Annotated in this window: 105 protein-coding genes and 1 other RNA gene (2 of these 106 running past the window's edge); 31 read left to right on the top strand and 75 right to left on the bottom strand. The window is 63.8% G+C overall.

Going from position 1 to position 113109, the window contains the following annotated elements; all coding sequences use genetic code 11:
- Positions 1-936 carry the 5' portion of a DUF1338 domain-containing protein gene (locus QU481_RS00810; RefSeq protein WP_289827961.1) on the bottom strand. It extends 111 nt beyond the left edge of the window, so 936 of the gene's 1047 nt are visible here — the first part of the coding sequence; its start codon is at positions 934-936; its stop codon lies off the left edge, out of view.
- Between the two features lie 149 nt (positions 937-1085).
- Here QU481_RS00810 and gcvA point away from each other — a divergent pair, with 149 nt between their 5' ends.
- The gene (gene gcvA, locus QU481_RS00805; protein WP_289827960.1) at positions 1086-2015 is read left to right on the top strand and encodes a transcriptional regulator GcvA; all 930 of its coding nucleotides are present in this window, start codon (positions 1086-1088) and stop codon (positions 2013-2015) included.
- On the opposite strand, the gene QU481_RS00800 is transcribed toward gcvA, so the two are convergent.
- The 10 genes from QU481_RS00800 to QU481_RS00755 all read right to left on the bottom strand — a co-directional run bounded on the left by QU481_RS00800 (position 1994) and on the right by QU481_RS00755 (position 11959).
- Complete coding sequence (locus QU481_RS00800) at positions 1994-2335, bottom strand: hypothetical protein (RefSeq protein WP_289827959.1); 342 nt, start codon at positions 2333-2335, stop codon at positions 1994-1996. The two genes, gcvA and QU481_RS00800, sit on opposite strands and share 22 nt — an antisense overlap.
- Before the next feature lie 256 nt (positions 2336-2591).
- Positions 2592-4055, bottom strand: coding sequence for a succinylglutamate-semialdehyde dehydrogenase (astD, locus tag QU481_RS00795; RefSeq protein ID WP_289827958.1), 1464 nt, complete (start codon positions 4053-4055; stop codon positions 2592-2594).
- Positions 4056-4059: 4 nt separating this feature from the next.
- Positions 4060-5097, bottom strand: a complete 1038-nt coding sequence (gene astA, locus QU481_RS00790; protein WP_289827957.1) for an arginine N-succinyltransferase — start codon at positions 5095-5097, stop codon at positions 4060-4062.
- Positions 5094-6140: an arginine N-succinyltransferase gene (locus QU481_RS00785; protein ID WP_289827956.1), complete on the bottom strand. Its 1047-nt coding sequence runs from the start codon at positions 6138-6140 to the stop codon at positions 5094-5096. Before QU481_RS00785 ends, astA begins: the two co-directional genes overlap by 4 nt.
- A 193-nt stretch (positions 6141-6333) precedes the next feature.
- Positions 6334-7563: an aspartate aminotransferase family protein gene (locus QU481_RS00780; RefSeq protein ID WP_289827955.1), complete on the bottom strand. Its 1230-nt coding sequence runs from the start codon at positions 7561-7563 to the stop codon at positions 6334-6336.
- A 210-nt stretch (positions 7564-7773) separates the two neighbouring features.
- Complete coding sequence (locus tag QU481_RS00775) at positions 7774-8763, bottom strand: GlxA family transcriptional regulator (RefSeq protein WP_289827954.1); 990 nt, start codon at positions 8761-8763, stop codon at positions 7774-7776.
- Between the two features lie 30 nt (positions 8764-8793).
- Positions 8794-9561, bottom strand: a complete 768-nt coding sequence (locus QU481_RS00770; RefSeq protein WP_289827953.1) for an ABC transporter ATP-binding protein — start codon at positions 9559-9561, stop codon at positions 8794-8796.
- Between the two features lie 36 nt (positions 9562-9597).
- Positions 9598-10311: an ABC transporter permease gene (locus QU481_RS00765; RefSeq protein WP_289827952.1), complete on the bottom strand. Its 714-nt coding sequence runs from the start codon at positions 10309-10311 to the stop codon at positions 9598-9600.
- Complete coding sequence (locus tag QU481_RS00760; RefSeq protein ID WP_289827951.1) at positions 10308-10997, bottom strand: ABC transporter permease; 690 nt, start codon at positions 10995-10997, stop codon at positions 10308-10310. Before QU481_RS00760 ends, QU481_RS00765 begins: the two co-directional genes overlap by 4 nt.
- Positions 10998-11188: 191 nt before the next feature.
- Complete coding sequence (locus QU481_RS00755) at positions 11189-11959, bottom strand: ABC transporter substrate-binding protein (protein WP_289827950.1); 771 nt, start codon at positions 11957-11959, stop codon at positions 11189-11191.
- A 516-nt stretch (positions 11960-12475) separates the two neighbouring features.
- On the opposite strand from QU481_RS00755, the gene QU481_RS00750 reads away from it, so the two are divergent.
- The 3 genes from QU481_RS00750 to QU481_RS00740 all read left to right on the top strand — a co-directional run bounded on the left by QU481_RS00750 (position 12476) and on the right by QU481_RS00740 (position 15001).
- Positions 12476-12673 carry a hypothetical protein gene (locus QU481_RS00750; protein ID WP_289827949.1) on the top strand — a complete coding sequence of 66 codons (198 nt, stop codon included), beginning with the start codon at positions 12476-12478 and terminating at the stop codon, positions 12671-12673.
- A 259-nt stretch (positions 12674-12932) separates the two neighbouring features.
- Positions 12933-13433: a putative pterin-binding protein gene (locus tag QU481_RS00745; protein ID WP_289827948.1), complete on the top strand. Its 501-nt coding sequence runs from the start codon at positions 12933-12935 to the stop codon at positions 13431-13433.
- Entirely contained in the window at positions 13430-15001 is a 1572-nt protein-coding gene (locus QU481_RS00740) for a sensor domain-containing diguanylate cyclase (protein ID WP_289827947.1), read from the top strand. Before QU481_RS00745 ends, QU481_RS00740 begins: the two co-directional genes overlap by 4 nt.
- A gap of 19 nt (positions 15002-15020) precedes the next feature.
- Here QU481_RS00740 and QU481_RS00735 read toward each other — a convergent pair whose 3' ends face one another.
- Together QU481_RS00735 and QU481_RS00730 are read right to left on the bottom strand one after the other, a co-directional pair.
- Entirely contained in the window at positions 15021-15581 is a 561-nt protein-coding gene (locus tag QU481_RS00735; RefSeq protein ID WP_289827946.1) for a putative antibiotic biosynthesis monooxygenase, read from the bottom strand.
- A gap of 326 nt (positions 15582-15907) precedes the next feature.
- Entirely contained in the window at positions 15908-17248 is a 1341-nt protein-coding gene (locus QU481_RS00730; RefSeq protein WP_289827945.1) for a nucleobase:cation symporter-2 family protein, read from the bottom strand.
- Between the two features lie 534 nt (positions 17249-17782).
- Here QU481_RS00730 and QU481_RS00725 point away from each other — a divergent pair.
- On the top strand, positions 17783-19108 hold the full coding sequence (locus QU481_RS00725; protein WP_289827944.1) for a methyl-accepting chemotaxis protein: 1326 nt from the start codon (positions 17783-17785) through the stop codon (positions 19106-19108).
- A gap of 237 nt (positions 19109-19345) precedes the next feature.
- Positions 19346-19681 (top strand): hypothetical protein, encoded by a 336-nt coding sequence (locus QU481_RS00720; protein WP_289827943.1) that lies wholly within the window; start codon positions 19346-19348, stop codon positions 19679-19681.
- A 161-nt stretch (positions 19682-19842) separates the two neighbouring features.
- On the opposite strand, the gene QU481_RS00715 is transcribed toward QU481_RS00720, so the two are convergent.
- The 4 genes from QU481_RS00715 to QU481_RS00700 all read right to left on the bottom strand — a co-directional run bounded on the left by QU481_RS00715 (position 19843) and on the right by QU481_RS00700 (position 22866).
- Positions 19843-20325 (bottom strand): isochorismatase family protein, encoded by a 483-nt coding sequence (locus QU481_RS00715; RefSeq protein WP_289827942.1) that lies wholly within the window; start codon positions 20323-20325, stop codon positions 19843-19845.
- 105 nt (positions 20326-20430) lie between these two features.
- The gene (locus tag QU481_RS00710) at positions 20431-21027 is read right to left on the bottom strand and encodes a DUF3501 family protein (protein WP_289827941.1); all 597 of its coding nucleotides are present in this window, start codon (positions 21025-21027) and stop codon (positions 20431-20433) included.
- A gap of 20 nt (positions 21028-21047) precedes the next feature.
- Positions 21048-22382 (bottom strand): heterodisulfide reductase-related iron-sulfur binding cluster, encoded by a 1335-nt coding sequence (locus QU481_RS00705; RefSeq protein ID WP_289827940.1) that lies wholly within the window; start codon positions 22380-22382, stop codon positions 21048-21050.
- 61 nt (positions 22383-22443) lie between these two features.
- Positions 22444-22866 (bottom strand): rubrerythrin family protein, encoded by a 423-nt coding sequence (locus QU481_RS00700; RefSeq protein ID WP_289827939.1) that lies wholly within the window; start codon positions 22864-22866, stop codon positions 22444-22446.
- A 365-nt stretch (positions 22867-23231) separates the two neighbouring features.
- Between QU481_RS00700 and QU481_RS00695 the strand changes: the two genes are divergently transcribed.
- A complete protein-coding gene (locus QU481_RS00695) occupies positions 23232-24839 on the top strand; it encodes a methyl-accepting chemotaxis protein (RefSeq protein ID WP_289827938.1) in 1608 nt (535 codons plus the stop codon).
- Between the two features lie 95 nt (positions 24840-24934).
- On the opposite strand, the gene ybaL is transcribed toward QU481_RS00695, so the two are convergent.
- The 3 genes from ybaL to QU481_RS00680 form a co-directional block, all read right to left on the bottom strand.
- On the bottom strand, positions 24935-26602 hold the full coding sequence (ybaL, locus tag QU481_RS00690; protein ID WP_289827937.1) for a YbaL family putative K(+) efflux transporter: 1668 nt from the start codon (positions 26600-26602) through the stop codon (positions 24935-24937).
- Positions 26603-26956: 354 nt separating this feature from the next.
- Positions 26957-27295, bottom strand: coding sequence for a GlpM family protein (locus QU481_RS00685; RefSeq protein WP_289827936.1), 339 nt, complete (start codon positions 27293-27295; stop codon positions 26957-26959).
- Between the two features lie 70 nt (positions 27296-27365).
- Positions 27366-28472 (bottom strand): patatin-like phospholipase family protein, encoded by a 1107-nt coding sequence (locus QU481_RS00680; protein WP_289827935.1) that lies wholly within the window; start codon positions 28470-28472, stop codon positions 27366-27368.
- Between the two features lie 156 nt (positions 28473-28628).
- Here QU481_RS00680 and QU481_RS00675 point away from each other — a divergent pair, with 156 nt between their 5' ends.
- Positions 28629-29993: an MFS transporter gene (locus QU481_RS00675; RefSeq protein WP_289827934.1), complete on the top strand. Its 1365-nt coding sequence runs from the start codon at positions 28629-28631 to the stop codon at positions 29991-29993.
- A gap of 130 nt (positions 29994-30123) precedes the next feature.
- On the opposite strand, the gene rplI is transcribed toward QU481_RS00675, so the two are convergent.
- The 9 genes from rplI to QU481_RS00630 all read right to left on the bottom strand — a co-directional run bounded on the left by rplI (position 30124) and on the right by QU481_RS00630 (position 38093).
- Positions 30124-30573 carry a 50S ribosomal protein L9 gene (gene rplI, locus QU481_RS00670; protein WP_289827933.1) on the bottom strand — a complete coding sequence of 150 codons (450 nt, stop codon included), beginning with the start codon at positions 30571-30573 and terminating at the stop codon, positions 30124-30126.
- Between the two features lie 18 nt (positions 30574-30591).
- Positions 30592-30819 carry a 30S ribosomal protein S18 gene (gene rpsR, locus QU481_RS00665; RefSeq protein ID WP_289827931.1) on the bottom strand — a complete coding sequence of 76 codons (228 nt, stop codon included), beginning with the start codon at positions 30817-30819 and terminating at the stop codon, positions 30592-30594.
- Positions 30820-30826: 7 nt separating this feature from the next.
- The gene (priB, locus tag QU481_RS00660) at positions 30827-31126 is read right to left on the bottom strand and encodes a primosomal replication protein N (protein ID WP_289827930.1); all 300 of its coding nucleotides are present in this window, start codon (positions 31124-31126) and stop codon (positions 30827-30829) included.
- A 9-nt stretch (positions 31127-31135) separates the two neighbouring features.
- On the bottom strand, positions 31136-31513 hold the full coding sequence (gene rpsF, locus QU481_RS00655; protein WP_289827929.1) for a 30S ribosomal protein S6: 378 nt from the start codon (positions 31511-31513) through the stop codon (positions 31136-31138).
- 132 nt (positions 31514-31645) lie between these two features.
- Positions 31646-31849 (bottom strand): heavy-metal-associated domain-containing protein, encoded by a 204-nt coding sequence (locus tag QU481_RS00650; RefSeq protein WP_289827928.1) that lies wholly within the window; start codon positions 31847-31849, stop codon positions 31646-31648.
- An 81-nt stretch (positions 31850-31930) separates the two neighbouring features.
- Complete coding sequence (locus QU481_RS00645) at positions 31931-32230, bottom strand: metal-sensitive transcriptional regulator (protein ID WP_289827927.1); 300 nt, start codon at positions 32228-32230, stop codon at positions 31931-31933.
- Between the two features lie 56 nt (positions 32231-32286).
- Positions 32287-33795 carry a multicopper oxidase family protein gene (locus tag QU481_RS00640; protein WP_289827926.1) on the bottom strand — a complete coding sequence of 503 codons (1509 nt, stop codon included), beginning with the start codon at positions 33793-33795 and terminating at the stop codon, positions 32287-32289.
- Positions 33796-33961: 166 nt separating this feature from the next.
- Positions 33962-34717 (bottom strand): 23S rRNA (guanosine(2251)-2'-O)-methyltransferase RlmB, encoded by a 756-nt coding sequence (rlmB, locus tag QU481_RS00635; protein WP_289827925.1) that lies wholly within the window; start codon positions 34715-34717, stop codon positions 33962-33964.
- A 112-nt stretch (positions 34718-34829) separates the two neighbouring features.
- Positions 34830-38093 carry a sensor domain-containing protein gene (locus QU481_RS00630; RefSeq protein WP_289827924.1) on the bottom strand — a complete coding sequence of 1088 codons (3264 nt, stop codon included), beginning with the start codon at positions 38091-38093 and terminating at the stop codon, positions 34830-34832.
- A gap of 252 nt (positions 38094-38345) precedes the next feature.
- Here QU481_RS00630 and mfd point away from each other — a divergent pair, with 252 nt between their 5' ends.
- Complete coding sequence (mfd, locus tag QU481_RS00625; protein ID WP_289827923.1) at positions 38346-41738, top strand: transcription-repair coupling factor; 3393 nt, start codon at positions 38346-38348, stop codon at positions 41736-41738.
- A 124-nt stretch (positions 41739-41862) separates the two neighbouring features.
- Here the strand turns inward: mfd and QU481_RS00620 are convergent, their stop codons facing one another.
- Together QU481_RS00620 and QU481_RS00615 are read right to left on the bottom strand one after the other, a co-directional pair.
- A complete protein-coding gene (locus QU481_RS00620; protein ID WP_289827922.1) occupies positions 41863-42480 on the bottom strand; it encodes a short chain dehydrogenase in 618 nt (205 codons plus the stop codon).
- Between the two features lie 26 nt (positions 42481-42506).
- Positions 42507-42707, bottom strand: a complete 201-nt coding sequence (locus tag QU481_RS00615; RefSeq protein ID WP_289827921.1) for a hypothetical protein — start codon at positions 42705-42707, stop codon at positions 42507-42509.
- A gap of 94 nt (positions 42708-42801) precedes the next feature.
- On the opposite strand from QU481_RS00615, the gene QU481_RS00610 reads away from it, so the two are divergent.
- A complete protein-coding gene (locus tag QU481_RS00610) occupies positions 42802-43773 on the top strand; it encodes a LysR family transcriptional regulator (RefSeq protein ID WP_289827920.1) in 972 nt (323 codons plus the stop codon).
- 73 nt (positions 43774-43846) lie between these two features.
- Here QU481_RS00610 and QU481_RS00605 read toward each other — a convergent pair whose 3' ends face one another.
- Together QU481_RS00605 and QU481_RS23960 are read right to left on the bottom strand one after the other, a co-directional pair.
- A complete protein-coding gene (locus QU481_RS00605; protein ID WP_289827919.1) occupies positions 43847-44053 on the bottom strand; it encodes a DUF1328 domain-containing protein in 207 nt (68 codons plus the stop codon).
- Between the two features lie 32 nt (positions 44054-44085).
- Positions 44086-44670, bottom strand: a complete 585-nt coding sequence (locus QU481_RS23960) for a BON domain-containing protein (protein WP_289827918.1) — start codon at positions 44668-44670, stop codon at positions 44086-44088.
- A 507-nt stretch (positions 44671-45177) separates the two neighbouring features.
- Between QU481_RS23960 and QU481_RS00595 the strand changes: the two genes are divergently transcribed.
- Complete coding sequence (locus QU481_RS00595; protein ID WP_289827917.1) at positions 45178-45945, top strand: M48 family metalloprotease; 768 nt, start codon at positions 45178-45180, stop codon at positions 45943-45945.
- 76 nt (positions 45946-46021) lie between these two features.
- Here the strand turns inward: QU481_RS00595 and ppsA are convergent, their stop codons facing one another.
- Positions 46022-48409 carry a phosphoenolpyruvate synthase gene (gene ppsA / locus QU481_RS00590; protein ID WP_289827916.1) on the bottom strand — a complete coding sequence of 796 codons (2388 nt, stop codon included), beginning with the start codon at positions 48407-48409 and terminating at the stop codon, positions 46022-46024.
- A 275-nt stretch (positions 48410-48684) separates the two neighbouring features.
- Here ppsA and ppsR point away from each other — a divergent pair, with 275 nt between their 5' ends.
- Both ppsR and trpS read left to right on the top strand, forming a co-directional pair.
- On the top strand, positions 48685-49506 hold the full coding sequence (ppsR, locus tag QU481_RS00585; protein WP_289827915.1) for a posphoenolpyruvate synthetase regulatory kinase/phosphorylase PpsR: 822 nt from the start codon (positions 48685-48687) through the stop codon (positions 49504-49506).
- 393 nt (positions 49507-49899) lie between these two features.
- Positions 49900-50922 (top strand): tryptophan--tRNA ligase, encoded by a 1023-nt coding sequence (gene trpS / locus QU481_RS00580; RefSeq protein ID WP_289827914.1) that lies wholly within the window; start codon positions 49900-49902, stop codon positions 50920-50922.
- Between the two features lie 51 nt (positions 50923-50973).
- Here the strand turns inward: trpS and QU481_RS00575 are convergent, their stop codons facing one another.
- The 9 genes from QU481_RS00575 to QU481_RS00535 all read right to left on the bottom strand — a co-directional run bounded on the left by QU481_RS00575 (position 50974) and on the right by QU481_RS00535 (position 60350).
- Complete coding sequence (locus tag QU481_RS00575; protein ID WP_289827913.1) at positions 50974-51738, bottom strand: potassium channel family protein; 765 nt, start codon at positions 51736-51738, stop codon at positions 50974-50976.
- Positions 51739-51776: 38 nt separating this feature from the next.
- On the bottom strand, positions 51777-52559 hold the full coding sequence (locus QU481_RS00570; protein ID WP_289827912.1) for an MBL fold metallo-hydrolase: 783 nt from the start codon (positions 52557-52559) through the stop codon (positions 51777-51779).
- A gap of 11 nt (positions 52560-52570) precedes the next feature.
- Positions 52571-53350 (bottom strand): TatD family hydrolase, encoded by a 780-nt coding sequence (locus tag QU481_RS00565; RefSeq protein ID WP_289827911.1) that lies wholly within the window; start codon positions 53348-53350, stop codon positions 52571-52573.
- A gap of 243 nt (positions 53351-53593) precedes the next feature.
- The gene (gene holB / locus QU481_RS00560) at positions 53594-54592 is read right to left on the bottom strand and encodes a DNA polymerase III subunit delta' (protein ID WP_289827910.1); all 999 of its coding nucleotides are present in this window, start codon (positions 54590-54592) and stop codon (positions 53594-53596) included.
- Positions 54589-55215 carry a dTMP kinase gene (gene tmk / locus QU481_RS00555; protein ID WP_289827909.1) on the bottom strand — a complete coding sequence of 209 codons (627 nt, stop codon included), beginning with the start codon at positions 55213-55215 and terminating at the stop codon, positions 54589-54591. The genes holB and tmk overlap by 4 nt, the downstream gene beginning before the upstream one ends.
- Before the next feature lies 1 nt (position 55216).
- Positions 55217-56209, bottom strand: coding sequence for an endolytic transglycosylase MltG (gene mltG, locus QU481_RS00550; protein WP_289827908.1), 993 nt, complete (start codon positions 56207-56209; stop codon positions 55217-55219).
- Positions 56210-56305: 96 nt separating this feature from the next.
- On the bottom strand, positions 56306-56899 hold the full coding sequence (locus QU481_RS00545) for a DUF2946 family protein (protein WP_289827907.1): 594 nt from the start codon (positions 56897-56899) through the stop codon (positions 56306-56308).
- Positions 56900-57168: 269 nt separating this feature from the next.
- On the bottom strand, positions 57169-59658 hold the full coding sequence (locus QU481_RS00540) for an ABC transporter permease (protein WP_289827906.1): 2490 nt from the start codon (positions 59656-59658) through the stop codon (positions 57169-57171).
- Positions 59655-60350: an ABC transporter ATP-binding protein gene (locus QU481_RS00535; protein WP_289827905.1), complete on the bottom strand. Its 696-nt coding sequence runs from the start codon at positions 60348-60350 to the stop codon at positions 59655-59657. Before QU481_RS00535 ends, QU481_RS00540 begins: the two co-directional genes overlap by 4 nt.
- Here QU481_RS00535 and QU481_RS00530 point away from each other — a divergent pair.
- Both QU481_RS00530 and QU481_RS00525 read left to right on the top strand, forming a co-directional pair.
- A complete protein-coding gene (locus QU481_RS00530; protein WP_289827904.1) occupies positions 60349-60945 on the top strand; it encodes an arylesterase in 597 nt (198 codons plus the stop codon). The two genes, QU481_RS00535 and QU481_RS00530, sit on opposite strands and share 2 nt — an antisense overlap.
- A gap of 181 nt (positions 60946-61126) precedes the next feature.
- Positions 61127-61555, top strand: coding sequence for a TOBE domain-containing protein (locus tag QU481_RS00525; RefSeq protein WP_289827903.1), 429 nt, complete (start codon positions 61127-61129; stop codon positions 61553-61555).
- Positions 61556-61660: 105 nt separating this feature from the next.
- Here the strand turns inward: QU481_RS00525 and QU481_RS00520 are convergent, their stop codons facing one another.
- The 4 genes from QU481_RS00520 to QU481_RS00505 form a co-directional block, all read right to left on the bottom strand.
- Positions 61661-62275 (bottom strand): peroxiredoxin, encoded by a 615-nt coding sequence (locus tag QU481_RS00520; protein WP_289827902.1) that lies wholly within the window; start codon positions 62273-62275, stop codon positions 61661-61663.
- A 273-nt stretch (positions 62276-62548) separates the two neighbouring features.
- The gene (gene aspS, locus QU481_RS00515; protein ID WP_289827901.1) at positions 62549-64351 is read right to left on the bottom strand and encodes an aspartate--tRNA ligase; all 1803 of its coding nucleotides are present in this window, start codon (positions 64349-64351) and stop codon (positions 62549-62551) included.
- Between the two features lie 53 nt (positions 64352-64404).
- Positions 64405-65025 (bottom strand): DUF502 domain-containing protein, encoded by a 621-nt coding sequence (locus tag QU481_RS00510; RefSeq protein ID WP_289827900.1) that lies wholly within the window; start codon positions 65023-65025, stop codon positions 64405-64407.
- 1 nt (position 65026) lies between these two features.
- Positions 65027-65260 carry an FmdB family zinc ribbon protein gene (locus QU481_RS00505; RefSeq protein WP_289827899.1) on the bottom strand — a complete coding sequence of 78 codons (234 nt, stop codon included), beginning with the start codon at positions 65258-65260 and terminating at the stop codon, positions 65027-65029.
- Between the two features lie 240 nt (positions 65261-65500).
- Here QU481_RS00505 and fabI point away from each other — a divergent pair, with 240 nt between their 5' ends.
- The 3 genes from fabI (at position 65501) to QU481_RS00490 (ending at position 68495) form a co-directional block, all read left to right on the top strand.
- A complete protein-coding gene (gene fabI / locus QU481_RS00500) occupies positions 65501-66274 on the top strand; it encodes an enoyl-ACP reductase FabI (protein ID WP_289827898.1) in 774 nt (257 codons plus the stop codon).
- A 119-nt stretch (positions 66275-66393) separates the two neighbouring features.
- The gene (locus tag QU481_RS00495; RefSeq protein WP_289827897.1) at positions 66394-67329 is read left to right on the top strand and encodes a phosphate acetyltransferase; all 936 of its coding nucleotides are present in this window, start codon (positions 66394-66396) and stop codon (positions 67327-67329) included.
- Positions 67326-68495 carry an acetate/propionate family kinase gene (locus QU481_RS00490; protein WP_289827896.1) on the top strand — a complete coding sequence of 390 codons (1170 nt, stop codon included), beginning with the start codon at positions 67326-67328 and terminating at the stop codon, positions 68493-68495. Before QU481_RS00495 ends, QU481_RS00490 begins: the two co-directional genes overlap by 4 nt.
- Before the next feature lie 92 nt (positions 68496-68587).
- On the opposite strand, the gene ispH is transcribed toward QU481_RS00490, so the two are convergent.
- The 8 genes from ispH to QU481_RS00450 form a co-directional block, all read right to left on the bottom strand.
- Positions 68588-69526, bottom strand: a complete 939-nt coding sequence (ispH, locus tag QU481_RS00485) for a 4-hydroxy-3-methylbut-2-enyl diphosphate reductase (protein WP_289827895.1) — start codon at positions 69524-69526, stop codon at positions 68588-68590.
- Between the two features lie 55 nt (positions 69527-69581).
- The gene (gene lspA, locus QU481_RS00480; RefSeq protein WP_289827894.1) at positions 69582-70094 is read right to left on the bottom strand and encodes a signal peptidase II; all 513 of its coding nucleotides are present in this window, start codon (positions 70092-70094) and stop codon (positions 69582-69584) included.
- Positions 70087-72870, bottom strand: coding sequence for an isoleucine--tRNA ligase (gene ileS / locus QU481_RS00475; RefSeq protein ID WP_289827893.1), 2784 nt, complete (start codon positions 72868-72870; stop codon positions 70087-70089). The genes lspA and ileS overlap by 8 nt, the downstream gene beginning before the upstream one ends.
- Complete coding sequence (locus QU481_RS00470) at positions 72867-73805, bottom strand: bifunctional riboflavin kinase/FAD synthetase (RefSeq protein ID WP_289827892.1); 939 nt, start codon at positions 73803-73805, stop codon at positions 72867-72869. The genes ileS and QU481_RS00470 overlap by 4 nt, the downstream gene beginning before the upstream one ends.
- Positions 73806-73956: 151 nt before the next feature.
- Entirely contained in the window at positions 73957-74607 is a 651-nt protein-coding gene (locus QU481_RS00465; protein WP_435382147.1) for an OmpA family protein, read from the bottom strand.
- 236 nt (positions 74608-74843) lie between these two features.
- Positions 74844-75356, bottom strand: a complete 513-nt coding sequence (locus tag QU481_RS00460) for a DUF934 domain-containing protein (RefSeq protein WP_289827891.1) — start codon at positions 75354-75356, stop codon at positions 74844-74846.
- The gene (locus QU481_RS00455) at positions 75340-76998 is read right to left on the bottom strand and encodes a nitrite/sulfite reductase (protein WP_289827890.1); all 1659 of its coding nucleotides are present in this window, start codon (positions 76996-76998) and stop codon (positions 75340-75342) included. Before QU481_RS00455 ends, QU481_RS00460 begins: the two co-directional genes overlap by 17 nt.
- Before the next feature lie 47 nt (positions 76999-77045).
- A complete protein-coding gene (locus QU481_RS00450; protein ID WP_289827889.1) occupies positions 77046-77750 on the bottom strand; it encodes a phosphoadenylyl-sulfate reductase in 705 nt (234 codons plus the stop codon).
- Between the two features lie 129 nt (positions 77751-77879).
- Between QU481_RS00450 and cysB the strand changes: the two genes are divergently transcribed.
- On the top strand, positions 77880-78824 hold the full coding sequence (cysB, locus tag QU481_RS00445) for an HTH-type transcriptional regulator CysB (protein WP_289827888.1): 945 nt from the start codon (positions 77880-77882) through the stop codon (positions 78822-78824).
- Between the two features lie 82 nt (positions 78825-78906).
- Here the strand turns inward: cysB and fabG are convergent, their stop codons facing one another.
- The gene (gene fabG / locus QU481_RS00440; RefSeq protein WP_289827887.1) at positions 78907-79647 is read right to left on the bottom strand and encodes a 3-oxoacyl-ACP reductase FabG; all 741 of its coding nucleotides are present in this window, start codon (positions 79645-79647) and stop codon (positions 78907-78909) included.
- 301 nt (positions 79648-79948) lie between these two features.
- On the bottom strand, positions 79949-81577 hold the full coding sequence (locus tag QU481_RS00435) for an ABC-F family ATPase (RefSeq protein WP_289827886.1): 1629 nt from the start codon (positions 81575-81577) through the stop codon (positions 79949-79951).
- Between the two features lie 302 nt (positions 81578-81879).
- Here QU481_RS00435 and dapA point away from each other — a divergent pair, with 302 nt between their 5' ends.
- Together dapA and bamC are read left to right on the top strand one after the other, a co-directional pair.
- Positions 81880-82755, top strand: a complete 876-nt coding sequence (dapA, locus tag QU481_RS00430; protein WP_289827885.1) for a 4-hydroxy-tetrahydrodipicolinate synthase — start codon at positions 81880-81882, stop codon at positions 82753-82755.
- Between the two features lie 25 nt (positions 82756-82780).
- Positions 82781-83941, top strand: a complete 1161-nt coding sequence (gene bamC, locus QU481_RS00425) for an NlpB/DapX family lipoprotein (protein ID WP_289827884.1) — start codon at positions 82781-82783, stop codon at positions 83939-83941.
- 621 nt (positions 83942-84562) lie between these two features.
- On the opposite strand, the gene QU481_RS00420 is transcribed toward bamC, so the two are convergent.
- Entirely contained in the window at positions 84563-85702 is a 1140-nt protein-coding gene (locus QU481_RS00420) for a ribosomal protein uL16 3-hydroxylase (RefSeq protein ID WP_289827883.1), read from the bottom strand.
- 335 nt (positions 85703-86037) lie between these two features.
- Here QU481_RS00420 and QU481_RS00415 point away from each other — a divergent pair, with 335 nt between their 5' ends.
- A complete protein-coding gene (locus QU481_RS00415; RefSeq protein WP_289827882.1) occupies positions 86038-86517 on the top strand; it encodes an FKBP-type peptidyl-prolyl cis-trans isomerase in 480 nt (159 codons plus the stop codon).
- A gap of 82 nt (positions 86518-86599) precedes the next feature.
- Here QU481_RS00415 and QU481_RS00410 read toward each other — a convergent pair whose 3' ends face one another.
- The 6 genes from QU481_RS00410 to QU481_RS00385 all read right to left on the bottom strand — a co-directional run bounded on the left by QU481_RS00410 (position 86600) and on the right by QU481_RS00385 (position 92193).
- Positions 86600-87361: a phosphatase PAP2 family protein gene (locus tag QU481_RS00410; protein WP_289827881.1), complete on the bottom strand. Its 762-nt coding sequence runs from the start codon at positions 87359-87361 to the stop codon at positions 86600-86602.
- A 51-nt stretch (positions 87362-87412) separates the two neighbouring features.
- Entirely contained in the window at positions 87413-88234 is an 822-nt protein-coding gene (gene prmC, locus QU481_RS00405; RefSeq protein WP_289827880.1) for a peptide chain release factor N(5)-glutamine methyltransferase, read from the bottom strand.
- Positions 88235-88247: 13 nt separating this feature from the next.
- A complete protein-coding gene (gene mgtE, locus QU481_RS00400) occupies positions 88248-89750 on the bottom strand; it encodes a magnesium transporter (RefSeq protein WP_435382716.1) in 1503 nt (500 codons plus the stop codon).
- A 232-nt stretch (positions 89751-89982) separates the two neighbouring features.
- Positions 89983-90666 (bottom strand): monofunctional biosynthetic peptidoglycan transglycosylase, encoded by a 684-nt coding sequence (gene mtgA, locus QU481_RS00395; RefSeq protein WP_289827878.1) that lies wholly within the window; start codon positions 90664-90666, stop codon positions 89983-89985.
- A 3-nt stretch (positions 90667-90669) separates the two neighbouring features.
- Positions 90670-91491, bottom strand: a complete 822-nt coding sequence (gene aroE, locus QU481_RS00390) for a shikimate dehydrogenase (RefSeq protein ID WP_289827877.1) — start codon at positions 91489-91491, stop codon at positions 90670-90672.
- A 249-nt stretch (positions 91492-91740) separates the two neighbouring features.
- A complete protein-coding gene (locus QU481_RS00385; RefSeq protein ID WP_289827876.1) occupies positions 91741-92193 on the bottom strand; it encodes a rhodanese-like domain-containing protein in 453 nt (150 codons plus the stop codon).
- 348 nt (positions 92194-92541) lie between these two features.
- On the opposite strand from QU481_RS00385, the gene glnA reads away from it, so the two are divergent.
- Positions 92542-93960 (top strand): glutamate--ammonia ligase, encoded by a 1419-nt coding sequence (gene glnA / locus QU481_RS00380; RefSeq protein WP_289827875.1) that lies wholly within the window; start codon positions 92542-92544, stop codon positions 93958-93960.
- Positions 93961-94074: 114 nt separating this feature from the next.
- On the opposite strand, the gene QU481_RS00375 is transcribed toward glnA, so the two are convergent.
- Positions 94075-95301 carry a winged helix-turn-helix domain-containing protein gene (locus tag QU481_RS00375; protein WP_289827874.1) on the bottom strand — a complete coding sequence of 409 codons (1227 nt, stop codon included), beginning with the start codon at positions 95299-95301 and terminating at the stop codon, positions 94075-94077.
- Positions 95302-95678: 377 nt separating this feature from the next.
- On the opposite strand from QU481_RS00375, the gene QU481_RS00370 reads away from it, so the two are divergent.
- From QU481_RS00370 to ntrC, 3 genes are all read left to right on the top strand, one after another.
- Entirely contained in the window at positions 95679-96137 is a 459-nt protein-coding gene (locus QU481_RS00370) for a DUF4124 domain-containing protein (protein WP_289827873.1), read from the top strand.
- A 284-nt stretch (positions 96138-96421) separates the two neighbouring features.
- Entirely contained in the window at positions 96422-97489 is a 1068-nt protein-coding gene (gene glnL, locus QU481_RS00365) for a nitrogen regulation protein NR(II) (protein ID WP_289827872.1), read from the top strand.
- The gene (gene ntrC / locus QU481_RS00360) at positions 97486-98901 is read left to right on the top strand and encodes a nitrogen regulation protein NR(I) (protein ID WP_289827871.1); all 1416 of its coding nucleotides are present in this window, start codon (positions 97486-97488) and stop codon (positions 98899-98901) included. The genes glnL and ntrC overlap by 4 nt, the downstream gene beginning before the upstream one ends.
- 56 nt (positions 98902-98957) lie before the next feature.
- Here the strand turns inward: ntrC and QU481_RS00355 are convergent, their stop codons facing one another.
- Entirely contained in the window at positions 98958-99893 is a 936-nt protein-coding gene (locus QU481_RS00355) for a LysR family transcriptional regulator (RefSeq protein WP_289827870.1), read from the bottom strand.
- Between the two features lie 100 nt (positions 99894-99993).
- Between QU481_RS00355 and metE the strand changes: the two genes are divergently transcribed.
- On the top strand, positions 99994-102294 hold the full coding sequence (gene metE / locus QU481_RS00350) for a 5-methyltetrahydropteroyltriglutamate--homocysteine S-methyltransferase (RefSeq protein WP_289827869.1): 2301 nt from the start codon (positions 99994-99996) through the stop codon (positions 102292-102294).
- A gap of 158 nt (positions 102295-102452) precedes the next feature.
- Here the strand turns inward: metE and QU481_RS00345 are convergent, their stop codons facing one another.
- From QU481_RS00345 to QU481_RS00335, 3 genes are all read right to left on the bottom strand, one after another.
- Positions 102453-102911, bottom strand: a complete 459-nt coding sequence (locus tag QU481_RS00345; RefSeq protein ID WP_289827868.1) for a SixA phosphatase family protein — start codon at positions 102909-102911, stop codon at positions 102453-102455.
- A 120-nt stretch (positions 102912-103031) separates the two neighbouring features.
- Positions 103032-103733, bottom strand: coding sequence for an LrgB family protein (locus QU481_RS00340; RefSeq protein WP_289827867.1), 702 nt, complete (start codon positions 103731-103733; stop codon positions 103032-103034).
- Positions 103730-104086 (bottom strand): CidA/LrgA family protein, encoded by a 357-nt coding sequence (locus QU481_RS00335; protein WP_289827866.1) that lies wholly within the window; start codon positions 104084-104086, stop codon positions 103730-103732. Before QU481_RS00335 ends, QU481_RS00340 begins: the two co-directional genes overlap by 4 nt.
- A gap of 88 nt (positions 104087-104174) precedes the next feature.
- On the opposite strand from QU481_RS00335, the gene QU481_RS00330 reads away from it, so the two are divergent.
- The 4 genes from QU481_RS00330 (at position 104175) to QU481_RS00315 (ending at position 109107) form a co-directional block, all read left to right on the top strand.
- On the top strand, positions 104175-104726 hold the full coding sequence (locus QU481_RS00330; RefSeq protein ID WP_289827865.1) for a chorismate--pyruvate lyase family protein: 552 nt from the start codon (positions 104175-104177) through the stop codon (positions 104724-104726).
- Positions 104723-105601, top strand: coding sequence for a 4-hydroxybenzoate octaprenyltransferase (gene ubiA, locus QU481_RS00325; RefSeq protein WP_289827864.1), 879 nt, complete (start codon positions 104723-104725; stop codon positions 105599-105601). Before QU481_RS00330 ends, ubiA begins: the two co-directional genes overlap by 4 nt.
- 915 nt (positions 105602-106516) lie before the next feature.
- Positions 106517-107350 (top strand): polyphosphate kinase 2, encoded by an 834-nt coding sequence (ppk2, locus tag QU481_RS00320; RefSeq protein WP_289827863.1) that lies wholly within the window; start codon positions 106517-106519, stop codon positions 107348-107350.
- A gap of 56 nt (positions 107351-107406) precedes the next feature.
- Positions 107407-109107: a SulP family inorganic anion transporter gene (locus QU481_RS00315; RefSeq protein ID WP_289827862.1), complete on the top strand. Its 1701-nt coding sequence runs from the start codon at positions 107407-107409 to the stop codon at positions 109105-109107.
- Between the two features lie 238 nt (positions 109108-109345).
- On the opposite strand, the gene QU481_RS00310 is transcribed toward QU481_RS00315, so the two are convergent.
- From QU481_RS00310 to hda, 6 genes are all read right to left on the bottom strand, one after another.
- Positions 109346-109795, bottom strand: a complete 450-nt coding sequence (locus tag QU481_RS00310; RefSeq protein ID WP_289827861.1) for a hypothetical protein — start codon at positions 109793-109795, stop codon at positions 109346-109348.
- A complete protein-coding gene (locus QU481_RS00305) occupies positions 109786-110718 on the bottom strand; it encodes a Nudix family hydrolase (RefSeq protein WP_289827860.1) in 933 nt (310 codons plus the stop codon). Before QU481_RS00305 ends, QU481_RS00310 begins: the two co-directional genes overlap by 10 nt.
- A 109-nt stretch (positions 110719-110827) precedes the next feature.
- Positions 110828-110902: non-coding RNA, sX9 sRNA (locus QU481_RS00300), on the bottom strand.
- Positions 110903-111023: 121 nt separating this feature from the next.
- Complete coding sequence (locus tag QU481_RS00295) at positions 111024-111896, bottom strand: ATP-binding protein (protein ID WP_289827859.1); 873 nt, start codon at positions 111894-111896, stop codon at positions 111024-111026.
- Positions 111897-112022: 126 nt separating this feature from the next.
- A complete protein-coding gene (locus QU481_RS00290) occupies positions 112023-112697 on the bottom strand; it encodes a histidinol-phosphatase (RefSeq protein ID WP_289827858.1) in 675 nt (224 codons plus the stop codon).
- Positions 112694-113109: the 3' portion of a DnaA regulatory inactivator Hda gene (gene hda, locus QU481_RS00285; RefSeq protein ID WP_289827857.1), read on the bottom strand. The gene runs 259 nt beyond the window's last position; only the last 416 of its 675 coding nucleotides appear in the window; the start codon falls outside the window, past its right edge — the gene reads right to left on this strand; it ends in the stop codon at positions 112694-112696. Before hda ends, QU481_RS00290 begins: the two co-directional genes overlap by 4 nt.

The raw sequence follows: 113109 nt of genomic DNA, 5'->3' as shown, positions 1-113109 counted from the left end.
GAACTCGTAGAACGAGCCCGGCACGGTACGGGTCACCAGTGAGCCGTCGGCGGCCTTGAACTGGCGCTCGACCTGAGTCGCCTTGAACGCGGTCTGGCGCACCGAGCCGTTGGCCGACACCTCGACCTTGTCCTTGATTGGCATGCCCTGGGCGCGCAGCGCGTCGGCCACCGCGAACACGTCGTCGACATGGTCGGTGGCGTGGTTGAAGCAGTTGCCCTCGGTGGAGATCCAGGCCATTTCGGCCGACTCGGCCAGCAGAGCCTCATAGTCGGCGAGCGCCGGCGTGTCGTGTTGAACGGCGAAACAGCCGACCAGTTGGGGCAACAGTTCCACCGCCTCGGCGAACGGCAGCGCACGCGCATCGGCCAGCTTCACCAGCAGCGCCTTGGCGCGGTCGTTCAACGGATCGCGCGAGCTCTTCACCACATTGTCCACCGCCTGCTGGAAGGCCGGGGAGAACTGGTCGACGTGCAGCTCGGACACGAAGAACTGCGCCACCAATTCCGGGGCATCCTGGTGGCAGTAGGCGCGACCGGTCATCTTCAGGCGCGCCAACGGGTACACGTCGGCAACGGTGAAGCCGAGCGGCTCGAGGAAGCGCTTGAATGCCAGCTCGCCGGTCGGCAGCGCGCCGGTGTTGGCGGCGGCGACAGTGCGCAGCGCACCATGGTCGAACACCACTTGGCCGCCGACAGCCAGCTTCTCGGTCACGTAGACCTTGCCCTCCGGCACCGCGTCCAGGTTTTTCGCGAACAGCAGCATGTTCATCGCCTGCGCCAGGACCACCCGCGGCACGGTCTCGCCCGCGTCGGTCAACAGCGGTGCGTCGACGGCGATCATCGCAAACAGCTCCGCGGTGCGCTCGCGACCGGCGGTCGCCTCCAGAAGACGCCACAATTGACTGTGTTCGATCTGTACCTGAGTGTGTGCCATTTCGGAATATCTTTCGTTCGGGGTACGACTGTTCGGGAGTCAGGCCAGCCAGCTAGCCGGCCCTGCAATGACTCAGAGTCTCGGCCGATTCCCGGCGGCGCTCAAGCGATGTATTCTGCTGGCTTCATTCCGAAAACTCATCAACTACGATGCGTCGCACCCTCCCCTCGCTGATGGCCCTACAGTGTTTCGAGGCCGCAGTCCGCCACCTCAGCTTCACCCGCGCTGCCGAGGAGCTGAACCTGACCCAGAGCGCGGTCAGCCGGCAGATCCGAGCGCTGGAAGACTTTCTCGGCCGGGCGCTGTTCGAGCGGGTGAAACAGCGGCTGGTGCTGACCACCGCCGGCGAGGCGTACGCGGTGGCGATCCAGGACGTGCTCGACCGCGCCGAGGCGGCCACGCTGCAACTGATGGCGTACAGCGGCGAGGGAGGCGTGCTGACGGTGGCAATGCTGCCAACCTTCGGTTCGCGCTGGCTGGTGCCGCGTCTGGGCGACTTCGCCGCGCGCTATCCCGACATCCAGCTCAATCTGGTGACGCAGGTGCGACCGTTCGACTTCGACAAGGTCGACGCCGACGTGGCGATCCACTTCGGCCCGGCGCTGTGGCCCGGCGCGATCTGCCACCGGCTGATGGGCGAGGAGATCGTGCCGGTGTGTGCGCCCGGCCTGCTCAAGGGCAAGGCGATGCTCGACGACCCGCACGAGCTACTCGACTACACGCTGTTGCAGCACACCACCCGGCCTCAGGCGTGGAACGACTGGCTGCACGCGGTCGGTGTCGCCGAGGTGGAGGGTGGCCTGCGCGGCCCGCGCTTCGAGCATTTCTTCATGGTGATCCAGGCGGCGATCGCCGGCCTCGGCATCGCGGTGCTGCCGCAGTTTCTGGTGCAGGACGAGCTCGACAAGGGTCTGCTCGTCAAGGCAATCGACAAGCCGGTGCCGAGCCTGCACGCCTACTACCTGGTGCATCCGGCCACCAAGGCAGACCTCTACAAGGTGAGAGCGTTCCGCGACTGGGTACTCGCGCAGGTGGCGCAGAGCGTCGCCGAGACGACTCAGTCGACGAAGGTCAGATAACCCCAGATCGCGGCGATATTGGCCATCAGCGCGGCACCGATCGCGAAGCTGATGCCGGCGAACATCTCGACCGCCCACAGCACGCTGGGATAGCCGGCCCCCAGCGCGTGCACGGACTGATAGCTGGTCAGCAACAGCGCGCACAGCACTGTCCACTTGAGCAGGTAGCCGGGCAGGTATTTACGCTGTTCGCGGTTGTAGCGGTAGTTCTGCTCGCGCAACAGGAAATCGCCGCGCGAGGCGTCGCGGAACAGCCAGAACGGGATCAGGTAGAGGTACAAGAGGTACAGCAGCCCACGGTCGTCGTTGTTCGTCTCCATGGTAGCGTCTCCATTGTTCTTGCGCGGACGGCGCTCCCCGCCCGATCGCAGCGGCGCTCGCGCTCCGACGAGCGTCACTGTTTGAACTATAGGCGGTGGGAACGAAGGATCGAGTACGTTGCCTGACCACTCCTCGGAAACCGGACTTGCCTTTCGGATCGTAGGTATGGAAACGGCCACTTGCTTCGACTCACCAATAAAAAAGGCAGCCCGGCCACGCCGGACTGCCAAACACCAACAACAGTGACAGGAAACTTTAGAACTGCATGCCCGGCGACAGCTGGGCCGGCAGGCTCAATCCGGCCGCCTCAACCGATGCCATCGGATACGCGCAGTAGTCGGCCGCGTAGTAGGCACCCGGACGGTGGTTGCCCGAGTAGCCGACACCACCGAACGGCGCGGCCGACGAGGCGCCGTTGGTCGGCTTGTTCCAGTTCACCACGCCGGCGCGGATCTCCTGGTTGAAGCGGTCCCACAGCGCGGCATCGTCGGCCAGCAGCGCCGCCGACAGGCCGTACTCGGTGTCGTTGGCGATAGCCAATGCCTCGTCGAACTCGCGGTAACGGATCACCTGCACCAGCGGGCCGAAGTATTCCTCGTCCGGCAGCTGCTCGATCGCGGTCACGTCGAGGATGCCCGGGGTCAGGAACGCCAGCTCCGCGTCAGGCTGGGTCATGGTCAGCACCGGTTTGGCGCCGAGCTCAATCAACTTTTGCTGCGCAGCCAGCATGCCCTGCGCGGCCTTCAGCGAGATCAGCGCGCCCATGAACGGCTGCGGCTCGGCGTCGTACTTGCCGACGGTGAGCTTGGCAGCCACTTCGGCGAAGCGGGCGAGGAAGCGGTCGCCGAACTCACCTTCCGGCACCAGCAGGCGGCGCGAGCAGGTGCAGCGCTGGCCGGCGGACAGGAAGGCCGACTGCAGCGCGTGGTGCACGGCGGCGTCGACGTCGGCGAGCGGTGCGACCACCAGCGGGTTGTTGCCGCCCATTTCCAGCGCCAGCATGAAGCCCGGACGGCCGGCGAACTGGCGATGCAGCGCGGTGCCGGTCGGCGAGCTGCCGGTGAAGAACAGGCCATCGAGACCCGGCTGCTGCGCCAGCGCGATACCGGTGTCGCGCTCGCCCTGCAGCAGGCTCAGCACGCCAGCCGGCAGGCCGGCCTCGTGCCACAGCTTGACGGTGTGCTCGGCGGTCAGCGGGGTCAGCTCGGACGGCTTGAACAGCACGGTGTTGCCGGCGATCAGCGCCGGCACGATGTGGCCGTTCGGCAGGTGGCCGGGGAAGTTGTACGGGCCGTACACCGCCACCACGCCGTGCGGACGGTGGCGCAGCACGGCGGTGTCGCCGGCCAGGTCCGAGCGATGCTCGCCGGTGCGCTCGCCAAAGGCGCGGATCGAGATCTCGATCTTGTTGATCATCGCGCCGACTTCCTGGCGCGCTTCCCACAGCGGCTTGCCGGTTTCGAGGCCGATGGTGCGGGCCAGCGCTTCCTTATGCGCACCGAGCACCTCGGCGAAGCGGCGCACGATGGCGAGGCGCTCTTCCAAGCGAGTACGACGCCAGGCTGGGAAAGCGGCGCGTGCGGCGCTCATCGCGGCGGCGATGTCGTCGGCGTTGGCCGAATGGCCACTCCAGACGGTCTCGTTGGTCGCCGGGTTCAGCGAGGAGAACACTGCGCCGCGGCCGGTCTGCCAGGCGCCATTGATGTAGAGCTGGGACATGGAATTACCTCGGAATGGGGTTGAGCGTCATCGCGCGAACGTTGTCGCCACTGGCGACGCAAAGCGCCTCGGCCTGTTCTGGGCTGAGCGACAGGGTGTTGTTGTGCGGCTCGGCGGTGAAGAGCGCACAGCGGAAATCGGCGAGCTTGTCGTTGGCGACCAGAAGGCGCGGCGCGCCCTCGCGCGGCACCGGCACGCCCGGCATCACCTCGACGGTGTAGACGCGGCTCTCGCGCATCACGCGCAGGTCGGCGACGCGCGCCTCCAGCACCGGGCCGCCCTCGAAGATATCGATGTGCTGCTCGAGACGCAGGCCCTCGGTTTCGAGCAGGCGGCGCGCCGGCTCGGTGTCGACGTGGGTCTTGCCGATGCAGTCGCGTGCGTCCTGCGGCAGGAAGTCGACGTACACCGGGTAGCGCGGCATCAGTTCGGCGAGGAAGGACTTCTTGCCGAGCGCGACCAGCTGGTCGGCCTCGTGGAAGTCGATGCCATAGAAGTGCGCACCGAGCGCACGCCAGAACGGCGAATCGCCGTTCTCGTCGAAGTGGCCGCGCATCTCGGCGCACAGCCGCTCGGCGAAGCGGTCGGCAAACTGGGCGATGAACATGAAGCGCGACTTGGACAGCAGCGAGCCGTTGCCGTTGACGCGGAAGACCGGGTCGAGGAACAGCGTGCACAGCTCCGAATAGCCGGTCAGGCCATGCGACATGTGCAGCTTGTCCATGCGCGTCCACAGGCCCATCTCACGGCTGGCGTGCACGAAGGTGTCCATGCGGTAGGTGTAGAACGGCTGTTCCAGACCGACCGCCACCTCGATACCGCACACGCCGGCGATCTGGCCGGTGGCGGTGTCTTCCATCACGAACAGGTAGCCCTGGTCGGCCAGCGGCGCCTTGCCCTCGACGGTGCGCTGCACCCGCTCCAGGCGGGCCGACTGCACCGCGCGGTCGGGCTTCAGCGTGGTCATGCCAGGGCCGGCCTTGTGCGCCAGTTCCAGCAGCGCGTCGATGTCGTCGGGACGGCAGAGTCGCATCACGATCATGCGGTGGCTCCTTCGGGTTGCAGCGGTGCGCAGCGCACCTCGTCGCCGTCGGCGATTTCGAGCACGTCGGCGGCGGCCTGCGGCAGCGTCAGTTGCGCCGGCAGCACGGCCGACAGGGTGACCAGCACGGCGCGGAACGCGTCGGCGGCCTGGGTATTGCTGACGAGATAGGGCACGCCGTCGGCACAGGCCTCGCCACGCACGGCGGGGCGGCGGCGGCTGAAGCGCACCGAGTTGCACATGTCGAGCGCAGAGGTCAGCACCGGGCCGGCATCGAAGATGTCGACGAAGTGATCCGGCTCCAGCCCCTCGGCGATGTGGCACTGGTAGTTCAGGCGCGCGCCGATGTGCGGCTCGCCCATCACCCGCTGCGCCTCCTCGTCCAACAGCGGCACGTAGAGCGGATCGACCGGCATCATCTCGGCAATGAAGGTGCGGCTGCGACCACCCGACTCCAGCTCCATCTCACGGAAGTCGCGCTTGAAGAACTTGTAGCCGACGCCCTCCCAGAACGGCGAGCGCCCGGCCTCGTCGGCCACGCCCGGCAGCACCGAGAAGATGTCGTGAGCGAAGCGCTCGCGATGCTGGGCGGCGAACAGCATGCGCGCCCGCGACAGCAGGTGGGCCGGCTGCACGCCGTGCTGCAGCGCCGCGGCGTCGACGTGGAAGCCGGTCAACCGGGTGCGGCCGGTCATCTCGTGCGACAGCGCCAGCGCATGGACGCGGTGGTTTACCTGCAGCTCGCGCGAGGCATGCACCACCACTTCGTTTCGGAATACGTAGAACGGCTCGGAGAAACCCGCCATGGCGAGCAGGCCGGCGGTACCGTACAGCTTGCCGGTGTCGGAATCCTCCAGCACGAACAGGTAGCTTTCCTCGCCGGGGAACTCGACGTCCTCGGCGAGCGAATTAATCGATTGGGTCACCAGCTGCTGCAGCCGCGCCCGGTCGGGCGGCAGCGAGTGCAGGATGGGACCGGTAGAGCGCGCCATGCGCTCGATCTGGTCCAGATCGGACAGCTTGCTCGGTCGAACAAAGAGCATGACGCCCTCTTCTTTCGGTGTGGTGGGTGGAGAGGTTGGCCGAATAACAGCCCGTTCGGCCAACCTTAGAACCGAGAGTCGCTAACAAAGTCCAGCGTAGCGGTCCCGGCTAGGCGCGCTGCCGCTGACAGTACGTGTAGTACGGTAAGGCAGCGCCACAACGCCGGGAGGCGTTTGTTAGCGACTCGGACGATCAAGCCGGCTGCGCCGCTTTCTCGACCAGCTCGGCGGTCACCGCCTCGAAGCGCTTCAGGCCTTCGGCGAGATCGGCTTCTGGGATGATCAGCGACGGCGCGAAGCGCACCACGTCGGTGCCGGCCACCAGCACCACCAGGCCGTGACGGGCGGCGGCGTTGACGAAGTCCTTGGCCTTGCCCTTCAGGGACGGCGCGAGTTGTGCGCCGAGCAGCAGGCCCTGACCGCGCACTTCGGTGAACGCGTGGTACTTGTCGTTGATGCGCTTCAGGCCCTCCACCAGCAGCTGGTGACGCGCCTTCACGCCTTCGAGCAGTTCCGGCTGGCTGATCAGTTCGATCACCTTGTCGGCCACCGCGCAGGCCAGCGGGTTACCGCCGTAGGTGGAACCGTGGGTGCCCACCACAAACGAGGCGGCGACCTTCTTGGTGGTCAGCATCGCGCCGATCGGCATGCCGTTGCCGAGCGCCTTGGCGCTGGTCAGGATGTCCGGGGTCACGCCGTAGCCCTGGTAGGAGAACAGCTGGCCCGAGCGGCCCACGCCGATCTGCACTTCGTCGAAAATCAGCAGGGCGTTGTGCTGGTCGCACAGCGCACGCAGTTTCTCGAGATAAGCCTGGGTGGCCGGGGTCACGCCACCCTCACCCTGCACCGGCTCGACGATCACCGCGCAGGTGTTGTCGTCGATCGCCAGCTCGGCTTCGGTCAGGTTGTTGAATTCGATATGGGTCAAGTCGCCCGGCAGCGGAGCGAAGCCTTCGGTGTACTTCGGCTGACCGCCCACCGACACGGTGAACAGGGTGCGGCCGTGGAAGGCCTGCTTGCACGACACGATCTTGGTCTTGTCGCCGCCGAAGTGGTCATGGGCGTAACGACGCGCCAGCTTCAGCGCGGCCTCGTTGGCCTCGGCGCCGGAGTTGCTGAAGAACACTCGCTCGGCGAAGGTGGTCTCGGTCAGGCGGCGCGCCAGGCGCAGTGCCGGCTCGTTGGTGAAGGTGTTGGAGAGGTGCCAGAGGCGGTCGACCTGCTCGTGCAGCACGGCGGTCAGTTCCGGGTGCAGGTGGCCCAGGCTGGTCACCGCGATGCCGCAGGCGAAGTCGATGTATTCCTTGCCGCTCTGGTCCCACAGGCGGGAACCTTTGCCGGATACCGGAATGAAGGCGGCGGGAGCGTAGTTGGGCACCATCACTTCATCAAAGGTCTGGCGGCTGACAGGGGCGGTCGACATGCGGTTCTCCGTAAACAGGCGTTGAGGAAAGCCCATTCTAGGAGCGCCGCGCAGAATAACCTTCCAGAAAAACGACAAACTGCTTTCTGTTTGAGGCATGCACCGGGCGGGACAATTGTCGACAAGTCGAGCAACCACCGGCTGTGGCAGATGAGCCAAGCCGGGCTGGCTCAACCAACCCTCTTGGCTTGAAACGAAACAGGGGAAAAGCTACTGGGTCGAAGGAGCGACCGGCATGTCGACGCCACGCGTCTCGTTCGAGAAGCGCTCCTCGCGCGGCGCAATGCCGAAGTGGGCGCGGTAGACCGTGGAGAAGTGCGGGCCGGACGAGAAACCACAGGACAGGCCGATCTGCACCACCGACTTGCCGGTAGTACGCAACAGCTGGCGCGCTCTCTCCAAGCGCAGTTGCAGATAGTAGCGGGTCGGCGCCATATCGAGATGCTGCTTGAACAGCCGCTCGAGCTGGCGGCGCGACTGGCCGGTGAGACGGGCCAGCTCGTCGGTGGTGAGCGGCTCCTCGAGATTCGCCTCCATCAGCATCACCGCCTCGGTGACCTTGGGCTGCTTCTCTCCAAGGCGCGCCATCAGCGGCACGCGCTGGCGTTCCTCGGCCCCGCGCAGTCGCTCGAGGCACAGGTGACTGGCGATCTCCTCCACCAGCGGCGCACCGTGCTGACGGCCGATCAGCGCCAACAGGCCATCGAACAGCGCCAGGCCCCCGCCGCAGCTGAAACGGTCGCGGTCGAGCTCGAACACATGCTGGCTGACGATCGCCTGCCGGAAGCGCTCGCCGAACGCCACCGCCTCCTGCCAATGGATCGTCGCGCGATAGCCGTCGAGCAGGCCTGCACTAGCGAGCCACCACGAGCCGGCACCCAAGCCACCGAGCAGCGACAGCCGCGGTGCCTGGCGTGCCAGCTCGCCGGTGAAGATGCCGGCGTCGGCGAAACGCTGCACGCCTTCGCTCAGCACGAACAACCAGTCGCCCGGCGTCACGTCGCGCAGGGCGCCGCGCACCGGAAAGGCCAGCCCGTTCTGCAGCGTCACAGGCTGGCCGTCGCGGCTGTAGAACGACAATTCGTAGAGGCGCTGACCGGCCAGCCGGTTGGCCGCCTCGAATACTTCCACCACCGCGCCGACGCAAAGCATCGTGCAAGGCGGCACCAGCACCACGGCGACCCGTTCGCAGAAACTCATCGAACCACCTATGCGACGGACCGCCAGGGCTTACTTCAGCCGGCCGGACAGGAACTGCGCCAACCGCTCGCTCTTCGGGTTCACCAGCACCTCGTGCGGGTGGCCCTCCTCTTCGACGCGCCCTTGGTGCAGGAACATCACATGGTTGGACACGTTGCGGGCAAAGCCCATCTCGTGCGTCACCACCACCATGGTGCGGCCTTCCTCGGCCAACGACTGCATCACCTTCAGCACTTCGCCGACCAGCTCCGGGTCGAGCGCCGAGGTCGGCTCGTCGAACAGCATCACCTCCGGCTCCATCGCCAGCGCCCGGGCAATCGCCACGCGCTGTTGCTGGCCACCGGACATATGTGATGGATACTTGTCCTCGACGCTCTGCGGCAGACCGACCTTGGCCAGATACTTGCGCGCCCGCGCCACCGCCTCATCACGGCTGATACCCAGCACGTGCATCGGCGATTCGATGATGTTCTCCAGCACCGTCATGTGCGCCCACAGGTTAAAGTGCTGGAACACCATCGACAGCTTGGTGCGCATGCTCTGCAGTTGCTTCTGGTCGGCGACGCGCAAGGCGCCCGTCTTGTCCTTGGCGGTGCGGATTTCCTCGGCGTTCACCGTGATCCGGCCGGAACACGGCTGCTCCAGGAAGTTGATGCAGCGCAGGAAGGTGCTCTTGCCCGAGCCGGACGAGCCGATGATGCTGATCACATCGCCGGCCTTGGCCTTCAGCGACACGCCCTTGAGCACCTCGTGATTGCCGTATTTCTTGTGCAGATCGTCTACAGCAAGCTTGTACATGGTCTTGACTCTCTCGTATTAACGAACGGCACGCACTCAGGCGCTCTGGGGTTTCAGGAAGGCCAGCCAGCGGGCTTCGCCCTTGCGGAACAGCCACACCAGCGTCAGCGCGATCACGGCATATAGCACCGCAGCGATACCGAAGGCTTCGAACGAGGCGTAGGTCGCCGAGTTCACGTCGCGGGCGATCTTGAGGATGTCCGGCACCGTGGCGGTGAACGCCACCGTGGTCGCGTGCAGCATCAGGATCACCTCGTTGCTGTAGAACGGCAGCGCGCGGCGCAGCGCCGAGGGCAGGATGATGCGGCGGTACAGCGTAAACTTCGACATGCCGTAGGCGCGCGCCGCCTCAACCTCACCGTACGGCACCGACTTGATCGCGCCGGCGAAGATCTCGGTGGTGTAAGCGCAGGTGTTCAGCGCGAATGCCAGGATCGTGCAGTTGAAGCCCTCGCGGAAGAACATGTCGAGGAACTCGTGCTCGCGCACTGCGCTCAGGCTATAGATGCCGGTGTAGAACAGCAGGAGCTGGATATACAGTGGCGTACCGCGGAACACATAGGTGAAGAACCACACCGGGCCGCGCAGGATCGGGTTGCTCGACACGCGCGCCACCGACAGCGGAATCGACAGGCAGAAGCCGATCGCGATCGACAGCACCAACAGCCACATCGTCATCGCCAAGCCGGTGATGTGCAGACCGTCGGTCCACAGATAGGCTTTCCAGTAATCGTGGATGATCTCGTTCATAGCTCGGCCTTTCTGACGCCAGCGGAATAGCGTTGCTCCAGCCAGATCAGCACGCCGTTAGACAGGGTGGTGATCACCAGATAGATCAGCGCGCCGACCAGGGTGAAATAGAACAGCTGCATCGAGCTCTTGCCGGCGTCCTGGGTCGCTTTCACGATGTCGGACAGACCAATGATGGACACCAGCGCGGTCGCCTTGACCAGCACCTGCCAGTTGTTGCCGATGCCCGGCAGCGCGAAACGCATCATCTGCGGGAACAGAATGCGGTGGAACACCTTCCACGGCGCCATGCCGTACGACACGGCGGCCTCGATCTGGCCACGCGGCACCGACTGGAACGCTCCGCGGAAGGTTTCGGTGAAGTAGGCGCCGTAGATGAACGCCAGCGTCACCACCCCCGCGATGAACGGGTCGATGTCGATCTGATCCCAGTGCAACCAGTCGGTTACCTGGTTGAGCAACAGCTGCAGGCTGTAAAACAGCAAGAGCATGATCACCAGGTCGGGGACGCTGCGGATCAGCGTGGTGTAGCCGGTTGCGATGCCACGCAACAGGCGGTTATTCGACAGTTTGGAGCTGGCACCGATCAGGCCGATCAGCACCGAGGCCAACACCGAGAGCACGGCCAGCTTGATCGTCGCCCAGGTACCGGTGAGGATCAGCGGCCCGTAGCCTTCCAAAAACATGATTCACTCCTTCCGAACGCCCCACAGCGTGCAGGGACTTGCATGTGGGCGCACTTCGACGGGCGGGGGCAGATGCCCCAGCCGCCACGACACAGGGATAACACCCGGCTACCGCGCCCAGGCCGGGCGCGGCATGCCGGGATCCCCTTCAAACGGCCCCGATTATACGAGGGCCGCCTGCAGTCGACCGATCAGTTGTAGATGTCGAAGGAGAAGTACTTCTTGGACAGACGCTGATAGGTGCCGTCTTTGTGGATTGCGGCGAGTGCCTTGTTGATCTGCTGGCGCAGATCGGTGTCTTCCTTGCGAAGGCCGATGGCGGTGCCGGTACCCAGGGTCTTCGGATCCTTCACTTCCGGTCCGGCAAAGGCAAATCCCTGGCCACGCGGGCTCTTCAGGAAGCCGTAGTCGGCCTGCACTTCATCCTGCAACGAAGCGTCTAGACGGCCAGAGGCCAGGTCAGCCAGCACCAGATCCTGGTTCTGGTACGGCACCACGCTCACGCCCTTCGGTTCCCAGTAGGTCTTGGCGTAGGTTTCCTGGATGGTGCCCTGCTCCACGCCCACGCGCTTACCCTTCAGCGACTCGGCGGTCGGCAGCAGGGTGGAGCCCTTCTTGGCCACCATGCGCACCGGCGCATTGAACAGCTTGTCGGAGAAGGCGATCTGTTCGGCGCGCTTCTCAGTCACCGACAGCGAGGACAGGATGCCATCAAACTTCTTCGCCTTCAGCGCCGGGATCATGCCGTCGAAGTCGTTTTCAACCCAGACGCACTTGGCCTTCATCTTGGCACAGATGGCGTTGCCCAGGTCGATGTCAAAGCCAACCAGCTTGCCATCCGGAGCTTTCGATTCAAACGGGGCATAGCTGGCATCGACACCGAAACGAACGGTGGTCCAGTCTTTAGCGAAAGCGCCGGCGGACGCCAGGCCGAGTACAACCGCGATGGTGAGCTTCTTCATACTTTCTACTTTCTCCGTGACATGCTTAAAGCAGCCATCTGTCCCGAGGCAGGCAGGACGCCGCCCCCAGTGGCCAATTCTTATGGGGCTGTTAAGTGCATCAGACCGGCAGCTCTTGGGGGCGCCGTAGAAAGCCCTGAGACACTGAGCGCCGATAGTTTCAGTTATTGCCCGGTCAGACAATTGCCAGTAACGAGGGAGCACTCGCCATGGCGCACCGCAACAATCAACCACCAACAACAAAAAATCTGTTTTTTATCATCATGTTAAATTGAAGGCGCAGCCAGTTTTCTCTGCAAACATTCCCAGCCGGATCGCTGCCTTTATATACGTGGCTGTCGCTTTTGCGCAATGCAAGGCGGGTGCTTTTGTAGCGTTGTTACCGCGTCCGCGACACTGCCACGATGGCCCACGCAACCAGACCCGCCGGACAGCTATGCCATGTACAAAAAATCTAACTTGATGTTTCCCAAACTGAATCCAGAATAACATCTCCACCAAACATCGGAGGTCACCATGTCGCACTACCGCGTCGAACGGGTACTCGATCCGAATGGCGGGTTTGTGGGCTGGGCCGTGGTCGAAGCGGCTCAGGGAAAACGTAAAGCAGGGCCTTATCCATTCCACACGATGGCAGAAGACGAAGCCTACCGCCTGTCCCTTCGAGACGAAGTATCGAAGCGTCAACCTACATCATGCGAAATAGATGAATAAATCGATAGGGCCGGCAAAACCGGCCCAATTCGTTTTTGGTGCTTCGTTTCCGATTTAGTTGGTCATTATCAGCCAACTTTCAATTGATTTAACATCAAAACACAGCATTTCGCAAAAGCGTCAAATACTTAACAACAAATTTCATAAATAGCATAACGTATTGATTCCTTTGTCATAAAGTCGACTCCAAAGCCGTCATCAGGTAAAACGTCGGATTGATAGACAGTTTTCGCTTTGACCGCAGCACAGGAGCCCCACAATGACGCCTTTTTCTTTCTCACCATTGTCGGCTCCCGTCCTTCTTGCCCTCTTCAGCACCGGCTGCGCTTATGCTGCCGACCTGAATGTGGACCTCAATAAACCGGCGCTCGTCATATCAGCGAAGGCCACCAAGCCGATGACCTTCTCGCTACAGCAGCTCTCCACCCTGCCGATACGCCGGATCACCACGTCCACCCAGTGGCACCATGCACCGCAACAGTGGGAAGGCGTCTCGATCAAGGCACTGCTCGGCAAGCTCGGTGCCACCGGCACCAGCGTGTATGTAGCGGCGCTGAACGATTACGCGATCGACATTGCCGTTGCCGACATCATCAAATACGACCCAATACTGGCTTACAAGGTGGATGGACATTACATGCCGGTTCGCGACAAAGGACCGCTGGTCGTCATCTATCCTTACGATGAATACCCAGCGCTGAACATACAATTCTATTACAACCAGGCTGTCTGGCAGGTCAACCACATCACCGTCCGATGAGCGCTCTTTCCATCCCCTGCTGGCGCAACCGCTCGCTCTGCTTTTCCGGCTTGCTATGTGCCCTCGCCCTGGCGATGGCAAGCCTGACCTTCTCGGCGTTGCAGATCGCCGAAAACCAGGTGAGCCGCCTGGCGCGACCAACGCTGAAAAACAACCTCTGGGTCACGACCCAGCTGCAGCTCGAAGCCCTCCGTTTTCATCAGTCTATGGATGGCTACCTGCTCGGCCGCGACCCCGTCGATACGGTACGCCTGCGTCTTGACTTGCTGGCCAGCCGCTTCCAGATACTCAAGGAATACGGCACCGACCAGCACATGTCCGCCACGACCTGGCAGCAGATGATCGCAATGCAAAGGCGATTGGACGGCTGGAGCCGACAGCTGGCCGCACTGCCGAAAGATCCGGAGCTGGCACGTCATCAGGTGCGGAAGATCGAAACCGAGCTTGAGAGTCATCTGGAGGCGATCCACCAGATGACGCTCGAGGTGCATCTGGACATGACCGAGGTGGTGGATAACGACCGGATCGGCACCAAGGCCAACTTCGCCACCCTGGCCAGGGCGCTTGCCGGGCTTGGCATCAGCGTGCTAGCGATGTTGGCGTTTCTTGCCATACTGCTGTTTCGCACCCGGAGGCTATCGCGCCACCTGGCCGGCCTCAACAGCACGCTGGAGCAGCAAGTGGAGCAGCGTACGCGGGCTCTGCACGACAGCGAGGAACGCCTGCGCCTGATCCTGACGACAAGTCCGATCGGTGTTGGCCTCATCCGCGATAGCGACGGCTGTCCGCTGTTCATCAACCGGCCGTTAGCCGAACGGCTGGGACTGACCGACTATCCTGACCGCATCGTCTTGCCGACCCTGCTGGATTGCCCGACACGCTATTACGAACTCTACCGACGCTACCGCCGCGAACGGGAGCTGCGCGACTGCGAAGCGGTGTTGCGCGGCATCGACGGCCCCTTCCCCAGTCTGCTCACCGTGCTGCCGCTGGCCATCAACGGCGAGGCAGCCAGCCTGATCTGGGTCTACGATAATTCGAACCGCCAGCAGCTCGAGGACGAACTGCGCCACCTCGCCACCACCGACTCGCTGACCGAACTGCACAACCGGCGCGCCTTCTTCGCCGAGGCCGAACCGCTGATCCAGAAAGCCCTGCAACAGGGCATCCCCTACTCGCTGATCGTGCTCGACATCGACCATTTCAAGCACATCAACGACAGCTTCGGCCATCCTGCCGGCGACCAGGCGCTACGCCACCTCGCAGACATGCTGCGCGATCTGCTGCGTGAATCCGACATCTGCAGCCGGCTCGGCGGCGAAGAATTTGCCGTGCTGCTGCCAAACACGACGCAGTCCTCTGCCGTGCGGATCGCCGAACGACTGCGCCGGCATGCCGAAGCCCTCGATGTCGCGCTGCCCACAGGCCAAGTGATGATGACGATCAGCCTCGGCGTGGCCGAGCTCAGACCGGGCGACCGGGACCTCGCAGGCCTGTTCGCCCGCGCCGATCGGGCCCTCTACGACGCCAAGCACCAGGGCCGCAACCGCACCAGCTGCCTGCAGTAGACTCGCGCCGTCCTGCGGCTCAGCCGCCGTGCGCGCGCTCCAGCGGCAGGGAGGGCGGCGGCTGCAGCCAACGATGCAGCAAACGGCTGCTCAACGGGATAAACACGAACACCATCGCCGGCGTCAGGGCCAGCGTACTCAACAGCACCCGCCAGAACACCGGCAGGCTGCCCAGCATCTCGCCCAGCAGCAGGTTGAAACCCAGAGACACCGGGAAGAACACCAGCCAGATCATCACTGCCTGCTTCCAGCGCGGCGGCGTCGCGCCGAACCAGTGATCGAGACCGCGCGCGCAGTGCGCCTGGCTTTGCTGCACCAGGGCGGTGCCTTCGGCCAACCAAGCGCGCCGTTGCGGGGAATCGACCCAACGCGCGAGACAGACCTCGTCGACGAAACGGAACAGAATCTGATAGGTATCACTGCCCGGTGGCGGTGCAAACACCCCGGCGCCGAGATAGCCGGCAAACGTGCCGGCGAGGCGCTCTCCTCGCTCGGTCCAGGCGACAAAATCGGCGTAGCGCGTCGCATCGATCCGGCGGGTAATCAGCAGAGTAACAGGCAAGAGAGGAATAGCATCCATGTCGGGGGTCTCCGGGATGGGTCAACCGGCAAGCCCGTGATGGGGCCCGCCCAACACGCCGGTCCCCGATCGGGACGCGGCGTCCAGACCAAGACAAGCAAGCGGCATACCCGCCATTCGACCCACCTTGCGGCCTGCACTCGACACGACTCCCACCGCTTCATGCTGCCAGGCCATGCAAAACGCCCACCAGTCAGGTGGGCGTTGGATTAAAGCAGCCAACACAACAAAGTGCCCGCGAAGCCTTCCGGCGTTGTGGCACGGCCTTGCCGAGTAGCCCTTGAGCAGAGCGCCTGGCCGGGAGCACCACACTGACCGTCGGCGGGTCAGGCCACTTCGCGGGCGATCTCGATGGCTCCCCCTTCTTCCTCCTCGGCGAAATCGACTGGACGACCCGGCAGCAGCAGGTTGAGCGATACCGCCACCAGCGCGCCTACGGTGATACCCGAACCGAACACCTCCTTCACGAAGGTCGGCAGCTTGGAGAGCAGCTCAGGACGAACGGTCACCGCCAGGCCGCAACCGATGGACACGGCGATGATCAGGCCGTTGCGCTTGGTGTGCTCGACCTTGCCGAGCATCTGGATACCGGCCGACACGATCATCGCGAACATCATCAGGCCCGCGCCACCAAGCACCGGCTGGGGAATCGTCACCACCAGCGCCCCCAGCACCGGGAACAGCCCGGCCAAGAGCAGCATCACGCCAGTCAGCGCCACCACATGGCGGCTGGCCACGCCGGTCAGCGACACCACGCCGACATTCTGCGCAAAGGTCGATACTGGTGGGCTGGACATCAGCGCAGCGAACGCCGAGCCCACACCATCGCACAGAATGCCGCGCGCCAGCTTCTTGCCCGGCATCGCGGTTTGCGTCGCAGCACCCAGCGCCATGAAGGTGCCGGTGGTCTCGACAATGGTCACCAGGAAGGCGATCGACATCGCAACAATCCCAGAGATCGGGAAGCTCAACCCGAAGTGCATCGGCTGCGGTACCGCAAAGACCGGGGCATGATGAACCTGGGTGAAGTCGATCTTGCCCAGCGCCAGGCAGACCAGATAGCCGACGGCGATGCCGATCACCACCGCCGACGCGGAAATGATGCCCTTGCCCCACTGAACCAGCGCGATGACCAGCAGCAACACGAAACCCGCAATCGCCAGATTGCCCGGCTCGCCGTAATGGCTGCTGCCGAAGCCGCCCGCCGCCCAATCGATCGCCACAGGCGTCAACGACAGGCCGATCATGGTCACCACAACGCCGGTCACGGCGTGCGGAAACAGCTTGCGTATCGTCGGCATGAAGTAGCTGCCGATGATCATCACCAGCGAACCCACCAGCGACGAGCCCAGAATCCCCGGTACGCCATGCTCAAGGCCGACGCTGATCCCCGCGCCAACGAAGGCGAAGCTGGTTCCCATCACGCAGGGCAGACGGATGCCGATCGGCCCTACCCCCTTGCACTGGATGATCGTGACGATACCCGAGCCCAGCAGCGCAGCGTTAACGAGTGCCACCACCTGGTCCGCCGGAAGCTTTAACGCCCCCCCGACCACCAGGGGCACCGCGATGATGCCACCCAATGCCGCCAGCAAGTGCTGCATCGCGAGCAGAACACTCGTCAGTGCCGGAGGACGATCCTCCACCTTGAAAAGCAACTGTTCCATCTAATTTTCTCCTTTGGTGGCCATGCCCGGTGTATCCGGTTCTTTAGGAATTTGCTCCAGCCAAAGACATCTTGGACATTCCACATTACGGATGTCAATTCCATTTTAAGAATTTTCATATCGCATCAAGATGCTTCTTGCGTAAATATGCTTGCACTCATGGAGAGCTGGAAGAACTGGCTGACAAAACCCTTGCAAAATGCGGCCAAGAGAAAACGGAACCCGGTTCCGACACAGGAAAAAGAAGAGTGCGGCAATGGCGCAACAACGCCGCGCCGGGCCGAACAAAGGCGGAAGAAGGCGGCAGGGTTCGACGCCTTGCTCGGTTTGCCCCGGGAGCCACCCCCATTTGGATGGTGACAAACAGCCAGGAATTGGCGACGAGTGGAAGTCTTATGACAGGCCACCACCCCCCGGTCCGAATTCACAGCCCGCAAATAAAAATTCATACGTCATTAGCAGAGTAATTTGCTATGTTGTCCTGAATAAAATCCTCCCTCAGCACCGTGCCGAATTCTGCAAAAGGAATCTCCCATGGCCTGGCTCGTCCGCAGCTCTTTCCTAGAAGCTCTTTCCAATGCCATTTCGAACGGCTCGGCCGATGCGATGCCGCTTTGGCCGACGCCCCGTAACGGCCGCGAATCCGCCCTGCTGCAGGCACAGCGCCACCATAGGGACACCTTGGCCGCCGCCCTCTTGGCAGCCCGCGAGCAGACCGAGACGCTGAGCAGCCGCGAAGTGCAGGCGCAGGAGCAACTGGCCGCACAGCGGCAGACCACCGCCGAGCTGCAGCTGCGTTTCGACCTGGTCAACGCCGCGTCCAGCGAAGGGCTATGGGACATGACGGTAGTGGCCGGCGACCCAGTCAATGCCGCCAACGCCTTCTGGTGGTCGCCGCAGTTCCGGCAGATGCTGGGCTTTCAAGACGAGCGCGACTTCCCGAACGTGCTGGGCAGCTGGGCTAACCGGCTGCACCACGAAGACCGCGAACGCACTCTCGACGCATTCGCCGCTCACCTCAACGACCGCAGCGGTCGTACTCCGTACGACGTGACCTACCGCCTGCAGCTGAAAAGCGGTGAATACCGCTGGTTTCGCGCGCGCGGCGCCACCCGGCGTGACGCAGCCGGTGTGCCGCTGCGCGTGGCAGGTTCGCTCGCTGACATCACCGACGAGCGCGCACGCGAGGCCGAACTCGACAAGACGCTGACCCGCTTCGAACTGGCGCGCGAGCTGCTGGTAGAGGGGCTGTGGGACATGGAAGTGGTGGCCGGCGACCCGATCAATCCGAAGAATGCGTTCTGGTGGTCGCGCCAGTTCCGCCAGTTGCTCGGCTTCGCGAACCAGGCCGACTTTCCCGACGTGCTCGATAGCTGGGCATCGCGCCTGCACCCGGACGACAAGGACTCCACGCTCAAGGCTTTCGAAGCACACCTGACCGACCGTAGCGGCAAGACCCCTTACGATGTCGAATACCGGCTCAAATGCAAGGACGAGCAATACCGCTGGTTCCGCGCCGTCGGCCAGACCCGTCGCCGCGATGACGGCACCCCGCTACGCGTTGTCGGCGCACTGATCGACATCCATGTCGAGAAGGTCGCCGCCGAGAATGACCAGGTCAAACACCAGCACTTGCAACTGGAAAAGAGCCTGAGCGAAATCGCCAGCATCGTCGGAACGATTCAGCAGATTGCCAACCAGACCAACCTGTTGGCGCTGAACGCTGCGATCGAGGCGGCGCGCGCCGGCGAGGCTGGCCGCGGTTTCGCGGTGGTCGCCGACGAGGTGAGGAAGCTCGCCGAACGCACCCGCGAAGCGACGCTGATCGTGGAGCGGCTGGTGAACCAGGAGAGCCGCTGAGAACCTGTTCACGATCTCGCGAACGAAGGGTCAATGACGTGAAAAAGCGGAATGTACTTATCGAGTAGATAAGCATGTTGATCGTCACTCCAACGCAGGATCACTCAAGTGCAGCAGATCGTTAACAGGCTCTGAGACAGGTGGACGACATCACGCCGCCCCACGGCTGCGGCTGCGGCGGCGAGGACAGACCTGGCTGGGAAAGACCGTCACACGCGACACCGGCAGGAGCCCCGTATGCCGAAGCCCGCGCTGAAGTACTCGGAAGCGGCCATCAGCGGCCTGTGCACCGCCTCGTCCACTATCCTGTCGCTCAACGTCGCCTTTCTCGGCCTGTGGGCGTTCGCCGACAAGCAGGCCAACACCCACTGGAGCCGGCTCGATTATCTGATCCTGGCCATCGCCTTTCTCGGCTTCTGCTGTCTGGCCGCCACGCCCTGGTGCGCCCCCTCCCCGCACGAAAGCGCCCCAACCGCGCTCGGCGCCCGCCGGGCTCGGGCCTGCTTCTGTGCCGGTGTCAGCCTGACACTGTTGTGGATCGGCCTGGCGATTCTGGAGAGTGTGTTCGACTGAACACCTAGGCGTGCATCCGTACCTCGCAGGCGGGAATCACGCTGATGCGTGGCCCGAAGCTGCTCATGCAACGAAGAATGGTGTTGTGGTGGTCAATAATCTGTGCGGCGGTCAGTGTTCCGTTGTCCACGGTGGAATGCGCATCGGACGCCAGGGTCACGTCATAGCCAAGCGCCAGCCGAGTCCACGCAGAAATCACTCTGCAGGCCACAGATGACAAGATGGTTGGCTCCCCACTGCTGCAACAGGCTATGCAACTCGGTCTGGTGAAACGAATCCGGCGTTGTCTTGCCCACACGAAAGTCTTCCGGTTGTGCGGTCAATCTTTCGTCAAGTTGCCAGCCATTGCTGCCGAACTGAAGGAGCCCTGCGTCTTCCTCATGCTGGACGAGGATCACCGGCACCAAATCCGCCCTTGCTTTTGCGCCCAGTGCATTGATGCTTGCGATGACCCTATCGCTATCAAACGCGGCTTCCTCCCCCGAGCACAGGGCCTGCTGGACATCGATGATGAGAAGAGCGGTCGTCATGGGCATGGGTACCTGAAGTTGAATCAACGGATAGCTATTAACTAACAAGCCCGGCAGCAGCCACTCTGAAGCCCGGAATACAGTACACCATGACAAAATAAATGCATTTTGCATTTCAATGCGCTCGGCACTGCATGGTGGACCGAAGTCGCCTGGAGATAAAGAAAGGGCCGGCCCCCACGAGGAAGTCGGCCCCTAGGCCTGACCGACCGGTCGGGGTCAGGTCTCGGACAAATCGGCCACCAGAGAGCCACGCACCGGCTCCGGCAGCGGGTTGCATTCTGCCTTGTATTGCGGATGGTCCACGCCAGCGGCGAGCGGTGCACCGGCCTTCGCCGCCGCGGCCATCTGCGGGGTCAGCTCGAAGCGCAGGAAATGCACCGCAGCGGTCTTGTCCGGCGTTTCACGCTCCAGGTCCTCGTTGGCGATCGGCGTGACCCGCTCGAAACCGGCCACCTGCAACCAGACCCGGCGCTCGATGCCGATCAGCCTAGCCAGCGCGGCGCGGCGCTCTTCGACATTGTCGTACTCGATCATCAGCGTCGCCTTCCAGTTGTGCCCGTCCGGGATCAGCGGGTTGTAGACGTCGAGTTCGTCCTGGATCAGCTCCGCTTCGTAGATGCGCTCGAGCCGCAGCATTTCCTGCACCTGGTACTGCATTGTCAGTGCGTCCTCGAAGCACAGCGTGACGTGATCGCCGAGCGACAGGCGGCGTATGTCTTTGTGCGCCATCACCCTCGCACGAAAGCTCGGTCGGATACGGGCGTACTCTTCCAGGCCGTACAGGTCGTGGTGGGTCAATGCAGTCATCTTCATCCCCCCTCTTCAGTCGGTCGTCACAACCCGTAGGCACGGCGCAGCAACGTGATCGGATGTTCGGCCTCGCGGCCGTCGGCGACCGCGTGTTCGATATGGTGGCCAGCCATCACGCAGTCGCTGCCGTAGTGGTCGGACTCGGCGCGTTTCACCCGCTCGGCCACCGGCTTGACGAGCTTCATCGCGTTCGGAAACGTCTCCGTCTTCACCGCGTAGGTCCCGTCGTGGCCGGAACAGCGCTCGATCAGTTCGACCGTGGTGCCCGGCACCAGCGACAAGAGGTCGAAGGTCTTGTGGCCGATGTTCTGCACCCGCTGGTGGCAGGCGGCATGGTAGGCGACCTTGCCGAGCGGCGCCTTGAAGTCGGTGTGCAACAGCCCCGCCTTGTGACGCAGCATCAGGTATTCGAACGGGTCGTAGAACGCGGCGGCGACCTTCTTCACCAGTTCGTCGTCCGGGAAGATCAGCGGCAGCTCGTTCTTGAACATCAGCACGCACGACGGGATCAGCGCGGTCAGGTCCCAGCCCTGGTCGACCAGTTCGGACAGCATCGGCACGTTGTGGTCGCGGGCCTTTCGGATCGAGTCAAGGTCGCCGAGCTCTAGCCGCGGCATGCCGCAGCAGCGCTCCTGGCCCGCCAGCACCACCGGGATGCCGTTGTGCTCGAATACCGCAAAAAAGTCCTCGCCTGGCCCCGGTTCGTTGCGGTTCATGTAACAGGTGGCGAACAATGCGATGCGCCCGCGCGTCCCTCCTGCCGGCTTCGCCGAATCGATGGTCACATGCCCCCGCATCCGCTTCTGCAGCGTGCGGCTGTGATAACGGGGCAGTTGGGCGTCGGCATGCACACCCAATACCTGCTGCAAAGCCTGGCGCGCCGGTCGGTAGCGGTTGGCGGCGTTGACGAGGCCCGCCACCACCGGTATCCCGGCCAGGTTACCGACCGTGTCGGTACTGGTCAGGATGCGGTCGCGCAGCCGCACCTTTCCCTGTTTGTAGCGTACCGCCTTGGCACGCAGCATCAGGTGCGGGAAGTCAACGTTCCACGGGTGCGGTGGCACGTACGGACACTTGGTCATGTAGCACAGGTCGCACAGGTAGCAGTGGTCGACCACCTTCGCAAAATCGGCCTTGGCTACGCCATCGACCTCCATCGTGGCCGATTCATCGACCAGATCGAACAGGGTCGGGAATGCATGGCACAGGCTGACGCAGCGGCGACAGCCGTGGCAGATGTTGAACACCCGCTCCATCTCGGCGAGCAGCGCGTTCTCGTCGTAGAACGCCGGGTCGTCCTGACCGAGCGGATGGCGCGTCGGCGCGTCGAGGTTGCCTTCGCGTTTGTCTGTGGCCATGGTTCCCCTCCTGCGGAGGTCGGAGTGGGAAAACGCCCGGCCGAAACCGGGCGGTGGTCGCTCACAGGGCTTGCAGCTCGTTCAGCGCCTTGGTGTAGCGGTTGGCGTGCGAGCGCTCGGCCTTGGCGAGGGTCTCGAACCAGTCGGCGACTTCGTCGAAGCCTTCCTCGCGGGCCACCTTGGCCATGCCGGGATACATATCGGTGTACTCGTGGGTTTCACCGGCAATGGCGCTCTTCAGATTGTCTTCGGTGCGGCCGAACGGCAAGCCGGTCGCCGGGTCGCTGCATTGTTCCAAGTATTCCAGGTGACCGTGCGCGTGGCCGGTTTCGCCTTCGGCGGTGGAGCGGAACAGTGCCGAGACGTCATTGTAGCCTTCCACGTCGGCCTTGGCCGCGAAGTAAAGATAGCGCCGGTTCGCCTGCGACTCGCCGGAAAATGCATCTTTCAGGTTCTGCTCGGTTTTGCTGCCTTTCAGACTCATGGCTGTCACCTCGCTGGGCAGTTTGGACACGGGGCGTCGTCGAACACCCGAAATCGCCGGCAGCAAGCCCCGCCGGCAACTCTTCTCCTAGACTAGACGGCCAGCCCAGTTAAAGGCAGTTGATTTTATTAAAGAAACGGATAGCCGAAGGCGATCGGGCGGCGAACGGATCTCCCGCCTTTTCCACCGGCCCGACCTTGCTACATCGGCCGATGACGGCCCGTCTGGATTAGGGAAAACGCGCACTGTCGGCATCCGGGCCCGACTATAGAATCGCAACACAATCAGACTATGCTGCGCCCGCGCCGTACCTCGCCAACGATAAGGCCCGGATGGCGCGGCGTTCTATTTTCAGGGGAACCAAGATGACACTTCGCACCAGAGTCTGGCTATTGATAGGGACGGCCCTGCTCGGGCTGATCGTGATCGCATCGCTGGCGCTGCACACGCTGCGCAACAGCATGATGGCAGAGCGGCGTTCGCAGATCGAAACCATGCTGACGATGGCCGAAGGCGTGGCCAAGCACTATGCCGATCTGGAGGCCGCCGGCAAGCTGAGCCGCGACGAGGCACAGCGCCAGGCCAAGGAGGCGCTCGGCAGCCTCCGCGCTGGAGACAACTACCTGTTCGTGCGCTCGCACGACAACCGCCTGCTGGTGCACCCCAAGCCGGAACGGATCGGCAAGGAAGACAAGGGCACCAAGCTACCGGACGGCCGCTATACCTCGGAGGCGTACACCGATGCGCTCGCCCATGCCCACCTGGGCTTCGTCGACATCCTCACCACCCGCCCGGGCGGCAACGAGCAGCTGCCCAAGCTCAACGGCGTGCTCAACTTCGAGCCTTGGCAGTGGATGATCGGCGTGGGCTTCTTCACCGACGATATCGACGCACAGTTCTGGGCTTATGCCGGCACCTTTCTCGCGGTGGGCGCGCTGCTGATCGCGCTGGTGGCGGCGGTGGCGCTGCAGATGTCGCGGCGTATCCAGCAGCAGTTGGGCGGAGACCCGGCCTACGCTGCCGAGATCGCCAGTGCGATCGCCGAGGGAGATTTGAGCCGTCAGATCGACAGCGCTCCGGCCGACAGCCTGATCGGCGCGATGCAGCGCATGCAGGCCGAGCTGCGCGGCATGGTCGGGCAGTTCAACCAGGCCGCCGCCCAGCTGGCTCAATCGGCCGGCGCGCTGACCGAAGAGATGGGCCAGATCAGCAATGGCGCGCGCCTCTCCTCCGAATCGACCGCCGCCACCGCTGCGGCGATCGAGCAGATGGCGGTCAGCGTCGACCATGTGTCGAGCAGCGCCCTCGATACCGAACAGAACTCGCAACAGGCAGTCACACTGGCGGCCGACGGAGAACGGCTCGCCACCGACGCGGCCGGCGAGATCGAACGGGTGTCGCAGCATATCGGCGATGCCACCGAGCTGGTCGGCGGCCTCGTCTCCCGCTCGCGCGAGATCGGCGGCGTTGCCGCGGTGATCCGCGACATCGCCGACCAGACCAATCTGTTGGCGCTGAACGCAGCGATCGAGGCAGCGCGAGCCGGCGAACAGGGCCGCGGCTTCGCGGTGGTGGCCGACGAGGTGAGGAAGCTCGCCGAACGCACTGCCAGCGCCACCCAGGACATCAGCCGCACCATCGAGACGGTACAGCAGGACACCGACCGCGTGGTCGCACGGATGAACCTGGTGCGCGAACAGGTCGGCAGCGGCGTGACGCTGGCCGGCCAAGCCGCTAGCGCACTGCGCCAGCTCAGCGGCAGCGCCGATCAGACGCTCAGCAAGATTCGCGAGGTGGCGATGGCGACCAAGGAGCAGAGCGAGGCCGGCAACAACATTGCCGGCAATATCGAGCGGATCGCCCAGATGATGGAAGAGTCGGACGCGGCGCTGTACCAGGCCCGCGAACAGGTCGGCCGCATCGATGCGCTGGCCAAGGAACTGCACCGCTCGGCGGCGCGCTTCAGGCTCTGAAGTGATTGACCCGCCCACGCAAAAGCCCGGCTCATGCCGGGCTTTCCTATTGCCTAATCGAGTCACTCCAGGGCCTCTGGCAGGCCCTGCCTCCCTCAGTGTGCCGGCATCAGCACCAGCGTGCTGATGCCGCGAGCCAGCTCCTGCTCGCCGACCACGGCATGAGCGGCACCGAGCCCGGTCAGGTGGGCTGCCTCGGCATCGGAATGGGCACACGCCACCACCTGTAGCGCCGGGTTGAGGTCGCGCGCCTGCGCAATGATCTGCCCGGCCTCGAAGGCATTCGAAATCGCCACCACCAGCCAGCTGGCTCGGTCGATGCCGGCAACGACAAGCAAGTCGTCCGCCAGCGCGTTGCCGACCAATACCGGCACACCGTGGCATTCGGCCAGTTGGTGGCAGTCGGCCCTAGCCTCGATCACCACAAACGGCCGGCCGGCAGTCGCGAGCTCGGCCCCGACCAGGCTGCCGACCCGGCCGTAACCAACCAGCACCGTATGGCCGGACAGCGTCGCCGCCGTCAACCAGGCCTCGTCGCCCGACTCCAGCTCGTCCGGCAGCGGACCCGCCTCGGCAAGACGGCTGGCATAGCGATCGAGCAGCGAGAACAGCAGCGGGTTGAGCAGAATGGACAGGATCGCACCGGCCAGGATCAGGTCCTTGCCGGTGGCCGGCAACAGATGCATCGCCACGCCGAGCGAAGCGAGGATGAATGAGAATTCGCCGATCTGAGCGAGGCTCGCCGCGATCGTCAACGCGGTGTCGCGCGGATGGCCGAACGCCCGCACGATCAGGAAGGCCGCCACCGATTTGCCGATCACGATGATCAGCACGGTGACGAGCAAGGCCAGCGGCTCGCGCAGCAGGATGGACGGATCGAACAGCATGCCGACCGAGACGAAGAACAGCACCGCGAACGCCTCGCGCAGCGGCAGCGACTCTTCGGCGGCACGATGCGCCAGCTCGGACTCGCTGAGGATCATCCCGGCGAAGAACGCCCCGAGCGCGAACGACACGCCGAACACTACCGTCGAGCCGAAAGCCACGCCCAGCCCGATCGCCAGCACCGCGAGGCGGAACAGCTCGTGCGAACCGGTGTCGGCAATGCGCGCCAAGAGCCACGGGATGAAGCGCTTGCCGACCACCAGCATGAACACCACGAAGGCAACGACCTTGCCGATGGTCACCGCCAGCGTCATCAGCACATTGCCATCGCCGGCCCCGCTCCCCTTGGCACCGAGCAAGCCATCGAGCGCCGGGATCAACACCAGCGCGAGCACCATTGCCAGGTCCTCGACGATCAGCCAGCCGATGGCGATCTTGCCGCGCCCGGTTTCGAGCAGACGGCGCTCCTGCAGCGCGGTCAGCAGCACCACCGTGCTCGCCACCGACAGGGCAAGCCCGAAGATCAGCCCGCCGCCCATCGGCCAGCCCATCGCCCAAGCGAGCCCCATCCCCATCAGCGCCGCTACCGCGATCTGCACCACCGCACCGGGGATGGCGATCACCTTCACCGACAGCAGGTCTTTCAGCGAGAAGTGCAGGCCGACGCCGAACATCAGCAGGATGACACCGATCTCGGCCAGCTCAGGCGCCAGGCTCTGATCGGCGACGAAGCCGGGAGTGAACGGCCCGGCGCAGATGCCGGCGACCAAGTAGCCGATCAGGGGCGGCAACCGCAGGCGGTGGGCGATGGCACCGAAGATGAACGCCAGCACGAGGCCACCGACGATTGTGGCGATCAGCGGGGTGTGATGGGGCATAGGCATGGATTCCGGTAGCAAAGTTAGCGAAAACACGCCGAGCGGAACGCAATGCCTTATGCATCAACCATCCGACGACACGGGCTAAGAAATCGATATAAATAAAAAGACCGGCGCAACCATTCCAAGTTCCGTATGGCAGAAAAATAGCCCAATTTGACGGGAGTTATCAGCAATTGCAAATAGAACAATGCCGTCGAGTAAACGATAGCCACCCACCATGCCCTTCCCATCAATTGATGCCGAATTACTGAATTTTGCGTTTTTCAGCTAAAAGCAGATAGCTGAGACTTTTCCCAAAAAATACTCAAAAACATTCTTGAATCATCATCACACAAGCCAAGGCCCCCTCGCCTAGGCGTGCAGGCGCGTCCATGCCAGGATCAGGATCGCCGCGGCGACCGTCCAGCACAGCGCGGCCGAGAGCAGCGCCGGCACCAGCGGCAGGCGGTCGGCCAGCCAGTAGAGCGACACCAGATACGTCGCGTACGGCAGGATTGCCCACAGCCCGAACACGATGGTGGTCTTCAGCGCCTGCACCGAGCGTTCCGAGCCGACGATGTAGTGCGCGATCAGCGCGAACGTCGGGAACAGCGGGACCAATCCGGCGATATAGTAGTTGCGGGTTTTCGACAGCAGTGCGATCAGCACCACCACCACGGCGCCGATCGCCGCCTTGAACACGAGATTCATCACACTTCCTGCAGGCAAAGCGGCCATTCTACCGTTGCCTGCCAACGCCTGACTTTCCCTGACGTCTTTCCTAGGTCAGTCCCAGACCCGCCAGCCGGCCGTCAAGAAACGCTGCCGCCTGGCGCTCACCGTCGTCGATCAGGCGCTGCACGTTTTCCGGACTGCGGTCGAGCTTGCTCTCATAGTCGAGTGCCAACTGCAGCGACTCGGACATTTCGATGAACGGGATGTGGTAGGGGCGGTTCGGCTCGTCGGCGAAGCATTGCGGAATCAGCACCGGACTGGTGATATGGAATTGGGCAAGGAAGTCTGGATTGAACGCCCCGCGCAGCAGCAGGTCGTTGAGAAAGCCGATACTTCCCAGCTGATGGAACAGCGACAGGTTGCCGACCATCTCGTTGCGGCGGTCGGCAATCTCCTCAGGCGCCTGCGGCACCCGCTGGCTGCCGGTGGGGTTGATCTTGATCACCCAGATTTCCTGCGGCAGGCTCTCGGCACCGACGTAAGCGACCTTGATCAGTTCGTCGACCGGCGGATTGTCCGAGAACAGACCATCCCAGTACGCCTGTCCGTCGAACTCCACCGCGGGGAAGAGCCCCGGCAGCGCGCAAGAGGCCAGCAGGTGCTCGAGGCGAATCGCCTCTTCACGCGAGTTGAACTTCACCATCCGGCCTGTCCGTATCTCGGCGGCACCAATCAACAGCGCCGGCAGCTTGGGCTGAGCGCCGGCAGTGGCCAGCTCATTGAAATCGATATGCTGTCGCAAGAGCGCGCGTAGGTCGGTAAAGGTCGGCCGCAACTGCGAACTCGACAGGGAGAGCATTGCCTGCATCATCGGCGAAGAGGGGCTGATGTCCAACTGCGGTAACTGCCCCTTGCTGGTGACGCGCAGCGACTCGACCAGATAACGATTGAACTGGCGCTCGGCGTCGGTCTGCGCGGTATTGTCGACCCAGAACTTCAAGAGCCGGCTCGGCACATAGTCGTCACCCTTGAACAAGGCGTACCAGACCAGCATCGCGCACAGCGCACCGCCCGAGGCACCGCTCAGGCTCACCAGCTCGAAATGGCTGGTCAGGTCCCGCTCGAACAGCGCCTTCAGTACGCCGACGGTGAAGGCCGTCTGGCTACCGCCGCCCTGACAGGCGATCGCGATCTTTCGCTTGGCTGTGGCCATGCCGTGTATCTCCGGTAAGGGGTAGGAACAATCGCGGCGCAGGTTGCGGCGACATCACCGGTATAGCATCCCAGGCCGGAGCGGGTGCACCAGAGCATTCCACGTTAAGCTTGTCGTCATCACCGACTCGGTCCCCCATGACCCTTAGCCAGTTTGATGAACAAGTACAAGCACCGCCTGCTGACGCTGACGCTGATCATGCTCTGCGCTGGCATCGAGTTTTTCGGCGTGCAGGCCTACGCCTTCGCCTCGCAGGCGATCATGTCCGGGCTTGGCCTGTCCCGCACCCAGTTTGCGCTGGCCTCCACCGTCTACACCGTCGCCTGCATCCTGGCGATCTTCCAGCAGCAGTGGCTGACCGAGCGCTTCGGCTATCGCAAGTTCCTGCTCTACAGCCTGCTGCTCTATCTGATCGCGACGCTCGTCTGCGCTCAGGTGGTTGGCCTGGTGTCGCTGTGCGTGGCGCGCATCTTCCAGGGACTGGGCGGCGGTGCACTGTTCTTGTCGTCGCGACTGATGATCAACGTGTTGCTTGAGGAGAAGGACTTCTTCACCGGCATCAAGTGGATGTCGCACGGCATCCTGCTGGTGCCGGTACTGGCGCCGCTTTCCACCGGTTGGATCGTGTCGTTACTGGGCTGGCAGGGTATGTTCTACCTGTTGGCGCTGCTGATCGTGCCGGCGCTGCTGCTCGCCCCGCTAGCACTCAAGCGCTACCGCCCCACCGACCTGAGCCGTGGTCACTCGCCGATCGCCGCGCTGGCGTTCGCCTTCGCGGTGTTCGCGCTGGAATTCACTATCCAGGAATACGTGTGGTTGGCAGAACAGCCGCGCTGGCTACACGTGCTGGTGCTGGTCATGATCGTGTTCGGCGCGCTCGGCTTCCTTTACGCGCAGCGCGACCGGGTGAAGTGGCTGGAGCCTGGGGTGATCAACAGCCGCGCCTTCCTGGTCGGCGGCCTCTTGACCTTCATGTTCTATCTCTTGATCGTGCAGTTCCACTACCTGATGCCGGTGTTCGCCAGCTCTCAAGGGCTGTCGTGGCAGGAGAGCGGCGGGCTGATCACGCTGTTCAACCTGTGCGCGTACGGCTGCTTCCACCTGTACAACCGCACCAAGCTGCACCTGACCTCGACGCGCGCCTGGACCTCGATCGGCGCGCTCGGCATGGGGCTCGGCTGCCTGTTGATGTACGCGTTTGCGCCGGCCAGGCACTATGCGTGGTATCTGCTACCGCTGGCGCTGCAGTCGGGCTTCGCGGTATTCGTGATCATCCCGCTGTCGATCCACATGCTGCGCGACTTCACCGGTTCGTTCTACAGCCACGGCTACCGCACCCGCCTGATCATGGGCAAGGTCGCGGCGAGTCTGGCGATCACCGCGGCGGCGGTGCCGATCCAGCACCGCGTCAGCGACATGGGCATGACGCTGTTCGCCGCCACCCGCGAGCAGTTCCTGGTGATGACGGCGCTGTGCGCGCTGTTCCTTCTGATGATCAACATCCAGCGCACGCTGAAGTGAGCCTCGTTCGGCCAACCTTGCCTCGCCTCCGGATGCGACAAGCCCCGCCGGGAAGGCGGGGCCGGTGCGGGCGGCAACAAAAAAGCCGACGGCGAACCGTCGGCTTTTTCGATCAAGTGCGGGTGGCTACTTAGGCAGCACCAACCACGACAACCTTGATCTGCGATACCACGTCGTGGTGCAGAGCGATTTCCAGCTCGTACTCGCCGATGGCCTTCAGCGGGCCGTTCGGCAGGCGAACGTCGGAACGCAGCACTTCAACGCCGGAAGCCACGATGGCAGCGGCGATGTCGGCGTTGGTTACCGAGCCGAACAGACGGCCGTCAACGCCGGCTTTCTGTTCGATGGTCACGGTCGCGCCGTTCAGTTTTTCGTTGCGAGCCTGAGCGTCGGCCAGAATTTCGGCTTGCTTGGCTTCCAGTTCGGCGCGGCGAGCTTCGAACGCTTCCAGGTTGGCAGCGTTGGCGCGCTTGGCCTTGCCTTGCGGGATCAGGAAGTTACGGGCGTAGCCGTTCTTCACGTTCACCACGTCACCCAGTTGGCCCAGGTTGGCCACTTTTTCGAGCAGAATGATTTGCATCTTGTGGTCTCCTAAGGCTTAGTGCTGGTCGGTGTAAGGCATCAGGGCCAGGAAGCGAGCGCGCTTGATAGCGGTCGACAGCTGACGCTGGTAGCGAGCCTTGGTACCGGTGATGCGGGCCGGGATGATCTTGCCGTTTTCAGCAACGAAGTCCTTCAGCAGGTCGGTTGCTTTGTAATCGACTTCTTTGATGCCTTCTGCCGTGAAGCGGCAGAACTTCTTGCGCTTGAAGAGTTGACGAGCCATTTGTCTCTTAACCTTTAATCAATTCAACGTGTTCGATGTGCAGTACCAAGCGGGGGTTGCGCAGACTGCGCTGGGCAATGAACCCCGATACTGCAATGCATTGACCGGTCAGCTTGCCCGCCCAGCGGGGGGCGCCGTCTCCGATCAGCACCGCCTGGATCTCGCAGCTCACGTCGCGTTCGATGCCGGCCTGCGGTTGGCGGGACTGATGTCTCAGCCACATCTCCAGCACGGGAATCCCGGCCGGGGTGTATCGCAGATCGGCTTCGCGCTCGACGGTGGCGCTCAGTTGCAGGCGATTGTGCAAGCGTCCGCCTTAGGCAGCCGCTTCGGTCTCAGCGGCCGGAGCTGCGGTGTCGAGCAGGTTCTTAGCCTTCTCGTCCTTCATCATCGGGGACGCTTCGGTCACGGCACGGTTCAGCTTGATGGTCAGATGACGCAGCACAGCATCGTTGAACTTGAAGGCGTGTTCGATTTCTTCCACCACCTCGGCACCGCATTCCACGTTCATCAGCACGTAGTGTGCCTTGTGAACCTTCTGGATCGGGTAAGCGAGCTGACGACGGCCCCAGTCTTCCAGACGATGGATCTTGCCTTCAGCGGCAACAACCATGCCCTTGTAACGGTCGATCATGGCCGGAACCTGTTCGCTCTGGTCCGGGTGGACGATGAATACGATTTCGTAATGACGCATGTTGACTCCTTGTGGCTATAAATCCTTCCGCCATGCGTTGTGCGAAAGGCAAGGTGACTAAACCGCCGGATTTTACGCGTGTTTTCCCCGACTGGCAAATCGGCGAGCGCTCGGCAGCATCGGTGTTGCGCTTCAGCCGACCACGTCGAAGCCGGCGGCCTCGACGGCCGCGTCGAGCGCCTGCCTGTCGAGCGCCTCGCCCTCGACCGCCACCCGGCCGCTCGCCAGGTCCACCTCGACCGACTGCACGCCGCTGACAGCACCGAGCGCCTTCTTCACGCTAGCGACGCAGCCGCCGCAGGTCATGCCGTCCACTTTCAGTTCCACTTGGCTCATCGCTTTTCCTTTCCTCGCTGATTCGGCGCCTGTCGGCGTCGCTATGAAATCGTCCGGGAGCCGACGCGCGGCCCGCCCGGGCTAGCGGATCTTCCTCACCACATCGAGCAGCTCGGCCACCATGGCTTCGGCATTGCCTTCCTGCACCGCGCGGCTAACGCAGCCGTTCATGTGGTTCTCCAGCAACTGCATCGCCACCGCATCGAGCGCGGACTTCACCGCGGCGATCTGGATCAGCACGTCGACGCAGTAGCGGTCGCCCTCGATCATGCCGTGGATGCCGCGTACCTGCCCCTCGACGCGCGCCAGCCGCTTGAGCAGCGCCGCCTTGTTCGGCTGCACCACGCTCTTGCCGCTATCGTCATGACAGCATTCGTCCATAACCCAGTCCTCATATCGATCAGCCCGCATTGTGCCGGATTCGGCCCGCGCCTGCGTCAGGCGCTGACCCGGTGCTGCCCCATCATGCCCTGGTCCTCGTGCTCGAGGATGTGGCAGTGGTACATGCGCATGCCCGGCAGGTCTTGGCGGAAGCGGATCCGCACCGCCTCGCGCAGCGGCACGTTGATCACGTCGCGCCAGGCGAGGAACGGCTCGGCCACCCAGCCGCTGCCGTCGTTGCGCGCCACCACCTGGAACTGGGTGCCGTGCAGGTGGAAGGGATGGTCCATATGCGCCTCGCTGACGATGTCCCATTCCTCGATGTCGCCGACCCGGCCTGTGAAGTCGATGCGGTTCATGTCGAAGGTTTGGCCGTTAATGCGGAACATGCTGGCCGGATCGGCCATGTTCTCGCTGAAGGTCAGCGTGCGCCGCACCTGCGGTTCCCCGAGCGCGGGGATCTGGCGCAGCTGCGCCGGCACCGCGGCGCCCGCGACCGGCGGACCAAACTTCACGGTGGCGACGGTGAACGCTGCCGTCTGCTCCGGCGTCATCGCCCGGCCGCGTGTGTACGGCAGCGATTGTAGGGCCACGCTCTTGCCGGCCGGCAGGCTACCGCTCACCACCAGTTCGGCGCGCTCGCCTGGCGCCAGCATCAATGTATCGAGCGCTCGCGGCGCGCCGAGCAAGCCACCGTCGCTACCGACCTGCTGCCACTCCAGCCCCGGCAGCGCCAGCTTCAGGATGCGTGCACTGGTGGCGTTCCACACCCGCCAGCGCCGCCGCTCGCCCTGCCCCAGTGCGATCACCGGGCGCAGCGCGCCGTTCACCAGCAGGAACTGGCCCTCGCGGCCGTCGTGCCAGTCGGCCGCGGTATTGGCCGGGATCGCGCCGCGCTCGTCGAGACGCAGGTCCGACAGCACCAGCCAGTCCTCCGCCAGATGGCGCAGCGGGTCATCGTCCGCCTCGACCACGAACACGCCGGCGAGGCCGCGAAACACCTGCTCGGCGGTGTGGCCATGCGGATGCGGGTGGTACCAGTAGCTGCCAGCCGAGCCCTTGGGCAGGGTGAAACGGTAGGTTCGGCTCTCGCCCGGCTTGACCGGGTCGTGCGGGTTGCCGTCCTGATCGGCTGGCACCGGCATGCCGTGCCAGTGGATGGTGGTCGGCTGGTTCAGGCGGTTGGTGAAGACGATCTCCACCGAGTCCCCCTCGCGCGCCACGATGGCCGGGCCGGGTAACTGGCCGTTGTAGGCCCAGGCCGTGGTCTTCACCCCGCCTTCGGCGAGATTCAGCGTCACCGGCGCGGCGCTCAGCGTGCCAACGAAGCGCCCCGCCCCGCCGCGATTGACGAGGCGCGGCACGGTGGCCAGCGGCCGGCCGCTTGGCAGCCGGAGCCGCTTCAGCACCGGCGACGGGTCGGCCGGGGCGCCCATGGCCATGCCGGGCATTGCCGCCATATCGTGGCCGGCATGACCGCCCATCGGCACGGCGAACACCTGGCGGCCGAGCGCGGCGAGGATGGCTGTGGAACTGGCGGACAGCAGAAACTGGCGACGATTCATCGAGGGCTCCTTATCGGTTTCACCATACCCCTAACAGGTATATGAAGCACGGCCCCATCATACCCCCCAGGGGTTCAATGTCACAAGCAAAAAAAGCGACCCTGCTGGGTCGCTTTCGTCGTCGCTTTGCCGGTGGCGTCCGGCCAACGTTGGTCGAATAGGGCGATCAGCCCTTGGTCTCGGCCTTGATCACGCGCTGGCGGCGGCTTTCGGACAACACCATGCCGGCCGACACCGACACGTTCAGGCTCTCCACCGAGCCGAACATCGGGATCGACACCAGCACGTCGCAGTGCTCGCGGGTCAGGCGGCGCATGCCCTCGCCTTCCGAGCCCATCACCCAGGCCAGCGGGCCTGCGGCATCGACATGGTAGAGATCGGTGTCGGTCTCCATGTCGGTGCCGGCGATCCAGATGCCCAGGTCCTTCAGCTCGCGCAGCGTGCGCGCCAGGTTGGTGACGGTGATGTACGGCACTACCTCGGCGGCGCCGCAGGCCACCTTGGACACGGTGGCGTTGAGGCCGGCCGAACGGTCCTTCGGCGCCAGCACCGCGTGTGCCCCCATCGCGTCGGCGACGCGCAGGCAGGCACCGAGGTTGTGCGGGTCGGTGACGCCATCGAGGATCAGCAAGAGCGGCGGCTCGGTGAGATTGTCGAGCACATCGTCCAGGCTGACGAAGTTGTGGCTGGCATCGATCTGCGCCACCACGCCCTGGTGGCGCGCCTTGCCGGTCATCGTGTCGAGGCGCTCCGGCTCGACCAGGTGCACGCGCACCTTCTCCAGCTCGGCCTTCTCCAGCACCGCGCGGGCGCGGGCGTCCTGGCGGCCGTTGGTTAGGTAGATGTCGACGACGCTCTTGGGGTTCTGCCACAGCCGGGCGTTGATCGCGTGAAAGCCGTGGATCAGGCGTTTATTGCTCACAGTACAGAGTCTTTCGCTGCAAAATGCGGTCATTGTACCGCGCCGGGCGCCATCACGCTGGCAGCAAAAAATCGCAAGGCCAAGAACGGCACGTGGGGCTACCCCACGGGTGCTAGATCATCACCTCGTCCGCAGAAAGCCTCATAACGCTACGCCCCTTCATCCATCCGGCCAGTTCGCCGGCCGGCATCGGACGGGCGAAATAATAGCCCTGCAGCAGGGCACAGCCCTTGGTCTGCAGGAACTGGCTCTGCTCCAACGTCTCGACCCCCTCTGCCACCACGGTGAAGCGCAGCTTTTTCGCCATCGCCATGATCGCCTCGGCGATCGCCGCGTCGTCCTCGTCGAGCGGCAAGCCGTCGACGAAGGAGCGGTCGATCTTCAGCGCGTCGAGCGGGAAGCGCTTCAGATAAGACAGCGACGAATAGCCTGTGCCGAAGTCGTCGATCGCGATGTGTACCCCCAGGCTCTTGAGCTGGTGCAGGATATCGACCGCCTCGAGCGGATTTTGCATCAGCAGGCTCTCGGTGATCTCGAGCTCGAGCCGCGAGGCCTCGAGCCCGGACGCGTGCAACGCCTCCGCCACCTGCTGCACCAGCGCCGGCGAGAACTGGCGCGCCGACAGGTTGACCGCTACGCGCGGCACCTTGATGCCGGCCGCATCCCAGGCGGTGAGCTGCCGGCATGCCTCGTTGAGGATCCATACCCCGATCGGCCGGATCAGCCCGGTCTCTTCGGCGAGCGGGATGAACTTCAGCGGCGGCACCAGGCCGAGCGTCGGGTGGCGCCAGCGGATCAGCGCTTCGACCGCCTCGAAGGTATGTGACACCGCGCTGACCTGCGGCTGGTAGTGCAGCTCGAACTCTCGCCGCTCCAGCGCCTGACGCAGCGCGTTCTCCAGTCGCAGTCGCTCGAAGGTCTGACTATTCATGTCGGCGGCGAAGAAGCGGTGGGTGTTCTTGCCAGCATCCTTGGCGCGGTACATTGCTACGTCGGCATTCTTGAGCAGCGTCATCGCGTCGTTGCCGTCACCCGGCGAGACGCTGATGCCGATGCTGCCACTGACCACCACCTCATGCTCGTGGATGAACATCGGCCGTGCGAGCTCGGCCAGGATCGCCTCGGCCAGCATCTCGAGCTCCAACTGATCCCCATACTGCTCGACCAACAGCGTGAACTCGTCACCGCCGAGGCGCGACAGCAGGCCGCGCTCGCCGGCCGCTTGCGTCAGCCTTGCGGCGATCTCGCGCAACAGGTCGTCGCCGGCGGCGTGGCCGAACGAATCGTTGATCAGCTTGAAGCGGTCGAGGTCGATAAACATCAGCGCATGCCGCTGTCCGTTTTGCGGCTGAGACAGCAGGCTCTCCAGCCGGCCGATCAGGCTGTTGCGGTTCGACAGCCGGGTCAGCGGATCGTGATTGGCGAGGAACTGCAGCCGCTCCTCGGCCTGCTTGCGCAACGTGATGTCGGTGAACACCCCGACGTAATTGGTCAGTGCCCCGTTCGGGTCGCGCACCGCCGAGATCGACAGCTCGGTGGGATACGATTCGCCATCGCGCCGCCAGTCGGTCAGCTCGCCCTGCCAGTAGCCGTCTTGCTCGAGCGCCTCGCGCAACTCGGCCGTGTTCAGCGGCGAACCTTCGCGAAACAAACGCGATAGTCGACCCAGCGTCTGTTCCGCGCTGTAGCCGGTGATACGGCTGAACGCCGAGTTCACCGCGATGATGTGCGCTTCGGCATCGGTCACCAGGATGCCCTCGGTCGAATTCTCGAACACCTTGGCGGCAAGGCGCAGCTCGGCGTCGGCAGCCAGGCGCTCGGTCACGTCCATCACCCCGCCGATGATCGCACGGCGTCCCTGGTATTCGAACAGTCGACTGTGCACCTCCAGGTCGACCAGCGCACCATTGCGGCCGACGATCTGGGTGCTGTACTGCATTTCCTCAATATTATCGCGGTAACGGCGCGCTATCTGGGCGCTCAGCCGGGCGTGCTCCTGCGGCGCCAGGATAGTGCCGATCGACTTGCCGATCAGCTCCTCAGGGGTCGTGCCGGCCATCGCTGCCATGCGTGGATTGACATAGACATAATGCTCGTCCTGCACGATGAAAATGCCCATCAGCGACTGCTCGATCAACGCCTGGTACTTCCCCTCGGCCTCACGGCGCCGGAGCTGCTCCTCGCGGATGCGAGTGATGTCGGCCGATACGCAACCGACACCGACCGGCGCACCGTCTGCGCCGAACAGCGGAAAACGCGATGACAGTACGGTAATGGTGCGCCTGTCCAGGGTCAGCACCTCCTCGAACTGCATCGGCTCCATCCGCTCCATCACCTGACGGTTGTGTTCCAGCTGTTCGGCCAACTGCTCCCGAGGGAACAACTCGTCAGCCGACAAGCCGACCACCTCGGCAGGGCTGCGCCACGCCAGTTGTGCGAACGCGCGGTTGACCAGCTGGTAGCGGCCGGACAAGTCCTGCACGGTCAGATAACTCGGGCTGTGTTCCAGCAGCGACTCGAAACGATGCTGGAACTCGCGAAGCTGGGCTTCGTTGCGGCGGAAGCCCGCCGCCAGCACCGCCACCAACTGGCCACTGATGCACAGCACCAGCGTGATGGCCACGTCGGAGTAGAGCCGCTCTTCTCCCGCCCCCAACGCACCTGGCATCTGCGGCGACAGCGCCGGCAGCACCACCATCATCACGCCGACCACCGCTGCACCGGCCAGGTCGCAGCGAAACGCCGCGATGATCAGCGCGGGGAAGAACAGCAGTTGGCAAGGCACCACCCGCCACAGCGATGGAAAGCCACAGCCGAGCACCCACAGCATCAGCATGCCGACGCAGATCAGCAGCAGTTCAAGGCGGCGGCGCGGCATCAGCGGCGGCGACAGCGCCAGCGTCACGCCCAGTGTCAGTGCCAGCACGCTTTCGCCCCAGATCGCCAGCGCCAGCGACACATTGGCATTCGGTGCCTTCAAGCGCAGCAGCACTTCGAGCAGCATGATCGTCGGCGCCGGAAAGATCGCCAGGGTCATCAACAACTTGAACAACCGTCGCACCGAATGGCCGGGTGCGGGGCAGCGCAACCAGGGCAGCAAGTGGTAGAGCACCATCGGCACGTAGCAGGTCAGCGCAAAGCTCAGCGCCGTCCAGGGGCCGGCGAAATAGCCAAGCGGCAAGGCACCAAGCAGCGGCCACCACGGAATCGTTGCAAAACCGACCCGGGCGGTCCAGAACGCCAGTACACCATGGGCAAAGAAAGCCGGCACACCGAAACCGACGGCAGCGTCGACCGGCCAGAACGTCATTCCACCGAGAAAGAACGCGAAGACCAGCCCGGCATAGCCCGGGCCCGGGCGAACATGTGAGTTCAAGATAGCATCCCTACCTGGCCGCACGGTCCGTGCCGGCGGCATCTCGTTATTGTTGGTGCGGTCTGTCTAATTGTTGTTGGTGCGGTCTACGAGCCCTCTCCCCAGGGCGGTCGCTACCGCTTCGTTGTTTATCGGCCCGAATCGGAAAAGATGTAGTGATCTTGCGTCGGCAAGACAGCGCGCTTGCCTCGCCCCTCTCAGCGGCCACCCCTGAGGCGTATAATGCGGTCAGTTTCGTTTGTGAACGCCACCATGCCTGACCACGCCACCCCGACTCCACCGCAGGGGCAGAAGACCCGGCTTTCCCCGCAGCCAGAATCGCTCGATGCCGCTCTGCTGGCACGCCAGATCGTCAAGGGCACGCCCCTGGTGATCGTGACGGCCGACGCTCAGGCGGCGCAGCGCCTGAAGGCCGAACTGCCATTCTTCGCTGCAGACGCCCACATCGCGCTGCTGCCCGACTGGGAGACGCTACCTTACGACCATTTTTCGCCGCACGGCGACCTGGTGTCGGAAAGACTCGCCACGCTGTGGCAGATCCGCCAACGCCAAGCCGATGTGGTGATCGTCCCGGCCGCGACCGCGATGACACGGCTCACGCCAGTGGATTATCTGATCGGCCGCACCTTTTTCCTGAAGACAGGCCAGAATCTCGACGTCGAGGCACTGCGCGGCGATCTGGTGATCGCCGGCTATCAGCACGTGACCCAGGTGGTCGCACCGGGCGAGTTCTCGATCCGCGGCGGCTTGGTGGACCTGTTCCCGATGGGCTCGACGCTGCCCTACCGCATCGACCTGTTCGACGAAGAGATCGAGTCACTGCGTACCTTCGACCCGGACACGCAACGCACGCTGTATCCGGTGCCGGAGATTCGCCTCTTGCCGGCGCGCGAATACCCGACCGACGAGGCCGGCGTCACCACCTTCCGCCAGCAGTACCGTGAGCGCATCGAGGGCGACCCCAGCAAGAGCCGCATCTACAAGGACGTCTCGGCCAAACTGTTCCCTGCCGGCATCGAGTACTACCTGCCGCTGTTCTTCGATCACACCTCGACGTTGTTCGACTACCTGGGCGAGCAGGCCACCCTGGTGCTGCACCACGACGTGCAGGCCGCCGCCGAGTCGATGTGGAAGGACATCGCCAGCCGCCACGCGATGGCCGGTGGCGACCCGGAGCGCCCGGTGCTGCCGCCCAAGGCGATCTACCTGTCGCCGGACGAATTGATGGCGGGCTTCAAACCGTACGCGCGCTTCGAGCTGCCGCCCCCGGCCGACAACACCACCGGCCTGCCCAACCTGGCGGTCGAGCGCCGCGACGACAACCCCTTGCACCGCCTCGCCGACTTCGTGCAGGGCCACGACGGCAGGGTACTGCTGGTGGCCGAGAGCCTGGGCCGGCGCGAAACGATGCAGCAATTCCTGCACGAGCACGGTCTGAAGCCGGCCACCGTCGACTCCTGGCAGGACTTCGCCACCGGCGAGGCGCGCTTCGCGCTGTGCGTGGCGCCACTGTACCGCGGCTTCCTGTTGGTCGAACAGAACCTCGCCGTCGTCACCGAGGCCGAGCTCTACCAGCACGTGGCGCGCAGCGGCAGCCGCCAGAAGCGCGCCCGCGCCAGCTCCGACGCGATGCTGCGCGACCTGGCCGAGGTGAAGATCGGCGACCCTGTAGTGCACGAGCAGCATGGCATCGGCCGCTACCAGGGCCTGGTGTCGATGGACCTGGGCGAAGGCGAAACCGAGCTGATGCTGCTCGAATACGCTGACGAGGCTCGCCTGTACGTGCCGGTGTCGCAACTGCATTTGATTAGCCGTTACGCCGGCCAGGCAGCCGACCAGGCGCCGCTGCACAAGCTCGGCAACCCGGCCTGGGAGAAGGCCAAGAAGCGCGCCGCCGAGAAGGCGCGCGACACCGCGGCAGAGCTGTTGAATCTGTATGCGCAGCGCGCCGCGCGCGAAGGCCATACCTTCGCACTGGCGCCGCACGACTACGAGGCGTTCGCCACCGGCTTCGCCTTCGAGGAAACTCCCGACCAGGCCGCCGCGATCGAGGCGGTGATCGACGACATGTGCTCCGGCAAGCCGATGGACCGGCTGGTCTGCGGCGACGTCGGCTTCGGCAAGACCGAAGTCGCGTTGCGGGCCGCCTTCGTCGCCGTGATGGGCGGCAAGCAGGTGGCGGTGCTGGTGCCGACCACGCTGCTGGCCGAACAGCATTTCCAGAACTTCTCCGACCGCTTCGCCGACTGGCCGGTGAAGATCGCCGAGCTGTCGCGCTTCAGAAGCGCCAAAGAGACCAAAGCGGCGCTGGCGGGTCTGGCCGACGGCAGCATCGACATCGTCATCGGCACCCACAAGCTGGTGCAGCCGGATGTCGAGTTCAAGAACCTGGGCCTCGTCATCATCGACGAGGAACACCGTTTCGGCGTGCGCCAGAAGGAGCAGCTCAAGCGCCTGCGCGCCAACGTCGACGTGCTGACGCTGACCGCCACGCCAATCCCCCGCACGCTGTCGATGGCGCTGGAGGGGCTGCGCGACTTCTCGGCGATCACCACCGCGCCGAGCCGCCGCCTGGCGGTGAAGACCTTCGTCAGCCCGGTGTCGAACGGCATCATCCGCGAAGCAGTGCTGCGAGAACTCAAGCGTGGCGGCCAAGTGTTCTTCCTGCACAACGAAGTCGACACCATCGAGAACCAGCGCGAGAAGCTAGCCGAACTGTTGCCCGAGGCGCGCATCGGTGTGGCGCACGGCCAGCTCAGGGAGCGCGAGTTGGAACAGGTAATGCGCGACTTCCTGCAGCAGCGCTACAACCTGTTGCTGTGTTCGACCATCATCGAGACCGGCATCGACATCCCCAACGCCAACACCATCCTGATCCACCGCGCCGACAAGTTCGGCATCGCCCAGCTGCACCAGCTGCGCGGCCGCGTGGGCCGCAGCCACCACCAGGCCTATGCCTACCTGCTCACGCCGGAAGGGATGACCCGCGACGCGCAAAAGCGCCTGGAGGCGATTCAGATGTCCGAGGAGTTGGGTTCGGGCTTTTATCTCGCGATGCACGATCTGGAGATCCGCGGCGCCGGCGAGGTGCTCGGCGAGGGCCAGTCGGGCGAGATGCAGGAAGTCGGCTTCTCGCTGTTCACCGAGATGCTGAAGCAGGCGGTGAAGGACCTGAAGAAGGGTCGCGAGCCGGACCTCGATGCGCCGCTCGGCGTCACCACCGAGATCAACTTGCACGCGCCGGCGCTGCTACCGGACGAGTACTGCCCGGATGTGCACGAGCGGCTGGTGCTGTACAAGCGCCTCGCCACCTGCGAGAGCGAGGCCGAGATCGACACCATCCACGAGGAACTGATCGACCGCTTCGGCCTGCCGCCGCAAACGGTGAAGACGCTGATCGACAGCCACCGGTTGCGGCTGTCGGCCAAGCCGCTGGGCATCCAGAAGCTCGACGCGAGCGAGGTGGCGATGCAGCTCACCTTCGTGAAGAACCCGCCGATCGACCCGATGAAGATCATCGGGCTGATCCAGACCAAGAAGCACTACAAGCTGGCCGGCCAAGACAAGCTGCGCGTTGAGAGCCACGTGCCGGACGTCGCAATGCGGGTGGTGCGGGTGAAGGAGCTGCTGCGCGAGCTGCAGTAAGCGGCCCGCCTAGTCATGCACGAAGGTTGGCCGAACGGGGTACCCCCCGTTCGGCCAACCTTTTTTCATGCTGCACTTCAGTATGCGACAGCGCTAAACCAGACTGCGGGATGGCCCGGTGCCTTCAGCGCGTGCGCTCGTCGAATACCTCCAGCACCTTGCCGCTGATCGGCTGCTCCAGCGCACGGCGGTAAGCGGCTGCGACCCGTTCGGAGCTGATCGGCACGAAGCCGCCGAACACCCCGTCCTCCTCCTTCGCCTCGCCAGCCACCACACCGGGGCTGACCAGATTGACGCGCGCTCTGCCCCACAGCTCGGCCGCTGCCGCCATCACGAAGCCAGCAAGCGCGCCGTTAACGGTGCTGGCACTGGCGCCGCCCAGTACCGGCTCGCGCTGGAGGATGCCCGAGGTCAGCACGAAAACGATGCCCGGCTTCAGTAATTGTGCGCCCAACTGCACCAGCCGGATCTGCCCCATCAGCTTACTGTCGAAGCCCGCATGCCAGTCCGCCTCGGCCAACTGCGCGATCGGTCGGAACGCCACATGGCCGGCCACCACCACCACGCCGTCCAGGTCCGGATGCGCTGCATAGACGCTCTCGATGCTGTCGCGCGAGGTCATGTCGAGACGCAAATCGCCGGACTGCCGCCCGGCGCTGGCCACCGTATGGCCAGCCTCCCGCAGCCCGGCCACCACCGCGCGGCCGATCGTGCCTGCGCCGCCCACCACTAGAATCTTCATCGCCATTCCCCTAACTGTTTGCGAGATCAGAACAGATTGCGCCGCGCCCGGGCCTGCTCGTAAATCCGGTCGAGCGCCTCGCTGTCGTCGCGGAGGCTGCGCCCCTGGCCTTGCAGGCCGCTCCACCACCAAGCACCGAAGCGGCGGAACACCCGGTCGGCAAACCGCCGGCTACCGCTGAAAGACTGCCGCCAAGCGCAGGGCCCGAGTCTGAGTAATGCGTCCATTTGAGCCACCATTGTTTGCCAGAAAGTTGTAAGCTCATCGTAGTCACGCCGAATACTCAGATAAACGGCATAAAACTCAACACACTGTTCTCTCGTGGAAACAAACTCGCTACTCTCTCCCGAGGCGCTACTCGCCTTCGACGCACTGGCACGGCTCGGCAGCTTCACCGCCGCCGCCGACCACCTCGGCTGCGCCAAGAGCCGCGTCAGTGTGCTAGTGCGTGAGCTGGAACGGGAATTGGGGACAGTGCTGGTGCTACGCACCACCCGGCGGGTAGCGCTGACCGAAGCCGGCGAGCGACTGGCACGACACGCCCGCGTGCTGCGCGAGACACTGGAGCGCGCCCGTCCCGACGTGCAGGCGGCGCAGGACTGCGTGAGCGGGCCGCTGCAGATCAGCGCCACCGCCTCGGTGTCGCAGTTTCTACTGCCGCCCTTGCTGGCCGAACTGGCAGTGCAGCTGCCCCAATTGGAGATCCGACTGGAAGTGGAGAACCGCCTGCAGGACCTGGTCGCCGACGGCATCGACTTCTGCATTCGTACCCGACGCGTACACGACGAAGCGCTGGTTGCCCGCCTGGTCGGCTTCGCCGGCGAAGCGCTGTATGCCTCGCCGGCCTACCTGGCGCGCCACGGCACGCCGGAGTCGCTGTGCGACCTGGTCTGCCACCGCGCGCTGATCGACGACGAAGTCGACGCGCGCGATCCGCACTGGCGGCTGACCCGACAGGGCGAGACCTGCCGCAGCGCGCTCAATGTGGCGCTCAACTGCAATCACGGCTCGGTGCTGGCCGGCGCCGCGGTGGCCGGCCAGGGCATCACGCTGTTGCCGCAGTACTGCTCTGCCCCCCATGTGGCGCGCGGCGAACTGGTACGGGTGCTGCCCGAGTGGAGTGGCGAGCAGTGGCCGATCTACCTCGTCTACCCGTACCGACAGCCTCAGCCGAGGAAGTACCAGGCCTTCATCGAATTCTTCCTGCCGCGACTCACCCAGAGCCTGGAGATGTCGGCGGCGGTGGCCGGGCTAACCGAGCTGGCCGGCACCAACGAAAAAGCCGCCCTCTAAAGGGCGGCGTGCGGAACCGATGGCGTAAGATGCCGATAAGGACGATTGACGGTTTGCTCAGGCGGTCCTGAGTTCACGCCCGCCCCGTCCTGACTGTAGCCCTAACATTCTTGCGATGGGCCGGCACGCGCCGATCGAAGACCAGATGCACCAGCAGCAGTAAGAGGCCAACACCGAACACGATCTTGGCGATCGTGGCGGCGCTGCCGGCCAGCGCACCAAAACCCAAGAGGCCGGCGACTAGCGCGACCACGAAGAAAATCAATGCCCAGTTGATCATTGCACTCTCTCCTTTAGCTCAGGTCTATCCGCTCATTTCAGGCGCAGTTCGTTCTGGACACTCTTCACGTCCTTCACCCCGGCCGCCACTCTCCCGGCTTGCGTGATCTGGCTCTTGTTCTGCACGAAACCAGTCAACTGCACCACGCCGCCGTCGGTCTTCACGCTGATCGGTACTGACTTGACATGCTTATCCTCCAGCAGTGCAGCCTTCACCTTGCTGGTGATCGCGGCGTCGCTGAGATAGCCGGCGGCCGTACCGTTCGGCGTTTTGATGCGCAGGTCGTTCCTAACCGCGCTCACCCCGGCGACCGAAGCGGTCACCTCGCTGGCGCGCCAGGCCTGCTTCTGGTCACCGACAAAGCCGGATAGCTGCACCACGCCCTTGTGGGTCTCCACTGAGATCGGCAGGCTTTTCACGTCTTCGTCGGCCAGCAGCGCCGCCTTCACCTTGGTGGTGACCGTGGTGTCGTCCAGATAGTGGCCTGCGCTGCTCGCGGCATTGTCGATGGTAGTGATGGCCTTGTCTCCAGCACTGGCGGCGTACGCCGCTGTACTGCCGGCAAAAGCGGAGGCCAGCATGACAGCCAGCAGGCTGTGAGTGAAAGTCCGTTTCATGGTGATCTCCTTCAGATGGATGGGAGAAATGCCGCGTCGCGACCGCCAGGTCGTTCCGGCACGGCCCTTACCCAACTACAGCAAACCCCGTGCCATCCTCCTAAGAACCGCTAACAAAACCTTCTTGGCGTTGTTATTTGGCATTGCCGCACTACTTGTACTGCCTGCGGCCGCACGACGAGCACTGCCGCTTCGCTGAGTTTTGTTAGCGGCTCTAAAACCCCTACAGATGCGGGCAATCGGGCTCCTCCAAGCAGACGACCGGCACTCAAACTGTCGCCACCCCACGACAAACCGCCAGTGGCCCGCCTGCCAGCCTCCTCAAACATCGATGTTTCCATGCTTCTCATGTCGCCCCTCGGCGACAACGGGTAGCACACCTCCTCCATCGATGCGCCAAGCCCGCTATTGGACAGCAAAGCGCTCATTAGCTCTTTTGAATTTTAAAATGACAATGGATTATGTCATAATCATTATTTTTCCACACAACGCTCTAGGGATAACAATATGAAAACCACTCGCTTCGCAGCCGTCCTCAGCCTGAGCCTGGCCTTGGCTCCTGCCGCCCACGCCATCGACTTCAGCCAGATCAGTGCCGGCCTCGCCGTCGGCAAGCAGGCGCTGAAGGCCGCCACCCTGTCCGACAGCGAGGTCAAGACCCTGGCCGATCAGGCATGTGCCCAGTACGACCGCGAATCCAAGATCGCCCCGGCCAACAGCAAGTACGGCAAGCGCCTGGCCGCCATCACCAAGAAGGTTGGCAAGGAGATCAACGGCCAGCCGGTCAACTTCAAGGTCTACCAGAACAAGGAAGTGAATGCCTGGGCAATGGCGAACGGCTGCGTGCGCATCAATACCGGCCTGATGGACAAGATGAACGACGACGAAGTGATCGGCGTGATCGGCCACGAAATGGGCCACGTGGCGCTCGGTCACACCAAGAAGGCAATGCAAGTCGCCTACACGGCTGCTGCCGCCCGGAATGCGGCCGGTACCTTCGGCGGCGAAGGCCTGGCGCAGCTGAGCAACTCGGAGCTGGGCGAGCTGGGTGAGGCGCTCGTGAACGCCCAGTTCAGCCAGTCGCAGGAAAGCGACGCCGACAACTTCTCGTACGACCTGCTGGCCAAGAAGTCGCTGGACCGCCGCGCGCTGCTGACCGCGTTCCAGAAACTGGCCGCGCAGAGCGGTGACGATCGCAGCATGCTGAGCTCGCACCCAGCCTCCAGCGACCGCGCCAAGAACATCGAAAGCCGCTTGGCCAAGGATGGCATCTAACACGGCGCGCCAAGGCTACCGGCATGAAAAAAGCCGCCCGATAGGGCGGCTTTTGCTTGACACGAAACGACAGCGCTTAGCTGTTCAGTTCCTTGGCCAGGTACAGCCAGGTCTCGACCACGGTGTCCGGGTTCAGCGACACGGTCTCGATACCCTCTTCGACCAGCCACTTGGCGAAGTCCGGATGGTCGGACGGGCCCTGGCCGCAGATACCGACGTACTTGCCCTGGGCACGGCAAGCCTTGATCGCCATCGACAGCATCGCCTTCACCGCCTCGTTGCGCTCGTCGAAGGTCGACGCGATCGGGCCGCCGCTATCACGGTCCACGCCCAGCGTCAGCTGGGTCATGTCGTTCGAGCCGATCGAGAAGCCGTCGAAGTGCTGCAGGAACTTGTCAGCCAGCACCGCGTTGGTCGGCAGCTCGCACATCATGATCAGGCGCAGAGCGTTCTCACCGCGCTTCAGACCGTTCTCGGCGAGGATCTCGACCACTTTCTCGGCTTCGGCCAAGGTGCGGACAAATGGGATCATCACTTCGACGTTGGTCAGGCCCATCACGTCGCGCACCTTCTTCATCGCGCGGCATTCCAGGTCGAAGCAGTCGCGGAAGGCCGGAGCCACGTAGCGGGCGGCACCACGGAAACCGATCATCGGGTTCTCTTCGTGCGGCTCGTACAGCTGACCACCGATCAGGTTGGCGTACTCGTTCGACTTGAAGTCGGACATGCGCACGATCACCTTCTTCGGGTAGAACGCTGCGGCCAGCGTGGCGATGCCTTCGGCCAGCTTGTCGACGTAGAAATCGACCGGGCTGGCGTAACCGGCGATGCGGTCGCGGATGGTGGCTTGCAGGTCGATCGGCAGGGTATCGAACTCGAGCAGCGCCTTCGGGTGGATACCGATCTGACGGTTGATCACGAATTCCATGCGCGCCAGGCCCACGCCTTCGTTCGGCAGCTGGGCAAAGTCGAATGCCAGTTCCGGGTTGCCGACGTTCATCATCAGCTTCACCGGGGCCTTCGGCATCTTGTCGAGGGCGAGGTCGATGATCTCGACGTCGAGCAGACCGTCGTAGATCAGGCCGGTGTCGCCTTCGGCACACGATACGGTCACTTCCATGCCGTCATGCAGCACGGCAGTAGCGTCGCCGCAGCCGACCACGGCCGGGATGCCCAGCTCGCGCGCGATGATCGCGGCGTGGCAGGTACGGCCGCCACGGTTGGTGACGATGGCCGAAGCACGCTTCATCACCGGTTCCCAATCCGGGTCGGTCATGTCGGTAACGAGCACGTCGCCCGGCTTGACGCTGTCCATCTCGGACGCGTCGCGCACCATGCGCACCACGCCCTGGCCGACCTTCTGGCCGATCGCGCGGCCTTCGGCCAGCACGGTGGACTTGGTGTTGATGCGGTAGCGGCGCAGCGTCTCGACGCGGCCTTCCTGCGACTTCACCGTCTCCGGACGGGCCTGCAGGATGTACAGCTTGCCGTCTTCACCGTCACGGCCCCACTCGATGTCCATCGGGCGGCCATAGTGCTTCTCGATGATCAGCGCGTACTGAGCCAGTTCTTCCACCTCGGCGTCGGTGATCGAGAACTGCTTGCGCAGCGCCGGCTCGACGTCGACGGTGCGCACCGAGCGGCCAGCCTGGGCAGCGTCGGTGAACTCCATCTTGATCAGCTTGGAGCCAAGGTTCTTGCGCAGCACCGCCGGGCGGCCGGCCTTCAGGGTCGGCTTGTGCACGTAGAATTCGTCCGGGTTCACCGCGCCTTGCACCACGGTTTCACCCAGGCCGTACGAGGCGGTGATGAACACCACGTCCTCGAAGCCCGATTCGGTGTCGATGGTGAACATCACACCGGCGGCGCCGGAGTCGGAACGCACCATGCGCTGCACGCCGGCCGACAGGGCCACTTCCTCGTGGGCGAAGCCCTTATGCACGCGGTAGGAGATGGCACGGTCGTTGTACAGCGACGCGAACACATGCTTCATCGCGTCCTTGACGTTGTCGAGGCCGCGGATGTTCAGGAAGGTTTCCTGCTGGCCGGCGAACGAGGCGTCCGGCAGGTCTTCGGCAGTGGCAGACGAACGGACGGCGACCGAGATATCGGCACCGCCGGCATCGGCGACCATCTTTTCCCACGCTTCCTTGAGGTCGGCCTCAAGCTTGGCGGGGAACGGGGTATCGACGATCCATTGACGGATTTCCTTGCCGATGCGGGCAAGTTCGGTCACGTCGTCGATATCGAGTTTGGACAAGGCCGCCTGAATGCGGTCTGCCAGGCCTTCGTGTGCAAGAAACGCGCGGTAGGCTTCGGCGGTTGTGGCGAAGCCGCCCGGCACGCGTACACCGGAATTGGCAAGCTGGGAGATCATTTCGCCGAGCGAAGCGTTCTTGCCACCAACGCTTTCGACGTCGGTCATGCGCAGCTTGTCAAACCAGATTACGAAGTTCTCTGCCATCACTAAACTTCCTGTTTTGGGGATTGGGGGACGATCAGCCGGCATTCTATCCCAATCCGGCCGCGCAAGCCCAACCCATGCCGCAATGCACAACGCCTGAGTCCGTCTGAAGAATAAGCTCACGACAGAATCTGTCGCCTGTTTATAATAGCGAGGCGCTCCATCCCGGAAGAGAAACACCCTGCAAACCCCGCCCCGGCGTGATAAAACGCCTATTTTCCGGCTGTCCGCGGTGCAACCCGCCGCTCGTCGAATTGTCCTACCGAGGTGCTTTCATGCCACACCGTCGTTCCGCTTTCTTCATCTCCGATCGCACCGGCATCACCGCCGAATCGCTCGGCAACACTCTGCTCACCCAGTTCGACACGCTGGAGTTCAAGCGCGAAACCATCCCGTTCGTCGACACGGTGGAAAAGGCACAGGAAGTGGCGGCGCGCATCATGAACAGCGCCGATAGCGACCAGCACCGGCCTCTGGTGTTCTCCAGTATCGTCAATCCGGAGGTGCGCGCCGCGATCAAGGTGGACGGTGCGCTGTGCATCGACTTCTTCGAGGCCTTCATCGGCCAGATCGAGGGCGAGTTGGTACAGCGCGCCTCGCTGACCGTCGGTCGAGCGCACGGCATGATCAACGAGGAGAAGTACGATAGCCGGATCGAGGCGGTGAATTTCTCGCTGACCCACGACGACGGCGTGAAGCTGAAGGACCTCGACGAGGCCGACGTGATCCTGGTCGGCGTGTCGCGCTCGGGCAAGACGCCGACCTGCCTGTACCTGGCGCTACAGTACGGCATCCGTGCCGCCAACTACCCACTGACGCCGGAAGACCTCGATTCGCCGACGCTGCCGAAAATGCTGCTGCCGTTCCGCCACAAGCTGTTCGGCCTGACCATCGACCCGGTACGCCTGCACAATATCCGCACCGAGCGCCGCCCCGACTCCAAGTACGCCAGCATGGACAACTGCCGCTTCGAGGTGAACGAGGCCGAGTCGATGTTCCGTCAGCACGGCGTGGCGTTCATCAGCACCACGCACAAGTCGATCGAGGAGATCGCCACCAACATCCTGCATAAGGCCAACCTGAAGCGCCGCTTCTGAGAACCAGCTTACGATCTGCTGCACTCGGGTGATCCTGCGTTGAAATGAGGCTCAAAATGCTCATGGACTCCCAGTCCACTCCGCTTTTTCGCCTCATTTCGCCTTGTCTGACCCTTCGTTCGCGAGATCGTAAACAGATTCTGAGCATCGCCGACGAGCACTGCCCGCTATTGTTGGCGAAGCCGGCTTGACCGATGCCCCGACTCGGGCGCAGACTGAATCGCATGACACATGTACGCACCGCATCCCGTTTCTTCTGGTGGTGGCGCTTCAACTAGAGGCGGCACCGCGGTTGCGTATTCAAAACACCCGGAGCCTGCCGGCAAGGCGCTCCGGGTGTTTTATTTTCCCTCCCGCTCACCGGCAGGCTCTCCCCAAAACCAAGGAGACACCATGAGCGACTTTCCCGTTACCCCAAGCGACATCATCCTTACCGGCGACCGCACCACCGGTCAGCTGCACCTGGGCCACTACGTCGGCTCGCTGCGCAACCGCGTGTTGCTGCAGGACCACTGCCAGCAGTTCCTGTTGCTCGCCGACGCGCAAGCGCTCACCGACAACATGGGCAACTACCTGAAGGTGCGCGACAACGTGCTGCAGGTGGCGCTCGACTACCTGGCGGTCGGCATCGACCCGCAGAAAAGCACCATCTTCATCCAGAGCCTGGTGCCGGAGCTGTCCGAGCTGGCGTCGTACTACCTGAACCTGGTGACGGTGTCGCGACTGGAGCGCAACCCGACGATCAAGGACGAGATCAAGCAGCGCGGTTACGAGCGTGACATCCCGGCCGGCTTCCTCACTTACCCTGCCGCCCAGGCGGCCGACATCACCGCGTTCAAGGCCACCATCGTGCCGGTCGGCGCCGACCAGGTGCCGATGATCGAGCAAACCAACGAGATCGTGCGCCGTTTCAACGCCAGCGTGGACCAGGACATCCTGGTCGAAGCGCGTGCGGTGGTGCCTGAGGCTGGCGCGCGGCTGCCCGGCATAGACGGCAAGGCGAAGATGTCCAAGTCGCTCGGCAACGCGCTGGTACTGTCGGCGAGCCCCGACGAGATCAGCCAGGCGGTCAAGATGATGTACACCGACCCGAATCATCTGAAGGTCAGCGACCCGGGCCAGATCGAGGGCAATGTGGTGTTCACCTATCTTGACGCGTTCGAGCCGGACACCGCGTTGGTCGACGACCTGAAGGCGCGCTACCGCCAGGGTGGGCTCGGCGACACGGTGATCAAGAAGCAACTGGAAGAACGCCTGCAGGCACTGCTCGAGCCGATCCGCACCCGCCGCGAGGAGCTGGCGCGCGACCCGCTGGCGGTGATGGAGATCCTGAAGGCCGGCACCCGGCAGGCACGCGAAGTGGCCGCGAAGACGCTGGCCGAAGTGAAGCACGCGATGGGGCTGACATACTTCTGAGCCACCAAAAAACGGCCAACGCTCAAACAGCCCGCCGCCCGGCGGGCTTGTTTATGGCGCCGAGCCCCCGTCCTTGTGCGGCAGAAGACGCCTGCGTCGGTCGCGAAGCTTCAGTACGGGGCCGCGCCTCTCCTGGCGTGCCACTATCTCGCTGCCGAAGAGCCCCACCAGCCGCGCCACCAGCACCGCCAGATACATCTGCCCTGATACCGCCTCGAACATCACGAGACCTCGCGCCGACCGGGAGGTGGCGACGATGTCGCCAAAGCCCATCGTGGTCAGGCTGACGAAGCTGAAATACTGGGCGGAGAAGAAGTCGACCGATTGCGGACCCTGGCCGGCACTGATGAGCAGGGAGCTGGGGTCTAACTTGTCGAGCGCGAAATAGAATGCACCACAACCGATGCCGAACAACAGGTAGACGCTCAGCGCAGCGAAGATACGCTCACGGTCAACCCGGCCAGACTGCCACACCGACGGCAAGATCCGCACCACCGCCCACCAGGACAGCGTCCCCCACAACAGGTAGCCAATCTCGATCACCCGGTGGTAACCGCCGAGCCAGATGCCGAGCCAGAGCAGGCCAGCCACGCTGCCGCCCACCCAGAAGTGGTGCCCTCTCCGAACACTCAGTTCGCCGATGACCACGACCAACAGCACCAACACTAAGAAGACACCAGCGATGCGCGCCTCGATACTGTCCATCCCCAGCAGACGGACCAGCGGCGACTGCACCAAGGCTAGCAGCAACAAGACGAACAACAGCTGGTAGCGGCAGTGCTGCAAGCGATCCAAACGATCGTAGAATGTTTGCATCCGCTTTTCCTCTCCCCCGCGACAGACGCCGCCAAGGATCAGGTCGGCAGCGACACGCTAACGCTCAGCCCGTCATAGCCGACCTCGATGCCGGTCGGGCAGCGGCTGGAGAGCTCGTGGTACTCCAGACCGTGCGTCATGTGGATCAGCACTGTGCGCTTCGCGCCGATCCGCTCAGCCCACTCGAACGACTGCTCGACGCCCAGGTGCGACTTGTACGGCATGTTGCGCAGGCAATCGAGGAACAGCACTTCCAAGCCATCCAGTAGAGCGAGGCTCGTCTCCGGGATCGCTGACAAATCGGTCAGCCAGGCCACGTTGCCGACGCGCCAGCCGGCGCACGGCCAGCTGCCATGCTCGAGCGGGATCGGCGTGAACGTGACGTCGCCGAACTCAAACGGCCCGCTCACCGCTTTGGCCAACAGCACCGGCATGTCCCACTGCGGCGTGGGTGCCGACAGCGTGTAACCAAACCGTTCGGTGATGTTGTTCATCGTGAACTCGTTGCCGAACAGATGGACTGCCCCCTTCTTGACATAGCAGAACGCTCTGAGATCGTCGATGCCGTTCAGGTGGTCGGCGTGCGGGTGCGTGTAGAGCACCATGTCGACCTGGGTGATGCCTTCGCGCAGCGCCTGCTGTCGCAGGTCCGGCCCGGTATCGATCAGCACTCCCAGACCATTCACCTTCAGGTAGGCCGAGCAGCGGGTGCGGCGGTTTTTCGGGTCGGGCGAGGTGCAGGTCGGGCAGCTGCAGCCGATGGCCGGCGTGCCGGAGCTGGAGCCGCAGCCGAGTATGGTCAGGTCGACGGTTTGGGTCACTGGCAAATACCTCAAGGCTGGCCGAGCAGACGCGGCACCTTGCTGAACAGGGTATAGAAATTGTCGGTGGTCGCTTCGGCCAGCGCTTCGAACGGCATGCCGCGCAGCTCGGCGACGTGTTCGGCGACGTGGCGCACAAAGCCCGGCTCGTTCTGCTTGCCGCGAAACGGCACCGGCGCGAGATACGGCGAATCGGTCTCAACTAGGATGCGGTCGAGCGGCACCATCTTGGCGACCTCCTTCAACTCCTGCGCACTCTTGAAGGTGACGATGCCGGAAAACGAGATGTAGAAGCCCAGGTCGAGCGCGGCCTTGGCCACCTCACGGTTCTCAGTGAAGCAGTGCATCACGCCGCGTTCGGCGCCGCTCTCCTTCATGATGCGCAGCGTGTCGGCGGCCGACTCGCGGGTGTGGATGATCAGCGGCAGGCCGGTGCGGCGCGCGGCGCGGATATGCACGCGAAAGCGCTCATGCTGCCAAGCCAAATCACCCTTGCACCAGTGGTAGTCGAGACCGGTTTCGCCGATGCCGACCACCTTCGGGTGCGCGGCGTGCTCGATCAGCTCATCCTCGCTAAACTCGGCGGCGTCCTTGTCGTCCGGGTGGATGCCGACGGTAGCGTAGAGATGCGGATGCGCCTCGGCCAGCGCCAGCACCGACGGATAGTCGGAACGGGTGACACCAATCACCAGCGCGAGCTCGACGCAGTTCTCCTCCATGCGCGCCAGCACCTCGGGCAGCCGGGCGGCAAGGTCGGGAAAATTCAGATGGCAGTGCGAATCAACAAGCATGTCAGGCAGCCACCGGCGTCCGCCACGTTAGCCAGACACCGGCAAATAATGAAGTTAAAAGGTGTGCCGGCTGGCGGTCAACAAACTGCCATACCGGCCTTCGATGCGGCGCGGCGCCCGGCCGACTCGCTGAATAGGAACCCGGCGCCCTACACACGGTTATCGCCGGTACGCTCCTTGGATCAGCAATAGGAAGACATCGTGGCCGAGCCGCAGTTCACGCCGCGTCGGCATTGCTCCCGTTCAGCCGGCGCGGCGCGCGGCAAACAGCTTGAGATAGTCCATCAGCAGCGCCTCGAGTTGCAGGCGCACGTTCAGCGTGTGGTGACCGAATGGGATCAGTGCCAGCACCCGGTCGTAACAGGCCAAGAGCGCTGCGGGATCAACCCGCTCGGCCAGGCCCGACAGCACCGCCTGCTGATCCGGATAATAGCGGATATGACCGGCGAGTCTCAAACCAGCCAGATCGCTCAGCCACTTGGCCAGCCAGGACAACGGCAGCGCTAGCGGCTGCTTTTGCTTATCGACCTGCTCGGCGATCGACAACGCCGCAGCCAGACTCGGCGTGGCAAGGGCGGCAACGAAGTCGCGGCGCAATGCCGCTTCGGCCGGGTCGTGCTCGAACAGCGGGCTACCGCCATGCAGCGCCAGCTCGGCCTCGGCATTGGCAACGCCCTGCTCGTCCAGCCAGGCGAGCGCGGTGTCGCGATCCGGGGCGGTGAGCGGAAACTGCCGGCAGCGGCTCTTGATGGTCGGCAACAGCCGCGCGTGCGCGTGGCTCACCAGCAGGAACAGCACATTGGCCGGTGGCTCCTCGAGGATCTTCAACAGCGCATTGGCCGCCTGCAGGTTCATCGCTTCGGCCGGGTCGACCAGCACCACGCGGCGGCCGCCGCGGTGGGCGGTCAGGTGGGCGAAGTCGATCACTTCGCGCACCGCCTCGACCTTGATCTGCGGCAGCTTGCGGGTGGGCCCCTTGGCCTCGCCCTCCTCCTCGCCGTCCGGGCTCAAGAGTCGGAAGTCCGGGTGGCTGCCTGCGTCGAGCCAATGGCAAGCCTGGCAATGGCCGCAGGCATCCTGCTCGGACGTCGGCGACTCGCACAACAGTGCGCGTGCCACCGACTCGGCGAAGGCACGCTTGCCGATGCCGGCCGGGCCGGTAAACAGCCAGGCATTCGGTAGCTGGCCAAACTCGCGGCGGATCTGCTGCCAGGCGTCGGCCTGCCAGGGCAGCCGGCTCATGCACGCTCCTTCAGCGCGGCCAGATGGGTGGCGATGTCGCGCTGGATAGAGGCGATGTCGCGGCTGGCGTCGATCACCGCGAAGCGCGCCGGCTCGGCGGCGGCACGTGCGAGGTAGGCCGCGCGCACCCGCTCGTGAAAGTCGGCCGCCTCCTGCTCGAAGCGGTCGAGGGTGCGGCTGGCAGCCATGCGCGCCTGTGATACCGAGAGGGGTACGTCGAGCAGCAAGGTCAGGTCCGGCTGCAGCCCCTGCTGCACCCAGTCTTCGAGCACACGGATGCGCTCGGCCGCCACGCCGCGTCCTCCGCCCTGGTAGGCGAAGGTCGCGTCGGTGAAGCGGTCGGACACCAGCCAGCGGCCAGCGGCCAGCGCCGGCTCGATCACCCGGGCGATATGCTCCATCCGCCCCGCGAACATCAACAGCGTCTCGGTGTCGAGCGTCGCCTCGGTATCGACGTCGAGCAGCAGCTCGCGCAGTTTCTCGCCCAGCGGCGTGCCGCCCGGCTCACGGGTGAACACGGTCTCGATGCGCCGTTCGGCCAGCCAGTCGCGGATGAACGCAAGGTGTGTGCTCTTGCCGGCGCCGTCCAGCCCTTCCAGCGTGATGAAACGTCCACGGGCCATCTCAGCCGCCTTTCTTCAGAATGTATTTGCGTACCGCCGCGTTGTGCTCGTCGAGCGTCTCCGAGAACTGGGAGGAGCCGTCACCGCGCGCGACAAAGTACAGCGCGCGGGTATCGGCCGGATGGGCGGCTGCTTCCAGCGCGGCGCGGCCCGGCAGCGCGATCGGTGTCGGCGTCAGGCCGCTGCGGGTATAGGTGTTGTACGGGGTGTCGCGGCGCAGATCGGCGCGGCTGATGTTGCCGTGATAGGCGGCGCCCATGCCGTAGATCACCGACGGGTCAGTCTGCAGACGCATGCCGATGTTCAGGCGGTTGGCGAACACCGCGGCGACGCTCGGCCGGTCTGCTTCGTGCGAGGTCTCCTTCTCGACCAGGCTCGCCATTGTCAATAGCTCGTAGGGACTGCGGTACGGCAGGTTGACGCTTCGCTGCGCCCAGGCGCTACCCAGCTGCTGCTGCATGGTGCGGTAGGCACGCCGGTACAGGTCGAGGTCGCTCGAACCGGGCACGAAGAAATAGGTGCTGGGGAAAAACAGCCCTTCAGCGCGCGGTTCTGGCGCGCCGATCGAGACAAGCAATGCCTCCTCGGTCAGGCCACGGGTGTCATGCTTCAGGTCCGGCTCGCGGTCGATCACGGCACGGAACTGGCGGAAGCTCCACCCCTCGAGCACCGTCACGCTGGCCTGGTCCGGATTGCCCTCGGCGAAGCGCTTGAGCAGCTGCCACATCGCCACCGGCGAGCTGATCTCGTAGAGGCCAGCCTTGATCTTGCGATCGGTACCGCCGACCCGCGCCAGCGCGATCATCACCCAACGGTTGCGGATCAGGCCGTCCTTTTCCAGCATGTACGCAACCTGGCGCAGCGTGCGGTTCGGCCCCACGATCACGTTGTACGGCGACTGCGGCAACGGCACCGGTACCGCCACCACCCAGGCCAGCCACAAGGCGGCGGCAGCCAAGAGCACGGCGATCAGACGGACAAAAAGTTTAAGCATGCAATTCAGAACTCAAGGACGCCACGGCCTTGGGCCGACGCTTGGCAAAGCCGGCATGATACCTTGCGCTTCGCCCATCGCGAAGCCGGCGGCCGTTCAGCAGCCGGCGCCCGGCGTCGGCACGCAGGCACCATCCGGGGGCTGCGGTGTACAGTCGATGCCATAACGCGCGATCAAGGCTTCCAGTTCGGTCCGTTCCAGTGCCAGATCGCCTTCTGGCAGTTGCAGCGCCAGCGCCCCCCGCCCGGCCTGGAAGTCCGCCAGCGCGGCCTCGCCGGCCGGCCGGCCCTGCTCGTCGACCAGACATTCGGCCAACGTTGCCCAGTCCCGGTCATCGAGCCGCGCCAGCTCGCCTGCCATCTCCAGGTACAGATCGCCGTCGTCGCTCAGGAAAGCGGCACGCGGCACCGCCTCTTCGCACGGCGGCGTCAGCGACCAGCCGACCGGCGCATGGCGCGCCACGAACGGTGCGGCGTCGAGCTCGACATAGACCTTTTGCGGGCCATTCTGTACGTAGTAGCGGCCCAGCCCATCGCGCGCGTAGTTGCGCTGCAGGAAATCGAGCAGGCCGGCGTGCTCGACCCGCGTACCGTCCAGCCACCACTGGCCGCGCGCGTCGAGGCGCAGCCAGCCATACACCGCAGGCACGTTCGGCCACTTGGCCATCGCCGCCAACACCATCGCATCCATCACACTCTCCTTAGGCCCGGCTTGACGATTAAAAGGCCACTGCCGCCGAAAGTCAGTATGTGCGGCCGACACCATCGCGGCACAACCCTGCCGCTGGACAACACGACAAACCCGTCAGGCAGCTCTTAGAACCTGTTTACGATCTCGCGAACGAAGGGTCAGCCAAGGCGAAATGACGGGAAAAAGCGGAATGTACATGGAGTACATGAGCATTTTGAGCGGCATTTCAACGCAGGATCACCCGAGTGCAGCAGATCGTAAACAGGTTCTTAACCCGCACGCAATACCGTCGACGGAGGCGTCTTCACCACCATCCTCACCAGCGGCCAGCCAGACAGTGTCACCACCAGCAAGCCGGCACCCATGCCCATCAGCGGCAGCCACGGATTGACCACCATCGGCAGATTGAACAATTGGGTCGCCGCGACGGCACCGAGCGCCATCGCGCCGCTGCCGGCCATGAGCCCAGCGAGTGCGCCGAGCCAAGCGAGCTCCGACAGGACCACCCCGCGCACCTGCTGGCGCGAGGCGCCTAATGCGCGCATCAAGCCAGCGTCGAATAGCCGCTCGTCTCGGGTCGCCGACAGCGCCGCCCACAGCACCAACAGGCCCGCCGCCAAGGCCAGCGCAAACATCGCCTCGACCGCGCGCGCCAACCTATCGACTACCGCGCGCACCTCGTCGATGATCGCGGTCACATCGATCACTGTCAGGTTGGGAAAGCGTTGCACCAGCGCGTTGACAGCGTCTTCGTTGTCTGGTGGCAGATGGAAGCTGGTGATGTAGCTCGCTGGCTGATCAGCGAGCCAGCTGCTCGGTGCGATCACGAAGAAGTTCACCCGAAAACTGTCCCAGTCCACCTCGCGCAGACTGGTCACCCGCGCCTCGTACGGGATACCGCCGATGTCGAAGGTCAGCACGTCGCCGAGCTTGATACCGAGCGTCTTCGCCAGCCCCTTCTCGACCGAGAACTGCGGCTTGGCACGCTTGGCCGGCCACCAGGCGCCGCTGCTCAGACGATTGCCCCCCGGCAGCACATCGCTCCACGACAAGTTGAACTCGCGCTCGGCCAACCTTCTGGCCTGCTCCGACTCGTAGCGGCTAGGCCGCACCGTATTGCCATTGATCTCGGTCAGCCGCGCCCGCACCATCGGCGAGAGCACCGGCGACGTCAGCCCGGCCTGCGCCAACTGGTCGATCACACCATCGCGCTGCGGCGGCTGGATATTGATCACGAAGCGGTTCGGCGCGTCGGGAGGGACGCTATGCTGCCAGGCACCGATCAGGTCGGCGCGCACCACGGTCAGCGTCAACAGCGCCATCAGTCCGACCGACAGCGCCACGATCTGGATCATCGCCAGCCAGGGCCGGCGCGCCAGGCTTGCCACACCGTGGCGCCAGCCAACGCGCCCCCCGGCGGGTAGTTGCCGTGCGCCCCACACCACGGCGCCGGCGATCATCCCGACCGACGCCAGGAACGCAGCCAGGACGCCGAGCCAGACCGCGGCGAGCCGGGCATCGCCGACCTGCCAGGCGGTCAGGCCGAGCAACGCCGCCACCGCCATCAGCGGAACGGCGACGCCCTGCCGGGTCGGCGGCAGCTCGACGCGCAGCACCGCCAGCGCCGGCACTTTGCGGATCGCCGCAAGCGGCGGAAGCGCCAGTCCAGCCAGCAACACCAGCGCCGAGCCTGGCCCCATCACCCACGCGTACCAGCCTGGCGCTGGCAGGTTGCCGCCGATCAGGCCACTGACCAGCTTCATCAGCAACTGCTGCACCGCGTAGCCGGCCACCGTGCCGATCACCCCGGCTACCAGCCCGATCAACAGAAAGATCGCAGCGAACAGCCACCACACCTCGCCGGCGGTCAGCCCCAGGCTGCGCAGCACCGCCACAGGCTGCCAGTGGCGCGCGAGATAGCGGCGCACAGCCAGCGCCACCGCGGCAGCGGCCAGCGCCACTGTCAGCATCGCCGTCAGGCCGAGGAAGCGTCGCGCCCGCTCCAGCGCGCTCTTGATCTCGGGACGCGCATCCTCGACATTTTCCAGCCGGGTGCCACGGGTCAGGCGCGGCGCAAGCCAGCCGCGCATCTCCCCGACGCGGTCCGGCTCGCCCGCCAGCATCAGCCGCCATCGGATCCGGCTGCCCTCCTGCACCAGGCCAGTGGCCGGCAGTTCGGCGAGATTGAACATCAGACGCGGCACGAAGTTGTACAGGTCGAGCGTGGCGTCCGGCTCACGCACGATCTCGCCGGCGAGGGTCAGCCTCTGTGTACCGGCCTGCACCGTGTCGCCGAGCTTGAGCTTCAGCCGGCCGATCAGCCGCGTATCGGCCCATGCCTCGCCCGGAGCCGGGTGCAACCGCCCGCTGACGAGCGAGCCGTCGGCACGGCGTATCGTCACCGAGCCGCGCAGGGGGTAACCGTTCGACACCGCCTTGAACGTCGCCAGCTGCGCCTGCCCGCCTGCGGACACCATCGACGGGAAGGTGGCGCTGTCGGCCGTCGCCAGCTGCAAGCGAGCCGCCTGCTGGCGCACACCCGAGTCGGCGGGCACCCCGCCGCTGTACACCAGGTCGGCGGCCAGCAGCTGGCTCGCCTGCAGCGTCAGCGAGCGTTCGATCCGGTCGGAGAAGAACGCCACGCTCGCCATTGCTACCACCGCGACCACCAGCGCCAGCGCAAGCACGGTCAGCTCGCCGGCAACCAGCTCGCGGCGAGCGAAGCGCCAGGCGAATACCAGTCGTTGCCAGGCCATCATCGCCCGGCTCCGGAAAGCTTGCCGTCGATCAGGCGGTAGATCGCATCGCATCGACTGGCGAGCTCGGTGTCGTGGGTAACCAGCACCAACGCGGTACCCTCCTCCTCGTTCAACTTGAACAGCAGGTCGATGATCTGCCGGCCGGTCGTCGGATCGAGGTTGCCGGTCGGCTCGTCGGCGAACAAGAGCTTGGGCTGGATCACGAACGCGCGCGCCAACGCCACACGCTGCTGCTCCCCGCCGGACAGGTGTTTGGGATAGTGCTTCAGGCGGTGACCGAGGCCGACCCGCTCGAGCATGCTGCGCGCCGCATCACGCGCATCGCGCCGGCCGGCAAGCTCCAGTGGCAGCATCACGTTCTCGAGCGCGGTCAACTGCGGCATCAACTGGAAGTTCTGGAAGACGAAGCCGATCTTGTCCCGGCGCAGCACCGCGCGCTCGTCTTCTGAGAGACCGGACAGACGGTGACCGAACAGCGCGATCTCGCCCTGGCTCGGGTAGTCGAGCCCGGCCAGCAGCGACAGCAACGTCGACTTGCCTGAACCGGAGGCACCGACGATCGCCACGCTCTCGCCCTCGAACAGGGACAGCGTGGCACTTCGCAGGATGGTGAGAGTCTCACCGTTGAAACTGACTTGCTTGCCAAGTTCGCTCGCCGCGAGAATGGCAGCAGACGATAAGGGAGTCGACATGTTCAAGGCGCTTCGCATCCTCTTGTTATGGTGTCTGGCCCTGCCGGTACCGGCCGCCACCTTGCTGGTATTCGGCGACAGCCTGTCGGCCGGCTACGGTCTGTCGCCAGACCAGGGCTGGGTTAGTCTGCTGCAACGACAGCTGGGCGATGCTCACCGCATCGTCAACGCCAGCCAGTCGGGCGAAACCACCGCCGGTGGCGCCAGCCGCTTGCCAAAGGTGCTCAAGGTGCACAAGCCGCAGGTGGTGATCCTCGAACTCGGCGGCAACGACGGGCTGCGCGGACTGCCGCTCGCGGAGATGCAGGCCAATCTCGACACGATGATCCGTGCCAGCAAAGCCGCCGGTGCCCGCGTCTTGCTGGTCGGCATGGCCTTGCCCCCTAACTATGGCCGCCCTTACACCGATCAGTTCCACGCAGTGTACGACACCCTCGCTCGCCAGCACCGCACCGGCTATGTGCCGCTGTTGATCGCCGGCTTCGCAACCGACCGTAGCCGCTTCCAGGCCGACGGCATCCATCCGGTCGCCGCCGCCCAAGCACAGATGATGCAAACGGTCTACCGCCAGCTGCGCCCCTTACTGAAAAGCTAGCAGAATTCCCACGCCAAGCCCCTCCCGCCCGCTGTATTGAACTCCCTGCCTTCAAACGCTATGAATGAAGACGCGGTGAGCATCCGCGCAACCAGCCGTTATGTAAGGGCTCACATATTGCACAAATATCTTAATATAAAGATAATTCCGAAACCATAATATGCCAACAAAGGATATACCAATGAGAACCTCAGCCCGCAACCAGTTCAACGGCGTCATTTCCAACCTGCGCCAAGGTGCCGTCAACGACGAAGTCGAGGTAACGCTGGCTGGCGGCTCCAAGCTCGCCGCCGTAGTCACCCGCGACAGCAGCCAGTCGCTGAATCTCGCTGTGGGCAAGGACGTGGTTGCACTGGTGAAGGCGCCATGGATCGTGCTCGCCACCGGCGCCGACGATCTGCAGTTCTCGGCCCGCAACCAGTTCACCGGCACCGTCAGCGCCGTGATCAAGGGCGCAGTCAATAGCGAGGTGTTGCTCGCCCTCGACGGCGGCTTGCCCCTCGCCGCCGTGATCACCAACGACAGCGTCGCCGACCTGGAGCTGGCTGCCGGCAAGAAAGCCACCGCGCTGTTCAAGGCATCGAGCGTGATCCTGGCCGTCAAAAAGTAAGCGCCATTGTCCGGCGACGCGAAGCGTTCCGGCCGACCGAACCGGCATGAAAAAACCCCGCTGCACGCAGCGGGGTTTTTCGTTGGCGCGTAACCGGAAACCGGATTACAGGCTCTGGGCGTTTTCGGCCAGGTAGGAAGCCACGCCGGCGGCATCGGCCTTCATGCCCTTCTTGCCCTTGTTCCAGCCAGCTGGGCACACTTCGCCGTTCTCTTCGGTGAACTGCAGAGCGTCGATCATGCGGATCATTTCGTCGATGTTACGGCCCAGCGGCAGGTTGTTCACCACCTGGTGCTGCACCACACCCGACTTGTCGATCAGGAACGAGCCGCGGAACGCCACGCCGCCTTCCGACTCAACGTCGTAGGCCTTGGCGATGTCGTGCTGGATGTCGGCGACCAGGCTGTAGCCCACTTGGCCGATACCGCCCTTTTCCACCGGGGTGTTGCGCCATGCGGCGTGGGTGAAGTGGCTGTCGATCGACACACCGATCACTTCCACATTGCGCTTCTTGAACTCTTCCAGGCGGTTGTCGAAAGCGATCAGCTCGGACGGGCACACGAAGGTGAAGTCCAGCGGGTAGAAGAACACCACGGCATACTTGCCTTCGGTTTCCTTCTTGAAGCTGAAGTTTTCGACGATCTCGCCGTTGCCTTTCACGGCAGCGAAGGTTTTGTCATCGGCGAAGAACGGGGCTTGCTTGCCTACGAGTACGGCCATGGGGTGCTCCTAGAATAATGCGTTTCACAGACAGCCGGTCGCCAAGAGGCACCAGCGCAGATATCGCCGAGGTTATAAAACAGAACGCCCCGGCGCGACCAATTGGAAATCCATATAGCAACGATTGAAGCCCGCTATGCGGACGGCACGTCGCCTTTGTCACAATGCGGGCGGAGTGGCGCATTTCAAGCGCTCGGGCAGGGACTTGTCCAGACAGCCATAAAAAACGGGCAACCAGTGGTTGCCCGTCATTTCTGTCGCAACTGATGACAATCAGTTGGCGGTCTCGGCCTTCTGGCGCAGGCGCAGGTTCAGTTCGCGCAGCTGCTTCTCGTCCACCGCGTTCGGCGCGTTGGTCAACAGGCACTGGGCGCGCTGGGTCTTCGGGAAGGCGATCACATCGCGGATCGACTCGGCACCGGCCATCAGCGTCACCAGGCGGTCCAGACCGAACGCCAGGCCGCCGTGCGGCGGCGCGCCGAACTTCAGGTTGTCGAGCAGGAAGCCGAACTTGTTCTGCTGCTCTTCCGGGCTGATGTTCAGCGCGGCGAACACCTTCTCCTGCACGTCGGCGCGATGGATACGCACCGAGCCGCCGCCGATTTCCCAGCCGTTCAGCACCATGTCGTAGGCGCGCGCCAGGCACTCACCCGGGCTGTTTTCCATCAGGTCCTCATGGCCCGGCTTCGGCGAGGTGAACGGATGGTGGCAAGCGGTCCAGCGGTCGTCGTCCTCGTCGTATTCGAACATCGGGAAGTCGACCACCCACAGCGGTTTCCATTCCTTGACGAAGTAACCGCCGGCCTCGCCCTTTTCATGGCCGATCTTGATGCGCAGCGCACCCATCGCCTCGTTGACGACTTTTGCCTTGTCGGCGCCGAAGAAGATGATGTCGCCGTCTTCGGCTTCGGTGCTGGCGATGATCTCGGTCAGCGCGTTCACCGACAGGAACTTCACGATCGGCGACTGCAGGCCGCTCGATTCGTCGTTGGTGATCTTGGTCTTGTCGTTGACCTTGATGTAAGCGAGACCCTTGGCGCCGTAGATGCCGACGAACTGGGTGTACTCGTCGATTTCCTTACGGCTGAAGGCGGCACCGCCCGGTACGCGCAGCGCGACGACGCGGCCATTCGGCAGGTCGGCGGCACCGCGGAATACCTTGAACTCCTCGGTCTGCATCAGCGCGGTCAGTTCGGTGAACTTGAGCGACACGCGCAGGTCCGGCTTGTCCGAGCCGTAGTAGAACATCGCGTCGTTGTACGCCATGCGCGGGAAGTCGCCCAGCTCCACACCCATCACGTCGCGGAAAATCTCGCGCGCCATGCCTTCGGTGATGTCCATGATCTCGTCCTCGTTCAGGAACGAGGTTTCCAAGTCGATCTGGGTGAATTCCGGCTGGCGGTCAGCGCGCAGGTCTTCGTCGCGGAAGCACTTGGTGATCTGGTAGTAGCGATCGAAACCCGCCACCATCAACAGCTGCTTGAACAGCTGCGGCGATTGCGGCAGCGCGAAGAACTCGCCCGGGTGCACGCGGGACGGCACCAGGTAGTCGCGCGCGCCTTCCGGGGTCGAGCGGGTCAGCATCGGGGTTTCGATGTCGATGAAGCCCTGCTTGTCCAGATAATGGCGCACACCCATCGCCACGCGGTAGCGCAGGCGCAGGTTCTTCTGCATCTGCGGGCGGCGCAGGTCGATCACGCGATGGGTCAGGCGAACGTTTTCCGACAGGTTCTCATCGTCGATCTGGAACGGCGGAGTGGCCGCAACGTTGAGAATCTCGATCTGCTTGCCGAGGATCTCGATCGCGCCGGAGGTCAAGTTGGCGTTGGCCGTGCCTTCGGGACGAGCGCGCACCAGGCCGGTGATCGACACCACGTATTCGCCGCGGCAGCTATCGGCGGTCGCAAAGGCTTCCGGGGTATCCGGGTCGAACACCACCTGCACCAGGCCTTCGCGGTCGCGCAGGTCGATGAAGATCACCCCGCCGTGGTCGCGGCGGCGGTGCACCCAGCCCTTCACCGTGACGGTCTGGCCGAGGTATTTGGTGTCAATGAGTCCGCTGTAGTCGGTTCGCATGATGTTCTGCTGTATGGAAGTTTCAAATAGAGTCGGATGGGGCTGGCAACAGCTTAGCCGGCTTTCGGAGCCGGAGCCACCATGCCCATCGAGATCGCGTATTTCAGGGCCTCGTCGACGCTCATATTGAGCGGCTTGGTGTCAGCCTTGGCGACCATCACGAAATAGCCCGAGGTCGGGTTCGGAATGGTCGGAACGTAGACGCCGATATAGCCGTCGCCCAGTTCCGAATTGACCGCATGCGGCAAGGGGCCGGTCTGGAAGGCGACGGTCCACATGCCCTGATGCGGAAACTGCACCAGAATCGGCGTCTTGAACGCCTGGCCGTTGTCCGATAGCAGGGTGTCGCTGACCTGCTTGACGCTGCTGTAGATGGTCTTGACCACCGGGATGCGCGACAGCAGGCCATCCCACAGGTCGATCAGCCGCTGGCCGAGCACGTTGGCCGTCAGCATGCCGGTACCGAGCAGGATCAGCACCGCAAGCAGCACGCCCAAGCCCGGGATGTTGAAGCCAAACAGCGCCTCCGGCCGCAGGCTGCGCGGCACCAAGTTCAGCGTCTGGTCGAGCGTACCGACGATCAGGTTCAACACCCAGAAGGTCACCGCCACCGGCAGCCACAACAGCAGGCCGGTGACAAGGTACCCCTTCAGCGTCATCTTGATTTGGGTCATATCAGTGGCTATGGCCGCAGTTACCGCTACCGCAGGACGGAGCGCTGCCGCCACTGTTCTTGAAATCGGTCGCGTACCAGCCCGAGCCCTTCAGCTGGAAACCGGCGGCGGTCACACATTTCTTGTAATCGGCGCTGCCGCAAGCCGGGCAGGCGGCAATCGGCGCATCGCTCATCTTCTGCAGGTGTTCCTTGTTCACGCCGCAGGCATCGCAGTGGTATTCGTAAATCGGCATGGCACTCTCCGGTCGTCAACATGGCTATACGCCAAGACAGATAGGGTCGAAAGCGCGGCGGGTCAAGCCCACATCGCAAACTCGCGATTATAGCCGACGCAGCCGTCGCACCAAAAGCGTTGCAGCTTTCTCGCCACAGCGCAGGCCCGACTGGTCGTGCGGTGCAACAGAGGCAGGATATTATTCATTAGGAATAATCGGTGCCGCCCCTGCTGCACTGGACCAACCTGGAGAGCTCGTATGACCCAGCACCTGCCCCTGGCCGGCAAGAAAGGCCTGATAGTCGGCATCGCCAACCAGCACAGTATCGCCTACGGCTGCGCGCGCACCATACGGCAACTCGGTGCCGAGCTGGCGATCACCTACCTGAACAGCAAGGCTGAGCCGCACGTGCGGCCGTTGGCCGAAGAACTCGACGCCACACTGACGCTGCCGCTCGACGTCGAACAGCCCGGCCAGCTCGACAGGGTGTTCGCCGCGATTCGCGAACAGTGGGGTGGACTCGACTTCGTGATTCATTCGATCGCGTACTGTCCAATGGAAGATCTGCACGGTCGCGTCACCGACTGCTCGCTCTCCGGTTTCAGCCAAGCGATGCGGGTATCGTGTTATTCGTTCATCGAAATGGCCCGCCTGGCCGAGCCACTGATGCCCAACGGCGGGACGCTGGTGACGATGAGCTACCACGGCGCAGAGAAGGTGGTCGAACACTACAACATCATGGGGCCGGTCAAGGCGGCGCTGGAGAGCACCGCCCGCTATCTCGCCAGCGAACTAGGCAACCAGGGCATCCGCGTGCACGCGGTGTCGCCCGGCCCGCTGAAGACCCGCGCCGCCAGCGGCATCGCCCACTTCGACAAGCTGATCGACGACGCGATCGAACGCGCGCCGCAGAACCGGCTGGTCGACATCGACGACGTCGGCCAGACCGTCGCCTTCCTGGTGTCGGATGCGGCGCGTGCGCTGACGGGCGAAACGCTGTATGTCGACGGCGGTTTCCACATCATGGCCTGAGCCCCGCCGGCCCCGGCCACGGGGCGCGGCCTGCCCCGACACCGCCAGACCTGGAGCCAGCGCAAGCGCCCCGGTACGGTTCCCGCCCCCTTCGGTCAACCTTTTCCGGAGTTATCCGAATGACCCGCGACGACCACGCGTTTTCCGACTTCATCACCGCCGCCACCGAGCTCGGCCCCCTGCCCTTGGCGGTGGCCCACCCCGCCAGCCGCGAATCGCTGCTGGGCGCAATCGAGGCCGCCGAACGCGGCATCGCCACCCCGATCCTGATCGCGCCGAAGGCCAAGCTCGCTCGCCTTGGCGACGAGCTGGAACTGGATCTCTCCCGCTACGAATGCATCGACGTGCCGCACAGCCATGCCGCCGCCGAGCGCGCAGTCGAGCTGGTTCGCGGTGGTTACGCCGACCTCTTGATGAAGGGAAGCCTGCACACCGACGAGTTTATGGAAGCGGTGCTCGACAAAACCGCCGGCATCCGCACCGACCGTCGGCTGTCGCATGTGTTCATCATGAAGGTGGAAAGCTACCCGCGTTACCTGTTCATCACCGATGCGGCGATCAATATCGCGCCGGACCTGGCCACCAAGCAGGACATCGCGCAGAACGCCATCGACCTGACCCACTCGCTCGGCATCAATCGGCCGAAGGTCGCCATCCTCGCCGCGGTCGAGACGGTCAACCCGAAGATGCCATCGACGCTGGATGCCGCCGCGCTGTGCAAGATGGCCGACCGGGGCCAGATCCGCGGGGCGGTGCTGGACGGCCCACTCGCGTTCGACAATGCGATCTCGCGCGAAGCGGCCGCCACCAAAGGCATCGTCTCCCCCGTCGCCGGAGACCCGGACATCCTGCTGGTACCCGACCTGGAGGCGGGCAATATGCTCGCCAAGCAGCTCAGCTACCTCGCCGCCGCCGCAACAGCCGGCGTCGTGATGGGCGCCAAGGTGCCGATCGTGCTGACCAGCCGTGCCGAGGATGCCAACGGTCGGCTCGCCTCCGCGGCGATCGCCGCGCTGTTGGCGCACCGCCGGCGCCGCCAGGAGCTCGCGCCATGAGCTCGGCGCTGTTCACCCTCAACGCCGGCTCCAGCACGCTGAAGTTCGCCGCGTTCAGCCCGGACGGCCATGAGCGGCTGCTGTCGGGGCAGATCGACCACTACGGTGCCGAGCGCGCCAATCTGCAACTCAGAGCATCGTCCGACAGCACCCCATACGAACGCTGCCTGACCGGCGCCGGCTGCGCCGACCAGCTCGCCGCCGCGCTCGCGACACTGGCCGAACACGGGCTACAACCGCTCGCAGTCGCGCATCGCATCGTACACGGCGGCAGCCGTTTCACCCGACCGATTCTGCTCGATGGCGAGAACCGTGCCGCACTCGCCGAGCTGGTACCGCTCGCGCCTCTGCATCAGCCGGTCGGCTTGGCGGCGATAGACACGATCGAAGCGATCGCCCCGGCGCTGCCGCAGATCGCCTGCTTCGACACCGCCTTCCACGCCGGCATGCCCGAGCTGGCGCAGCGTTTCGCGGTCGCTCGCCATTGGCACGACAAGGGCGTGCGGCGCTACGGTTTTCACGGTCTGTCGTACGCCGCGATCGCCCGGCGACTGCCGGAGCTCGAACTCGATGACAAGCGCGTGGTGGTATGCCACCTCGGCAGCGGCGCCAGCGCCTGCGCTCTGCTGGCCGGACAAAGCGTCGCCAGCAGCATGGGGTTCTCGGCACTCGACGGCCTGATGATGGGCACCCGCCCCGGCACGCTCGACGCCGAGGTGGTGCTGTACTGGCAGGAGCACGCCGGGCTCTCCATCGGCGAGGTGCGCGACGAGCTGTACAAGCGCTCCGGCCTCTTGGGTGTGTCGGAGCTATCGGCAGACATCCGCACCCTGCTCGCCAGCCACGCCCCGGCCGCGCACGAGGCGGTCGCGCTGTTCTGCTACCGGGTCGCCACCGAGGTCGGCCGGCTGGCCGCGGCGATGCAGGGTCTCGATGCAGTGGTGTTCACCGCTGGTATCGGCGAGCATGCCCCGTCGGTGCGCGCCGCGATCCTGCACCAGCTCGGCTGGCTCGGCTTCCGTCTCGACGAAGCCGCCAACGATGCCAACGCCACCCGCATCAGCCAGATTGGCAGCACACGCTCGGCATGGGTGATCCCGACCGACGAGGAAGGCGAAATAGCCCGGCTCGCCACCGCCGTGTTGGCAAAGCCGGCAGCCGCCTAAGCACTGCACCGGCCCCCTCCGTTCGATTAAGCTTTGGCAGCATCAACGACAAAGCCCCGCCTAGGCGGGGCTTTGTTCATACAAGGCAAGACTCAGGCCGCGGTAGCTCGCAGCCCCAGTGGCAGAGAGAAGGTGGTTCTCTCTTCCACGCCCGGCAACTCCGTGACCGCCTCGGCACCGAAGCTCTGGATGCGCTCGATCACCGCTTGCACCAGCACTTCGGGCGCCGACGCGCCGGCGGTGACGCCGACCCGCTGCTTACCGTCGAACCAGTCCGGATCGAGCAGATCGGCATTGTCGACCATATAGGCATCGATGCCCCTCAACGCCGCCACCTCGCGCAGGCGATTGGAGTTGGAGCTGTTCGGCGAGCCGACCACCACGACGATGTCGCAGTCGTCCGACAGCGCCTTCACCGCGTCCTGGCGGTTCTGCGTTGCATAGCAGATGTCATCCTTCTTCGGCCCGTGGATGGCCGGGAAACGCGCGCGCAGCGCGTCGACGATCTCCCGGGTCTCGTCGACCGACAGAGTGGTCTGGCTGACGTAGGCGAGTTTGGCCGGATCGTTGACCTTCAGCGTCGCCACGTCGGCGACGTTCTCGACCAGGTACATGCCGCCATTGGCCTGCCCCATCGTGCCCTCCACCTCCGGGTGACCGGCGTGGCCGATCATCACGATCTCGAGCCCTGCCTCGCGCATCTTCTTCACCTCGATATGCACCTTGGTGACCAGCGGACAGGTGGCATCGAACACATTCAACCCACGCTCCTCAGCCTGCTTGCGCACCGACAGCGGCACGCCGTGCGCCGAGTAGATCAGCGTCGCGCCGACAGGCACGTCGGCGAGGTCCTCGATGAAGATCGCGCCCTTCTGGCGCAGGTTTTCCACCACGAAGCGGTTGTGCACCACTTCATGGCGAACGTAGATCGGCGCACCGAACAGCTCCAGCGCACGCTCGACGATGGCAATCGCCCGGTCGACACCGGCGCAGAAACCGCGCGGGTTGGCGAGCAGGATGGTCTTCGTCATGTTACTTCCTAATCATGCGGACCGGGCCGACCGGTTCGGTCGACCCCGTCGGGGTTTAAAGCGCTGGCTTACGGAAACTGTCCAGTACCATCAACGCCGCGCCGACGCAGATGAACGAATCGGCCAGGTTGAACGCCGGGTAGTACCAGGCGTCGTAGTAATGGATCTGGATGAAGTCGATCACGTGACCGTGGATGATCCGGTCAATCACGTTGCCGAGCGCACCGCCAATGATAAAACTGGCGGCCACATTCATCAGGCAGGAAAAGCGTCCCTTCACAATGTTCCAGCCGAGCCAGCCGGACACGCCGAACGCCAGCACGGTGAACAGGTGCTTCTGCCAGCCACCGGCATCGGCGAGGAAGCTGAACGCGGCACCCGGATTGTAGAGCAGCGTGAAGTTGAACACACCCGGGATCACTTCACGCACTTCACCGTACTGATAGTTGCCATTGAAGTACACCTTGCTCAACTGGTCGAGCACGATGATGGCCAGCGCCAGAGCGAACCACTTGATCGCGCTGCTACTGTGGCGGTCGGGCAGCGTCATAGCATTGACCTCAGGCATGCTCACGCACCTCGCCGGCGCCGTCGAGATTGCTCACGCAACGACCGCAGACGCTGCCGTGGCCGGCATGACTGCCGACATCGGCACGGTAGTGCCAGCAGCGATCGCACTTGGCATGCACGCTCGGGGTGACCTTGATGCGGGTATCGGCACCCTCCTTGACTTTGGCATGCGACACGATCAGCACGTACTTGAGGTCGCCGTCCAGGCTCTGCAGGTGCTGGTACAACTCGCCCGACACCTCGATGTCGAGTTCGGCCTGTAGCGAGGAGCCGAGCTTGTCGGCGGCACGCAGCGACTCGATTTCCTTGTTCGCCTGCGCACGGAACTCGCGAATTGCGCTCCACTTGTCGGCCAGCTCCTGCTCGGCTTCGGCGAGGCCCTGCGGGAATTCATGCAGGGTGTGGAACAGCACACTCTCCTCGTCACTGCCGGTCAGCACTTCCCACGCCTCCTCGCCGGTAAAGCACAGGATCGGCGAGATCAGCAGCAGCAAGCTGCGAGTGATGTGGTACAGCGCGGTCTGCGCCGAACGACGCGCGTGGCTGTCAGCCTTGGTAGTGTAGAGGCGGTCCTTGATCACGTCCAGGTAGAACGCACCGAGGTCCTCCGAGCAGAAATTGACGATCTCCTGCACCGCGTGGTGGAAGGCGTAGCGCGGGTACAGATCGCCGGCCAGCTTCTCCTGCAGCTGGCGGGTCACGAGCAGCGCGTAGCGATCGAGTTCGAGCAGCTTGCTCACCGGCAGCGCATGATCCAGCGGCGCGAAGTCCGACAGGTTAGCGAGCAGGAAGCGCAGCGTGTTGCGCAGGCGGCGGTACGACTCAGTGACGCGCTTGAGGATTTCGTCCGAGATCGCCAGCTCGCCCGAGTAGTCGGTCGAGGCCACCCACAGGCGCAAGATGTCGGCGCCGAGGCTGTCATTGACCTTCTGCGGCGCGACCACGTTGCCCTTGGACTTGGACATCTTCAGGCCCTTGCCATCGACAACGAAGCCGTGCGTCAACAGCTGGCGGTACGGCGCGCGGCCGATGGTGGCGCAGCCGGTCAGCAGCGAGCTCTGGAACCAGCCGCGGTGCTGGTCGGAACCTTCCAGGTAGAGGTCCGCCGGCCAGGCCAGCTCCGGGCGCTGCTTCAGCACCGCGAAGTGGGTGGAGCCGGAGTCGAACCACACGTCGAGCGTGTCCGACAGCTTCTTGTACTGTTCGGCCTCATCGCCGAGCAACTCGGCCGCGTCGAGGCTGAACCACGCCTCGATGCCCTGCTGCTCGATGCGTAGCGCCACTTCCTCCAGCAGCTCGGCCGAACGCGGGTGCAGCTCGCCGCTCTCCTTGTGCACGAAGAAGGTCATCGGTACGCCCCAATTGCGCTGGCGCGACACACACCAGTCCGGGCGGTTGCCGATCATCGCCTCAAGGCGGGCGCGGCCCCAGGCGGGGAAGAACTCGGTCTCGTCGACTGCCTGCTTGGCATTGCCCCGCAGCGTGGTGCCAGCGTGGCCGGCCTTCTCCATGCCGATGAACCACTGGGCGGTGGCGCGGAAGATGATAGGGGTCTTGTGACGCCAGCAGTGCGGGTAGCTGTGGTTCAGGCGCACGTTGGCCAGCAGCGCACCGGCTTCGGCCAGGGTCTCGATCACCTGCGGGTTGGCCTCCCACACGGTCAGGCCGGCGAAGCGCTCGATGGTTGACTTGTAGCGGCCGTCGTCGCCGACCGGGTTGGCCACCGGCAGGCCATAGGCGAGGCCGGCCTGGAAATCTTCCAGACCATGCGCCGGTGCGGTGTGCACCAGGCCGGTACCCGCATCGGTCGTCACATGCTCGCCGACGATCACCGGCACCTGACGGTCGTAGAACGGGTGTTGCAGCAGCAAATGCTCGAGTCGGTCACCGCTGGTCTCCGCCAGCACAGCGGCACCTCCGAAGCCGTAGCGCTGTAGCGCGGCCTCGGCCAGCTCTTTCACCAGCACCAGTTTGCCCTTCGGCGTATCGATCAACTGATAGGTCAGGCCGGCGTTGATCGCCACCGCCTGGTTGGCCGGCAGCGTCCACGGCGTGGTGGTCCAGATCACTGCATAGCCGTCGTCGACCGAGGCAGCCAGGCCGAACGCCTCGGCAAGCTTCGCCCCCTCGACGAAGCGGAACGCCACGTCGATCGCCGGCGAGTTCTTGTCCTCGTACTCGACCTCGGCCTCGGCCAGCGCCGAGCCGCACTCGATGCACCAGTGCACCGGCTTCTCACCCTTGAACAGGTAGCCGTTCTCGTAAATCTTGCCGAGGGTACGCACGATGTCGGCCTCGGTCTTGAACTCCATGGTCAGATAGGGGTTGTCCCAGTCACCGAGCACACCCAGGCGGATGAAATCCTTCTTCTGGCGGGCAATCTGCTCCTGAGCATACTCGCGGCACAACTCGCGGAACTTGGCCGCCGGGATGTCCTTGCCGTGCAGCTTCTCGACCATCAGTTCGATCGGCAAGCCGTGGCAATCCCAGCCCGGCACGTACGGCGCGTCGAAGCCCGACAACGTCTTGGTGCGAACGATGATGTCCTTCAGTACCTTGTTGACCGCGTGACCAATGTGGATGTCACCGTTGGCGTATGGCGGGCCGTCATGCAGGATGAACTTCGGCCGGCCGGCGGCCAGCTTGCGCAGCTTCTGGTAACGCTTTTGCTCGTGCCAGCGCTTGACCCAGGCGGGCTCACGTTTTGCCAGATCGCCCCGCATCGGGAACGGGGTGTCCAGCAGGTTGACGGTCTTGCGATAGTCGATACTCATGCGTTTTCTCGTTGCAAACTGGTCAAATAGGTTTGGGCGCTGGCAGCGTCGCGCTCGATCTGCGCCACCAGCTCCGTCAAATCGTCATACCGCGCTTCGTCGCGCAGCTTTTTCAGGAAATGCACGGTCAGCCGCTGGCCGTAAAGATCGGCCGAACAGTCGAACAGGTGTACTTCCAGCTTGAAATTGAGCGTGTCAGTCACCGTGGGGTTCTGCCCCAGGCTCGCCACCCCTCCCTTGCGGCCGAACGGCCCGTCCACCTCGACCACAAACACCCCGTGCAGTGGCGGCTTACGGTGCGGCAAATGGATGTTGGCAGTCGGAAAACCGATGGTGCGGCCGAGCTTCTGGCCGTGCATCACCCGGCCGGACAGCTGATACGGCCGGCCAAGCAAGCGCTCGGCTGCGGCCAGATCACCACCAGCCAGGCATTCGCGCACCCGCGTGCTCGACGCTCTCTCGCCCGCCACCAGCACCGAGGGCATTGCCTCGGTGACAAAGTCTGGACAGGACGCGAGCAACTCGAAATTGCCCTGGCGCTTGGCGCCGAACTGGAAGTCGTCGCCGATCAACAGATAGCGGGTATGCAGCTCCTCCACCAACACCTGACGGATAAAAGCCTCGGCAGTGAGCGATGCAAAGGGCCGGTTGAAACGGAACACGAACACGTAATCGAGCAGGTGCTGCGCTTCGAGGAAGGCCAACTTGTCGCGCAAAGTCGACAGTCGTGCCGGCGGGTTGCCGCGGGCGAACACCTCGCGCGGGTGTGGCTCAAAGGTCAACAGCGCTGCCGGCAGATGACGCGCACGCGCCGCATCGCTCAATCGCGCCAGCATTTTTTGATGCCCGTGGTGTACGCCATCGAAATTACCGATGGTCAGCGCACAACCGTGCGGCACCGCATCACCATGCGGAGGTCCGAAAAAAACCTGCATTCCCCGCCCTGATCCTGAAAACAAATGATTTTAGCGGGCGGCACGTCCTAACGCCACCCGCACAGACATGCGGCCACTTCTGAAAAATATATGAAAAAAGCCCTGCTGATGCAGGGCTTTCTTGGCAGAAGGAAAACCTTCAGCGGACAAATTACTTGGCCGGCTGGGTGTTTTCTTTCAGGGTGTTGATTTGCAGTTCTACGCGACGGTCGCCAGCGGAGCAAGCGTTGCGAGCTGCTTTGTTCTTGAACTTCTTGCCCTTGCACTGTTCGGTGAACTTGGCATCGGCACTGCCCTTGCCTACTGCGGTCAGCTTTTCAGCCGGTACGCCGTTGGCAACCAGGTAGTTCTTAACAGTGTTAGCACGTTTCTGCGACAGCGCCAGGTTGTACTTGTCGCTACCAACCCAGTCGGTGTAGCCGTCGATTTCCACGCTCTGCAGGTTCACGCCGCCTTGCTTGAAGCGCTCAACCAGCGGGTCCAGTTCTTTCTTGGCGTCCGGACGCAGAGTAGCCTTGTCGAAGTTGAACAGCACTTCGGAAGAGATGGTGACTTTTTCGGTTACAACAACCATTTTCGGCTGCTCTACAGCGGCAACCGGCTTCGGAGCTTCTTTGTCGCCGCACTCAACCAGACCTTGGGTGGCCTTGTCGAAGTAAGCGGTGTGCCAGCATTCACCGTAGCTGTTACGGGTCACGGCATCAGTGGTTTGATCAACGGTGTAACCCGGCTTGGCAGCAAAGGCACTCGCCGATACCAGCATGGCAGCTACCAGAGCGCTCAGTTTCAGCTGTTTGGTCATGTTATTCCCTTTTTTGTAAAACGTATCCGTGCGGCAAACGCGCAAAGACGCACTCGACTTTAAGCTCACTGCAAACAACAGGGTGTTGCCAAGCTGTGTCTATGCAGTTAACCGGCACTATAGGAATGCGCCAATCCACTGTCAACAGCACCACAGGCGCAAAACCGCCAACTTGTTGCATAAAAACCAAAAAAATCTGCTATAAGAGACACGAACTGTGTCCCTTATGCAACAACTCATTCCCCAGTGACGCGTCGACGAAACAGTGGCTCTGGCTCGCGGAAAGTGGCCTGATACCGTTCGCTAAATCGAGCCAGTGCCTGCAATGCCAACTCTATATTCTGGCTGGGTTTAATTTCAAATGCATTAAAACCGACCTGCCACAGATAGTGAAGCTGATCCTGCCCAACGTCGCCTAGTGCACGAAGCTCCCCGGCATAGTTGTAGCGCTCACGCAACAAACGACCGATGCTGTAGCCTCGTCCGTCCGCAAAGGCCGGGAAGTCGACCGCCACCAGCGGCAAGCGGTCGAGCGATGCGGCCAATTTGGCCGGGTCGTCGTCGGGTGCAAGCCACACTGCAGTGCGTCCCACGCGGGACTGCCAGCGTTGCGGTTCTGCCAACCAAGCCGCCAGCGGCACGATGACATCGCTATCTTGTGGCACATTGGCAACAGTACCGTCTTCCGCCAACGGCAGGCGCACCCAATCGTCCGTGACGATGGCGCCGTCCTTAATGATCTTTTGCATAGACGCGCTCCTTGAAGGGGGTGATACCCAGACGACGCACCGCTTCGATAAAGCGCTCGCCTTGCTGGCGCTGTTCCACGTAGACCGACAGGATTTTCTCGATCACGTCAGGCATCTGAGCACGGGCGAACGACGGGCCGATCACCTTGCCCAGACTGGTCTGGTTGCCCTGGCTGCCGCCGAGGGTGATCTGGTACCACTCCTCACCATTCTTGTCGACGCCGAGGATACCGATGTGGCCGACATGATGGTGGCCACAGGCGTTCATGCAACCGGACATGTTCAGGTCGATCTCGCCCAAGTCGTTCAGGTAGTCGAAGTCGTCGAAACGCTGCTGGATTGCCTCGGCCACCGGGATGGACTTGGCATTGGCCAGCGAGCAGAAGTCGCCGCCCGGGCAGCAGATGATGTCGGTCAGGAGGCCGACGTTCGGGGTGGCGAAGCCTTGCTGCTTGGCCAGCTCCCACAGCACGAACAGGTCGCGCTCCTTCACGTCCGGCAGGATCAGGTTCTGCTCGTGCGCGACGCGGATCTCGCCGAAGCCGAAACGGTCGGCCCAGTCGGCCACCGCGTCCATCTGCGCGTCGCTAGCGTCGCCCGGCGGCACACCGGTCTTCTTCAGCGACAGCACCACCGAGCGGTAGCCCGATTGACGATGAGCACGGGTATTGCGTTCCACCCAGCGTGCGAACGCAGGCTGTTCGGCCAGCTTGGCCGCGAACTCGGCCGGGCTGCCCGAAAGGCTCTCGTAAGCCGGCGCGGTGAAGAAGCTGGCGTAGTGCGCAACGTCCTCGGGACGGATCGTCGCCGGGCCGTCCTTCAGGTGCGACCACTCCTCCTCCACCTTGGCGGCGAAGCCTTCCACGGTCAGCGCTTTCACCAGGATCTTGATGCGCGCCTTGTACTTGTTATCGCGACGGCCGAAGCGGTTGTACACGCGCAGGATCGCGTCCAGATAGGTGAGCAGGTGCTCGGTCGGCAGGAACTCGCGCACCACTTCGCCGATGATCGGGGTACGCCCCAGACCGCCACCGACGATCACTTTGAAGCCCACTTCACCGGCAGCATTCTTCACCACGTGCAGACCGATATCGTGCACCAGCGTGGCGGCACGGTCCTCGACGGCACCGGACACGGCGATCTTGAACTTGCGCGGCAGGTAAGCGAACTCGGGGTGCAGCGTGCTCCACTGGCGGATGATCTCGCAGTACGGACGCGGGTCGATCAGCTCGTCGGCGGCAACGCCGGCGAACGCGTCGGTGGTGGTGTTGCGCACGCAGTTGCCCGAGGTCTGGATGGCGTGCATTTCCACTTCGGCCAGTTCGGCCAGGATGTCGGGCACAGACTCCAGCGTCGGCCAGTTGTACTGCAGGTTCTGGCGCGTGGTGAAGTGGCCGTAGCCCTTGTCGTAGCGGCGGGCGATATCGGCCAGCTTGCGCAGCTGCGTGCTCGACAGGTGGCCGTACGGGATCGCCACGCGCAGCATCGGCGCGAGGCGCTGGATATACAGGCCGTTCATCAGCCGCAGCGGGCGGAATTCGTCCTCGGAAAGCTCGCCGGCGAGGAAGCGGCGGGTCTGGTCGCGGAACTCCTCGACCCGCTCGCGGACAATGCGATGGTCGATGGCGTCGTAACGGTACATGGCACCCTCTCAACACCGGCCGTGACGGCCGGCAACACTAAACAGTTTCAGATCGCGGAGACGTTGGCCGGCTTATTGGCGTGCAGGCCGCACTCTTTCAATTCGGGGTCTTCCCACCACCAGCGGCCGGCACGCACATCCTCCCCGACGGTGATCGAACGGGTACAGGGCGCGCAGCCGATCGACGGGTAACGTTTGGCGTGCAGCGCGTTCACCGGTACCTGACGCTCGGTCAGGTAGGCCCACACTTCCTGCTCGGTCCACTCCAACAACGGATTGAACTTCATCAGGCCGTTGCCGGCGTCGAATTCGCGGTCGGCCATATCGGTGCGGGTCGGCGACTGCTCGCGGCGCAGGCCGGTAATCCAGGCCTTTTGCCCAGCCAGCGCGCGCTTGAGCGGCTCGAGCTTGCGGATGCGGCAGCATTCCTTACGCAGCTCAACGCTGTCGTAAAACGCATTGATGCCGTGCTGGTTCACATAGCCCTCGACGTTGGCCGCATTGGGGAAGAACAGCTTGACAGGATGGGTGGTATAGCGCCCCTCCACTTCCTGCATCAGCGTATAGGTTTCCGTCGGCAGGCGGCCGGTGTCGAGGCTGAACGAGGCGATCGGCAGATTGAGGCGGGCGATCAGGTCGGTCAGCACCATGTCCTCGGCACCGAAGCTGTTGGCGAATACCGCCGGTGCGAAGTCACGGGCGATCTCGGCGAGCAGGGCCTCGGTCGCGGCCAGTTTTTCCTCGAAGGACATGGCAAGCTCCACTAAAAAGTCCATTGACAATTGGACGCATGGTATCCAACATGCCTAAAACCATAAAAGAATATTGCGTTAGGGTTTAAGCACTTATAGTTTTATAGAAATAAGACAAGAGACTGAACAATGAAGCTGCAGCAACTGCGCTACCTGGTCGAGGTAGCAAAACAGGGACTGAACGTCTCCGAGGCGGCCGAAAAGCTGCACACCTCGCAACCGGGCATCTCCAAACAGATCCGCCTGCTCGAAGACGAGCTGGGTATCCAGGTGTTCATCCGCAACGGCAAACGCGTCGTGGCGGTGTCCGAACCTGGCAAGGAGGTGCTGCGCATCGCCGAGCGCATCCTGCGCGAAGCACAGAACCTCAAGCGCGTCGGTGACGAGTTTTCGCGCGAGGCCGAGGGCTCGCTCACCGTCGCCACCACCCACACCCAGGCACGCTACGCGCTGCCGGACACTATCGCCGAATTCGTGCGCCGCTACCCTAAGGTACGCTTGTCGATCAAACAGGGCAGCCCTACGCAGATCTGCGAAATGGTCGTCGCCGGCGAGGCCGACCTCGCAGTCGCCACCGAGGGCATCGCCCTCTATAAGGACCTGGCGATGCTGCCCTGCTACGAATGGAACCGCAGCATCGTAGTGCCGGTCGGCCATCCGCTGCTGGACCTCGAGCGCACGATTACGCTGGCCGACATCGCCAGCTACCCGATCGTCACCTACGACTTCGCCTTCGCCGGTCGCTCCAAAATCAACAAGGCGTTCAGCGACGCCGGTCTGACCCCAAACGTGGTGCTGACCGCGATCGACACCGACGTGATCAAGACCTATGTAACGCTGGGCCTGGGCATCGGCATCATCGCCACCATGTCGTACGAAGCCGAGCGCGACACCAAGCTGCGCGCGATCGATGCCTCACACCTGTTCGACTCGTCGACCACCAAGATCGGCCTGCGCAAGGATGCCTATTTACGCGGTTTCGCCTACACCTTCATCGAGCTGTTCGCCCCGCACCTGACCCGCAAGGCGGTCGAGGCCGCCCTGCTCGCCCACGAACCGGACGACGACGAATAAGCGCCCTAACGTGAGCGACACGATACGACAAAACGCCCCGGGCCATGCCTCGGGGCGTTGTCATGTCGACGAGCGGTAACGCTTACAGCGCCAGGCCGCCGGTCACCTCGATCGCGGCACCGTTGATGTAGCTTGCCTCGTCGCTGGCGAGGAAGGCGTAGACGTTGGCGATCTCTTCCGGCTGGGCCATGCGGCGCATCGGCACCTTTTCTTCCATCGCCTGGATCACCTTCTCCGGCATCGAACTCAGGATAGGCGTGGCGACGAAGCCTGGGCACACTGCGTTGGCCCGGATGCCCTTCTTGCCCAGCTCCTTCGCCCAAGTCTTCACGAAGCCAATCACGCCGAACTTCGACGCAGCGTAGTTGGTCTGGCCGAAGTTGCCGTACACGCCGACCACCGAACTGGCGTTCAGGATCACCCCGCTGCCCTGCTCGATCATGGTGTCGACCACCGCCTTGGTGCAGTTGTACACGCCCTTCAGGTTGACGTCGATCACCCGGTCGAACTGCTCGTCGGTCATCTTGGTCAACTGGGCATCAGCCAGGATGCCGGCGTTGTTGACCAGTACGTCGATGCGACCGAAGCGGTTCTTCAGGTCGGCGACCATCTCGGCGATCTGCGCCTTGTTGGTCACGTCGACCTTATAGCCGACTGCCTCACCGCCGGCAGCCTTGATCTCGGCGACGATGGTCTCAACGGTGCCAAGATTCAAATCGCCGACGGCGACGATCGCGCCTTCCTTGGCGAATTTCAGCGCGGTGGCTTTGCCGATACCGCTGGCCCCACCCGTAATGATCGAAACCTTGCCCTTCAAACGCATGATCTTCCTTTCGATGTCTGTTGGTAGCCGCCATCGGCTCTTTATGAGGCCACAGGGCCACCCCCCCTGAGCTCGACCTCGCTTAGCGGCCGCACTGGGGAGTTATTATCGTGAATTACCTTGCCAGCACGTGCACCGCACCACCATGCGCTTTTTGCGGCGCACCATAATCGCTTCGAACTATAGCGCACGGTTTTTAAAGGGTAAAGAAACAAAAATGACAGAAGATTGATGCAGTGCAAAACCGCCACAAGCAACAAAAAGCGGCACCTTGCGGTGCCGCCATTAACTGCGAGCCGGTTTACTCCAGGCCCTTGCTGGCCAGATAGGACTCGTAGTCACCGATGTAGTGATCGTAACCGCCCTTGCCATCCAGCTCGAGGATTTGGGTGGCCAGCGACGATACGAATTGGCGGTCGTGCGAGACGAAGACCAACGTGCCCTTGAACTTCTCGAGCGCCATGTTCAGCGACTCGATCGATTCCATGTCCATGTGGTTGGTCGGCTCGTCCATCAGCATCACGTTCGGCTTGGTCAGGATCAGCTTACCGTACAGCATGCGGCCCTTCTCGCCACCGGACAGCACGCGCACCGCCTTTCCGACATCCTCGCCACCGAACAGCAGGCGGCCGAGAGTACCGCGGATCACCTGCTCGTCGTCACCTTCCTGGCCCCATTCGCGCATCCACTCGGTCAGCGTCGCGTCGGTGTCGAACTCTTCCTCATGATCCTGGGCGTAGTAGCCGATCTGGGCCTTCTCCGCCCACTTGATCATGCCGGCATCGGCGGTCACGCCATGGGCTAGCGCCGGCTCGAACGCGCCGGCCAAGAGCTTCATCAGCGTGGTCTTACCGGCGCCGTTCGGGCCGATGACAGCGAGGCGCTGCCCTGCTTCCAGGATCAGGTTCAGATCCTTGAACAGCGGCTTGTCGAACGACTTGGACAGCCCCTGGATCTCCACCGCCTGGCGGTGCAGCTTCATTTTGTCGTCCAGCTCGAAACGGATGAACGGGTTCTGACGGCTGGACGGCTTCACTTCGACCATCTCGGACTTGAGCTTGTCCACCTGCTTCAGACGGCTGGTCGCCTGACGGGCCTTCGACTTGTTGGCCGAGAAGCGCGCCACGAACTCCTGCAAGTCCTGGATGCGTTCCTTCGCCTTGGCGTTGCTCGACAGCTGACGCTCGCGCGCCTGAGCGGAAGCGATCATGTAGTCATCGTAGTTGCCCGGGTAGATCTGGATGGTGTTGTAGTCCAGGTCGGCCATGTGGGTACACACTTCGTTCAGGAAGTGACGGTCGTGCGAGATGATGATCATGGTGGAATTGCGCTCGTTGAGCACATGCTCCAGCCAGCGGATCGTGTTGATGTCCAGGTTGTTGGTCGGTTCGTCGAGCAGCAGCACGTCCGGGTCGGAGAACAGTGCCTGCGCCAACAGTACGCGCAGCTTGAAGCCCGGCGCCACTTCGCTCATCGGGCCGTTGTGCAGTTCGAGCGGAATGCCCACACCCAACAGCAGCTCGCCAGCACGCGCTTCGGCAGTGTAGCCGTCGTACTCGGCGAACTTTGCCTCGAGTTCGGCAGCGTGCATGTAGTCGTCTTCGGTCGCCTCGAGGTTGGCGTAGATTGCATCGCGCTCGGTCATCGCCGCCCACATCTCGGTATGGCCCTGCAGCACCACGTCAAGCACGCGCTGGTCTTCGTAGGCGAACTGGTCCTGGCGCAGCTTACCGAGGCGCAGACCGGTTTCGATCGCCACTTCGCCGGCGCTCTGTTCGAGGTCGCCGCCGAGAATCTTCATGAAGGTGGACTTGCCCGAACCGTTCGCCCCGATCAGGCCGTAGCGGTTGCCTTCGCCGAACTTGACCGAAACCTTTTCGAACAACGGTTTCGCGCCAAACTGCATCGTAATGTTGTTTGTACTAATCACGCCTAGAGTCCTTCAGCCAGATGAGCCCCAAGAGCCTGTTCATTATCTTTTTGCGATGCACTGGCCGGGCAGTGAATAGCACTGCGGCGGGCCTCTCTCCTAGCGCCGCATCCGGCAGGCGCCGACTGCAACCGCAAAAGGTAATGAACAGGCTCTAAGTATCGGAAAAATGAGACATTCTACCACAAGCCCCGAACACGCTGCAGACCCCCGGCAACCACACTTCGGCCAACCTTTTGCCGCGAAAGCGAATTCCGCTACAATCGAAAGCCTTTATCTCCTTCTTACGAATAGGCAGAGCTATGCTGACCGGTAGTTTGGTGGCCTTGGTCACTCCGATGCATGACGATGGCCGGGTCGACTTCGACGCGTTGAATCGGCTGGTTGATTTTCATATCGAAAACGGCACCAACGGCCTGGTCGCCGTCGGCACCACCGGCGAATCCGCCACCCTACACGTCGACGAGCACATCGCCGTGGTCAAGGCCGTGGTCGAGCAAGCTGCCGGCCGTGTGCCGGTGATCGCCGGCGCCGGCGCCAACTCGACCTCCGAAGCGATCGAGCTGACCCAACACGCCAAGGACGTCGGCGCGGACAGCGTGCTGTCGGTCGTGCCCTACTACAACAAGCCGACCCAGGAAGGCATGTACCAGCACTTCCGCGCCATCGCCGAAGCGGTCGACATTCCGGTGGTGTTGTACAACGTGCCGGGCCGCACCGTGGCCGACATGAGCAACGACACCGTGCTGCGCTTGGCGCAGATCCCGAACATCGTCGGCCTGAAGGACGCCACCGCCGACCTGGCGCGCGCTTGCGACCTGTTCCTGCGCGCGCCGAAGGACTTTGCGCTCTACACCGGCGATGACGCCACCGCGTTGGCGTTCCTGTTGTGCGGCGGCCACGGCGTGATCTCGGTGACTGCCAACGTTGCGCCAAAGAGCTTCAGCGCGATGTGCGCCGCTGCCCTGAAAGGCGATATCGCCACCGCCCGCGAACTGAACGACAACCTGCAGGGCCTGCACAAGCAGCTGTTCTGCGAGCCGAACCCGATCCCGGCCAAGTGGGCGCTGCACCGCATGGGTCTGATCGGCGCCGAGCTGCGCCTGCCATTGACCCCGCTGTCCGCCGATGCCGTACCGGTCGTCGAAGCCGCGCTCAAGCAAGCCAAGGTTCTTTGAAGCAATCCCGAATACCGGAGTGTGCATGAAACGCAATGCGTCTGTCGCACTGCTGCTGTCCGCCAGCCTGCTGGCGGCCTGCAGTAGCACCAGCGAACCGCTGGACAAGAAGTTGGACTACAAGACCGACGGCCCCAAGCCGCAAGGCGCAAGCCTGGAGGTACCGCCGGACCTGACCGCACCTCAGATCCAGAACAAGTACACCATCCCTGGTAGCGGCACCGCCTCGCTTGCCGCGATGGACAAGGCAGAGCAGCAACAGGCAAAGGCCGCGCCAGTGCCTAGCGCCGACAACAGCGGCGTGCTGTCCAAGGTCGACAATGTGGCGATGCAGCGTGACGGTAACCAGCGCTGGCTGCTGGTGAAGGGCAAGAGCGCTGCCGAGTTGTGGCCACAACTGAAGGCGTTCTGGCAGGACAACGGTTTCGTGATCAAGTCAGAGGAACAGGACATTGGTCTGATGGAAACCGACTGGGCGGAAAACCGCGCCAAGCTGCCGAACGATGGCCTGCGCAAGCTGATGGATGCCGTCGGCATCGGCGGCGTCTACTCCACGCCGGAGCGGGACAAGTTCCGCATCCGCCTGGAAACGACTGCGAACGGCATCGAGGTGTACTTCTCGCACCGCGGCATGTACGAGACTTACATCGACGAAGGCAAGTCCGAAACGATGTGGCAGCCGCGCCCGAGCGACCCGCAACTGGAAGCCGCTTTCCTCGGCCGCTTCATGATGCGCCTGGGCCTCAACGAAGACCAGGCTCGCCAGGAAGTGAAACAGGCCGACGCGCCGGTGAAGAACGCCCGCGCGCAGATCGAAGGCGATACGCTGCAGGTGGTCGACGGCTTCGACCGTGCTTGGCGCCGCGTCGGCCTGGCTCTCGACCGGATCGGCCTGACCGTGAACGACCGCGACCGCTCGAAGGGCCTGTACTTCGTCAAGCCGGCGAAGAACGAACTCGACCCGAAGGGCAAGGAATCGGGCGGCTTCTGGTCGAGCCTGGCGTTCTGGAAGAGCAGCGATGACAAGGACAGCACCAGCATCAAGGAAGGCGCCGAGTACCGCGTACAGGTGAAGGATGCAGGCGAAGGCCGCAGCCAGGTGCAACTGCTCGACAGCACCGGCAGCACCCTCAACAACTCGTTGAGCAAGACCGTGCTGAGCAAGCTGCAGTCCGAACTGCAATAAGCGCCTCGCCCCGACGAAAACGGCTCACCATATGGTGAGCCGTTTTTCTTTGACCTACGTCATCGACAGTGCCCGAGGGCAGCTGGAGTGCGCACCTCAAGCATACGACGGTGACGAGCAGGCATGAAAAAACCGGCCCAAGGGCCGGCTTTTTAAACTGCTACGCTGAATTACTTAGCAGCGGAAGCAGCCGGAGCCGAAGCTTCTGCGGCCGGAGCCGAAGCAGCAGCAGCCGGAGCCGAAGCAGCGGCAGCCGGAGCCGAAGCCTCAACAGCCGGAGCCGAAGCTTCAGCCGGGGCTTCTTGTTTCTTACCGCAAGCGGACAGGGCTACAGCCAGCAGGGCAGCAACGAGGAGCGACTGTTTCATTTATCGTGACCTTCAATACAAGTGAGTTGAACAAGACGTCATAGCGATGCCGCCCGATTGTTAGGGAACGGCATTAAACCATCGGTGCGCGAAATTGTAGCACGAAAAGTTGGACCGCAAAGAGGACGGTGACAGAAAAAACCAACAGCTTCGTCAGAATTTTTGCACCGCAGTGCGTCCGTTTTGGGAACGCACGCTCGCGAACGTTGCTTTGCGAACTAGATTATCGTGCACTTTCGATCAAACCTTGTCGCTATTGTGCTACAGGGCCGGCCAGATGCCAATAGCCAGCCAGGTAGCCTTCATACAAGAGCGCCAACATTGTCGCGGAAACCGCACTACCGGGTAGGCAACGCTGGTTGGCCAGATGCTGCCAGGACGCCCGGTCAGCCGGGTCTGTCGCCAGTAATTCCGCATTGCAATAAAACCGCTCCTCAATGTAGAGAATCTGACTCTTCAGATCAAGAACAATCCCATTTTGCATGGCGAGTGTGGCGAATTCTTCCTCATCGAGCTCGTCTTCCGGCGCGTCATAGAATACGTGCGCCTTCGGCTCGGTGAGGTAGTGGCCGAGAAAATCGGCGATCGTCGTCCTATCCCAGCGTAACTCGGCGAGCATGCGCGCCACCTGGTCGATCATCGCATCGCTGATCTGTGCCGGCTCGTCCTGGTAAGCGATTTCCGGGTCGGCGTAGATGCCGTCGAGACAGACCCGGTCCTGCAGATAGACCAGGAACTGGGTGGCCAGCTCCTGCGAGGTCGGGGCGCGAAAACCGATCGAGTAGGTCATGCCGGGCTCGATCGCGACGCCGTAATGAGCGTAGCGCGGCGGCAGGTAGAGCATGTCGCCATGCTCGAGAATGAACTCCTGTTCGCAATGGAACTCACTCAGGATCTTCAGCGGTGCACCGTCGACCAGCTCCATTTGTTGCTGTGCGGAAATCTTCCAACTCTTACGGCCGCCGACCTGTAGCAGAAATACGTCATAAGAATCGAAATGCGGGCCGACCGTACCACCCGGTGGTGCATAACTGATCATCAGATCATCGAGTCGCGCGTACGGAATGAAGTTGAAACGCCACAGGATGTTGGCGACATGCGGCAGGTGGTGGTTGACGTTCTGCACCAGCACGGTCCATTCGCTGTCGGGCAGCTTCTTGAAGCGCGAGGGGCGGAACGGACCCTGCTCGAGATGCCAGCGGCCGTTGCGACATTCGATCAGCCGAGACTCGACGTCGTCCTGCTGAGCCAACTCGGCCAGCCAGGCGAAATCGACGTGCGGGCCGACGTCGGTGAGTGCGCCGCGGATCAACAACGGCTTCTTGTGCCAGTAGTCGCGGAGGAACTCGGCCGGACTCAGGCCGCCGAGCAGGGGGTGCGGTGTATGCTGCATGGCTTTTTCGGGGCTGCCAGGCCGGCCTCGGCGGACTTGGAACCTGTTCATCATCTTTTTCCGGACTGCGCTGATCCGACAAACGGCCGGACACTGGACGAACGTCATGGATCTTCGCGCGCCAAGGCCAGCCGACCAGCAACGCAGCCGGCCGTTAGGCGGCCAACCCTTTAAGGTCGCAAAAAGACTATCAACAGGCTCTTACCGCATCAGCGCGGGCCTGATGGTTTACAATAGGGGCTAGGCGGCTTTCGCTCACGCCCCGCGGGGCCGAGAGAACACCGATCACAACCGGTCTGTCAAGGCCGCTCAACTTCACACATACGGAACACCGCATGCAAATCGCCAAAGACACCGTAGTGTCGCTGCACTACGAAATGTACGACGCCGACAACAACCTGCTCGACAAGACCGAAGAGCCGATCAGCTACCTGCACGGCGGCTACGACGGTATCTTCCCGGTGGTCGAGGAAGCGCTGCAAGGCAAGGACGTCGGCGACAGCGTGGACGTGACCATGCAACCGGACGATGCCTTCGGTGAGCCGGACGAAGAGTTGGTTCGCATCGAGCCGCTGGACGTGTTCCCGGCCGACGTCGAAGTCGGCATGATGTTCGAAGCTGACGATCCGGAAACTGGCGACGTGCTGGTCTTCCGCGTCGTTGACATCGCCGAAGGCAAGGCCGTGGTTGACGCCAACCACCCGCTGGCCGGCCAGAAGGTACGCTTCGTCGCCAAGGTATCCGAAGTGCGTGCCGCTAGCGCCGATGAAATCGCCCATGGCCACGCCCACGGCGAACACGGCCATCACCACTAAGCCGCTTCAGGCTCGGTAAACTACGGGTCAGCCCACGGGCTGGCCCGTTTTGTTTGGGCGGTCGCTCGGCCGCCCTGCCCGCTTACGCCATCTGCTGCGCAGGCCTAGCCAGCCGCATCACACCCACCAGCGCTGCCACGGCCAGCGCCAGGCGTAGCCATACCTCCTCGTGATGACCGTGCAGCTGCAGCACCAGCGAAGCAGTATAGCCGGCTGCGAGCACCGCCAGCAGCACGGCAAAGCGCTGCACACCGAGCCGCGACAGCCGCAGCCAGCCGAGCCGGTCGCACCACAGTGTGGCCACACCCCAGCCGACCAATGCCCCGGCCACCAGATCGATCGGCCAGTGCACGCCGATAGCGATGCGCGACAGCATCACCAGCAGCGCGCCGACGATGCTCCAGCGCAGCACCGGCCGCTCGGGCCACAGCCATAGCAATACGACCACCAGATAGCTCGACGCCATCGCGTGGCCGGATGGGAAGGAGCCGTTGCCCGGAGGGACGTCGAGCAGCGTGACGCTGCCCGGCGGCAACACCAGGAAGGGCCGCGGCTCGGCGAAGCCGGCCTTCATCCCGCCTGCGAGCAGCATGATCGGCAGCGCGGCGAACAGCAGTGTCGCTAGCCGGTCGGGAAAGCGCAGGCCGAGCAGGATGACGATCATCAGCACGCTCGGCCAGTCGCCGAATACCGAGGCGATCCGCCACAACGGCGCGGGCAGCACCGCCAGCGCATGGTGGCCGGCAAGGAACAGCGTGATGTTCAGTTGGGGGGCGAGGAACAGCAGGACGGTCAGCGGCACCAGCAGCAAGAGAGGCCAGACGGTGGAAAAGCGTTGCAGCACAGAATCTCCAACAACAAGGTTGGCCGATTCGCCCTGAGGCGACCGGCGGGTTCAGGAGGGATGGCGGCCGATGCTCAGGCGGTCCAGGCCCGCCAGGTCGGGCAGCGTGGCCACGTCGACGAGGCCGGCAGCGCCGAACAGCGCGCGCACGGCGTCTCCCTGGTCGAAGCCGTGCTCGACCATCAGCCAGCCTCCCGGCCGCAAGTGGGCCGACACACCGGCGGCGAGCTCGCGCAGGCAGGACAGGCCATCGGCGAAGTCGGTCAGCGCACCGCCGGGCTCGAAGCGCAGATCGCCCTCGGACAGGTGACGGTCGCCGGCGGCGATATACGGCGGATTGGACACGATCAGGTCGAAGCGCTCGCTCGCGTCCGGCAGCGCGGCGTACCAGCTGCCCTGGCAGAACGAGACGGCGGCGCCGAGCGCTGCGGCATTGGCCTTGGCCACGTCGAGCGCGTCGACCGACAGGTCGCTGGCGCTGACCGTCCAGGCCGGCGCCTCGAGCGCCAGCGTGATCGCGATGATGCCGCTGCCGGTGCCGAAATCGTGCACACGCGCCGGGTGCTCGCGCCCTACCCGCTCCAGCGCCGCCTCGACCAGGTGTTCGGTCTCGGGGCGCGGAATCAGCACCGCCGGCGACACGGCGAAGTCGCGGCCGTAGAACTCGCGGCTACCGAGCAGGTAGGCCATCGGCTCGCCGGCTCGACGCCGTTCGGCCAGGGCGGTGAAGCGTGCAGCGCTGTCGGCGTCGAGCTCGCGCTCCGGCGAGGCGATCAACTGGGCATGGGTCAGGCCGCTGACCTGCTGCATCAGTAGCCGGGCTTCGAGCCTGGGCAGGCCGGCGGCGGCGAGTAAGGCCTGTATCGTGGTCATCGCATCGGTCTCATCACAATAGGAACAGGGAGGCGAGGCCAAGGAAGATGAAGAAGCCGCCCGAGTCGGTGCAGGCGGTGATCAGCACGCTCGAACCCAGCGCCGGGTCGCGGCCGAACTTCTGCATCAGCGTCGGGATCAGCACCCCCATGGTGGCGGCCAGGACCAGGTTCAGCGTCATCGCGGCGGTCATCACCAGGCCCAGCGAAAAGCTGTGGTACAGCCACCAGGCGATGATGCCGATCGCGCCGCCCCACACCAGGCCGTTGATCACGCTGACGCCAAGTTCCTTGCGCCACAGCCGCCACGCCTGGCTGAGCTGCAGCTGGCCCATCGCCAGCGCGCGCACGATCATCGTGATGGTCTGGTTGCCCGAGTTGCCGCCGATGCCGGCGACGATGGGCATCAGCGCCGCGAGCGCGACCAGCTGCTGGATCGATTGCTCGAACGCGCCGATCACGCGGCTGGCGACGAAGGCGGTGCACAGGTTGATCGCGAGCCAGGCCCAGCGGTTCTTCACCGAGTCGACCACTGGCGCGAACAGGTCTTCCTCTTCCTTCAGACCCGCCATGTTCAGCACCTCGCTCTCGGACTCCTCGCGGATCACGTCGAGCATCTCGTCGACAGTGAGGCGCCCGATCAGCTTGCCGTTGCCGTCGACCACCGGCGCGGTGACCAGATCGTAACGTTCGAACGCGAGCGCGGCATCCTCGGCAGCCTCGTCCGCCCGGAAGGTGACCACCTCGGTCGCCATGACGTCGCCGACTTTGGCATCCGGGTCGGAGACAAGCAACTTCCTGATCGACAACACACCCTTGAGCCTCTCGTCGTCGTCGATCACGAAGATCTTGTCGGTGTGGTCGGGCAGCTCGTCGAAGCGACGCAGGTAGCGCAGCACCACTTCGCACGACACGTCGGCGCGAATCTTGACCAGCTCGAAGTCCATCAGCGCGCCGACCTGGTCCTCCCGGTAGGACAGCGCCGACTGCAGCCGGGCGCGCTCCTCATCGTCGAGCGAGCCCATCACCTCGTAGACCACCTGGCGCGGCAGGTCCGGCGCGAGATCGGCCAGCTCGTCGGCGCCGAGGTCCTCGACCGCGGCGACCAGCTCGTCGCTGTCCATCGCCTCGATCAGCGACTCGCGCACCGCGTCGGACACTTCGAGCAGGATCTCGCCGTCATCCTCGCTCCGTACCAGCCCCCAGACCAAGAGACGTTCGTGAAGTGGTAGCGCTTCGAGGATGTAGGCAATGTCAGCGGGGTGCAACTGCGCGAGCTTCTGCTGCAGTTCGGTCAGGTTTTGACGGTGCAGCAGGCTTTCGACCAGTTGCGGCTTGTCGGCCGGTTCCTGGCGGGGCTCATCCTGGCGATGGAGGAGTTCGTCGACCAGGCGCTGACGCTCCAAGAGCCGTTGCACCTGGGTGAGATTGTCATGCAGACGATCGGCGGGCTTTCGTTCGAGCACCGTCATGTGCGCCTCCTTCCGCCGTTGCGGCGGATGCGGTGAGTGGCGCATCGACGATCAAACGACAGAATCAGATAGGGATAGTAAAGCGACTACGAATTACGGGGTAACTGGGCAAGTCCATGGTCAAACCGCGCACTCGGCGCGGTCGGAGACGGAAAAGGTGCAATTTTACCACAGCGGTCTTCCGGGCGGCCAGACGGGGCCGAAAGGGACCGGAGGAAGGAAAAGGTTGGCCGGGAGTCGGCCAACCTTGATGGTGCAACGGAGCGGAGGAAACGGTTCAGGGCACGTCGGCGTAGCGCATCCGCGCGGCGATGATGCGGGTCTTCCTGGCGAGCCCCCGCGCATTGCGGTGGTCGTCGTAATAGCGCGGGTTGGGCACCATCGCGGCGAGCTTGGCAGCCTGGCCGGTCGACAGGCCGGCGGCACTGGTCCGGAAGTAGTGGTGGCTGGCCGCCTCGGCACCGAATACGCCGTTACCCCACTCGATCACGTTCAGGTAGATCTCGAAGATGCGGCGCTTGTCCATCACCGCCTCGAGCATTACCGTGATCACCGCCTCCTCGGCCTTGCGCCACGGCGTCTTCTTGCTCGACAGGAACAAGTTCTTCGCCAGCTGCTGGCTGATGGTCGAGCCGCCGGCGACGATACGCCCCTGCTTCAGGTTCTTCTGGAACGCAGCTTCGATACCGTCCCAGTCGAACCCCTCATGGTCGACGAACTTGGCGTCCTCGGCGGCAACGATGGCGCGCTTGAGGTTGGCCGAAATGCGATCGTACGGCACCCAGCGCTGGCGCAGCTCGGCATCGGGATCATCCTCCTTCAGCACTGCCAGCTGCTCGGTCATGAACGAGCTGACCGATGGGTTGTTGTAACGCCAATAGACGATGTGGCCGAAGATCCACAGGTTGTATAGCAAAAGGGCGGCAAGTAATGCCGCCCCGATCTTGAGAAGAAGCCGCATCGGTCAGGCGAGCAGGTCCCGCAGCTCGTTGGTGACCTTGCGGGTGTCCGGCTGGATGCCGCGCCAGATGCGGAACGATTCGGCCGCCTGCTCGACCAGCATGCCGAGGCCATCGGCCAGCATGCCGGCGTTTTCGGTCTGCGCACGGCGCAGGAACGGGGTCAGGCCCTTACTGTACACCATGTCGTACGCCAGCGTGCGCGCGGCGAACACGCCGGCCGGGATCGGCGGCAGTTCGTTGGACAGGCTGGTCGATGTCGCGTTGATGATGATGTCGAACTGGCGACCGGCCAGCACTTCGTAGCCAACCGCCTCGATTTTGCCATGGGCTGAGAACTGGTGCGCCAGCGCCTCGGCCTTGATCAGCGTGCGGTTGGCGATGGTCAGCGATGCCGGCTTCTCGGCCAGGATCGGGCCGAGCACGCCGCGCACTGCGCCGCCGGCGCCGAGAATCAGCACGCGCTGGCCGGCGATCGGGAAATCGAGGTTGCTGACGATGTCGCGCACCAGGCCGACACCGTCGGTGTTGTCGCCGTAGATCTTGCCGTCCTTGAAGGTCAGCGTGTTGACCGCCTCGGCGGCGCGGGCTCGTTCGGTCAGCTCGGTGGCCATGCGGTAGGCGTTGCCCTTGAACGGCAGGGTGATGTTCAAGCCCTTGGCGCCGTCCTTGATGAACTGGCCGACCACCTCGTCGAACTTGTCGAGATCGGCGTACAACCGGTCGTACTGGATGTCCTCGCCGGTCTGGCGAGCGAACTCGGTATGGATGAACGGGGACTGGCTGTGGGAAACCGGATTCCCGATGACGGCGTAGCGGTCAGTCATGGTTTGTCTTCTTGAATGGGGGAAATAGCATCGGCCGCGCACGGCCTAATCAAATCTGAGTCACTTTGCCGCGATTGGCGGCAAACATCAATGGCAACGGCAACTTACAGAACCGATTCACGATCTCGCGAGCGAAGGGTCAGCCACGACAATAATGAGGCGAAACAGCGAAATGCACAGAAAAATACATGCGCATGTTGAGCATCATTTCAACGCGGGATCACCCGGGTGAGCAGATCGTGAACGGCCTCAGCCTTGCTGCCAGGGCAGGTCGTGAGCCTTCCAGCCGGACACCGTGCCGCGGTGGCCGTGTTCGTCCTTATCGCCCTCGAAGCCTTCGAGCACGTTGTAGGCACGTTCGTAGCCGGCCGCCTGCGCCAGCCGCGCCGCCTCGTCCGAGCGGGCGCCGCTGCGGCACATGAACAGCACGGTCGTCTCAGGTGGCACGGCGGCACTCAGCTGCGCGATGAAATTCGGGTTCGGCTGCATGCCCGGATAGGTGCGCAGCTCGATGCGCAGCGCGTCCGGCACTACGCCGACGAACTGCCATTCGGCGGCGCTGCGCACGTCGACGAGAACGGCGCCCGGCTGCTGCTCGCGCACCGCCTGCGCCTCGGTCGGCGTCAGCGCACCACTATATGGCAGCCCCTGTTGGCGACCGCGTTCGGCCGCCTGCGCCAGGATGGAAGCGAGATCACTCATTTCTGCAGGTCCTTTGTGTGAATTGGCCGCATCCGTATTGGTGGAATTGTCGCCGGTCGGCCCTGACTCGACATTGGCCACGGGCCTTGTCTGACACAGCGTTCCATTATTCAGCAAAGCCATGCACCGCGGCAATGCACACTCGTCACCCTAATATGCACTATAACGGTGCAACACCCTGTGCACGCACCAAAATGGGGCGCCGGTAAACGGCATGACTTGCCATTTTTCCTGTGCCAGAATGGTTCGTCCCTCGGTTTCGGGGTTGGCATGGTTCATGCTTACCCCTGTTTGTAGAAAAATTGCTTCCCGACTTTCAGCGCGCCCAGAGCGCAGGAGACAAACACCATGACGGTTGCGAATGTTTTGAAGATGATCCAGGACAACGATGTCAAATTCGTTGATCTGCGTTTCACCGACACCAAGGGCAAAGAACAGCACGTGTCGATCCCGGCCCGCATCCTGGTCGAAGATGGCGAAGAGTGGTTCGAGCGCGGCCACGCCTTCGACGGCTCGTCGATCGCCGGCTGGAAAGGCATCCAGGCTTCCGACATGCTGCTGATGGCCGACCCGGCTACCGCCCGCATCGACCCGTTCTTCGACGAACCGACCCTGTTCATGTCCTGCGACGTGATCGACCCGGCCGACGGCAAAGGCTACGACCGCGACCCGCGCTCGATCGCCAAGCGCGCCGAAGCGTACCTGAAGGCCACCGGCATCGGTGACACCGCCTACTTCGGTCCGGAACCGGAATTCTTCATCTTCGACAGCGTGACCTGGAACACCGACATGTCCGGCACCTTCGTGAAGATCAACGCCGAAGAAGCGGCCTGGTCGTCGGGCAAGGAATACGAAGGCGGCAACATGGGCCACCGTCCGGGCGTGAAGGGCGGCTACTTCCCGGTACCGCCGGTCGATTCGTCGCAAGACCTGCGCTCGGCCATGGTACTGATCCTGGAAGAACTGGGCGTGCCGGTTGAAGTGCACCACCACGAAGTGGCCACTGCCGGCCAGAACGAAATCGGCACCAAGTTCAGCACGCTGACCCAGCGCGCCGACTGGACCCAGATCCTGAAGTATGTGGTGCACAACGTGGCGCACAGCTACGGCAAGACCGCCACCTTCATGCCGAAGCCGATCGTCGGCGACAACGGCTCGGGCATGCACGTGCACCAGTCGATCTGGAAAGACGGCCAGAACCTGTTCGCCGGCGACGGCTACGGCGGCCTGTCGGAAACCGCGCTGTACTACATCGGTGGCATCATCAAGCACGCCAAGGCGCTGAACGCGATCACCAACCCGGGCACCAACTCGTACAAGCGTCTGGTTCCGCACTATGAAGCCCCGGTGAAGCTGGCCTACTCGGCGAAGAACCGTTCGGCCTCGATCCGCATCCCGCACGTGGCAAGCCCGAAAGGCCGCCGTATCGAAGCGCGCTTCCCGGACCCGCTGGCTAACCCGTACCTGTGCTTCTCGGCGCTGATGATGGCCGGCCTGGACGGTATCCAGAACAAGATCCACCCGGGCGATGCGGCCGACAAGAACCTGTACGACCTGCCGCCGGAAGAAGACAAGCTGATCCCGACCGTGTGTGCGTCCCTCGAGGAAGCCCTGGCCGCGCTGGAAGCCGACCACGAGTTCCTGACCCGCGGCGGCGTGTTCAGCAAGGAGTGGATCGAGTCGTACATCGAGCTGAAGATGGAAGAGGTCAACCTGACCCGCATGACCACCCACCCGGTGGAATTCCAGATGTACTACAGCCTGTAATCAGTTTTCAGGTTCGACCCTGTTGCACGGCAGCTTCGGCTGCCGTTTTTTATTGCCAGGCCTGTCGAGGTTGACCGAATCCCATTCGGCCAACCTTATTCCTTCTCTGCCCGCTCAGGCCAGCGTTACCGCTTCCGGGCTCAACGCTGTCGCCCAACCGTCCGGCGCTTGCCTGATCACCACCTGAGGCGTGCCGTGCCAGGCGGCGCAGCGCGCCAACGCCGCGCGCAGGTCGGCGGCGAGCCGTTGCGTCAGCTTCACCCCGCCCTCAATGAACAGCGCCTTCACCTCGAACACTCCCTGGGCGCGATGCGCCTTGGCGTCGAGCCGACCGACCAGCCGGCCGCGGCTGAGCAGGGGCAGCACGAAGTAGCCGTAACGACGCTTCGGCGCCGGCGTGTAGCACTCCAACCGGTAGTCGAAATCGAACAACGTGGCGGCGCGCCGCCGGTCCCACACCACCGGGTCGAACGGCGACAGCAGCGTGCTCACCGTCGACACGAGCCGCCCTTCGGCCGCATCGGCCAGCAGCGGCGCGAGCTCGGCGGCGACGAAGGTATCGGCCGACCAGCCCTCCACCCGCACCGGCAGCAGTTCGCCAGCGTCGGCGAGCCGGTGCAGCTCGGCACTGTAGCGACTGCGGCGCAGCCGGTAGTAGTCGGCCACCCAGTCGGCGCGTACCACGCCGAGCGCGCGGGCGCTGCGGTGCAGCAGCTCGTGCTGCACCGCCTCGGCCGACGGCAGCTCCGCATCGTCCCAGCCGGGCAACACCCGCTCAGCCAGGTCGTAGACGCGCTGGAATTGGCGTCGCTCGGACACCATCAGCCGCCCGGTGGTGAACAGCACCTCGAGATGGCGCTTCTCCGGCTTCCAGCTCCACCAACCGCCGCCCTTGCCGTCCCGGCGTTCGAAGTCGGCCGAGCGCACCGGGCCGTTGTCGCGGATGTGGTCGAGCAGCGCGGCAATCTCGTCGTGGTGCTTGCTCATCCACTCGGCCGAGTACTTCCAGCCCATTGCCGCCGGGTCCAGCATGCGGTGGCGCAGCAGGCGGTAATCCTCGGTCGGCACGAAGCAGGCCTCGTGCGCCCAGTACTCGAACAGCTCGCCGCGCGCGAGCGCCTCATCCAGCCACTGGCTCGGGTAGTCGCCGAGCCGGCTGAACAACACCAGATACGGGCTGCGCGCGACCACATGGATGGTATCGATCTGCAGTAGCGCCATGCGGCGGATCGCCGCGATGAGGTCGGCGGGAGTGGCCTTGCGGCGCGGCGGGCGCAGCAGGCCCTGGGCGGCCAGATGCAGGGTGCGGGCAGCGGCGAGCGGCAGGTGGACGATGGACACGTCAAGGCTCCGGAGACGGGACCGTTCACTCTAGCAGAGCGCTTCGGCCGGACTCAACGTACAAGCCCCTCGCCAGTCTCTCCGAACAAAGATCAGGAGGCGATGGCAAAAACAGGATCGGGCTGCGGCGCCATGACTGCGATGCCTCGTCGCCCTCGGGTCGGTAGATCCAGCCATACGCCCACAGAGATCAGCGCTTCGCATGAGCCAAAGCAACGCTGAGATCTTGTCGGAAAACGTACGATAGTGGTTCCCGGCAATTGAATGTCAAATTCATCACGATGCTCACGACCTTTTGCCCAACAAATAGTCATATAGCATACCATGGCCCAGCGTCCGCCGCCGAGCGGTTCTGCCAACCTTGATCGTCCCCACCGATGAAACGACTGCTTGCCCTCACCGCTCTACTCGCGACTTGCGTGCACGCCGCCCCGGTCTACAAGTACGTCGACCAGAGCGGCAACGTCACCTACACCAATGTGCCTGTCCCCGGTGCGCAGCAGATCAAGCTGCCGCCGCTGCAAAGCGACTCGCCGCGCCCGACCCTGTTGCGGCCGCGCAGCACTTCCGGCAATGCCGCCAGCGGCGCAGTCCAGATCGCCCCCTCGACGCAGAAGCAGCGCGATGCCGGCCGCCGCCAGATCCTCGAACAAGAGCTTTCCAACGAGCGCAAGGCGCTGGCCGACGCTCGTCAGGCGCTGGCTGACGGCCAGGCGGTGCGCAACGGCAACGAACGCAACTACGCCAAGTACCAGGAGCGGATCCAGAAGCTGCAGGACGCTGTCACCGAGCGCGAAAAGAACATCCAGGCGCTGCAGCAGGAACTGGCGCGCTAGCAGTACCTGGCACTACGGCAGTACAACCCGCCGCAAACAGAAGATGAGCTCCGGCGTTTAATCCTCTTCCAGCGCCATTGTTCGCACGGCCTGAACTGCCCCTCGGAAACTCGGCCCCCATTGGCATACCGAGCCGTTTCCATGACGGCACAGCTGCACCAAGATCGCGCCGGCCTAATGCACCAAAATAGTGCATACTGAAAGCAGATAGGTACCGGCAGAGCCTCCAGGCACTGGCGCGCTTCTTGCTAGGTATCAGGTCAACCCTTACGCGACGACCTGCCATGCTGCCTTCCGTTTACGCCGGGCTGGAATTGCTCGACACCCCGGTGCTGGTCTGTCAGGACGATGGCACCATCGTCTACGCCAACCCGGCGTCCGAAAACCTGCTGGCGCTCGGCCGCAAGGAGCTGGCGCGCCACCCGCTGTTCGCGCTGTTCGCCGAACCGGCACCGTTGGTCAACGCGATCGCCACTGCACTGTCGCACCACGCGAGCTTCATCGAGCACGACCTGGAGCTGCCGCTCCTGCACAGCGATGCGGCGCTGCACATCGCGTTGACCGTCACCCCGATCGACAACGAGCTGGCACTACTGGAACTGCGCCCGCTCGACCAGCAGCTGAAGATCGCCAACGAAGAGCGGCTGCTGTTGCAGCATCAGGCCAACCGCGAGCTGATCCGCAACCTTGCCCACGAGATCAAGAACCCGCTCGGCGGCATCCGTGGTGCGGCGCAACTCTTGGAGCACGAGCTCGCCGACCGGCCGGAGCTGAAGGAATACACCGAGGTGATCAAGGAAGAGGCACTGCGGCTGCAAAGTCTGGTCGACCGCCTGCTCGCCCCGCACCGCCGCCACCACGTCAGCGAAGTGAACATCCACGAAGTGCTCGAGCGGGTGCGCAGCATCGCGCTGGCAGAGACCCGCGAGGGGCTGACCATCGTGCGCGACTACGACGTCAGCCTGCCCCCGCTGATCGCCGACAAGGAGCAACTGATCCAGGTGGTGCTCAACCTGGTCCGCAATGCGGTGCAGGCGATGAATGGCCGCGGCCAGATCGTGCTGACCACCCGGGTGGCACGTCAGGTGACGATCGCACGGGTGCGCCACCCGCTAGCGCTGCGCTTGGCGATCACCGACAACGGCCCAGGCATTCCCGACGCGATCCGCGAACATATCTTCTACCCGCTCGTCACCGGCCGCGCCGAAGGCACCGGCCTCGGGCTGACGCTGACACAGGCCTTCGTGCACCAGCACGGCGGCAGCATCGAATTCGACTCCCATCCGGGCCATACCTGCTTCACCGTCCTGTTGCCGTTCCGCGACGACGAAGCCACGAGGAAACCATCATGACCCAAGCCGTCTGGATCATCGACGATGACAAGGCGATCCGCTGGGTGCTGGAAAAGGCACTCACCCGCGCCGGCATCGCCCACAGGAGCTTCGAGCGCGCCGACGACGCGCTGTCCGCCCTGCCCTCCGGCACGCCGCGCGCGATCGTGTCCGACATCCGCATGCCCGGCATCGACGGGCTGAAATTCCTCGCCGCGGTGAAGGCCGACTATCCGTCGCTACCGGTGATCATCATGACCGCGCACGCCGACCTCGATTCGGCGGTCGCGTCGTTCCAGGGCGGCGCCTTCGAATACCTGCCCAAGCCGTTCGACATTGACACCGCGGTACAGCTGATCGAACGCGCGCTGGCCGAAAACGGCGGTGCCGACGAGGCAGGCGACAGCGCCGAGGCACTGCCGGCGCTGCTGGGCCAGGCACCGGCGATGCAGGACGTGTTCCGCGCGATCGGCCGGCTTAGCCAGTCGAGCGTCACCGTGCTGATCACCGGCGAGTCTGGCACCGGCAAGGAGCGGGTCGCCGAGGCGTTGCACCGCCACTCGGCGCGCGCCGCCAAGCCATTCATCGCGCTGAACACCGCGGCGATCCCCAAGGACCTGCTGGAGTCGGAGCTGTTCGGCCATGAGAAGGGCGCGTTCACCGGTGCCTTGGCGACGCGGCGCGGCCGCTTCGAGGAGGCCGAGGGCGGCACGCTGTTCCTCGACGAGATCGGCGACATGCCGACCGAGCTGCAGACCCGGCTGCTGCGCGTGCTGTCGGACGGCCAGTTCTACCGCGTCGGCGGCCACACACCGATCAAGGCGAACGTGCGAGTGATCGCCGCTACACACCAGCACCTGGAGGAACGGGTCAAGCAGGGGCTGTTCCGCGAGGATCTGTACCATCGGCTGAACGTGATCCGGTTGCGCTTGCCGCCGCTGCGCGAGCGGCGCGAGGACGTGCCGCTGTTGGCGCGCCACTTCCTCGCAAAGAGTGCCGCCCACCTCGGCGTGGAGCCGAAGCGGCTGACTGAGGCGGCGATGGCGCGGCTGACCGGCTATGCCTTCCCCGGCAATGTGCGCGAGCTGGAGAACCTGTGCCAGTGGCTGACGGTGATGGCACCCGGCCAGAGCGTCGAGGAAGGCGACCTGCCGCCCGAGGTGCGCGAAGCCGCCGGCGAAACCTCGGCGATCGGCCCGGCCGGCGACTGGGTGGCCGGCCTGTCTGCCGAGGTGGCACGCCGGCTCGCCGCCGGCGAGATCGGTCTGATCGACGAGCTGACCCGCCGCTTCGAGACCACCTGCATCCGTGCCGGCCTCGCGCACACCGGCGGACGCAAGGTCGAGGCGGCCCATGTGCTCGGCTGGGGCCGCAACACGCTGACGCGCAAGATCCAGGAGCTGGGGCTGGAAGAGCACGACGACATGCATTGATACCCGCCTACGGGCGGGGCGGCGCACCGGCTGGGTGTGCCGTGCCGCCGCCCTCCTTACAGCTCGGCCCCCAGCGCAGTCAGCCCCGGCAGCGTCGCGAAACTGGTCGCACGCACCGTGTCGACGAAATCGTTCAGATACGCCACACCGGCGTCATCATCGCGCACCGCTGCGTACAGCTCGCTGTTCAAGCCGTCGCCGATCCGGCGCGCCACCACATAGCCCTTCTCCAGATACGGCACCACCGCCCAATACGGCAGTGCCGCCACGCCGCGCCGGCTCGCGACCAGCTGCACGATGGCGATGGTCAACTCCGAGGTGCGTCGCTCAGGGCTCACCCCGGCCGGCTTCAGCACCTTGCGCATCAGATCGAGCATCGCATCCGGCACCGGATAGCTGATCAGCGTCTCGGCGGCGAAATCCGCCGCGCTCCAGCTCTTCTTCGCCGCCAGCGGATGGTCGCGCGCCGCCAGCGCAACCATCTCATAAGCGAACAGCGGAAAGTGACTCACGCCGGGCGTCTCCTCGGCCTCCGACACGATCGCAAGGTCGGCACGGCCGGTCAGCAGCAGGCCGACCGGGTCGGCGTGAAAGCCGGACACGATGTCGAGCTCCACTGCCGGCCAGTGGCTGCGGAATGCGTCCATCGCCGGCATCAGCCAGTCGAAGCAGGTGTGACACTCGACAGCGACGCGTAACTCGCCCGCCTCCCCCTCGCGCAGCCGCGCGAGGTCGCGCTCGGCATTGTCGACCTGCGCGAGCACCTGGCGCGCCAGGGTCAGCAGGCGCTCGCCGGCCTGCGTCAGCCTGAGCGGCTGCGCCTTGCGCCGCTCGAACAGCGCCACGCCATAACCGTCTTCCAGCGCCTTTAACTGATGCGATAGCGCCGACTGGGTCAGGAACACCCGGCGCGCGGCCTGCGACACGCTGCCGGTTTCGGCGATCGCCACGATCGAGCGCAGATGGCGGAGTTCCAGCGGGCTTCTGGTCATGAAAATCACTCATCTCAAACAACAATACAATGAGTTTGCCTCATAAAGCGTGCAACGAATAGCCTAGCGTCATCGATAACGACCGCCGCTAGAGATCACCATGACCACGCTGCACACCCTGGGCTTTCCGCGCATCGGCGCGAAACGCGAACTGAAATTCGCCCTCGAGGCGTTCTGGCAGGGCCAAAAGAGCACGGCCGAACTGCTCGACGCCGCCCGCGAGCTGCGCCAGCGCCACTGGCTCAACCAGAAGGCCGCCGGCATCGAGCGCGTGCCGGTCGGTGACTTCTCGCTATACGACCAGGTACTCGACGCCCAGATTCTGGTCGGCGCCATTCCGAAGCGCTTCGGTCTCGATGCCGCCGCGCTGGACCTGGCCGGCTACTTCGCGCTGGCGCGCGGCACGGCCGACCACCCTGCGCTGGAGATGACCAAGTGGTTCGACACCAACTACCACTACCTGGTCCCGGAATGGCACGCCGACATCGCCTTTTCGGCCAACCCGGCGCCGCTGCTCGCCCAACTGCGCGAGGCACAGGCGCTGGGTCTCGCGCCAAAACCGGTACTGCTCGGCCCGCTGAGCCTGCTGTGGCTCGGCAAGACCAAGGGCGTGGCGTTCGACCGGCTGAACCTGCTGCCGGGGCTTCTCACCGCCTACCGCGACATCCTCGCCACGCTGGCCGCCGCCGGCGCCGACTGGGTGCAGATCGACGAACCGATCCTGGCGCTGGACCTGCCGGCCGACTGGCTCGCCGCGTTCGCGTCGGCCTACCAGAACCTGGCAGACAGCCCGGCCAAACTGCTACTCGCCACCTATTTCGGCAGCATCGCCGACCACGCCGCGCTGATCAACGCCCTGCCGGTCGACGGCGTGCATCTGGACCTGGTGCGCGCGCCGGAACAGCTCGACGCCCTGCTGCCCGGCTGGCCTGCCGGCCGCGTGCTCTCCGCCGGCCTGATCGACGGCCGCAACGTCTGGCGTGCCGACCTCGCCCGCCAGCTTGCCCGCGCCGCAACCTTGGCCGAACGCTTCGGCAACGACTTGTGGCTGGCGCCGTCCTGCTCGCTGTTGCACGTACCGCTCGACGTGGCCCAGGAAACCGCGCTCGACACTGAGACCAAGAGCTGGCTTGCCTTCGCGCTGCAGAAGCTCAACGAGCTGAAGCTGTTGAAACGCGGCATCACGCAGGGCCGCGATGCGATCGCCAACGAGCTCGCCGGCAGCGACTTCGCGCAGGCGACCCGCCGCCAGAGTCCGCGCATCCACCGCGCCGACGTTGCCGCTCGCCTCGCGGCGCTGCCGGCCGATGCCGACCGGCGCTCCTCGCCGTACCCGGTGCGAGCCCGCGCCCAGCAGGCGTGGCTGAAGCTGCCGCTGCTGCCGACTACGACGATAGGCTCGTTCCCCCAGACCGCCGCCATCCGCGTCGCCCGCGCCGCGTTCAGGAAGGGCGAGCTGGCCGCCGCCGACTACGAAACCGCGATGCGCGCCGAGATCGCCGAGGTGATTCGCCGCCAGGAAGCGCTCGACATCGACGTGCCGGTGCACGGCGAGGCGGAGCGCAACGACATGGTCGAGTACTTCGGCGAACAGCTAGCCGGCTACCTGTTCACCCAGCTCGGCTGGGTGCAGAGCTACGGCAGCCGCTGCGTAAAACCGCCTATCATCTTCGGCGACGTCGCCCGCGAGGCGCCGATGACGGTGCGCTGGTCGGAGTACACCCAGAGTCTGACCCCGCGCCCGGTGAAGGGCATGCTGACCGGCCCGGTGACAATGCTGCAGTGGAGCTTCGTGCGCGACGACCTGCCGCGCGCCGAAGTCGCCCGACAGATCGCGCTGGCACTGAATGACGAAGTTCTCGACCTGGAGGCGGCCGGCATCCGCGTGATCCAGATCGACGAGCCCGCGATCCGCGAAGGCCTGCCACTCAAGCGCTCTGACTGGGATAGCTATCTCGCCTGGGCCGGCGAGGCGTTCCGCCTGTCCAGCCACCGTATCGACGACGCCACCCAAATCCACACCCATATGTGCTACTCGGAGTTCAACGACATCCTGGAAGGCGTCGCCGCGCTGGACGCCGACGTGATCACCATCGAGACCTCACGCTCGGACATGGAGCTGTTGACCGCGTTCGGCGACTTCGCTTACCCGAACGAGATCGGTCCGGGCGTCTACGACATCCACAGCCCGCGCATCCCGGCCGAGGCGGAGATCGAGCGGCTGCTGACCAAGGCACTGGCGGTGATCCCGGCCGAGCGGCTGTGGGTAAACCCGGACTGCGGCCTGAAAACGCGCGACTGGCCCGAGGTGGAGGCGGCGCTCGCCAACATGATGGCGGTGACGAAGCGCTTGCGGGCGAGCCTGGGCAACAAGGGCGAGCGCGTGAGCGGGAGGGGTTGAGGGATCGCGACGGGGAGCCGAGGCTTCCCGTTTTTCATTCGGAGCGACGGCCCTGTCTTTGCCGATGGCAGCCATGCAGTCCCGCCGAGATTGGCCGAACGGCACGACGGCCAAAAAGCAAAACGGACGCGCCCCGCGTCCGTTCCGTTTTCAGCCCGTCAACTATCCAGCATCGACGGCGTCATCATCACCTTCAGCCTCACCAGCTCGAATTCGTCGCGCTGGCGATGCTGCAGCCACCACACCGCCCCCTTCTTCACGCTCCACATCTGCTGCTCGCCGGCCATCAGCTTCGCCGTCAGCCAGCCTATCCAGGGCTGATGGCCGACCACCACCACCGTCCCATCGCGTCTCGGCCACCCCAGGCCGCCCAGCACCTCCTCGGCGCTGGCGCCCGGATTGAGCGCCGGCATCACCTCGGCGCCTTTGGCGAGAAACGCCGCGGTCTGTTGAGAACGACGCGCCTCGGACACCAGCAACGTATAGTCGCGCGGCAGGCGCGGGCGCAGCCAGGCAGCCATCCGGCTCGCCTGCTGCTGGCCTTTCCGGGTCAATTCGCGCGCCAAGTCGTCCGAGCCCTCCTCGGCCTCGGCGTGACGCCACAAGATCAGGTCCATGTCCTCTCCTGCAAGATAGCCGGCGCCCCATCCATGAAGCGCCAATTGTTGTTCGACACCGTCACATCGTGGCGGCGATGTTCCGTTTCAAGCATAGCGGCACCGCGTGTCGGTCACATGTCAGCGCCATAGCGCCGTCAGCACCGGTATCAGCACCGCCGAAATCAGTCCGTTCAGCCCCATCGCCAGGCCCGCGAACGCGCCGGCGGTCTCCGACATCGCCATCGCCCGCGCCGTACCGATGCCGTGTGCGGCGATACCGGTGGCAAGGCCGAACACCATGTCCTGCTTGAAGCCGAGCCGGTAGAGCAGCGGCTTGAGCACCACCGCGCCGAAGATGCCCGACACGATCACGAAGGCCGCAGCCAGCTCGGGGACGCCGCCTATGCTCTGCGCCACGCCCATCGCGATCGGCGTAGTGATCGAACGGGCGGCGAGCGACAGCACCACCGGCTTGGGCAGGCCGGCCAGCGCGCCCAACCCCGCCGCGCTGACGATGCCGAGCACGCTGCCGGCGAGCAGGGTGATCATCAGCGGTTTCGCCGCGCGCTTCAGACGGGTGAACTGCTGGTAGAGCGGGATCGCCAGCGCGACCGTCACCGGGCCGAGCATCAAGTGGATGATCTGCGCACCGTCGCGATACTGCCTGTAGTCGATGTGGAACGCGAGCAGCACGCCCATCAGCATCAGCACCGACAACATGAGCGGATTGGTCAGCGGGTGGCTGTGGCAGCGCCGGTTGATTGTCAGCGCCAGCTTGTACGCGCCAAGCGTCAGGAACAGACCTGCCAGCGGCGAGGCGAACAGCGGAGCAACCGTCATGCTCCCTCCCGATGTGTGTGGCGACGCAGTAGCCAGGACAGCAGCGCCGCGGCGCCGACCAGCGTGATCAGCGTCGACGCGATCAGCACGACCGACAGCGACAGCAGATACGGTTCGAGCAGCGACCAGTAAGCGAGGATACCGACGCCGGCCGGCACAAAAAACAGCGACATATGCTTGAGCAGGCGGCTGACACCGTCGCCGAGACCCGGCGGCACGCGGCGCTTCGCACACAGCGTCAGGAACAGCAGCAACATACCCAGCACCGGTCCGGGCACCGGCAGCGCCAGCCCGCGGACGAACGCCTCCCCGATCAGCTGATAACCGAACAGCCACAGCAGGGTTTCCAACATCACAACACTTTCTCTCAACTATAAAATCGGGGCCAACCGCCAGGCCACCATGGGGACAGCCCCTGCCGGCTTTGGCATAATGCGCGCCATGACTACGCCAACCGTTCCATCCAACGCGCTGTGGCGCGTCGAGGCGCCAGCGGTGACCGGCCGCCTGGTTCCCATCTTGACCGGCGCAGGCTCGCTGACCGAGCGGCTGATCGCGCTGGGCTCCCCGTTCTCGGTGCAGGTACTGGGCCAGGGCCGCGACGAGGTCGCCGCCGACGAAGCAGCACTGCTCGGCGTCGATCCGGGCAGCGCCGTGCTGGCGCGCCACGTCGCGCTGCTGCTTGATGCGCAACCGGTGGTGGTGGCGCGCAGCGTCACCCCCTGGCACGACCCGGTATGGACGCCGGTGCTAGAGCGCGGCAGCCGCTCGCTCGGTTTCACACTGTTCGGCGAACTCAACGACGACCTGATCCGCGAGCCGCTCAGCTACGCGATGCTCGACCGGCACCACCCGCTGTTCGCGCTGACGAGAGCGCACGACGCTGCGTCGGCCGAACGCTATGTCGCGCGCCGCTCGCGCTTCCTGCTCGGCGGCTCCGCGCTGATCGTCTGCGAAGTCTTCCTTCCCTCTCTGGACCGCTACCTGCCATGACCTCCGCCATCCTGAAGGACCGCCTCACCGTCTACAGCCAGCTGATGCGGCTCGACAAGCCGATCGGCACGCTGCTGCTGCTCTGGCCGACCTGGTGGGCGCTGTGGATCGCCAGCCACGGCCGGCCCGACTGGACGCTGCTGCTGATCTTCTCGCTCGGCACGCTCTTGATGCGCTCGGCCGGCTGCGTGATCAACGACTTCGCCGACCGCGACTTCGACGGCCATGTCGAGCGCACCAAGCGGCGCCCGTTCGCACGCGGCGTGGTCAGCAAGAAGGAGGCGCTGCTGTTGGCCGCCGCGCTGTCGTTCGTGTCCTTCCTGTTAATCCTGCCGCTGAACCGGCTCACCTGGCTGATGAGCGTGCCAGCGCTGTTCCTGGCGATGAGCTATCCATTCACCAAACGCTTCCTGGCGTTACCGCAAGCCTACCTGGGCATCGCCTTCGGCTTCGGCATCCCCATGGCGTTCGCGGCGCAGACCGACAGTGTACCGGCAATCGCCTGGTGGATGCTGCTGGGCAATATTTTCTGGACGCTCGGCTACGACACCGAATACGCGATCAGCGACAAGCCGGATGACCTGAAGATCGGCATCAAGACCGCGGCGATCACCTTTGGCGACTACGACGTGGCGGCAGTGATGGGCTGCTTTGCGGTCTTCACCGCGGTGATGGTGATCGTCGGCCAGTCGCTGGGGCTGGGACTCTGTTACTGGCTGGGCCTCGCCGTGGCCGCAGCGATGATGGCAAGACAATACAACGTCATCAAAAATCGTGATCGCCTGGCCTGCTTTAAAGCTTTCCTTGGCAACAATCGCGTTGGGATGGTGATTTTTCTCGGCATTCTGGCCGAATACAGCCTGAACATCCATTAAGTGAATAGGATTTTTTGCGGCTTGGCCGGCCAACGGTGTTTCACGCCATTGACCGGCACACGGACCCATTCCGTCAAAATCGTCAATCAACACCTCATCTAAATAGCTGGTTGCTTTTTGCCTGCTGGCTCCTTGCCCCTTTTGAAGGGGTCCTGCCTAGCGAAAACCCGGAACCGCATCTTGGAAGCGGCAACGCATTAGGCAGCAGCCAGGAGGCGCCCCTGCAGCCGGAGACAGGCACAGGTAAGAGCCGCTGCCGAGCCCGGTCAACGATCGAATCCATGAACGAGCCGCTCCCTGCCACGTTTCAGCCATTCGTCCAAGGCAGCTGGCTAGCCATGTCGTGGGCCCCTAGCGGTAATCCACCACATTTCCTCTTCGAACAGACAGCCATCGGTGCACACCCTCCATCCCGGCGAGTGTGCCGGCCGAGCGTTACCTCATGTCCTGCAGTCCAGAACATGGCGGTCTGCGTCAATGAGCCATTGGGAACAGCGCCTAGCCCAATAGTTTGACTTCGTTTGATGAGAAACCTATTGGCAGCTCTGACTCTCCCTTATTACCTTAGTCTGCACACAAGAAAAATATTTATATGTAATTTTGTTTTTATAAAAAAATGACAATTACGCACTAATATTTAGCAATTCATGAAAGAGCCAGCTGCATTTTTAAGCAAGCTATCAAGTTAAATAAAATGGCACGTTCCGGCGTGTTGCTTCACAAATGAGATTAATCACCGATCGTTTCTCTGTCTTCAATATGAATTATGAAAATTGACTAACCATTGCTCTATTGCAAACTTATGCCAAAATAATTGCTTTGCTGTTCTATCATAATTGTGATGTGGTTTTGAAGCGGCCAGATTTCGAACCTACCTTTTAAGATAAGGCCAAACCGTCTTGATGAGGTATCGCAATGAAGAACGCCAAGAAAAATGCCAAGCAGGATGCCGGCAAAAACGACCGCAATGGGAATGGAAAACTCAAAGACAAGGAATATCTTCGAGAGCTGAAAAAGCTGCACGCCGAACTCGTCAAGCTGCAGGAATGGGTCGTCAAGGAAGGGATCAAAATCTGCGTGATTTTCGAAGGTCGAGACGGAGCAGGAAAAGGGGGGACCATCAAGGCGATTACCGAGCGTGTGAGTCCCCGCATTTTTCGAGTGATCGCACTGCCTGCCCCAACCGATCGTGAAAAAACGCAGATGTATATCCAACGCTATCTGCCACACATGCCGGCGGCCGGCGAGATCGTACTGTTCGATCGTAGCTGGTACAACCGTGCCGGGGTTGAGCGAGTCATGGGCTTCTGCACAAAAGAGCAGGTGGAAAAATTCCTCCAGGCAGCTCCCCTCGTCGAAAAGGCGGTCATCGAATCGGGAATCCTCTTGCTGAAATATTGGCTGGAAGTTAGCCCGGAGGAGCAAACACGGCGACTGCAAGCTCGTATCTATGACCCACGTAAGGTCTGGAAGCTTTCTCCGATGGACCTTGCGTCCTATAGCCGTTGGTATGATTACTCCCGGGCTCGCGACGACATGTTTAAAGCAACGGACACCGAGTTTGCGCCGTGGTTCGTTGTCAATTCCAACGACAAGAAACGTGCACGGCTAAACATCATCAGCCACATGCTCAGCATGATTCCTTATAAAGAACTGCCGCGGGATAAGGTGGTGCTGCCTAAACGGCAGAAAGCGGAGGGCTACCGCGAACCAGATTATCCCTACAAGATGGTTCCAGAAAAATACTGATATGACTTGGGCCTCTTGGTAAAAATGGCATCACTCAATCATGGTGACAGCTTGAAATGTTCACTAAGAATACTGCGGACGATGGCCAAGCCGTATTCCTCGATTGGCTCCATGATTACCAGCGAGACTGGCTCAAGCCAGATATTGTCGCGGGTGTGACCGCCGCTGCCGTTGTTATTCCAAAAGCATTGGCCTATGCCACTGTTGCCGGCTTGCCGATTCAAGTTGGGCTGTACACGGCATTTCTGCCGATGCTGATCTACGCTGTCCTCGGCACATCCCGGCCGCTAAGCGTCACCACCTCGGCAACGCTCGCCATTCTCTCTGCCACAGCCCTCGAGGAAGTGGCTCGAGGCGGTGGCGAGACACAGCTCTTGGCGGCCTGTGCAACGCTAACCATGCTGGTTGGGGGCATTCTCGTCCTGGCAGGGCTTTTACGGCTAGGATTTGTCGCCAACTTCATATCCGACCCAGTGTTAACCGGGTTCAAGGCCGGGGTCGCCGTCATCATTGTGCTGGATCAGCTCCCCAAGCTGCTGGGCATTCATTTCACCAAAGGGACTTTCTTCCATAATGTACTGGCCCTTGTACAAGGGATACCCCATGCCTCGATAGCGACTGTCGCACTGGGGGTGGGGACGATAATCCTCCTGGTCGTCATCGAACACCTTTGGCCACGAGCTCCGGCCCCCTTGATCGCAGTCGCTTGCGGGATAGCGGCAGAAAGCCTGTTTGGCTTGAGCGCCCATGGAGTTGAGGCGGTGGGGCATGTACCCACAGGCCTCCCTTCCTTCACCACACCGGATCTGTCGCTCGTTGAACAGCTATGGCCACCGGCGGTGGGCATTGCCCTGATGAGCTTTACCGAGTCGATCGCCTCGGGACGGGCCTTCGCGGAGAGCAGCGAACCGACGCCACAACCGAACCGGGAATTACTGGCAACAGGCCTGGCCAATATAGGCGGTGCACTACTGGGCTCCATGCCGGCGGGTGGGGGCACCTCGCAGACGGCGGTGAATCGACTCGTCGGAGCACGCACGCAAGTGGCAGAGTTCGTCACCGCCGGCATCACCTTGGGCACGATGCTGTTCCTGGCACCACTCATCGGGTTGATGCCGCATACGACACTGGCGGCCGTCGTGATCGTCTATTCGATTACCTTGATTAAACCTGCAGAATTCCGTGCCATTCTCGCCATACGACTCACCGAGTTCACGTGGGCACTGATCGCACTCGTGGGGGTCGTGCTGCTCGGCACACTGAAAGGCATCCTGCTCACGATTGTTGTGTCACTGCTCGCCCTGGCGCACCAGGATGCGAATCCCCCCGTCTATGAACTGCGGCGCAAGCCAGGCACCGACGTCTTCCGCCCAGTATCCGACGAACATCCCGAGGATGAGACTTTTCCCGGCCTTTTGATAGTAAGGACGGAAGGGCGTGTTTTCTTTGTCAATGCAGAACGTATCGGACAGAAGATACGAGCCTTGGGGGTGGGAAAGCGCCCGTCAGTGATCGTCATAGACTTCAGCGGAGTCTTCGATCTCGAATACACCGCACTCAAAATGTTGACGGAAGCCGAACAAAAAATTCGTGAGGATGGCATTGACCTATGGCTTGCCGGTCTCAATCCAGGCGTTCTCGAAATAGTCAGGCGCTCACCATTGGGGGCGACGCTCGGCAACGAACGCATGTTCTTCAATCTGAACTATGCCGTCGAAAGCTATCTGAGCATGCCAAGGCCCGATCGCGTCGACTGACTGACCGTCGGCGTGGCACCGCGTTTCTCCTACGCGATGCGCGGGCAATCCCGTCGCCGGATTGTCCATACCGCATATAGTCCCTACTCAAGCTCAACGAAAAAAGCGCCAACGTCTCCGCCGGCGCTTCAAGCTTTCAATGTAGCTGTTCCGAGATTTGTGAATAAGAGCCGCTAACAAATCTCAGCGAGGTGACCTTGGCTATACGCTTCAGATCCGATCGTTTATTGGCCTCAGGTTATTGCACCCGCAGCGGCAGTCTGTAGCGCTTGCCGTCGACCGACAGCGTTGCCAGCCAGTCATGTCCACCGCTGGCGCACACCGGCAGGGTCACCTTGGCCCGCCAGCCTCCCAGCCCGTCCTCAACCAGACGGTAGCGATTGAACCCCATGTCCATGCCGACCATGCTGAATTCGACACTCGGTGCCTGCTTTGCGCTGACGCCGGCCAGCCGCAGTTCGAACGGGGTACGATAGCTCGGCGCCGCCGCCAAGCGCAGCGTACCGCCGCCCGGCAGCGCACAGCCCTCGGTCAACACGCCGCACGACAGCGTCTGCGGCGGCAACTCTGCCGCCTGGGCCGACTTGTTGAGCAGATAGTGGGTGATCAGCCCGATCTTAACCGCGCCGAGCACCACCAGCAGCACGCCGATCACCAGCCACTTCTTCTGCTTCGCGTTCATCGCCATGCCCCGCGCATCAGCGCTATACCATGCGCGCCATGCACCCGTGCCTCGAGCAGATCATCGACACCGAGCCCGCCAAGCGCCAGCACCGGGATCGGCGTACCATTGGCCAGCAGGCTGGCGAAACCATTCCAGCCGAGCGGTGCTCGGTCCGGATGCGTCGGCGTCGGCTTCACGTGGCCGAGCAGCGCGTAATCGCAGCCGAGTTCGGCGGCGCGTTCCAGCTCGGCCGCCGAGTGCACCGACGCGCCAACCCAGTCGAACGCCGGACGCTCGCGGGCTTCGGCCAACCTGGCCGCAGTGAGGTGCACGCCATCGACCGGCAGACCAGCGAGCCACGCCGGGTCGCCGTTGACGATCACTTTGCCGCCTTTCGGGTGCACGCGCGCCGCCACCTGCTCGACGAAGGCTGCGAGCGCATCGCGATCAAGCTGCGGCTCGCGCACGATCACCCAGCGTGCGGTGGTGCTGGCCGCGAGCGCATCGAGCACCGCATCCGCACCGATCTCGTACGCGCAGGTGATCGACACCAGATCGGGGATCGCCAGCGCGCGCAGCACCGGCCCGTTGGCCGGCAGCATCGGCTCGACTGACAGCACACCCGGCGTCTGCCAGGAGAAGGACTGCCCCTCGCGCGCATGCAGTTCGCCGTCCCACGCCCAAACACGGAAGAAACGCAGGAACACGGTGGCGTGCTCGTAGACAAAATGCTTGGTCATCCACGGCGTGGCATGACGCACCGTGATGCCCATCTCCTCGTGCAGTTCGCGCGCCAGCGCCGCGTACGGCGTCTCGCCCGGTTCGATCTTGCCACCGGGGAATTCCCAGTAACCGGCATACGGCTTGCCTTCCGGCCGGCTACCGAGCAGGAAGCGGCCGTCCGCGCCGATCAGCGCGCCAGCCACCACTTCGACAATCTTGCTCATCGCTCTCTATTCAATTCAATGCATTCAGGGCCGCGAGGCCCTGGGATAACAATCGGCCCACCGTGCGATCGCGGCGGTGAGTGGGTAAAGGCTGCGGCCGGGCAGAAAAGGCTCTCATCGTGTCGCGAGCGGCCGCCAGCGAAAAGCGGACAGTGCGCAGGAACAGGAATGTACTGGAGTACCTGAGGGTTCCTGACCGCTGAGCGAATCTCTGCATGCTTATCTGCGATACGCCCAGCGATAGATTCGCACGCCGACTGCCCAACCCGAGATCACGTCCGCGCAGCAACGGTGGGGGCCTCTTCTCAGTCGGCCTTGCGCTCGTCAATGCCTCGCCCCGCCCAGTCGCTGGCGAACTGCCAGGCAACCCGGCCGGAGCGGCTGCCGCGGGTCAGCGACCACTGCAGCGCGGCGCGGCGCGCCTCGTCGTCGAGCGCCAGCCCGTAGTGGACGAGCCAGCTTGCGCAGGCGGCCAGATACGCGTCCTGGTCGAACGGATAGAAGGTCAGCCATAGGCCGAAGCGGTCGGACAGCGACACCTTCTCTTCCACCGTTTCACCCGGGTGGATCTCGCCGTCGTCGCTGCGCTGGTGCGCCAGGTTGTCCGACATCCGCTCCGGCATCAGGTGGCGGCGGTTCGAGGTGGCGTACACCAGCACGTTGTCGGCGCGGCGTGCCAGGCCACCGTCGAGCGCGGTCTTCAGCGCCTTGTACGCGTCGTCGCCCTCCTCGAACGACAGGTCGTCGCAGAAGATGATAAAGCGCTCGGGACGCGTCGCGATCAGCTCGATGATGTCGTGCAGGTCAGTCAGCTGCGACTTGTCGACCTCGATCACGCGCAGCCCCAGGCCGGCGAACTCGGTCAGCAGCGCCTTCACCAGCGACGACTTGCCGGTGCCACGCGCACCGGTCAGCAGCACGTTGTTGGCCGGTCGGCGCTCGACGAACTGGCGGGTGTTGCGCACCACCGCGCCGATCTGGCGGTCGATATGCGTCAGGGCCGACAGCGGAAAGCTGTGCGGCTCGTGCACCGCCTCGAGCCAGCCGGCAAGCCCGGCACGGCGCCAGCGGTAGGCGGTGGCGTTCCAGTCCGGCTCCGGCCGGGCCGGCGGCAGCAGCGGTTCGAGCCGGGCGAGCAGCGCTTCGGCACGGCCCAGGAAGGCATCCAAACGGTCCATCGGTTTTCCCTTTGTCTTATGTCTTATAAAGAGCCACTAGCCAAACAGGGGCCGGCCCGGTTTGGCTAGTGGTTCTGGACAAAAGCTTGGCCGAACCACGGTTCGGCCAAGCTTACTGCCGTTGCGTCACGCCGGATCGCGCAGCGAGATCACCGGCCAGCCGTGCACCTCGGCATGGGTGCGCAGCGTGTCGTCCGGGTCGACCGCCACCGGGTGGCTGACCAGCGACAGCAGCGGGATGTCGTTGCGCGAATCGCTGTAGAAGAAGCTCTGCTCGTAGTCGGCGAGCGTCTTGCCCTGCTCCGCCAGCCATTGCTCCAGGCGAGTGATCTTACCCTCCTTGAAGCTCGGCACACCGGCCGGCTTGCCGGTGAAGCGGCCGTCGTCGTGCTCTTCGAGCTCGACCGCGATCAACAGCTCGACACCCAGTTCGCGGGCGATCGGGCCAGTGATGAAGCGGTTGGTCGCGGTGATGATCATCACCGTGTCGCCGGCGGCCTGGTGCGCGGCGACGAGCTCGCGCGCCTTCTTCGGGATGATCGGCAGGATGTGCTCCTGCATGTATTCGGCGTGCAGGCTGTCGAGTTCGGCGCGTGAGAAGCGGGTCAAGGGCTCGAGCTGGAAGTCGAGGAACTCGTAGATGTCCAGCGTGCCGGCCTTGTACTGCTCGTAGAAATGGTCGTTACGGCGGGCGTAGAACGCCTCGTCGAGTAGGCCGCGTTTTATCAGGAACTTCGGCCATTCCACGTCGGAATCGCCGGCGATCAGAGTGTGATCCAGGTCGAACAGGGCTAGGTTCATGGTTCGCTATCGGTGGTTTGCAGAATGTTCTTCACCAGCGGCACGGTGATCGGCCGGCGCATCGCCAGCGAATAGCGGTCGAGCATGTCGATCATCTGCGTCAGGCTCGCCAGGTCGCGCCGCCAGTGGTTGAGCAGGTAGCGGTACACGTCTTCGGGGATGGCCAGCTGGCGCTGCGCGGCATGGTGTGCCAGCGCCGCGAGCTTGTCCTCGTCGGACAGCCCCTTCACCTCGAACACCAGCCCCCAGCCCAGCCGGGTGCGCAGGTCATCGCGCACCGGCGCCTGCATCGGCGGGCAGCGTCCAGCCATCAACAGATAGCCCTCGCCGGACTCCTTCAGCGAGTTGTAGATCGAGAACAGCGTGATCTGGCTATCCGGGTCGAGAGCATCGACATGATCGACCGCGATGA

This window comes from Crenobacter oryzisoli (genome assembly GCF_030385785.1).
Classification (GTDB): domain Bacteria; phylum Pseudomonadota; class Gammaproteobacteria; order Burkholderiales; family Chromobacteriaceae; genus Crenobacter_A; species Crenobacter_A oryzisoli.
The sequence above is the reverse complement of the archived record's forward strand: the minus strand, read 5'-3'. Positions and strand labels throughout refer to the sequence as shown.

What these genes read in the sequence shown, in the direction of transcription:
- QU481_RS00755 (WP_289827950.1), bottom strand. Translation starts at nt 11,959, where the DNA reads ATGAAGAAGCTCACCATCGCGGTTGTACTCGGCCTGGCGTCCGCCGGC.
- QU481_RS00725 (WP_289827944.1), top strand. Translation starts at nt 17,783, where the DNA reads ATGGCCTGGCTCGTCCGCAGCTCTTTCCTAGAAGCTCTTTCCAATGCC.
- ppk2 (WP_289827863.1), top strand. Translation starts at nt 106,517, where the DNA reads ATGAAGAACGCCAAGAAAAATGCCAAGCAGGATGCCGGCAAAAACGAC.
- prmC (WP_289827880.1), bottom strand. Translation starts at nt 88,234, where the DNA reads ATGACCACGATACAGGCCTTACTCGCCGCCGCCGGCCTGCCCAGGCTC.
- QU481_RS00645 (WP_289827927.1), bottom strand. Translation starts at nt 32,230, where the DNA reads ATGGACGAATGCTGTCATGACGATAGCGGCAAGAGCGTGGTGCAGCCG.
- aspS (WP_289827901.1), bottom strand. Translation starts at nt 64,351, where the DNA reads ATGCGAACCGACTACAGCGGACTCATTGACACCAAATACCTCGGCCAG.
- QU481_RS00565 (WP_289827911.1), bottom strand. Translation starts at nt 53,350, where the DNA reads ATGCTTGTTGATTCGCACTGCCATCTGAATTTTCCCGACCTTGCCGCC.
- QU481_RS00710 (WP_289827941.1), bottom strand. Translation starts at nt 21,027, where the DNA reads ATGAAGATGACTGCATTGACCCACCACGACCTGTACGGCCTGGAAGAG.
- QU481_RS00595 (WP_289827917.1), top strand. Translation starts at nt 45,178, where the DNA reads ATGAAAACCACTCGCTTCGCAGCCGTCCTCAGCCTGAGCCTGGCCTTG.
- QU481_RS00535 (WP_289827905.1), bottom strand. Translation starts at nt 60,350, where the DNA reads ATGTCGACTCCCTTATCGTCTGCTGCCATTCTCGCGGCGAGCGAACTT.
- QU481_RS00505 (WP_289827899.1), bottom strand. Translation starts at nt 65,260, where the DNA reads ATGCCGATTTACGAATACCACTGCGATGCCTGCGGCGTGAACAAGGAA.
- mtgA (WP_289827878.1), bottom strand. Translation starts at nt 90,666, where the DNA reads ATGCGGCTTCTTCTCAAGATCGGGGCGGCATTACTTGCCGCCCTTTTG.
- QU481_RS00530 (WP_289827904.1), top strand. Translation starts at nt 60,349, where the DNA reads ATGTTCAAGGCGCTTCGCATCCTCTTGTTATGGTGTCTGGCCCTGCCG.
- ntrC (WP_289827871.1), top strand. Translation starts at nt 97,486, where the DNA reads ATGACCCAAGCCGTCTGGATCATCGACGATGACAAGGCGATCCGCTGG.
- fabG (WP_289827887.1), bottom strand. Translation starts at nt 79,647, where the DNA reads ATGCGTTTGAAGGGCAAGGTTTCGATCATTACGGGTGGGGCCAGCGGT.
- QU481_RS00520 (WP_289827902.1), bottom strand. Translation starts at nt 62,275, where the DNA reads ATGGCCGTACTCGTAGGCAAGCAAGCCCCGTTCTTCGCCGATGACAAA.
- mltG (WP_289827908.1), bottom strand. Translation starts at nt 56,209, where the DNA reads ATGCTTAAACTTTTTGTCCGTCTGATCGCCGTGCTCTTGGCTGCCGCC.
- QU481_RS00705 (WP_289827940.1), bottom strand. Translation starts at nt 22,382, where the DNA reads ATGGCCACAGACAAACGCGAAGGCAACCTCGACGCGCCGACGCGCCAT.
- QU481_RS00355 (WP_289827870.1), bottom strand. Translation starts at nt 99,893, where the DNA reads ATGACCAGAAGCCCGCTGGAACTCCGCCATCTGCGCTCGATCGTGGCG.
- bamC (WP_289827884.1), top strand. Translation starts at nt 82,781, where the DNA reads ATGAAACGCAATGCGTCTGTCGCACTGCTGCTGTCCGCCAGCCTGCTG.
- rpsF (WP_289827929.1), bottom strand. Translation starts at nt 31,513, where the DNA reads ATGCGTCATTACGAAATCGTATTCATCGTCCACCCGGACCAGAGCGAA.
- glnA (WP_289827875.1), top strand. Translation starts at nt 92,542, where the DNA reads ATGACGGTTGCGAATGTTTTGAAGATGATCCAGGACAACGATGTCAAA.
- QU481_RS00470 (WP_289827892.1), bottom strand. Translation starts at nt 73,805, where the DNA reads ATGCAGGTTTTTTTCGGACCTCCGCATGGTGATGCGGTGCCGCACGGT.
- QU481_RS00715 (WP_289827942.1), bottom strand. Translation starts at nt 20,325, where the DNA reads ATGCAAAATGCATTTATTTTGTCATGGTGTACTGTATTCCGGGCTTCA.
- ispH (WP_289827895.1), bottom strand. Translation starts at nt 69,526, where the DNA reads ATGACGAAGACCATCCTGCTCGCCAACCCGCGCGGTTTCTGCGCCGGT.
- QU481_RS00785 (WP_289827956.1), bottom strand. Translation starts at nt 6,140, where the DNA reads ATGCTCTTTGTTCGACCGAGCAAGCTGTCCGATCTGGACCAGATCGAG.
- QU481_RS00605 (WP_289827919.1), bottom strand. Translation starts at nt 44,053, where the DNA reads ATGATCAACTGGGCATTGATTTTCTTCGTGGTCGCGCTAGTCGCCGGC.
- metE (WP_289827869.1), top strand. Translation starts at nt 99,994, where the DNA reads ATGACCACGCTGCACACCCTGGGCTTTCCGCGCATCGGCGCGAAACGC.
- astD (WP_289827958.1), bottom strand. Translation starts at nt 4,055, where the DNA reads ATGTCCCAGCTCTACATCAATGGCGCCTGGCAGACCGGCCGCGGCGCA.
- mfd (WP_289827923.1), top strand. Translation starts at nt 38,346, where the DNA reads ATGCCTGACCACGCCACCCCGACTCCACCGCAGGGGCAGAAGACCCGG.
- QU481_RS00370 (WP_289827873.1), top strand. Translation starts at nt 95,679, where the DNA reads ATGAAACGACTGCTTGCCCTCACCGCTCTACTCGCGACTTGCGTGCAC.
- cysB (WP_289827888.1), top strand. Translation starts at nt 77,880, where the DNA reads ATGAAGCTGCAGCAACTGCGCTACCTGGTCGAGGTAGCAAAACAGGGA.
- QU481_RS00345 (WP_289827868.1), bottom strand. Translation starts at nt 102,911, where the DNA reads ATGGACCTGATCTTGTGGCGTCACGCCGAGGCCGAGGAGGGCTCGGAC.
- QU481_RS00305 (WP_289827860.1), bottom strand. Translation starts at nt 110,718, where the DNA reads ATGAGCAAGATTGTCGAAGTGGTGGCTGGCGCGCTGATCGGCGCGGAC.
- QU481_RS00780 (WP_289827955.1), bottom strand. Translation starts at nt 7,563, where the DNA reads ATGTCGACCGCCCCTGTCAGCCGCCAGACCTTTGATGAAGTGATGGTG.
- ppsA (WP_289827916.1), bottom strand. Translation starts at nt 48,409, where the DNA reads ATGGCAGAGAACTTCGTAATCTGGTTTGACAAGCTGCGCATGACCGAC.
- mgtE (WP_435382716.1), bottom strand. Translation starts at nt 89,750, where the DNA reads ATGCGCCACTCACCGCATCCGCCGCAACGGCGGAAGGAGGCGCACATG.
- QU481_RS23960 (WP_289827918.1), bottom strand. Translation starts at nt 44,670, where the DNA reads ATGAAACGGACTTTCACTCACAGCCTGCTGGCTGTCATGCTGGCCTCC.
- QU481_RS00640 (WP_289827926.1), bottom strand. Translation starts at nt 33,795, where the DNA reads ATGAATCGTCGCCAGTTTCTGCTGTCCGCCAGTTCCACAGCCATCCTC.
- QU481_RS00455 (WP_289827890.1), bottom strand. Translation starts at nt 76,998, where the DNA reads ATGTACCGTTACGACGCCATCGACCATCGCATTGTCCGCGAGCGGGTC.
- lspA (WP_289827894.1), bottom strand. Translation starts at nt 70,094, where the DNA reads ATGCCTGAGGTCAATGCTATGACGCTGCCCGACCGCCACAGTAGCAGC.
- QU481_RS00735 (WP_289827946.1), bottom strand. Translation starts at nt 15,581, where the DNA reads ATGGATGCTATTCCTCTCTTGCCTGTTACTCTGCTGATTACCCGCCGG.
- QU481_RS00340 (WP_289827867.1), bottom strand. Translation starts at nt 103,733, where the DNA reads ATGACGGTTGCTCCGCTGTTCGCCTCGCCGCTGGCAGGTCTGTTCCTG.
- QU481_RS00545 (WP_289827907.1), bottom strand. Translation starts at nt 56,899, where the DNA reads ATGGATGCGATGGTGTTGGCGGCGATGGCCAAGTGGCCGAACGTGCCT.
- fabI (WP_289827898.1), top strand. Translation starts at nt 65,501, where the DNA reads ATGACCCAGCACCTGCCCCTGGCCGGCAAGAAAGGCCTGATAGTCGGC.
- QU481_RS00295 (WP_289827859.1), bottom strand. Translation starts at nt 111,896, where the DNA reads ATGGACCGTTTGGATGCCTTCCTGGGCCGTGCCGAAGCGCTGCTCGCC.
- QU481_RS00765 (WP_289827952.1), bottom strand. Translation starts at nt 10,311, where the DNA reads ATGAACGAGATCATCCACGATTACTGGAAAGCCTATCTGTGGACCGAC.
- QU481_RS00680 (WP_289827935.1), bottom strand. Translation starts at nt 28,472, where the DNA reads ATGGCCACAGCCAAGCGAAAGATCGCGATCGCCTGTCAGGGCGGCGGT.
- QU481_RS00315 (WP_289827862.1), top strand. Translation starts at nt 107,407, where the DNA reads ATGTTCACTAAGAATACTGCGGACGATGGCCAAGCCGTATTCCTCGAT.
- QU481_RS00695 (WP_289827938.1), top strand. Translation starts at nt 23,232, where the DNA reads ATGACACTTCGCACCAGAGTCTGGCTATTGATAGGGACGGCCCTGCTC.
- ileS (WP_289827893.1), bottom strand. Translation starts at nt 72,870, where the DNA reads ATGAGTATCGACTATCGCAAGACCGTCAACCTGCTGGACACCCCGTTC.
- QU481_RS00540 (WP_289827906.1), bottom strand. Translation starts at nt 59,658, where the DNA reads ATGATGGCCTGGCAACGACTGGTATTCGCCTGGCGCTTCGCTCGCCGC.
- QU481_RS00700 (WP_289827939.1), bottom strand. Translation starts at nt 22,866, where the DNA reads ATGAGTCTGAAAGGCAGCAAAACCGAGCAGAACCTGAAAGATGCATTT.
- astA (WP_289827957.1), bottom strand. Translation starts at nt 5,097, where the DNA reads ATGATCGTGATGCGACTCTGCCGTCCCGACGACATCGACGCGCTGCTG.
- trpS (WP_289827914.1), top strand. Translation starts at nt 49,900, where the DNA reads ATGAGCGACTTTCCCGTTACCCCAAGCGACATCATCCTTACCGGCGAC.
- QU481_RS00685 (WP_289827936.1), bottom strand. Translation starts at nt 27,295, where the DNA reads ATGAATCTCGTGTTCAAGGCGGCGATCGGCGCCGTGGTGGTGGTGCTG.
- QU481_RS00525 (WP_289827903.1), top strand. Translation starts at nt 61,127, where the DNA reads ATGAGAACCTCAGCCCGCAACCAGTTCAACGGCGTCATTTCCAACCTG.
- QU481_RS00450 (WP_289827889.1), bottom strand. Translation starts at nt 77,750, where the DNA reads ATGTCCTTCGAGGAAAAACTGGCCGCGACCGAGGCCCTGCTCGCCGAG.
- rpsR (WP_289827931.1), bottom strand. Translation starts at nt 30,819, where the DNA reads ATGGCTCGTCAACTCTTCAAGCGCAAGAAGTTCTGCCGCTTCACGGCA.
- QU481_RS00420 (WP_289827883.1), bottom strand. Translation starts at nt 85,702, where the DNA reads ATGCAGCATACACCGCACCCCCTGCTCGGCGGCCTGAGTCCGGCCGAG.
- QU481_RS00675 (WP_289827934.1), top strand. Translation starts at nt 28,629, where the DNA reads ATGAACAAGTACAAGCACCGCCTGCTGACGCTGACGCTGATCATGCTC.
- QU481_RS00650 (WP_289827928.1), bottom strand. Translation starts at nt 31,849, where the DNA reads ATGAGCCAAGTGGAACTGAAAGTGGACGGCATGACCTGCGGCGGCTGC.
- QU481_RS00510 (WP_289827900.1), bottom strand. Translation starts at nt 65,025, where the DNA reads ATGACCCAAATCAAGATGACGCTGAAGGGGTACCTTGTCACCGGCCTG.
- QU481_RS00335 (WP_289827866.1), bottom strand. Translation starts at nt 104,086, where the DNA reads ATGTTGGAAACCCTGCTGTGGCTGTTCGGTTATCAGCTGATCGGGGAG.
- QU481_RS00720 (WP_289827943.1), top strand. Translation starts at nt 19,346, where the DNA reads ATGCCGAAGCCCGCGCTGAAGTACTCGGAAGCGGCCATCAGCGGCCTG.
- ubiA (WP_289827864.1), top strand. Translation starts at nt 104,723, where the DNA reads ATGACCTCCGCCATCCTGAAGGACCGCCTCACCGTCTACAGCCAGCTG.
- QU481_RS00800 (WP_289827959.1), bottom strand. Translation starts at nt 2,335, where the DNA reads ATGGAGACGAACAACGACGACCGTGGGCTGCTGTACCTCTTGTACCTC.
- ppsR (WP_289827915.1), top strand. Translation starts at nt 48,685, where the DNA reads ATGCCACACCGTCGTTCCGCTTTCTTCATCTCCGATCGCACCGGCATC.
- QU481_RS00290 (WP_289827858.1), bottom strand. Translation starts at nt 112,697, where the DNA reads ATGAACCTAGCCCTGTTCGACCTGGATCACACTCTGATCGCCGGCGAT.
- dapA (WP_289827885.1), top strand. Translation starts at nt 81,880, where the DNA reads ATGCTGACCGGTAGTTTGGTGGCCTTGGTCACTCCGATGCATGACGAT.
- QU481_RS00385 (WP_289827876.1), bottom strand. Translation starts at nt 92,193, where the DNA reads ATGAGTGATCTCGCTTCCATCCTGGCGCAGGCGGCCGAACGCGGTCGC.
- holB (WP_289827910.1), bottom strand. Translation starts at nt 54,592, where the DNA reads ATGAGCCGGCTGCCCTGGCAGGCCGACGCCTGGCAGCAGATCCGCCGC.
- QU481_RS00330 (WP_289827865.1), top strand. Translation starts at nt 104,175, where the DNA reads ATGACTACGCCAACCGTTCCATCCAACGCGCTGTGGCGCGTCGAGGCG.
- aroE (WP_289827877.1), bottom strand. Translation starts at nt 91,491, where the DNA reads ATGACTGACCGCTACGCCGTCATCGGGAATCCGGTTTCCCACAGCCAG.
- QU481_RS00415 (WP_289827882.1), top strand. Translation starts at nt 86,038, where the DNA reads ATGCAAATCGCCAAAGACACCGTAGTGTCGCTGCACTACGAAATGTAC.
- QU481_RS00615 (WP_289827921.1), bottom strand. Translation starts at nt 42,707, where the DNA reads ATGGACGCATTACTCAGACTCGGGCCCTGCGCTTGGCGGCAGTCTTTC.
- QU481_RS00620 (WP_289827922.1), bottom strand. Translation starts at nt 42,480, where the DNA reads ATGAAGATTCTAGTGGTGGGCGGCGCAGGCACGATCGGCCGCGCGGTG.
- QU481_RS00575 (WP_289827913.1), bottom strand. Translation starts at nt 51,738, where the DNA reads ATGCAAACATTCTACGATCGTTTGGATCGCTTGCAGCACTGCCGCTAC.
- QU481_RS00460 (WP_289827891.1), bottom strand. Translation starts at nt 75,356, where the DNA reads ATGCAAAAGATCATTAAGGACGGCGCCATCGTCACGGACGATTGGGTG.
- rplI (WP_289827933.1), bottom strand. Translation starts at nt 30,573, where the DNA reads ATGCAAATCATTCTGCTCGAAAAAGTGGCCAACCTGGGCCAACTGGGT.
- QU481_RS00775 (WP_289827954.1), bottom strand. Translation starts at nt 8,763, where the DNA reads ATGAGTTTCTGCGAACGGGTCGCCGTGGTGCTGGTGCCGCCTTGCACG.
- QU481_RS00310 (WP_289827861.1), bottom strand. Translation starts at nt 109,795, where the DNA reads ATGGCGATGAACGCGAAGCAGAAGAAGTGGCTGGTGATCGGCGTGCTG.
- QU481_RS00770 (WP_289827953.1), bottom strand. Translation starts at nt 9,561, where the DNA reads ATGTACAAGCTTGCTGTAGACGATCTGCACAAGAAATACGGCAATCAC.
- ybaL (WP_289827937.1), bottom strand. Translation starts at nt 26,602, where the DNA reads ATGCCCCATCACACCCCGCTGATCGCCACAATCGTCGGTGGCCTCGTG.
- tmk (WP_289827909.1), bottom strand. Translation starts at nt 55,215, where the DNA reads ATGGCCCGTGGACGTTTCATCACGCTGGAAGGGCTGGACGGCGCCGGC.
- QU481_RS00465 (WP_435382147.1), bottom strand. Translation starts at nt 74,607, where the DNA reads ATGACCAAACAGCTGAAACTGAGCGCTCTGGTAGCTGCCATGCTGGTA.
- glnL (WP_289827872.1), top strand. Translation starts at nt 96,422, where the DNA reads ATGCTGCCTTCCGTTTACGCCGGGCTGGAATTGCTCGACACCCCGGTG.
- QU481_RS00760 (WP_289827951.1), bottom strand. Translation starts at nt 10,997, where the DNA reads ATGTTTTTGGAAGGCTACGGGCCGCTGATCCTCACCGGTACCTGGGCG.
- QU481_RS00495 (WP_289827897.1), top strand. Translation starts at nt 66,394, where the DNA reads ATGACCCGCGACGACCACGCGTTTTCCGACTTCATCACCGCCGCCACC.
- QU481_RS00730 (WP_289827945.1), bottom strand. Translation starts at nt 17,248, where the DNA reads ATGGAACAGTTGCTTTTCAAGGTGGAGGATCGTCCTCCGGCACTGACG.
- QU481_RS00740 (WP_289827947.1), top strand. Translation starts at nt 13,430, where the DNA reads ATGAGCGCTCTTTCCATCCCCTGCTGGCGCAACCGCTCGCTCTGCTTT.
- QU481_RS00490 (WP_289827896.1), top strand. Translation starts at nt 67,326, where the DNA reads ATGAGCTCGGCGCTGTTCACCCTCAACGCCGGCTCCAGCACGCTGAAG.
- gcvA (WP_289827960.1), top strand. Translation starts at nt 1,086, where the DNA reads ATGCGTCGCACCCTCCCCTCGCTGATGGCCCTACAGTGTTTCGAGGCC.
- QU481_RS00750 (WP_289827949.1), top strand. Translation starts at nt 12,476, where the DNA reads ATGTCGCACTACCGCGTCGAACGGGTACTCGATCCGAATGGCGGGTTT.
- QU481_RS00745 (WP_289827948.1), top strand. Translation starts at nt 12,933, where the DNA reads ATGACGCCTTTTTCTTTCTCACCATTGTCGGCTCCCGTCCTTCTTGCC.